This is a genomic window from Falsochrobactrum ovis (genome assembly GCF_003259955.1).
GTDB classification, from domain to species: domain Bacteria; phylum Pseudomonadota; class Alphaproteobacteria; order Rhizobiales; family Rhizobiaceae; genus Brucella; species Brucella ovis_A.
Map to the genome: position 1 here is coordinate 346029 of NZ_QLMK01000001.1, position 115343 is coordinate 461371.

Consider the following 115343-nt stretch of genomic DNA (forward strand, 5'->3'; position numbering starts at 1 on the left):
CCATGTTTCACCAGAAGCTGCTGAGGGCGGAACGATAGGTCTGGTTCGTGAAGGCGATGTCATCAATATCGACATTCCCAACCGTAAGATCCATCTTGATGTCGATGATGCCACCTTGGCCGCCCGCCGTGTTGAGCAGGATGCGGCAGGCTGGAAGCCAGCCGAAGAACGCAAGCGTAAAGTTACTACTGCGCTTAAAGCCTATGCAGCGATGACTACCAGCGCTGCCTTTGGTGCAGTGCGAAAACTGCCTGATTAATAATATGAAAAGGGCTCTTCGGAGCCCTTTTTATTATGAATTCGTTTGCTTTAGTTTTGGCTATTTTTTTCGATCACAGGCATCATTTCGTTGCGAACCGCTGTCGGAGTAATCGGGCCGACATGCTTGTAAACAATTTTGCCTTCCTGATTGACTAAGAAGGTTTCTGGTACGCCATAGACTCCCCAATCAATGGTTGAGCGCCCCGTATTATCTGCACCGACTGCTTCATATGGATTGCCCAGTTCTCCCAGAAAACGGCGAGCATTCTCTGGTTGGTCTTTATAGTTTAAGCCCACCACGCGCAGACGTTTATCTTTTGCAAGTTCCATTAAAATCGGATGTTCCTGGCGGCAAGGCGCACACCACGATGCCCAGACATTTACTAAGGTCAGCTTGCCTTCGGGTCCCGTGATAAAATCTAAACTATCAAGACCGGGAAGGGGGGAATTATTATGAGCCAGCCCGTCAATGGGCGGCAGTTTGGTCACAGGTGCCTCTTTGCCAATCAATACGGAAGGAATAGTGGAATTATCCTTGCCCGATACAAGTTGCACCGTGAAAACGGCAGCAAGCGCTACAAAAATGACCAATGGCAGCAGGGCGAGCCACGGTGTTCGCTTCTTTGCTGCGGGTGGTAGTGAGGTGTCTTTAGTCACTTTACATGCTCCGCGGCTTTGGCTGAACGTCGACGAACCCCCTGAGCTTCCAGCCGTTTAAGTTCGTTTTTCAGGATACGTTGATCAATCAGAATCCAGCCGATAATTGCCGTCAGCGCAAAGGCAGCTATGCAATAGGAAGTGAGCACAAAACCAAAATGGGTCATGCAGGCTCTCCCGTTTTGGAAGGCGCAGGACGACCGCGATCGGCATTTCGAGCCGCCAGTTTCTTCATCGCAGATACCCGCCGCCGCCAGATTTCATTGCGCATGGCCATAATATGCAGTGCCAGAAAGAGCAAGGAGAAGCCCAAGGCCATCACCAGCAACGGCCACAGCATTGATGGATCAATAGTGGGCCCGTCCATCCGAAATACGGAAGCAGGCTGATGCAACGTATTCCACCAATCAACAGAAAATTTGATGATCGGAATATTGATGAAGCCCACCAGCGTCAGCACAGCAACAGGTTTGGCACTTCTGGCCGGATCATCCATGGCGCGCGAGAGTGCTATAATGCCAAGATACATCAAAAACAGAACAAAAACCGACGTTAGCCGGGCATCCCACACCCACCAAGTTCCCCACATGGGCTTGCCCCAAAGTGAGCCGGTCGCCAATGCGATTATGGTGAAAACAGCGCCCAGTGGTGCTGCAGCGCGGATGGAAACATCAGCAAGCGGGTGCCGCCAAACCAATGTGCCCAATGCGGAAACCGCCATGATTGAATAGCACATCATGGACAACCACGCGAAGGGCACATGAATATACATAATGCGCACCGTGATACCTTGCTGGTAGTCTTCCGGCGAGCGAAATACCATAAAGAGGCCTATGGCGAGCGAAATTACCGTCGCGCCCCATAGCCATGGCAGGATTTTTGCTGCAAGGGCGAGGAAACGTGTCGGGTTGGCAAGGTCAAGCCAGCTACTGGTTTTCACATTCGATTTCGTCATGCTTTATACTTACCTTGCCGCCCTCCGCGGTTCAATTGAGGCAAATCAACTGCGTCAATCGGTCGAGTTTTTAAGCGCTACGCTTGCCGCCAAAGGGCCAAGCACGCCGAAAAACAAAGTCAGTGAGGTCAATATAAGAAATGGAGCAAAGAAAGGAGCGACAATATCCGTTGCGCCATAGGAAGCGGAAACGCCAAAAATAAGCACCGGAATTGTTAGCGGCAAAACAATAACTGAAACCAGCAAACCACCGCGCGGTAATGCTACCGCGAGCGCAGCTCCCACCGCACCAATAAAAGCGATAGCGGGCGTGCCAACCAAAAGAGTGAGCATGGTTGCCCCGATCGCTGTTGCATCCATATTCATGAAAAGGCCAAGCATGGGTGAAGCGATGACAAGCGGCAATACGCTTGCCAGCCAATGGGCAACGCATTTCGTAAAGACAATGAGCGGGAGCATATGCCGATCAGCCCCAATCAGAAGCAGGTCAAGAGAGCCGTCTTCCCGATCAGCCTGAAAAAGCCGATCCAGCCCGAGCAGGATAGCAAGCAATGCACCGATCCACAGCATTGCAGGTCCAATCCGCGACAAAAGATTAAGATCCGGCCCAATGCCAAAAGGCATAACCGAAATTACCGCGAGAAAAAACAATATGCCGATCAGCGCCCCGCCGCCAGCGCGGACGCTTAGGCGCATATCACGAAGCAAAAGCGCCAGCATTAAAAGGTCTCCGGAAAATAATCGCCCATATCCAATGTTCGGATGACGGGTAACAGCTCGCCATTGCTGGAATGGGCTGCATCAAGACCGAGTGGAATATGTGTTGCAGCTAAAATCATTCCGCCTTGCTGCATATGTTGGTGCATCAAACGGGCAAATCTCATTTCTGATGCTTTATCTAACCCGGCTGTTGGCTCATCGACGATCCAAATCGGGCGATGGCTGACGAGAAGTTTTGCAATGGAAATACGGCGCTTTTGACCGGTGGAGAGATAACCAAAGGGCAGATGCTCCACCCCGGGCAGGTCTATAGCTTCAAGTGCTTCATCTATTGGCAGAGCGTCAGCCCCATGAAATTGCTGCCAGAACAGCAGATTTTCTCGCACAGTAAGCCCCGGCTTCATGGCATTGTGATGCCCCAGATAATGGCAAGCGGCGCTAACCGGAAGAGTGTCGCCACCTTCAGTCAGCTTTATTTCTCCTTCCGCAGGCGTGAGCAGACCCGCAATGATTCGCAGCAGGGTAGATTTTCCCGACCCATTTGGCCCGGTAATGATTAAGGCTTCGCTTTTTTTTATTTCAAACGAAAGCGCCGAAAAGATAATCTCGCCTCCGCGCTCGCCTACCAAATTATCGGCTATAAGCCGCATTTTATCTCCTTGAATCGATTCAAACCTTGTGCGGGCTGACGATGCAGCCATCCCTAGAGCTTGCGCGAACTTTTTGCCGCAAAACAAAAGATTCCTGAAATTCAGTCTGGAATCGTTTTAGAAACTTCTCTATATGAGAGCTACCATGTCAGCGGTCGGCGTGGAAACCATTTTTGGCCGATCTCAAGCACTTAGCCACCTTTGGGCTGGGTTCGGGACGGACAGCGGAAATGACTGCACCCGCACCTTTTGCGCGTCCTTGAAACGCAGCAAAGGCGTTCGTCCTGGTTTTCTGGCCAGTAGAAGAAGGACGAACCCGTGTCTCACATCGACAGTTTCAAATGCCGCAGAACCCTCAACGTAGGGGGCAAGGAATATGTCTATTACAGTCTGACCGAAGCTGAAAAGAACGGTCTTGATGGCATCTCCAAGCTTCCTTTCTCGATGAAGGTGCTTCTTGAGAATCTGCTTCGCTTCGAGGATGACCGCTCTGTTAAGAAGTCTGATATCGAAAATGTAGCCAAATGGTTAGTAGACCGCGGTAAGGCCGGGGCCGAGATCGCATATCGTCCGGCTCGCGTTCTCATGCAGGACTTTACCGGCGTTCCCGCGGTTGTCGATTTGGCTGCAATGCGTGATGGTCTCAAGGCACTTGGTGGAGATCCAGAAAAGATCAACCCGCTTGTGCCTGTTGATCTGGTTATCGACCACTCCGTCATTGTTGACGACTTCGGCAATCCGATGGCGTTCAAAAATAACGTCGAGCGCGAATATGAACGCAATGGCGAGCGTTATCGCTTTTTGAAATGGGGCCAGCAGGCATTCCAGAATTTCCGCGTTGTTCCTCCGGGCACCGGTATTTGCCATCAGGTCAATCTTGAATATCTGGCGCAAAGCGTCTGGACCAAGGAAGAAAATGGCGAAACCATTGCTTATCCTGACACTTGTGTTGGTACCGACAGTCACACCACTATGGTCAACGGCCTTGGTGTATTGGGCTGGGGCGTGGGCGGTATTGAAGCGGAAGCGGCCATGCTCGGCCAGCCCGTTTCCATGCTGTTGCCGGAAGTTATCGGGTTCCGTCTGACCGGCAAGCTGAAAGAAGGCGTCACCGCGACTGACCTTGTTCTCACTGTTACCCAGATGCTTCGCAAGAAGGGTGTTGTCGGCAAGTTCGTCGAGTTCTTCGGCGCTGGTCTCGATAATATGACATTGGCGGATCGTGCGACTATCGGCAATATGGCACCTGAATATGGTGCGACCTGTGGTTTCTTCCCGATTGACCGCGAAACCATCAACTACATGAATATCACTGGCCGTGATGAAGATCGCATCGCGCTGGTTGAGGCCTATTGCCGTGCGCAGGGAATGTGGCGCGAAGCGGGGTCGGAAGATCCTGTATTCACCGACATTCTTGAGCTTGATATGGGCGATGTTGTTCCGTCTATGGCTGGTCCAAAGCGTCCGGAAGGCCGTATTCCGCTGGAAAACATTGCCTCAGGTTTCGCCACTTCTCTGGAAGTCGAATATAAGAAAACCGGTCCTCAGGATGTCCGCTATGCGGTCGAAGGCGAAGATTACGACCTCGGCCATGGTGATGTTGCCATTGCAGCAATCACCTCTTGCACCAACACATCCAACCCAAGTGTTCTGATTGGAGCGGGTCTTCTGGCTCGTAATGCAGTCGCTAAAGGACTAAAAACCAAGCCTTGGGTTAAAACCTCGCTGGCTCCTGGCTCGCAGGTTGTTGCTGCCTATCTGGAAGATGCCGGCCTTCAGAAAGAACTTGATGCGCTGGGCTTTAACCTCGTTGGTTTCGGCTGCACCACCTGTATTGGTAACTCCGGTCCGCTGGCGGGTCCTATTTCCAAAGTCATCAATGACAATGGAATTATTGCTGCTGCGGTTCTTTCGGGTAACCGAAATTTTGAAGGTCGTGTTTCGCCAGACGTACAGGCAAACTATCTGGCTTCGCCACCGCTGGTTGTTGCCTACGCTCTTGCAGGAACCGTCACGAAAGATTTGACCAAGGAACCTCTGGGCGAAGATCAGGACGGTAATCCGGTCTATCTGCGTGATATTTGGCCATCGTCCCAAGAAATCAACGAATTCATCGCCAAGAACGTTACCCGCAAAATCTTCTCTGAAAAATATGCGGATGTGTTCAAGGGAGATGAAAACTGGCAGGCCGTACAGGTCCCCGCCGGGCAGACTTATGCATGGGATGATAAATCGACCTATGTCCAGAACCCGCCTTACTTTGTCGGAATGAGCAAGACGCCTGGCACCATCCAAGACGTCAAGGGCGCACGTATTCTTGGCCTCTTTGGTGACAAAATCACCACCGACCACATTTCGCCAGCAGGCTCTATCAAGGCACAGTCGCCAGCAGGCAAATATCTTCTCGACCATGGCGTTGGGATTGCTGACTTTAACCAGTACGGCACCCGTCGCGGTAACCATGAAGTGATGATGCGCGGTACCTTCGCCAATATCCGGATTCGCAACCATATGCTGGGCGAAAACGGTCGCGAAGGTGGCTACACCATTCATTATCCTTCCGGTGAAGAAACCTCGATCTATGATGCAGCGATGCAATATAAGGCCGAAGGTGTTCCGCTCGTCGTATTCGCGGGTGTCGAATATGGTAACGGATCGTCGCGTGACTGGGCGGCAAAAGGCACCAATCTGCTCGGTGTCAAAGCCGTGATTGCACAGTCATTCGAGCGTATTCACCGCTCCAATCTGGTTGGCATGGGCATTGTTCCATTCGTCTTTGAGGATGGCACAAGCTGGCAGACGCTGGGTCTAAAAGGTGACGAAATCGTCACGATTGAAGGCCTTGCAAATGTGCGTCCGCGCCAGAAGGTGGAAGCATCCATCACTTATGGCGATGGTACTGTGAAAAAAGTTCCGCTGATCTGCCGTATCGATACGCTGGATGAGCTCGAATATATGAAAAATGGCGGCATCCTGCAGACTGTTCTGCGCGACCTCGCAGCCTAATAGAGCAGCTACTCACGCAGAAGTGAGTAAGCCTGTCATACCGAGCCGCCGGAGAATTCCGGCGGCTTTTCGCTGTTTCTTAGATGCTCGGCCTGAACTCACCGCAATGTGAATTCCTATTGTTTGCACTCATCCTACATAGTAGATGGCGTAACTGTTTTTGATAGGATAAGCGGCCGTGAAGGTTCTATACATAAATGCCGGCATCGAAGCGCAGCCTCGGATAAAAACTGGGGTCTATGCGGGCCGCTTTTTGGGCGTTGCGGGACTGGCATTTATCGGCTGTTTTTCGTTATCCTCGAACGGTCAAGCTCAACAAAACAGCAATCGAGACGCAGTCGTCGAACTTTACACATCGCAAGGCTGCAAATCATGCCCCGCAGCGGACGAAATTTTGGCCGAAGCTGCTGATGATCCAAATATTCTAGCTCTCTCGTTTAATGTGAATTATTGGGATTATCTTGGCTGGCGCGATACGCTCGCGACCCAAGAGAACACGGACCGACAACAAGCCTATCGCGATGCTTTTACGAAAATGGTCTACACGCCCCAGATGATCATCAATGGTCGCGTGCAGATGAATGGAGGAGACGCGACAGCAATCACCGAGCAGCTTGAAGGAACAAAGCTCCAAGTTCCAATCGCAATCCAGCGCTCAGAAGATGGTCGTCTTTCCATTGAAATTGCTACCGGTGAGAAACCGCCCTTTCCAGTTCATGTCTTGATTTTCTATATTCGAGACTCCGTCAGCATTCCGATTACTAAGGGCGAAAATGCTGGAAAATCGGTAACTTATCGCAATACGGTTGCCGATATAGACACGATCGGCCTATGGGAGGGAAAAGCGGTTACCTTTGAACTGCCTGCATCTGAACTCGATAGGAAAGATGTCACCGGTTTTGCGGTGATTCTGCAAGAATTCCATGAGAAAAATTCTCTGGGCCCCATTCTTGGGGCGGCCCTGTTTAGGGAGTAAATCCTATTAAGGGCTGAAGTTGGTTCGGTCCAAGCAGTCCATTGGGCGGGGGGCTTGGGGTCGACATACTCGAACCGAACCGTCTCAGGCAACACTTGAATGCTGAAGCTCTAATCAGGCCGGAATGCGAACTATATAAGGCAAAAATGTGTCTCTTAATCACCAATGCCGACAGTCTTTGTTTTTTTGTGAAAGAGAAATCCAAAAAATAGGGGTTTTATTTTCTTGCAAAATCGCTCTCCCACGTGATTTGCTTGAATTCAAAGATCAAAAGCCTAACCTTACCGTTTAGGATTAATCCTCGCACGGAAGTAAGGGCCTGCGCGGCTTTAAGGATAGGAAGGGAAATATGGTTACATCACGTGCAGCCAATAAAGTTCAGCCAATTGGGCTGTCTGATCCCGCCAGCGTTGTACCATTCAATTCCCCCACATCTTTTCGCGATCAGCAAGCAGCGAAAATAGTGAGCTTTGACCGAAAAGAATTGGGAAAAATCCTCAATATTTATGGCCGGATGGTAGCTACCGGAGCTTGGCGCGATTATGCGATTGATCACTTAAATGATCGCGCTGTATTTTCGATTTTTCGCAAAGCAAATGAAGTTCCGCTTTTTCGTATCGAGAAAAATCCCAAGCTTGCACAGAAACAAGGTGCTTATTCTGTGATCGCTGCGACGGGGCTGATTATGAAGCGCGGCCATGAATTAGACCGCGTTTTAAGGGTCTTCGACAAAAGTTTAAAACTGGTCCATGGTGATTGATCGAAACTCGATTGCCAACCGGATTTAAATAATCAAATAGGGCTGAGCGATTTGCTTTCCTATAATATAGCCCTATATTCAATGTGTTAGACCTGGTTCTAAAGAGGCGGGAATAACATGAGATTAATATTAGGAAAAAATTGTGCGTTGCAGTTCAACCGATTTGAATGCCACCACAATCTTTGCCGCAATCTGACCAAAAGGCTTAGTATTCTGGGAAACCATGATGATGTGGACTCTCGGATAAGCTTTCGTTGGGTTCAATTATCACTGTAATTTATTTGGAAAGGCTGTTAGGGCACATGCCGGAATTGTCGTCTTCGCCGTCCAATTCATCCTTTGTTGACCACAAAACCTCGGATCACATTCCGCCTGAGCAACCATCACCCATCCGTTCACATTATAAATCTGAAGATGAGTTGCGGGAGCTTGCAGCCGCTGTAGCTCGGGGTGAAGTAATTAGTCTTCCAGGCTATCAAGCGTTCGAATTCGATAACCGTCTTTCGGAAAATGGCAAGTTCATTCTTCATGTCTATCGTGCTGCTGATGCGGCATCCCGTGCAGGAGAAACCATAACTCCAGCTGCGCAATGGTTGCTCGACAATCATTATGAGATAGATAAAACTGTTCAGCAGACCCGGCGCGATTTGCCCCGCCGGTTTATTCAGCAACTGCCTCCCTATAAGGCTATTGCAGAAATGCCGCGCATTTTTGCGCTCGCATGGCTTTATGTTGCGCATACTGACAGCAATTTTTCTCTCAAATCGCTCACTGCAATGGTGGAGGGGTTTCAAACTGTCGAGCCTCTCAAAATTGGTGAGCTTTGGGCTCTGCCGGCGGCAGTACGCTATTTTCTGATCGAAAATGCGCGCCGGGTTGCGCTTCGCGTTGATCGCGCACGCAATATGCGCATCCTTGCCAATACGGTCGCCGACCGCATTGTGCTCACGGCTAATGAGCAGGAACTTGAAGCGCTTCTTTCAAGATATGTGCAAGCTGCCCACGATAGCACTTTTGCAACCCATCTTCTCTATCGCTTGCGCGGTGCATCCACCGATACTTCCGCCGCTGCAAGCTGGCTTGAGCGAATTCTCGAGAAAGAAGGTAGCAATCCGGAAGATGCGATAGTCGATGAACATGCGCGCCAATCCACCGGCGGCGTGACCATGGGCAACGCCATCCGAAGCCTGAAAACCATTGATGATGTTGACTGGGAAACTTGGTTCGAGACCGTCAATCAGGTGGACGCAATTCTGCGCGAGCACAGCGATTTCGAACTGTTGGATTTCCGTTCACGCAACGCTTATCGCGTCACGATCGAAAAGCTTGCCCGACATTCGGATATGAGCGAGATCGATGTCACTTGGATGGCGCTAAAGCTTGCAAAACAACGTGGTGAAACACGCCTTTCCGAAGGTAAACAAGATAGCGGATCAATCGCCTATTATTTGTCTGGTGATGGCCGCCTAGATCTTGAGAAAGCCTGTGGATTTCGAGCCCCGTTCGGTGTGAAAGCGCTGCGCTTTTACCGCGGTCTTGGCCTTTGGGGCTTTTTCATTCCGACCGCAATTTTCACCATTCTAATTCTTCTTTTGGTGAATTATTGTATGGTCCGTGGCGGACTTTCGCCGGATTTGCGCTTGCTTTTCACGCTTTTGGCGCTGTTCCCGGCAATGGATGCGTCCTATTCCTTGTTCAACGCCCTCGTTCCGTGGTTTGTCCAACCGACGCGTCTAATCGGCTTTGAATATAAGGACGGGCTACCGGCCGAAGCGCGCACATTGGTTGCAGTGCCAACACTGATAACTTCGCGCGATTCTGTTGATGAACAGGTTCGCAATCTTGAAGTCCATTATCTAACCAACCCACGCGGTGAGATTTATTTCGCTCTTGTTAGCGATTGGTTAGATGCGCAGGAAGAAGTTACTTCTGCAGACATTGAAATCCTTGATTATGCGCGCGAGGAAATTGCCAAACTCAACGAACATTACACCCGCGATGAACAGCCGCGTTTTTTCCTGCTTCACCGTCGCCGTCTTTATAATGAGAAGCAAGGCTGCTGGATGGGGTGGGAGCGCAAGCGCGGCAAGCTGCATGAGCTAAACCTTCTTTTGCGGGGCGATCAGGATACAAGCTTCTTCCCGGCAGATCCTCGGCTTCCCAAGGATGTCAAATATGTCATGACCCTTGATGCCGACACCCGTCTAACCCCGGAAGCTGTTACAAATCTGGTGGGCAAGCTCAGCCATCCACTTAATCGTCCGGTATTTGATCCCCAAACCGGGCGTATCACGCGCGGTTATGGAATTCTTCAGCCGCGTGTGACGCCGTCGCTGACAACAGGCGATGAAGCTTCCTTCCTTCAGCGGGTATTTTCGGTCAATCGCGGAATAGATCCTTATGTTTTTGCGGTCTCTGATTCCTATCAAGACTTGTTGGGTGAAGGTACATTCACCGGCAAGGGGCTCTATGACATTGATGCTTTTGAAGCGGCGCTGAAAAATAAAGTTCCTGAAAACACATTGCTCAGCCATGACCTTTTGGAAGGCGGCTATGCGCGAGCAGCGCTCGTAAGCGATGTAGAAGTGGTTGAGGACTATCCGACTGGCTACAATGTCGATGTGTCTCGCCATCACCGCTGGGCGCGTGGCGATTGGCAGCTTTTACCGTGGCTCTTTTCTCGCGATAGCGGAGTAAATGCGGTCACGCGCTGGAAGATGGTCGACAATCTACGCCGTTCGCTTAATCCAATATTCTGGCTACTTGCAGCTATTATCGGCTGGACGGTGCTGCCACTGGGGCCTGCAGCAATCTGGCAGGCATTCCTGATTTTCAGCATGTTCGTTGCGCCGACATTTGGCATAGTGACAAATCTTTTGCCCGTTAGCATGGATTATTCGCTCAAAGGCCATGTGCAATCGGTGCTCACCGATATTGCTCTGGGTACGGCAGATGTGGCGCTGCGCACCACTTTTATTGCCCATTCGGCCTATTTGATGGCGGACGCTATTCTGCGCACGCTTTACCGCTTGTTCATTTCGCGACGGAATTTGTTGGAGTGGCGCACCGCAGCGCAAGCGAAATCTTCGCCCGATACGCTTCTTTATTATTATCAGTCGATGTGGCCGGTCACAGTCGTCGCCGCAATCGCTATTCTCGCGCCGCTTGCCACTAACAACACAGCCGCGCTGATTGCCGCGTCATTTGCAGTGATCTGGGCAGCTTCGCCGTTTATCGCCTGGCTGGTCAGTCGTTCGGCCAAACCCCAAGATGCGCTTGAGGTTCTCAACTGTGACAAGGTTGCTCTTCGTCGCTACGCACGCCGGACCTGGCGTTATTTCGCCGAATTCACCAATGCTGAAAATAACCATCTGCCGCCGGATAATTTTCAGGAAGACCCTGCACCAATGGTCGCTCAGCGCACGTCGCCGACCAATATTGGCGTTTATCTTCTGTCGGTAATCGCCGCGCGCGATTTTGGCTGGATCGGCTTTGATGAGACAATCGACCGGGTTGAGGCAACCATCACAACCCTTGAAAAGATGGAGAAATATCAGGGCCATCTCTATAATTGGTACGAAACGCATACATTGGCGCCTATGTCGCCGCTCTACGTTTCCGCCGTCGATAGTGGCAATCTCGCCGGTCATCTGGTCACTCTATCGTCAGCGCTGGAGGAATGGGCGGAAGCGCCGTCCGTTTATATCCAAGGCGATCTTGACGGAATATTGGATGTCAACGACATCGTTGAGCAGTCGATTGCGCAAATACCCGACGATCGACGGATTTTGCGCCCGTTAAGGCGGCGGCTGGAGGAGCGCACCGCGAATTTCCGCCGTGCTGTGCGGACAATCAAAGAAGAGCCAGAAACCGCGTCATTCCGAACCATTAATTTATCGCTCTTTGCGTCCGACATTGTGCGGCTGATGAGCGAGCTTGACGCTGAGGTCAACACTCCCGAAAGTGCGCAAGCGTTGGAATGGACCCATATGCTTGTTGAGACCTGTAAAGCGCATACTGATGATGCGATGGGCGAGCATAATACCGATGCACTGCGCGACAGGTTGCGCAATTTGGCATCACGCTCGCGCCAACTGGCATTTGACATGCAATTTGGTTTTCTTGAGCGGAAAGAACGGCGTCTCCTGTCGATTGGTTTCCGCGTACAGGAAAACGAGCTTGATGAAAGCTGCTATGATTTGCTCGCTTCTGAAGCGCGTTTGGCAAGCCTTTTCGCAATTGCCAAGGGCGACGTGCCTGTTGAACATTGGTTCAAATTAGGCCGTCTTCTTGTTCCGGTCGGCTGGAAAGGCGCGTTGCTGTCCTGGTCTGGCTCAATGTTTGAATATTTGATGCCTCCGCTGGTCATGTCGGAACCGTTGGGCTCCTTGCTGGATCAGACCAACAAGTTGATCGTCCAGCGCCAAATTGATTATGCGACATCCCGAGGTCTGCCCTGGGGCATATCGGAAGCGGCATTCAATGCGCGAGATGCGCATATGAATTACCAATATTCCAATTTCGGGGTGCCTAATCTCGGGCTTCAGCGTGGTCTGTCACGCAATGCGGTCATTGCACCTTATGCGAGTTTGTTGGCTGCGCAATATCAGCCAGCAGCAGCCGTGGCCAATCTCAAGCGTCTGGAAGAACTCGGAGCGCTTGGCCGTTACGGCTTTCACGATTCCGTAGATTTCACACCTTCGCGTGTGCGTGAAGGCGAATCCTATGCAGTAGTGAAAAACTATTATGCCCACCACCATGGTATGGCGATCATTGCGGTTAACAATGTCATCTTTGAAGGCCGCATGCGTGAGCGCTTCCATGCCGATCCGGTGATCGAGGCGGCGGAGCTGTTATTGCAAGAAAAAGCACCTCGGGAAATCCCGATGGTCTATGCGAAAACAGAGAATCCAATGCGGGTGGATTCAGGCGGCTTTGATGATGCGCCGATGCGCATTATCGATGTGCCATTCAAAGCCCCACGTACCACGCATATGATGTCTAACGGGCAATATTCGTTGATGGTTACCGCTAATGGCTCGGGCTATAGCCGTTGGCACAATTGGGATATTACCCGGTTCCATGCGGACGCGTCGGAGGATTTGCAAGGCACATTCCTGTTCTTGCGAGATATGGAAAGCGGTTATTGGTGGTCTGCCACCGGTGAGCCGGTCCGCAACCCGGATGAAGAAACCAAAACCGTTTTCACCGAGGATAAGGCGGAGTTTTATAAAACCGCCGGTGACATTAAGACAGTCATGGAGGTGATTGTTGCATCCGAGGTCGATGGCGAAGGCCGTAGACTGGATATTATCAACACCAGTGCCTATGACCGTTTAATCGAGGTCACTTCTTATGCAGAATTGGTACTAACCGATACCGATACGGACGCGGCCCATCCGGCATTCGCAAAAATGTTCGTAGAAACGCAAATCGCGGATGATGGGACGACCATTTACGCCAAGCGTCGCAAACGGGCGCCGTCTGATCCAGACATTCATGTAGCGCATCTTGTGGCTGATTTATCCGGTGCCGTTCGTGAAACACAGATCGAGACGGACCGCCGGGCCTTTATCGGGCGCGGACGTTCGCTGCGCAATCCGGCTGCATTTGATGAAGGTGCAAGTTTTACCGGCAGCCAAGGATGCGTACTGGATCCGATCGCCTCGATCCGTACCCGGGTGCGCGTTCCAGCGCATAAAAAGGTCAGCTTGGTATTTTGGACTTTCGCAGGTGGCAGCCGTGATGCTGTAGAACATGCGGTTGCTACCCATCGTCACCCTGAAACATTTGCCCGGGAATATTCGCTCTCCTGGACGAGTTCTCAGGTCCAGCTTTATCACATCGGCATCAAGCCTGCCGAAGCTGCCGATTATCAGAAAATAGCCACCTATCTGCTTTATCCAGAACGCACATTGCGCAAGCCGCCTGAAATGATCGCAAGTGGCTTGGGTAAGCAATCGGATCTATGGCCGCTTTCGATTTCCGGCGACTATCCAATCTTCGTATTGCGCATCGATAATGAAGCCGATCTGAATGTATTGCGAAGCTTGTTACGTGCGCAGGAATATTGGCGCAGCAAGGGTCTGACGGTTGATGTTGTGGTCTTGAACGAACGGGCTTTCTCCTATGTTCAGGATACACAACGCGCCATTGAGTGGATTGTGGAAGGGTTCCGCGCCCGAGGCGGCGGCCATATATTTGCCGTGCGGCGCGACCAGATGAGCGACGAAACTTATGACACTTTGCTTGCTTCTGCACGCATTGTCATGCACGCCCAGAACGGTTCCCTCTCTGAACAATTGCGCCGCAGCGAGGAATTCACCGTGGATCTTGCAGCGCGCAGCGATGCACGCAGTAACGCCGACGAGCAAACATCTGTGCTCAGTGGTGCAGGCCGTCTACCTGCTGCTGCCAGCAAGAATGCAGAAGACATTATCCTCGCTGGACAAACGAGCCCGCAGGCATTGCCCGCACCACGCGGAGATGATCTGAGCTTCTGGAATGGTTACGGGGGCTTTGCCGAGGATGGCAGTTATGTGATCCGGGTTAACGGAAACACGACCACACCTCACCCATGGATCAATGTGATCGCCAATCCGACATTTGGTTTCCACATTTCCGGGGAAGGCTCAGCCTTTAGCTGGGCTGGCAATAGCCGCGATTATCAGCTGACCCCATGGTCTAATGATCCGGTAACCAACCGACCCGGCGAAGCGATCTATATTTTTGATCGTGAGACCGGACATAGTTTTGCACCGACCGCCAATGTTGTGCGTGATCAAAAGGTCACTTATGAAGCGCGGCATAGCCACGGCTATTCGACCTTCACTTCATCACATGGCGGATTGGCCCTGGATTTAACCCATATTGTGGATACGCAAAAGCCAGTGCGCTTTTCGCGTCTCACAATCACCAATCATGGCGATGCAACTCGCCAGCTCCGTGTTTACGGTTATGTGGAATGGGTGCTGGGCAATTCTCGGTATAAAAATGCGCCTTTCATCGTTCCCTCGCATGACGAGGAACAGGGAGCGATTTTCGCCACGAACCCTTACCATCCGGAAAAATCAGGGCAGGTGGCGTTCTTTGCAGCCAATGAAAAGCCGCAATCGATTACCGCAGATCGGAGCGAGTTTATTGGAACCACCGGCTCAGTCGATCGTCCGGAAGTGGTTTTGCAGGGGAAAGCGCTTTCCAACACGGTAGAAGCTGGGCGCGACCCGTGTGCCGCTCTCGCCTTCGATATCGATGTTGGTCCGGGCGAAACGCGCGAAATCATTTTCTTGCTCGGTAATGCTGCCGACCAATCTGAAGCCAAATCGCTGGTTTCTGAAGCCCGCGCTGCCATTTTCGCTGACAAGCTGGCCGCAACCAAACAGCAATGGGATCGTTATTTCAGTAAGGTTCAGGTAAAAACCCCTGATCCAGCCTTCGATCTCATGGTCAATAGCTGGTTGCCATACCAGGCATTGGCATGTCGAATATGGGCTCGTGCCGCATTTTATCAGGCCAGTGGCGCTTATGGTTTCCGGGATCAACTGCAAGATACGCTTTCGCTTCTTTTGCTTGAGCCTTCACTTGCACGCGCCCAGATTCTGAATGCGGCTTCGCGCCAATTCCCGGAAGGGGATGTGCAACATTGGTGGCTACCGGCAACCGGTGCCGGAGTTCGAACACTGATTTCCGATGACGTCGTGTGGTTGGGCTATGGCACATCGCTCTATGTCAAAACGACCGGTGACGTCTCCATCTTGGATGAAGAACTGCCCTTCCTTGAGGGGCGCAAGTTGGAAGAAGGAGAACACGACGCCTTTTACGAGCCGCAAACCTCAAAGGATACAGCCAGCCTTTATGAGCATTGCGCAATTGCGCTTGATCTTGCCATCACACGCACCGGAAAGCACGGGCTTCCGCTGATTTTGGGCGGCGACTGGAATGATGGCATGAATCTCGTTGGCGTGAAGGGTGAGGGCGAGAGCGTATGGCTTGGTTGGTTCTTAGCCTACACGCTCAAGCAGTTTATTCCCATCGCCCAGTCTCGCAATGATTTGGAGCGGGTCGAGCGTTGGCAGTCCCATGTGGAAAGCTTGCGCGAAGCGCTCAATCGCGATGGATGGGATGGGGAATGGTACCGCCGAGGCTTCTATGACAATGGCGCGCCACTGGGTTCAAAGGACAGTGACGAATGCCAGATTGACGCAATTGCCCAATCTTGGAGTGTGCTTTCCGGGGTTGCTGATCCAGCTCGCGCCGAACAGGCGATGGCATCGCTCGAAAATCGCCTTCTGGATGAGGAAGGGGAATTGCTACGCCTCTTCACCCCGCCATTTGATAAAACCGAGCAAGAGCCCGGTTATATTAAGGGCTATCCGGCTGGAGTGCGGGAGAATGGCGGCCAATATACGCATGGCGCAACCTGGGCCATACTGGCATTGGCCCGCATGGGGAGAACAGCCGAAGCTTGGCGTTTATTCTCGCTAATCAGTCCCGTCAGCCATGGGCGCAATCCTGATATTTATCGCGTCGAGCCTTATGTGATGGCAGCCGATATCTATTCGGTTGAGCCGCGCCGCGGGCAGGGCGGATGGACCTGGTATACAGGTTCTGCAGGCTGGTTCTACCGCGTTGCAACAGAGGGGATTCTTGGGATCACCCGCCGTGGCGATCGACTGCATTTGGATCCGGCATTGCCGCCGCATTGGGATGGCTTTGAAGCCAGTTTGCGATTTGGTGATGCTCTGTACCACATTAAGGTTGAGACCGGTGCGCAAGCAAAATCCATAGTTTTGGATGGCCGCAAGCTCGAAAAACTTGACGAGGGTGTGCCCATTCACACCGAGGGCGAACATGAAATCGTCATGGTGCTTCCCAAAAACTCATGAACCCTTTAAAAAGGCGGGTCATAACCCGCCTTTTTTGTAGTTTCTTCTAAATGAAGCGCTGCAATTATTTTTGGATTGGAGGCCGTTATGGCCAGGACTGATATTGCGCGACGCGTGTACAACCACACTTGGAAGCTTGATCCAATTGTGCGCAGCCTTCTGGATACAGACTTTTACAAGCTGCTTATGCTGCAAATGGTTTGGGGACTTTATCCTAAGGTCAATGCAACTTTTTCGCTCATCAATCGCACAACATCCGTCCGGCTTGCCGACGAAATCGACGAGGCCGAGTTGCGCGCTCAGCTTGATCATGCGCGCACATTGCGCTTTTCAAAGAAGGAAATGATCTGGCTTGCTGGTAATAGCTTTTACGGACGCAAGCAGATTTTCCAGCCCGAATTTCTAAATTGGCTGCATGATTTTCAGCTTCCTGAATATGAGTTACGCCGTCATGACGGCCAATATGAACTTCATTTTTACGGACCATGGTCACACACCACCATGTGGGAAATTCCCGCACTCGCCATTATCAATGAGTTACGCTCGCGGGCGGCTATGAAAAATCTTGGGCCTTTTTCGCTCGATGTGCTTTATGCACGCGCCAAAGCGAAGATGTGGAGCAAGGTCGAGCGTTTGCGCCAATTGCCAGATCTTAAAATCTCTGATTTCGGCACCCGCCGCCGTCATTCTTTTTTGTGGCAGCGCTGGTGTGTGGAGGCGCTCAAGGAAGGCATTGGTTCGGCTCTTACCGGCACTTCGAATGTCTTGCTGGCAATGGATACCGATCTTGAGGCGCTGGGCACCAATGCGCACGAACTTCCTATGGTGCTTGCAGCCCTTGCACAAACCGATGAGGAGTTAAGAAACGCACCCTATCGCGTATTGCAGGATTGGAACCGCTATTATGGTGGCAATTTGTTGATTGTGCTTCCTGATGCTTTCGGGACGGCTGCATTCCTGCGCAATGCGCCCGACTGGGTCGCTGACTGGACCGGTTTTCGCCCCGATAGCGCTCCGCCGATCGAGGGCGGCGAGCGGATTATCAAATGGTGGAAATCGAAAGGCAAAGACCCGCGTGAGAAGCTTCTTATATTCTCCGATGCCCTGGATGTGGATACGATTGAAGAAACTTACCGGCACTTTGAAGGCCGTGTCCGAATGAGTTTTGGTTGGGGAACAAACCTGACCAATGATTTTGCTGGATGTGCTCCTAAAACGATCCAAGGGCTGAAAGCGATTTCACTTGTCTGCAAAGTAACCGAGGCCAACGGAAGGCCAGCAGTTAAGCTTTCCGACAATCCACAAAAGGCCACTGGCGATCCCAAAGAGGTCGAACGATATTTGAAATTCTTCGGCAACGAAGCCCGGGTGGAAAAACACGTTAACGTGTAAGAAACGGCGCGGCTATTCCACCAGCCGCGCAGTACCCCAAACGCGAATGGCCTCGCCCCGTATGGTGCCAATCTGTGCATTTAAATGCGATGGCATGCCCATATCTTCGCCCTGAAACACTTCGATGGCACCTTCATGTGGCCAGCCAATATCGCGCAAATAGGCTGCAAAAGCGGCTGTCGCAGCTCCCGTTGCCGGGTCTTCATAGATGCCGCCTGCGGCAAACGGATTGCGACTATGAAAGCGCCGTGGTGTTTCTGCGTAAATCAGCAGAATAGTTGTCCACCCCTGACGGTTCATCAAAACTCGACCGCGTGAGAGATCATAATGCATCGCCGCCAGTTTTTCGCGCGAGCGCAATGGCAAAACAATGTGATCCGCGCCAGCATGAATTAACGCTGGTCTGATGCTTGGTGTCAAATCTTCCAATTCATAATTAAACAGATTGAGCGCCTGCTCAACTTCCACTTTTGTGGCAGCACGGTTACGCGTTGGCGGCGACAGAAGGCTAGCAGCAAAAAGCTCTCCCTCTTTGCGCCCGGTCACCTCTATGGCTCCGTGATTAAGTTTTAATACGAAGCGACCATCTCCCTCGCGCATGGCGAGGGCTGCACCCAGTGCTATTGTTGCATGTCCGCAAAACGCAACTTCTGTTTCTGGTGCAAAATAGCGCACGCGCCAACTCTCACCATCGGGCATCGCAAAAACCGTTTCAGAAAAGCCGACTTGAGCCGCGATGCGCTGCATTTCTTCGGCTGTGGGTAGCTGCTGTGAAATCAATACTCCGGCAGGATTTCCGCCCTGATTGCCTTTCGAGAAAGCTGCAATGCGCAAGACGTCCAATGATTTGTCCTTCGCCTGTTTGTAATTTAACACCCACTAATAAAGAGGCGTCACGCTGAGGACGTCAAGCCTTGCCTTGCAATCAATCGCACATTTCCGTCAGCCACGGAGGATTGGCACCGGCACGAGATACAGTCACGGCAGCGGCCCGCATGCCCAGCGCCACAGCCGAATGAATATGCTCGTCGCTCAACTCAGCAATGGCCATTTTGGACAGCACACCTTGTTTATGTAAACTAGCCAATATGCCAGCATTGACTGTGTCACCAGCGCCGACCGTATCCACCACTTCAACCTTTACCCCGGGAACGGAAATCTTCCCGCGTTTCGTATAGGCATCAGCGCCATGGGCGCCTTTTGTGACGACGATGAGCTTCGGGCCAAGCGTTAGCCACTGGCGAACAATTTCTTCATGGTTGCCGGTTTCGGAAAACCAATCAAGATCCTCATCGGAAAGCTTGATAATATCAGAAAGCGCAATCATACGCTCCATACGGGCGAGGTGTTTTTCGCGATCTGTGATAAAGCTGGCTCTGATGTTCGGATCGAGAAACATTACGCGCTTCGACGCTTCCCGCATCATCAATGTCTCGTAAATATGGCCACATGGCTCAGAGATCAGGCTGATACACCCAAAAAGCATGGCTTGGATGGTGTCATCTAACTCCGGAATATCATCTTCAGAAAGCATACGCCCCGCCGTATTTTCATCATAAAATGCGTAGCGCGCCTGCCCATCCACCAGCCGCACGAAAGCCAGCGTGGTTGGGCGATCTGATATGGCCGCAAAGGAAAAATCGACATTTGATCTTTGCAGATTCTGGCGAAGTATTTCGCCCAAAAAGTCTGACGACAGCCCCGAGAAAAATCCAGTGGGAACGCCCAGCCGTCCCAATGCGATGGACGTATTGAAAACCGAGCCACCAGCAAAGGGAACAAAGGCAGCTTCCCCGTCCACGCTTTCGCGCGGCAGCATGTCAATCAAGGCTTCACCGCAACAAAGTATCATTTTTCCCCCATTGTTTAGATTTTAGACGTGTTGGCCGCCATTGATATGAATTTCCGAGCCGGTCACATAAGACGATGCTTCGCTGCACAGAAAGTAGATGGTTTCGGCAACTTCTGATGTGTGGCCTAATCGTCTCAAGGGCAGTTGCTCAACCAGCTTGTCAGTTCCCGGCGAAAGAATAGCGGTGTCGATTTCACCGGGCGCTATGGCATTGACGCGAATGCCATGCGGGCCGAAATCAGACGCCATTTCCCGAGTCAAAGCCGCCAGAGCGGCCTTAGATGTGGCATAGGCGGTGCCAGCAAATGGGTGAACCCGGCTACCAGCAATCGAGGTGACATTGACCACAGACCCTTGCGCCCCTTCAAGTTCCTTGAATAGTCCGCGCGCCAACATAATAGGCGCCATGAAGTTTACTTGAAAAACATCACGCCATGTCGCCATGGGTGTTTCAATGGAATTAAGGCGTCGCCCACCTTCGGCTTTGGGTGAAATCCCGGCATTATTGACCAATGCATGAAGCTTGCTTCCATTGGCCTCTAATCGGCGACGAATTTCCGCGATGGCTTTGCCGATGTCTTCCGGATCCGAAAGATCGACCTTCACGTGATCTTCAGGGCCAGCGGGCCATGGGCAATTTTCTGCAAAATCCTGGCGAGAACAAGTGATTACTCGCCAGCCTGCTTGGGAAAATCGTTTGACCGTCGCATGGCCAATACCGCGGCTTGCGCCTGTCAATACAAGTGTTTTGCGCTCAACGTCAGGTGTGGAAGCTGCGGTGTGGGAAACATTCTGTGAAATATTAGACATGGCAACCTCTCTCTCCAATCCTGCATAGACCAAGCGGAGCAGGAATTCGAGTGGTTTCCTCACTTGCCATCCCACAGGCCCGCAATGGCGCTTCTATTGCGAATTACCCAAGATAATATCAAGCAGTGTAGTAGGTTTTTGCTGTTGTTGCTCGCCAACGCCAGCGGGTAGTGTCGGACGATAATCATCGGTCCCGGCCGGATGATTGGCGGGGAGACCTTGGCGCTGGATGCGGTTTGTGACCGGTGAATCCGGTGCCGGTGGCCAATAGCCATCATCGCCTGTGCCTTCTATGGGCTGGTTTCCGTAGCCTTGTTGAGACATGAGCGCGGGATCATAAGGTGCGTTTGGATCAAGCCCATCGCTCCCGCCGGGCAAAATGTTCTGGATCTCATAATGGCCGGGCAGATCGACGACCGGTATTCCCTTATGGGCCTCTTTCATGAACGCCCTCCATGCGGTAACCGGTAGCCCCGATCCAAAGACCCGCTTCATCGCCTTTCCGTCATCATTGCCAAACCATACACCCGTTGTAAGGTTGGCCGTGTAACCAACAAAAACAGCATCACGAAAATTCTGGCTAGTTCCAGTTTTCCCTGCCGCAGGCCAACCAAAAGCGGCACGTTTAGCGGTACCGTCTTCAACTGTTTTGCGCAGCATTGCATTCATCATGCCAAGGTTTCTCTCGTCGATTACTCTGGGCCCAACGCCATCGCGCTTCTGATATAAAATCTGGCCATTTGCATCGGTCACTTGCGTTATCAAATAGGCAGGTGCGCTATACCCCCCATTGGCAAAAGGGACATAGGCATCGGTAAGCTCAAGAAGGTTAACCTCCGACGTGCCCAGAGCCAGGGAGGCATTGGCTGTGAGTTTTGAGTGCACACCAAGCCTGTGGGCGGTGTCGATAACCGTCTGCGGTCCGACTTCCATCACCAGTTGGGCAGAGACCGAATTCAATGAATGGGATAGCGCGGTTGCCAGCGTCACCGGCCCCATATATTTTCCGCTATCGTTGCTGGGTGTCCATTTGCCAATACGCACCGGCGCATCATTGCGCACTGAATCCGGCGTCCGTCCCTGTTCGAGCGCGGAAAGATAAACAAATGGCTTGAACGCCGACGCAGGCTGCCTTTGTGCCTCGGTTGCCCGATTGAACTGGCTTTGTGCGTAATCATACCCCCCGACCATAGCGCGCACCGCGCCCGTATTATCTATCGAAACCAATGCGCCCTGCGATACATTCAGCTTTTTACCATTTTCAGAAATTTGGTCGCGTATCGCCTCTTCAGCGGCTCTTTGAAGATTGAGATCAATCGTTGTTTGAACGGTTATATCGTCGTGAACTTCACCAATGAGTTCGCGCAATTCAGAAACCACGCTATCTGCGACATAATTTTCCGAACCTTGCCAATAGGATGAGGCGCGGGTGGGCGGCTCGCTTTCCGCAATCGCAACTTGCCGGTCGTCGATAAATCCTTCTTCCTTCATCGCCTGCAAAACTACCCGCGCGCGCGCTGCAGCGGCTTCCGGGTCGCGGGCCGGCGAAAGACGTGAGGGGGCTTTTAGCAGCCCCGCCAAGGTGGCGGCCTCCATCAGATTCACATCTTTGGCCGATTTATCGAAATAACGTCGCGATGCTGCATCCACGCCGTAAGCGCCGGAACCAAGATAAACTCGGTTCAAATACATCTCCAAAATCTGGTCTTTGCTATATTTATGCTCAAGCCAAAAGGCGAGCATCACTTCTTGGACCTTTCGCTCAAGCGTTCTCTCTGGCGACAGGAACAGGTTTTTTGCAAGCTGCTGCGTTAGGGTAGATCCCCCTTGAACCGTCCGCCCGGCTACGAGATTTGTCAGCACAGCTCTCGTCAAACCAATCGGATCGATACCAAAATGCGAATAAAAACGTCGGTCTTCGATTGCCATCACCGCTTGCGGGATGAAAGGCGACATTTCATGCAAACCTACTGCTTGCCCGCCGGTTGCTCCGCGATTTGCAATCAGCGTGCCATTAACATCAACAATACGAAGATTGGGAGGACGGTCAGGAATAGCCCAGTCTGTGGTCGGCGGCATTTTAGCAGCAAAGTAAACCAGCATTCCCGCAAGGGCGATGCATCCCCACAGCCCCAGGACCAAAGACCAATAAAAACTCTTGCGTATGAACGCGAAAAAACCTCTACGCTTTGGTGTTCGGCGGCGGTTGGACCCCCGATGCTTGCTCTTTTTAACCGTCTTGCTTTTGCGTTGAGCTTTCACCACACGGTCTTCTTCATCTACGCGAAACCCATTTTTTGCCGGGTTTTCGATCTCGCCAAAGGAAGGTTCAATACGTTGTTTTCTGCCGTCTCGTGAAGCCATATTTGCTCAGGTCTGCCATATTTTTTCCGGTCGTCACGCTCATTCGACCTATTATTGTCCGTGCACTTTAAGGCACGCTATTCGCCTGAAGGGTAAATGCGGCAGTTTAAAGGGGTGTAAACCGTTCGAGATAAAAATTGTTTAAAAACAACAAAGGCCCCACAAAATGCGGGGCCTTTGAAACATCGTTTGCAAATAAATTAGAATTTATAAGCGACGCCTATCCGGACATCATGGGTTTTGAACTTATCTTCAATCCCACCAGCCCAATCAAAGTAGTCCTTCTTACCGTAGTCGGTATAGCGATATTCAAGTCGCAATATGACATTATCCGTCGCAGCATAATCAAGACCACCACCGATGGTCCAACCAGTCTGAGTTTTGCTGTGCGAACTGCTGCCTAGACCTTCGACTGACAAGGTGTTCTTAATGTTACCGAATGCGACACCACCAGCAATATACGGCAGGAAGCGATCAAAGGAATAACCGATACGACCGCGAACCGCGCCAGACCAACGAAGCTTGCTTTCAAGCGAGGCAACTTCGTCGAAATCGTTCAATCCGGTATAGCTGTCTTCCAGATCGTTATAGGTGATATCACCATCAATACCGAGAATGAAATTGTTGCCGACATCAAAATTATAACCGGCATATAGACCACCGAGGAAACCATCCGGCTTCACGCGCAAATAATAACCGGGATCGCTGAATTCGGATTTGCCCCATCCATAGCCAATCTGACCACCAATATAGGCACCCTCCCAGGAAAATTCAGGCGGAAGGACAATCGGCGCGGGTTCTTCCTGAATGATGACATCAGCCGCATGAGCAGATGTAGCTGCAATTAAGGCGACACTTGATGAGAGAAGCAGAGCTTTGATCTTCAGGTTAGTCCTCCAAATTGTGATCACATTCAATATAAGTAAAATCTTAAATTAGTCTGTAGCAACAGTGCCACACTAGTCTGACTTACGACTAATTTTTGCGTTTTTGAGTTGTTAAAGGGCTTTTTTACGCTGGCTGGTCCTTGCAAATCCACCTATCACCCCGTTTGTCACCTGTAATTTGACCAGTGAGTGCTATATGGCTACGTCGGTAGAATATATCGGCAGATGAGATTGAAGGGACGTGGGTGAATGGCTGTAAGTTCCGGGCCTGCGCAACGTATCGACTGGGTCGATATAGCCAAAGGTCTTTGTATAATCTTGGTAGTTATGATGCATTCCACGCTGGGGGTCGAAAACGCCGCCGGTGAGCAGGGATGGATGCATTATCTGGTTGCTTTTGCCAAGCCATTCCGTATGCCCGATTTCTTTCTGATTTCGGGGCTGTTCCTATCGCGTGTCATTGACCGTCCATGGCGGTTATATCTTGACCGCAAAGTGGTGCATTTCCTTTATTTTTACGTGCTCTGGCTGAGCATCCAATTTGCTTTCAAAGCACCAGCGATTGCAGTCGAATCCGGTTTTATGGCGGTTTTTAATGCCTATCTGATGGCATTTATTGAGCCGTTCGGAACACTTTGGTTTATCTATATTTTACCGGTGTTCTTCGTTGTCACCCCTCTTTTAAAGCATGTTCCCAAAGGAATAACCTTTTTGGTCCTTGCTGTGCTCGAAATTCTTCCGATTCATTCTGGCTGGGTCATGGTCGATGAATTTTGCTCACGTTTTGTCTATTTTTACCTCGGCTATGCCTGCGCGCCATACATTTTCCGACTAGCCGAAGCCGTAAACAGACACCGTTTAATCGCTGTCGCCGGATTGGCTGTTTGGGCCTATGCAGAATATGTCTTGGTCTTTACGCCGCTTCCGTCTGATATCGATTCCATTATCTCGCCCGGAGGAGACTTATTTTTAGGACGTGGCGCGTTGAGCGATTTGCCCATCATCTCGTTGCTGCTGGGCTTGGCCGGTGCAATCGCGATTGTCGCGCTATCATCTTTGCTAAGCCAGCTGCCAAACAAAAGCTGGCTCCGTCGAGCGCTCACTTGGGTCGGAGCTCACTCTTTGGTCGTGTATCTTGCCTTTTTTCTGCCTATGGCGGTTGCGCGCACCTTATTGCTACGAATTGGTATCTTAGATGTTGGAACGATTTCCCTTCTCACGACTGTGAGCGGGGTGGTTGGTCCCCTGTTGTTTTACGCAATCATTCGATGGACCGGGCATGGCTTCTTTTTGTTTCAACGTCCCCAATGGGCAATATTTGATGGTTTACATAAAACGAACCGGCTCTTTGTCGCTAATCGATAATACTTATCTGATGTTATTACTTTTAAATATTCCTTTTATCTTATAAAATTTGAATAGTTTGAAATTTTTTGATTTCACAATATGAATATTATTTAGCCATAAACGCGTCTATATTGATGCGCAATTATTTTCATCGGCGGGATATAGTGTAGTTATTTTTAATTTAGAGGATATTTATGAAAAAAATTATATTTGCTGCAATGTTGCTGGCCGTGGGTACAAATTACGCTTCCGCTTGTTTGTTCAGTAGCGATCTTGCTTGCGTGCCCCGCTGCACTCACGGCGACTCGGACCTGAGCCTGAATATTACTTGTGCGCTTGTGTCGCCTGCTCCGGCTCCAGATAATAATCTTTCGCGTTAACTATTAAAGGGCAAGATTTTAAACTCTTGCCTTCAATAGCCATTTCTTTGGATGGCGTCTCAGGCAATGATTTTCAAAGAAGTCGGCTCGTTGAGTGACGAGCCGGCTTTTTCTTTCAGCAGCACACAATCCTTTGTTCCTGTCATCTTACTCGGTCCGGGACGGCGAAACCTGGAAACAGGTTTCGGTCCAACTCACTTTAGTCGTGTACTTACTTTTCCGCCCTGACAATTGCGCTCCACATTATTGCTGAGGCAGGGGCGGATCGTGTTGCTCGATGGTCCACATAATGAACGAGATCTTGTTGCTGGTCGATAGAACTATATTGGACATTATTAATGTACAATTTTATTGATTTTAAAAATAAAACATTTTTATTCCATAGTATGAATATTATTTAGCCATAAGCGCGTCTAGATTATTAAGTAATAATACTAGCGGGGGTAGACAATATAATTTATATATTGAGGTATTGTTATGAAAAAATTAGCATTCGCTGTTATTTTATTGGCAGTCGGTACGAATTACGCTTCTGCTTGTCTGTTTGACTCTGACTTTGACAAGTGTATGAAGCAGTGCACCGCTTCTGGAGACATTCTGTATCCTATTTGCGCAATTGGAGCCTCTGCTCCTCATAATAATTCTTCGCATTAACTAATAAAGGGGCAAGGTTCTTAACTCTTGCCCCGATAAAGGTCATTTCCGTGGAATGGCTGCTTGCGCAATGAGATTTTTTCAAAGAAGTCGGCTCATTCATTTGATGGGCCGACTTTTTATATTCAGTTATGCGCAAAAATGTCTTGTTCCGGCCAGCCCATCAGGTCTAATTCGGCCCGGGTCGGTAGAAACTTGAAACACGCTTCGGCCTGCTTGCTGCGGCCATCACGTCTAAGACGGTGTTCAAAAACCGCTTTGAGTTGATGTAAATAGAGTACATCGGAAGCAGCATATTCAAGCTGTGCCTGTGAAAGCACCTCTGCGGCCCAGTCAGAAGACTGTTGTTGTTTTGAGATCGAAACGTCGAGAAGCTCGCCACAAATTTCTTTTAGTCCATGCCGATCCGTATAGGTGCGGGTCAGTTTCGAGGCAATTTTGGTGCAAAACACGGGCTCTGGCATGGTTCCGAAAGTATGCGCCAGCACCGCAAGGTCAAATCGTCCAAAATGAAAAATCTTGGTGATCGACTTATCCTTGAGCAGTTTTACCAGATTGGGTGCTTCTTTCTGGCCTGCATCTATTTGGATAATATCAGCCGTACCGTCACCCGGTGAAATCTGCACAACGCACAATCGATCGCGATGTGGGTTAAGTCCTAAAGTTTCAGTGTCAATCGCGACCGCATCAACATTGTAATGTTCCAGATCGGGCAAGTCGTTTTTATGAAAGCGGATGGTCATTGATAATCCTTCAATTGGCCGCAATCGCTGCGAGAATGCGGGCCCACGAACGCTGTCCCTTATGGAACGATTTTAGTTCGTATTTTTCATTGGGTGAGTGAATACGGTCGTCTTCGAGGCCAAAGCCTACAAGCAGCGATTCCATTCCAAGAAATTCATCGAAATCGCCTACAATCGGAATTGATCCGCCCATGGCTATAAGCACAGCTGGCTTGGGCCATTCGTCGGAAAGCGCATCTTTTGCTTTGGAAACCAACGGAGAATCATAAGGAAGTTGGATCGCCGGCGACCCGCCATGCGGATGGAACTCTACCGAACAATCTGCGGGCAGACGATCTTGAACAAATTTCCGGAAAGCTTCCCTTATTTTTTCAGGGTCCTGTTTGTGAACCAAACGGAACGATACTTTCGCAGAAGCCTGAGCGGCGATTACGGTTTTAAATCCATCGCCAGTATATCCGCCAGTGATACCATTTACTTCAGCAGTAGGGCGGGCCCAAGTGAGCTCCAATACGCTGCGGCCTTTTTCTCCAGATGGAATAGAAAGTCCGATTGGGCCGAGGAAATTCTCTGCCGTACGGCCTAGATTTTCCCACGATTGAAGAATTTGCGCTGGGGTTTCTTCGACACCATCGTAAAAACCAGGAAGCGTTACGCGTCCGGTTTCATCGTGCAGGTCCGCCAGAATCTTGCTCAATATATGGATGGGGTTTGCCGCAGCGCCACCAAAGAAGCCAGAATGCAGATCGCGGTCTGCAGCTTTGATGATGATTTCTTCGCCCACGAGACCACGAAGGCCAACGCTGATTGCGGGTGTTTCAATATCCCACATTGCGGTATCGCAAACCAGCGCCACGTCCGCCTTAAGCTCATCCTTATGCGCTTCCAGAAAAGGCTTGAGAGAAGGCGACCCCGATTCCTCTTCACCTTCAAAAAGCAGCGTCACTTTTACCGGGAGCTTGCCATTGACCGCTTTATAAGCGCGGCAGGCCTCAACAAAGGTCATCAACTGACCTTTGTCATCGGAAGTTCCGCGTCCGGTCAGAATTTTGCGACCGTTTCCGATGTCCTTGATTGTTGGTTCAAACGGATCATTCTCCCAAAGTTCCAGCGGGTCTACCGGCTGAACATCATAATGTCCGTAAAACAGCACATGCGGAGCGTCGGGGGTTGGGCCTTCATGATGTGCAACAACCATTGGATGCCCCGGCGTCTCACGAAGACTCGCATCAAAGCCAATAGATTTGAGATCCTCGACAAGCCATTCAGCGGCCTTGCGGCAATCGGCTTTATAGGCTGGGTCTGTGGAAATGGATTTGATACGCAAAAGATCAAAAAGATGATCAATGCTCTTATCAAGATTGGCATCAATTGTGCTTAAAACCTGATCAAGATTAAGGTTGGGATGCGTGGACATGAGTTGGCCTGCCTGCGATTCTAAAAACTAGCGCCAGCCTACAACCAGTCAAAGCAAGAGGAAACCCGGATCAGCAATTGATTTGGTGACAGACGAAATTCCCTAAAATGATTGGTCGCTGTGGTGAGGGGAACCACAACGACCAGATCACTTACTCAAGCAGCAGCCCGGAGAGGGGATGAGGCTGCTGCAACAACCGATCTCAATGGGGGACAAATTGATAATCGATTGTCGACATACTCAGTCGATAGGCTGCATTTGGCGCTGAGAAAGTGGCCATTCAAGGGCATGGCAGATTACAAATGCGTAATATTAAGCCGATCACGCGATAGTGAATAGCGGCACTATTCTCCGATGACTCGTCTTTAAAGCGGCTCTTCTTGCAAGTGACCTTCTTGAAGGTGGGCCTCTTTAAAGTGGCCCTTTCTTTAAGGTGGATGGACGCGGGCATTAGCCGCTGCCCGGTTTTCTTTAACAGAGCTTTGCTTTAAGCCTTGGGTAACTTTAGTACGGCGCGGCGCGCAGGCTCCAGACAGATCTCCTGATAAATAGGATGTTATCGCCTGTGCCGCGGTAATTTTAGCGCTTTGGCGCAAGGACAAGGATCAGGATGAAAAAAGGCGATCATCTCTTTCTCGTAGACGGCTCGGGTTATATTTTCCGCGCTTATCACGCCCTACCACCCTTGACCCGTAAGTCAGACGGATTGCCGGTCGGCGCTGTTGCGGGCTTCTGCAATATGCTTTGGAAACTGCTTAATGATGCCCGCAATACCGATGTGGGCGTTGCGCCCACGCATTTTGCAGTGATCTTTGATTATTCTTCAAAGACATTTCGCAATGAAATTTATCCAGAATATAAAGCCAACCGTTCTGCTCCGCCTGAAGATCTCATTCCGCAATTCGGCCTGATTAGGCAGGCAACCCGCGCGTTCAATCTTCCTTGTATCGAAAAACAAGGTTTTGAAGCCGATGACCTGATTGCTACCTATGCTCGCCTAGCAGAACAGGCTGGCGGCGATGTCACGATTGTTTCCTCTGACAAAGACTTAATGCAGTTGGTAACGCCGTTAGTGTCTATGTATGACGGTATGAAGGATCAGCAGATATCCGTACCTGAAGTCATCGAAAAATGGGGCGTCCCACCTGAAAAGATGATTGATCTGCAATCACTCACAGGCGATAGCACGGATAATATTCCGGGCATTCCAGGTATTGGACCGAAAACAGCGGCACAGCTACTGCAAGAATATGGCGATCTCGACACACTTCTGGCGCGTGCGCATGAAATTAAACAAAATAAACGCCGCGAAAATATTCTTGCTTATGCCGACCAGACAAAAATTTCGCGCGAGCTTGTGACACTTAAAACCGATGTCCCGCTGGATGTGCCGCTTGATGCGCTTGTGCTGGAGCCGCAAGATGGTCCACGGCTGATCGGTTTTCTAAAAGCCATGGAGTTTACGACACTTACGCGCCGTGTAGCTGAAGCGACCGACACAGATGCTTCGGTCGTTGAGCCATCGCATGTCGAAACCGAATGGGGTGCCGATGCCCATGGTCCGGATTTAGATGTACCCGAAACCGGCGAGACGGCTGCTGGCTCTTTGTCTACGCAGACTGATGGGTGGACGCCGTCGGCACTTGTCCAAAAGCGCACCCACGCCGCTTTGAACGAAAAATTGGATGCTAGTGGTTACACTTGCATCCGCGATATGGAAACACTCAATCAGTGGCTTGCGGTAGCTTTAGAAACCGGATTGATGGCCTTTGATACCGAGACCACCTCCCTCGACCCAATGCAGGCGGAACTTGTCGGCTTCTCTTTTGCGTCACAGCCGGGCAGGGCCGCTTATATTCCTTTACAGCATAAATCTGGAGCTAGCGATTTATTGGGCGGCGGAGCGGTTGAGGGACAAATACCCTTAGGCGAAGCCTTAGCTGCATTAAAACGCGTACTCGAAGACGCCTCAGTGCTGAAAATCGCACATAATATGAAATATGACTGGCTGATCATGCGCCGTCATGGAATTAACACCGTGTCTTTCGATGATACGATGCTTATTTCCTATGTTTTGGATGCCGGTGTAGGAACCCATGGAATGGATGCGCTAGCCGATCGCTGGCTGGGGCATAAATGCATTCCATACAAGGACATAGCCGGAACAGGCCGCAATGCGGTTACTTTCGATATGGTGGATATTGAACGCGCCACCGCCTATGCCGCTGAGGATGCAGACGTAACGCTGCGCCTGTGGAATGTCCTTAAGCCACGCCTAGCGGCTGAAGGGCTGACATCCGTTTATGAGCGGCTTGAACGGCCTCTGATTGATGTACTTGCCCGAATGGAAGAACGCGGTATTTCGGTCGACCGTCAGGTTCTATCGCGACTTTCCGGCGAGCTGGCACAAACCGCCGGAGCATATGAAGAAGAAATTTACCAACTCGCGGACGAAAAATTCAATATTGGTTCGCCTAAGCAATTGGGTGACATCCTGTTCGGCAAGCTCGGTCTGCCCGGAGCATCGAAAACCAAGACTGGGCAATGGTCCACTTCTGCGCAAGTCCTTGAAGATCTTGCTGCAGCGGGGCACCCGTTGCCACGCAAGATTGTTGACTGGCGCCAGCTTACCAAGCTGAAATCTACCTATACCGATGCGTTGCCGGGTTTTATCAATCCTCAAACACAGCGGGTTCACACTTGCTATGCCATGGCGTCAACCTCGACCGGTCGACTGTCATCCTCAGATCCCAATTTGCAGAATATTCCGGTACGTACGGCAGAGGGTCGTAAAATCAGAACGGCCTTTGTTGCAGAACCCGGTAAGAGATTGATTTCTGCCGATTACAGCCAGATTGAATTGCGCGTGCTGGCGCATGTGGCTGATATTCCACAGCTAAAACAAGCATTTGCCGATGGAATAGACATTCATGCGATGACCGCATCCGAGATGTTCGGTGTGCCAGTTGAGGGGATGCCATCGGAAGTACGCCGCCGCGCGAAAGCGATTAATTTCGGCATTATTTACGGCATTTCTGCCTTTGGTCTCGCCAATCAACTTTCCATACCGCGAGAAGAAGCGAGCCAATATATTAAAACCTATTTCGAACGGTTCCCCGGAATTCGGGATTATATGGAAGCAACCAAAAACTTCGTTCGCGAGCATGGTTATGTCGAAACTATTTTTGGCAGGCGCGCGCATTATCCCGACATCAAGGCATCAAACGCCCAGATCCGCGCCTTTAATGAACGTGCCGCCATTAATGCTCCAATACAGGGTTCGGCTGCGGATATTATCCGCCGCGCTATGATCCGGATGGAAGAAGCGCTTGCCAATCATAGGCTGGACGCGCAAATGTTGCTGCAGGTCCATGACGAACTTATTTTCGAAGTCCCTGAAAACCAAATTGACATGACCATCCCTGTTATCCGCGACATAATGGAAAATGCCGCCATGCCGGCAGTATCTCTTTCTGTGCCGTTAAAAGTGGATGCGCGCGCAGCGCATAACTGGGATGAGGCGCATTAATAAGACAGGCTGTTGACCTCGGCGGCTTGAAGCGATAGGAAAAGCTCAATTCTGTTGCTTCGGTAGTCGCCGGGGGGTCGCAAAGATTGCTTTCGACCATTGGGTATGCGGCTTGAGAAGCTTTTTTGAAAGTTATTCATGTCTCTGCCTGATACGATTGCTCCGGCTCTTTCCGGAGCCCTTACCGCTCGCGGTTACAATACACTCACTGCCGTTCAAAACGCGGTTCTAGCCCCTGAAACTCTTGACGTAGATTTGCTTGTTTCCGCTCAGACCGGATCGGGTAAAACCGTTGCCTTTGGTCTATCAATGGCATCCACCATTTTGGGGGGAGAATTGCGCTTTGGTGAAGCGCAAACGCCGCTTGCGATGATCATCGCCCCCACACGCGAATTGGCGTTGCAGGTGCGTCGTGAGCTGGATTGGCTTTACGCCGATACGGGCGCTCGTATCGCCTCTTGCGTTGGCGGTATGGATATACGGACCGAACGTCGTGCATTGGAGCGCGGCGCGCATATCGTTGTCGGCACACCTGGCCGTCTGCGTGATCACATCACCCGCTCCGCGCTGGATATTTCCGCCATGCGGGTTGTCGTGCTCGATGAAGCCGATGAAATGCTGGATATGGGCTTTCGCGAAGATCTGGAATTCATTCTGGCCGAGGCACCGAAAGATCGCCGCACATTAATGTTCTCCGCGACCGTTCCAAAGCCGATCGCACAGCTTGCCAAGCGTTTTCAGAACAATGCGCTGCGGATTTCGGCCATTGGCGAAGCGAGCCAGCACGCGGATATTGACTATTTTGCAATGCCAGTTCCGCCGCAAGAGCGCGATCACGCCATTGTTAACACGCTTCTTTATTATGACGCGAAGAACACGATTATCTTTTGCTCGACGCGTGAAGCGGTCAAACATCTGGCAAGCCGTCTTTCAAATCGCGGATTTGCGGTTGTCGCCTTGTCTGGCGAGCTAAGTCAGGCAGAGCGTAACAATGCGCTTCAGTCCATGCGCGATGGCCGCGCTCGCGTGTGTGTGGCGACCGACGTTGCGGCGCGCGGTATTGATCTGCCAAATCTTGATCTGGTGATTCATGCTGATCTGCCGACCAATGCGGAAACCATGCTGCATCGCAGTGGACGCACCGGTCGCGCTGGGCGCAAGGGTACTTGTGTTCTGGTCGTCCCGTTCTCACGGCGCAGAACCGCCGAGCGTCTGCTTCATATGGCAAAACTTGACGCCCAGACTATACCCGCTCCGGGCATTGCAGCCGTACAGGCCAAGAATTATGAGCGCATTCTCAATGGCGAAGTCTTTACGCAAGAAGTTGAGGAAGAGCATCTCGGCTTACTTAAATCTTTGACAGAGCGTTATAGTCCTGAACAGATCGCCAGTGCATTTATCAATCGCGAGCTGGCAGCATTGCCCGCCGCTGAAGATGTGTCTGAAACGCCTGTGCATCCGATTGGCGGCAAAAGGCCACGAGATCGTTTCGAAAGAGGTGATCGGCCGGATCGTGGCGAACGCTTTGATCGTAATGCCCGTTTCGATGGCGTCTGGTTCTCGGTTTCTGCTGGGCGTAAACATCGCGCTGATCCGAAATGGTTGCTGCCAATCATTTGCAAAGCCGGTGACGTTTCCAAGCGCGATGTCGGTTCGATCAAAATTTTCGACAATGAAACACGCTTCGAAATCACCAGCTCTAAAGCAGATCAATTCCGCCAATCTGTTCAAGAACGCGGAACAGGTGAAAAAGGTCTGGTAATCCGTCCTGCGGTTGCCGGTGCTGGCGGGGACGCGGGTGCACGTGAAGGCCGGGGCGGTTTCAAAGGTCGTGGCGATAAATTCTCCGGCGATTTTCGAGACAGGCCAGCAGGCGGAAAAGGCGATTTCAGGAAGCCTAGAAATAAGTTCGATGGTGCTAAAAAACGCCGCGAAGACTAAGATTTAAGTGCCTCTACCGCGCTTTCCAAATGAACTAATCAAGGGATCTGTAATCGCAGATCCCTTTTGTTTTCAGAATAATCTATTGGCTGGTAGCGCTCAAAAGAAACACCGCCAGAAGCTAAATTGCTGATCTGGCGGCGTAATATTTAAGAAAGCAATGTTGAGAAAATCTGCTGATCAGACGTCCAGATTAGCCACGCTCAACGCATTTTCCTGAATGAATTCGCGTCGCGGCTCAACCTCATCACCCATCAGGCGACTAAAGAGCTGATCTGCATCAGTGGCGTCATTGACCTTGACTTGCAGAAGCGATCTCGCATTGGGATCAAGCGTGGTTTCCCAAAGCTGTTCAGCATTCATTTCGCCAAGCCCTTTATAGCGCTGCATTGTCAGGCCCTTGCGGCCAGTTGCGAAGATAGCTTCCAACATCTCCACCGGACCGGAAACCGGTTCCGACTTATCTTTGCGGTGCAGCAGCGGCGGTTCCTCGAAAGTTTCTTCCAATCGGGTCGCGACGCGATCAATCTGGCGAGCATCGGCTGAGCCCAGCAGTGCAGTGTCGAGAATAGCCACATCCTTGACTCCACGCACAACGCGTTCAAAGCGAAAACCGCCATCTTCCGTGAGATGTCCAGACCAACCGCGTTCGGTTTCTTCGGAGATCAGGTCGAGGCGTTTAGCAACCTTATTAGCATATTCCTGTGCAATGCTGTTGTCGGAAGAAACTTCTGGATGCAGCAGACCGGCGATTGCCGCTTGTTCGACGACAGAACGATCATAGCGTGTGTGCAAGCCGTTTAGAAGCTGACGTAACATACGCGCATCTTCAACAAGCGCGCGCAGATCCGGACCAGCCCGCATTTCGCCGCTTGCCAATTCTAGCGTTGCTTCCTCAAGACCAGTATCAATCAGAAAGTCCTCAAACGCGGCTTCATTCTTGATATATTGCGAAGATTTACCACGCGTAACCTTATAAAGCGGCGGCTGGGCAATGTAGATATGGCCGCGTTCAATCAATTCCGGCATTTGTCGGAAGAAGAAAGTCAGCAGCAATGTACGAATATGCGCACCATCGACGTCCGCGTCAGTCATGATAATGATTTTATGATAGCGCAGCTTATCCGGGTTAAATCCGTAGGCCTCATCCTTACCGATGGAAGTGCCAAGTGCGGTGATCAGAGTTCCGACCTGATCGGACGAGATCATGCGATCAAAGCGAACCCGTTCGACATTCAGAATTTTACCGCGCAAAGGCAGGATTGCCTGATTTTGTCGTGAGCGCCCACTTTTCGCTGATCCACCGGCTGAGTCACCCTCAACAATGAAAATTTCAGATTTAGCGGGGTCACGCTCCTGACAATCTGCAAGCTTGCCGGGCAGCGATGTAACACTAAGATTGCTCTTGCGGGTAATATCACGTGCTTTGCGCGCAGCCTCGCGGGCAGCAGCAGCCTGAATAACCTTTTCAACAATCGCCTTACCGCCAGCAGGGTGCTCTTCCAGCCATATGGAAAGCGCTTCATTGACAAGACTTTCGACAACAGCACGGACTTCCGAAGAAACGAGCTTGTCTTTGGTCTGCGAAGAAAATTTCGGATCAGGAACTTTAACAGAAAGAACGGCTGTCAACCCTTCACGGCAATCATCGCCGGTTAGCGAAACTTTTTCTTTCTTGGTCATGCCCGAAGCATCGGCATACCCGGTCACTTGACGGGTCAGCGCACCACGGAACCCCGCCAGATGCGTGCCGCCATCGCGCTGTGGAATGTTATTCGTGAAGCAAAGCACCTTTTCGTGATAGGAATCATTCCACCACATGGCGACTTCGACGGTCATGCCGTCTTTTTCGCTTCTAATATAGATAGGCTCTTCGAGCAGGGACTTTTTGCCCTGATCGATATATTTCACGAACTCTACCACGCCGCCATCATAATGCAGCACTTGCTCGCGCACATCTGCATGTCGATAATCGGCGAGCTTAATGCGGACACCGGAATTCAGGAAAGCGAGTTCGCGCAGTCGGCGTTCCAGCGTGTCATAGTCAAAATCGACCATGGTGAACGTTTCTGGCGACGGCAAAAAGCTTACTTCTGTACCGGTTTCTTCACCTGCATCCCCGACAACGGTCAGCGGACCATCAGCGACACCATGTCTGAAGGTTATTTCGTGAATTTTGCCAGCCCGCCGGATCTTCAATTTAAGCCACGAAGAAAGCGCGTTAACGACAGAGACGCCCACACCATGCAAGCCGCCAGAAACCTTATATGAATTCTGGTCAAACTTACCGCCTGCGTGCAGCTGCGTCATGATGACTTCCGCCGCTGAAACGCCTTCTTCTTTGTGAATGTCAGTGGGGATACCACGGCCATTATCAGTAACCGAGCAGGAACCATCTGCATTGAGCGAGATGGTTATGAGTGACGCATGTCCTGCTAACGCTTCGTCAATGGCATTGTCTACTACTTCGTAAACCATATGATGCAGGCCGGAGCCGTCATCCGTATCACCGATATACATGCCGGGACGCTTACGAACAGCATCTAGGCCTTTCAGGACACGAATGGAATCCGCGCCATATTCGGCCGGGGCTTCGGAATTCATCTGGGGCGTTTCGCTCATGAAAATCTTTCGAAAATGCGCCGCGATTGCAGCCTTAAAGAAAGTGTCGAATCACACGACAAACATAGCTTTAATATAGGGGCTAAAGTCTATTTTTCCAAATTTTGGCAGCGTTTTTGCCGGGGATTCCGGTCTTTTAACGCTCCTTTGGTCGTTGTCTAAGCAATGCAAGACTGGATGCGCTATAATTACCGGCTATATCAGCTGAGGAGGGCGAACAATTCGCTTTAAAGGAGCACAGATGCAAGCATCAGCGGTGACAACGGGTCTTTCAAGACCTTTTATTCCACCCGCGCCCGCGCCTCGCAGTAAGCCTGTGGGACGCTTTGAAATGATGCGGGTAATTTACCGCAATCCGTTGGAGCTTTGGGGGGAGCCTTCTTATAACGAGCCTTGGGTTAAGGTTAGCTGGTTTGGCATGAAAACGATCATTGCCAATGATCCGGGGCTTATTCGCCATGTTCTGGTGGATAATGCGGCAAGCTACCCAATGTCTGCCATTCGTCAGCGCGTTTTGCGGCCGCTGCTGCGGGACGGTCTACTGACTGCGGAGGGCCAAGTTTGGAAGCGCTCACGCAAGGCCATGGCTCCGGTTTTTACACCGCGTCATATCTCCGGTTTTGGACAGACAATGCTTGATTGCTCTGAGCGTTTCCGTGAACGCTATAAAACGTCTGGCCAGATCGTAGATATCGCCCACGATATGACGCTACTGACCTATGATATTCTCGCCGAAACTTTATTCTCTGGCGAGATTGCTGGCGACCGTGCCGATTTTGCGCGGCAGATCGATAGGCTTTTTGAAACAATGGGGCGGGTTGACCCATTTGATCTGCTTGGTTTGCCTGACTGGCTGCCGCGACTTACCCGGTTGCGAGGTCAGCAATCATTAGAGTTTTTCCGGAAACTCGTAGCAGACACCATGGAAATGCGCCGGGCACGCATAATGGATGGCGAAAATGTTCCTAATGATTTTCTCACACTGCTTTTACGCGCCGAAGGTCCGGGTGGTTTGAGCCGGTCAGAAATTGAAGACAATATTATTACTTTCATCGGCGCAGGCCATGAGACGACCGCCCGTGCACTGGGTTGGACACTTTATCTTCTGGCTAAAGCGCCGCAGGAACGAGAGCTAATCGAAGCGGAAATTGACAGTTTTTTCGCCGAAGGCGGACACGATCTGCCACCGCATGAATGGCTAGCAAAATTAAATTTCACACGCGCAGCTTTCGAAGAAGCCATGCGCCTTTATCCGCCAGCTCCATCGATAAATCGTGAAGCTGCTAAAGATGACACCTATGGCGATCTTAAAATTGAAAAAGGCACGGCTATGCTGGTTATGCCTTGGGTTATCCATCGTCACCGGCTTTATTGGGATCAGCCTGATGCCTTCGTCCCGCAGCGATTCCTGCCCGAGAATCGAGATCAAATTGATCGCTTCCAATATTTACCTTTTGGGGTTGGACCGCGCGTTTGCATCGGTGCAAGTTTCGCGCTTCAGGAAGCGGTTATAGCGCTGGCCACGCTTTTGCGAGGACAGCGCTTTGAAGTATTGGAAACAACCCGCCCATGGCCGGTTCAGAAACTCACCACCCAGCCACAAGGCGGACTGCCTATGAAGCTAATTAAGCGATAGCCAGCTTTTCCGCATGCCAGCGCAGATGATCATTCATAAAAGTCGAAATGAAGAAATAAGAATGGTCGTAACCTTCACGCATATTCAGCGTGAGTGAGATGCCAGCCTTTTTGCAGGCTTCTTCCAACAACCACGGGCGCAGACCTTCATCAAGAAAACTATCCGCGCTGCCCTGATCAATAAGGATTTCAGCGACCTTATGCCCGTCTTCAATTAGCAATGTGGCATCATATGCCCGCCATGCGCTTTCATCCTTGCCAAGATATTTCTCAAAAGCGGGCTTTGACCAGCCCGCAGTGCTCGGCTGCACAATGGGGGCAAATGCCGATACGGAGCGGAAGCGCTCTGGATTGCGAAGAGCAATGATCAGAGCTCCATGCCCACCCATGGAATGGCCAGTAATTGACTGGCGAGACATATCGAGCGGAAACTTGCTTGCTACCAGCTCGCTCAGCTCCTGTGTGATATAGCTGTACATCTGATAGTTTTTTGCAAATGGCTCCTGCGTGGCATCCACATAAAAGCCAGCGCCCTTACCAAATTGCCAATTATCCGGCTCATCAGGAATTTCATCACCACGTGGGCTTGTATCAGGGCAAATAACGGCAATTCCCAGTTCTGCGGCCATTTGCCGATATTCACCCTTGTCCATCACATTCTGATGAGTGCAGGTCAAACCGGAAAGATACCAAAGCACCGGTACCGGACCATCTTTGGCTTGTGGCGGCAGGAAAACCGAAAAAGTCATGTCGCATTTGCACGTTTCGCTCTTATGGCGATAAACGCCCTGCGTTCCCCCAAAGCTTTTTGCAGTTGAGATCGTTTCCATTCAGATGCTCCTAATTTCCAGGCACCACTGTCGTATTGCGGTGGTGACGAGACACTAATTTAGTTTACGCATGGCAAAGGCCACAACGCGTGACGGCGCAGCCAAGGATGTCAGAAAGTAGCTTCGGGCGAGTTCAGTCGCATGTCGATATGTGGAATGCCATCTTCCAAATATTCGTCAGAAATCGCTACAAAGCCCAGCGAACCATAAAATTTCTGCAAATGACTCTGACCACTCAGTTCAAGCGCGGTTGCTGGAAAGCGTGACTGCGCGAACACTATAGCTTCCTGCATCAGCCGTCGCCCAAGATCATTGCCCCGATAATCTGGGGCCACGACAACGCGCCCTATTTTGACCGGTTCGCCCGGCTGAGGTGGCAGCACGCGCAACGCTGCTGCGAGTTTATCACCGTCCAAAATGCGCAAATGAAATGCGCTGATATCTTTGCCGTCAATTTCAGGGTAGGGGCATTTCTGCTCCACCACGAAGATGTCAACGCGCAGCTTCAATAGGCTGTAGATCGCGCGAGGGCACATGTCATCAAGCACGTCCCATCGAGATATCAGCACTTTTTCTTGCATTAATAGACGATGACCGAACGGATCGACTTGCCTTCATTCATCAGATCAAAGGCAGTGTTGATTTCCTCCAGCGGCATTTTATGGGTGATCAGATCATCAATATTGATCTTACCTTCCATATACCAATCAACGATTTTCGGCACATCCGTGCGGCCACGCGCACCACCAAAGGCTGTTCCCTTCCACACACGGCCGGTAACAAGCTGGAACGGGCGGGTGGAAATTTCCTTGCCGGCTTCAGCAACACCAATAATGATGCTTTCGCCCCAACCGCGATGGCAGCATTCCAGCGCCTGACGCATCACGTCAGTATTGCCTGTGGCATCGAATGAGTAATCCGCACCGCCATCGGTGAGATCCTGAACCGCCTGCACAACCTTATCATTGCCGATTTCCAGCGGATTGATGAAGTCGGTCATGCCGAATTTCTTGGCCATTTCGACTTTAGCAGGATTGATGTCAACGCCGATGATCTTATCGGCACCAACCATGCGTGCGCCTTGAATAACATTAAGACCGATACCGCCCAGGCCAAATACCACGACATTAGAGCCGGGACGAACTTTTGCCGTGTAGATCACAGCGCCAATACCGGTCGTCACGCCGCAGCCAATATAGCAAATCTTGTCAAAAGGAGCGTCTTCGCGCACTTTTGCCAATGCTATTTCCGGCAAAACAGTGAAGTTGGAGAAGGTCGAGCAGCCCATATAATGGAACACTTCACCGCCATCGCAAGAAAAGCGCGACGTGTGGTCTGGCATCAATCCCTGACCCTGCGTGGCACGGATTGAAGTGCAAAGATTGGAGCGCTGGGACAGGCAGGTTTTACAATTACGGCATTCTGGCGTGTAAAGCGGAATCACGTGATCGCCCGGCTTGAGCGATGTAACGCCTGCGCCAACCTCACGCACAATACCGGCACCCTCATGACCGAGAATGGCCGGAAACTTACCTTCCGGATCCAGACCGGAAAGTGTGTACGCATCGGTATGGCAGACGCCGGTCGCCATAATTTCGACCAACACCTCGCCAGCCTTCGGGCCGCCAATGTCAATCGTTTCGATAGAAAGCGGCTTGTTCGCCTCCCAGGCAACGGCTGCGCGTGACTTCATGGCCATAATCCTTCTGGTTTTGTTTGAGTTAACGACCCTATTTCAAATAGGTGCGTAGAATCCGCATAATTTCATCGATTTGTGTATCAGTGGCTTCAACGTTTTGGCCGATCTCTTCCTGAGATTGACCGAAGGTCTCGCGAAAATGGCTTTCGAGCACCTCTGCCATAAGTCCATTGGTTGCACCGCGCAAAGCTGCGATCTGTTGCAGCAGCGCTGCACATTCCGTTCCGGCCTCGACAGCGCGTTCCAATGCCTCAGCCTGTCCTTTGATGCGTCGCAAACGCGTCAAAGCGCGTTTTTTATCCTCTGGCGAATGTGGCATGAATCCTCCTGATAATTTGGACCTTATATACTATGGGGGAGTATGTCAATGCGCTGACTAGCTGGACAAAATCCTGATACTGATGCAAATCCGGATTGATATTAATAGCGATGGAACACCCCTTGCCGATCCTTCCGGAACTTCCTGTAACAAAGGTCTTACCGCAAATTGATGAAGCGCTTGCGGTTAGTATGAGCGCAGTGCTTGTCGCTCCTCCGGGCGCTGGTAAAACCACGCTGGTTCCGCTGCATTTATTGCAAGCTGATTGGCGTAAAGACGCAATGATTGTGCTTTTGGAGCCACGCCGCTTGGCTGCGCGGGCTGCAGCGCGCCGTATGGCTGAATTGCTGGGCGAGGAGGTAGGCGAAACAGTCGGCTATCGAATGCGGCTTGAAAGCAAAACTTCGGCCAAAACAAAGATCCTTGTTGTGACGGAAGGGGTTTTCGCCCGCATGATCCTTGATGATCCGTCGCTTGATGGGGTCGCAGCTGTTCTTTTCGACGAATTTCACGAGCGTAGTCTTGATGCGGATTTCGGGCTGGCACTGGCGCTGGATGTACAATCTGCTTTGCGAGACGATCTGCGAATTATTGTGATGTCGGCTACTTTAGATGGTGCGCGCGTTGCTTCCCTGTTGGGAGATGCGCCAATCATCGAAAGTGAGGGCCGGGCTTATCCGGTCGAGCTTCGCTATAAGGAAAGAAAGCCCGATGAGCGGGTGGAAGATGCGGTAGCCCGCACTGTTCGGGAAGTATTGGCGAGTGAAACTGGCAGTGTACTGGCCTTTCTGCCCGGTCAGGGAGAGATCGAACGTACCTTACGTCAGCTTGAGACGCGCACGCCCCCCGATGTTATTCTTGCACCGCTCTACGGAACCATGGATGGCAGAGATCAGGACCGAGCCATCAAGCCTGCGCCACAAGGATATCGTAAGGTGGTTCTCGCAACCTCAATTGCCGAAACTTCTATCACCATTGATGGCGTGCGTGTAGTTATTGATAGCGGTCTTGCCCGCCTGCCTAAATTCGAACCATCTACTGGCCTTACCCGATTGGAAACAGTCCGTGCCTCGCGAGCGGCGGCTGATCAACGCGCGGGCCGGGCCGGGAGAACAGAGCCTGGCATTGCAATTCGGCTGTGGCATCAGGGGCAGACGACCTCATTGCCAGCTTTTTCACCGCCCGAAATTCTTGAAGCGGACCTCACGGGTCTGGTGCTGGATGCGGCCGCTTGGGGGGTGACTGATGCGGCGACATTGTCATTTCTCGACCGGCCCCCAGCCCCGGCATTAAAAGAGGCTAGATCTCTTTTGCAGCAGCTGGGCGCACTAGACGCAACTGGCCGTTTAACACCTGTCGGCGATGCGATGCGATCGCTGGCATTGCCTGCGCGTCTTGCACATATGGTGGTGGAGGCAGGCAAGCGGGGCGAGGCGCAGCGGGCGGCAGAGCTAGCTGTTTTGCTTACCGAGCGCGGACTTGGCGGCAGTGATATCGATCTTGATATGCGCATTTCGCGTTTCCGCAATGATCGTTCTGATCGCGCCCGACGAGCAAAAAACCTTGCAAGAGGGATCGCGGCCCGTGTGAAATCAGTTGTGAAATCAGCTGCGAAATCAGCACAATTATCGCCCGCCCATTCATCAACTGGCCGTATGCTCATTGATGCCTTTCCAGATCGTGTCGCCAAGGCACGTGGCCAATCAGGTCAGTTTCTCTTGGCAAATGGCCGCGGCGGCGAAGTTGATTCGGCTGCAAATTTGAGCCGTGTTGCATGGATTGTCGTTGCGGACATGGTTGGTAAAGCAGGCCGTGCGCGCATTACTTCCGCTGCGGAAATATCGGAAGAAGCTATAAGAGACGCTCTCGCCACGCAATTTGAAAGCGGACGACAGATTATCTACGATCCTGAAAAAAATGCTTTGCGAGCACGAGAAGCATTACGCATCGGGGCAATTGCATTGTCCGAAAAATGGCTTGCGCCGCCCAGCGGTGCTGACGCTGATCTAGCTGTTATTCAGGCTATACGCTCCCATGGTCTTTCTATTCTCCCATGGAGTAAGGAAACACAAATTCTGCGCCGGCGGCTTGGCTGGCTTCATGGTGGGTTGGGCGATCCGTGGCCGTCCATGGACGATCAATCCCTCATCGACAGGCTCGAAGATTGGCTTTTAACATTTCTAACCGGCGAGGCGCAGATCACGCGAATTCCAGCTCATGCCCTAAAAAACGGCTTGATGAGCCTCGTTCCTTTTGATCTGCATCGCAGCGTGGATCAACTCGCACCAACTCATTTTAAAGTGCCTACCGGATCGAATATTCCGATCCGCTATGACGCAGATGAACCTGTGATTGCGGTGCGGGTGCAAGAACTTTTCGGCCTTAGCACCCATCCATCGATTGCCGACGGAAAAGTTCCATTATTGTTGGAATTGCTCTCGCCCGCCCATCGTCCGATACAGATTACCCGGGATTTGCCGGGCTTTTGGAAGGGGACATGGGCGAGTGTGCGCGCTGATATGCGCGGACGTTACCCAAAACATGTCTGGCCGGAAGATCCCGCCAATGCCCAACCCACACGGCGTGCAAAGCCAAGAGGAACTTGAACGATCCTGCGGCGGCTTGCCACAGTTTCACTTGCATCACCCAATCCCTTGTCTCATAAGAAGCGGCAGAGGGAACCATGCACGAAGAATTTGACAATCGCGCTTCCAATCTTTCACGACGCCCGCGGCTCACCACCTTGGTGCGTCTGCGTTGGTTGGCGATTGCCGGGCAAACGGCAACGGTTATGTTTGTTGCCCTTTATCTGCAATTTTCTTTTGCGGTGGGCATTTGTTTCGCGCTTATCGCCAGCTCGGCATGGCTCAATCTTTTTCTTACCTTCCGTTTCAGCACCAATCATCGGCTAAACCCCACTGCTGCAAGTATTGTGTTGGCCTTCGATGTCTTGCAGCTTGCGGGACTGCTTTATCTAACCGGTGGCGTACAAAACCCTTTCACCATGCTGATGATTGCGCCGGTTATCATTTCCGCAACCTCGCTTTCCATAGGCCATACGCTGGCATTGGCGTCCCTGGTGGTCTCTTGCACCACCGTATTGACGGTCTATTACCAACCGCTGCCCTGGTATCCCGGGGTTGAGCTCGACCTGCCTTTTCTGTTTGTTGTCGGTATTTGGTGCGCGATGATTTCAGCGCTGGGTTTCACTGGTGTTTATGCCTATCGCATTGCAGAAGAAACTCGGCAATTGGGTGACGCACTGACGGCTACAGAACTCATTTTGCAGCGCGAACAACATCTAACGGCGCTCGATGGGCTGGCCGCTGCCGCAGCACACGAACTGGGAACACCACTTGCAACAATTGCATTGGTTGTTCGAGAAATGCAGCGCAGTTATTCCGATAAAGCATCAGATGACCCCGGCCTGGATGAAGATATTGGCCTGTTGCAATCACAAGTAGCGCGCTGTCGGGAAATATTGCAGCGTTTGACCAGCCTTTCATCGGAAAACGAAGAACATATGTCGCGCTTGCCGCTTTCCTCTCTGATTGAGGAAGTGATCGCGCCGCATCGAAATTTTGGTATTTCGCTGAATGTTTCGGCGTTGGAGGGGCCCAAACCTGAGCCTGTGGTTCGGCGCAATCCCGGGCTTTTATACGGATTGGGCAATCTGGTGGAAAATGCCGTCGATTTTGCGCGCAGCAAAGTGACAGTCACCTGGGGTTGGACAGAAACGGATGTGTCCATCACTATTCAAGACGATGGTGAAGGCTTTAGGCCAGAGATTCTCGATCGAATAGGCGAACCCTATATGACCAGCCGCGACAGTTCACATAATGGCGGCGGCGGGTTGGGGCTAGGCCTGTTTATCGCCAAAACCCTGCTAGAACGTTCTGGCGCTCAAATTACATTTCGCAATCGAAAAAATCCGGGGCAGGGTGCGGAAGTTAAGGTAAGCTGGCCGCGTACCGCGTTCATTATCGGCTAAACTTTTAATTTTCTTCGGCTTTTAGATATTGATCCCGCGCGCCAAGGATACCACCTATCTAGATAATGGATAAATAAAACCCGCCTGCAACGCCTTGGGCGTCAATCCGTTTATGATAATAATACGGTGGCTATTTGACTTTTTGCCGCAGGGGTATCAATAAGAGAATAAAACAAACAGTCAGGAAGAAAACTATGGACGACTTGAAGCAGGACGATAGCGAAGCCATTGGCAACGATCCCACCCTCCTTCTGGTTGATGACGACAAGCCGTTTCTGCAGCGTCTTGCTCGGGCTATGGAAGGCCGAGGTTTTCAGGTAACGACAGCGGAATCGGTGGAAGAAGGTATAGCAGCGGTCAAAGCGTCTGCGCCCGCCTATGCAGTCGTGGACATGCGGCTGGGTGATGGCAACGGCTTGGATGTAATTGAGGTGATTCGCGCCCGCAGGCCGGACACCCGCGCCATCGTCCTGACCGGTTATGGCAATATTGCCACGGCAGTAAATGCCGTAAAACTCGGCGCAATTGATTATCTTTCCAAGCCAGCCGATGCGGATGAGGTATTTGCTGCACTCACACGCAAGCCCGGTGAAAAAGTAGCTCCACCGGAAAATCCTATGTCGGCCGACCGTGTTCGTTGGGAACATATCCAGCGTGTTTATGAAATGTGCGAACGAAATGTCTCCGAAACAGCTCGCCGCCTGAATATGCATCGCCGCACATTGCAACGCATATTGGCAAAGCGCGCCCCACGCTGATCAATCGATTTTCTCGTCGATCTGAGGAATTTCGACCCCAGCCAGTTCTGCCATAGTGAGCCGGGCAGCACTAGCGCGGGCGAAACGCAATGTTAAAGCCTTGCGTCTTGGGGCGGGGAGCCTATGTTCGGGTGCGTCCCGTAAAATTTCTGCTCCATATCCGTCGGACAAGATGAAACCCGCATCTTCTGGAAAGATTTCGCGTGGAACGTCCGGGTGCGTGGCAAAAAATAGCCGATCACAATAATTGCGATATTCGGGCCATTTACGGTCGGCTTTCCAATCCTCAATCGAAGATTTAATTTCCACGATCCAGATTTCACCATTTTGCCGCAGCGCGATCAAATCCGCACGCCGCCCGGAAGCAAGCGAAAGCTCTGGAATGGTGGTAATTCCCATTTCCAGAAACAAGCGCTGCACGCCGCGCCGTACCAGCATCGCATTCACTGATTGGCGCCGATCAGCGAGGGGGTGAACTTTATGAGGAATCACGATTGGCATAAATCTATTTTGGCGCGCTATCCGCATTGAGGCAACGGCAGAACTGCCGCGATAAGTCATTGCCAATAACCCATCATCAATAAATCGTTGAGTGCGATTTTTCGCAAAAAATGAATTGCGGCCCCGTGAGTGTTTTTAATTTATGGTTTACAAATGGTTATTATCATCCCACAACCTTGCTAAAAATCGCTTCGCGTTCAGGCGAGCCTATATATTGAGGGGAAATTATGAAGATCAGCGCTTTGAACTTGGCTGCTGCCGTAATTCTGGGAGGGGCTCTTGCGGGCTGCACTTCAACAGGCGGGAGCTATTATTCAGCATCCTATAGCTCAATAACTGACGCTGGCTATACAATTCCCGCCATTCCGCGTGAGAAAATCCCCGCGCAATATCGTCGTCAGATTGTCAACTATAAAACAGATGAGAAACCAGGCACGATTATCGTCAACACGAAAGAAAAGTTCCTTTATTTCGTAATGCCAGACGGCAAAGCCATGCGCTATGGCATCGGTGTTGGGCGCGAAGGTTTCGGTTGGTCGGGCACCGCACAGGTTGCCATGAAACGCGAATGGCCGACATGGACACCGCCCGCGCCAATGATACGCCGTCAGCCCGAACTTGCTAAATATCGCGGTGGAATGAAGCCTGGTCTTAATAATCCGCTCGGCGCACGTGCGCTTTATCTTTATAATAAGGGAGGCGACACCGGATATCGCATCCATGGCACGCCCGAATGGTGGTCAATCGGAAAATCCATGTCTTCCGGCTGCATTCGTTTGATGAATCAAGATATTATTGATTTGTACGAACGCGGTGATCGTGGTGCGAAAGTAATCGTAATTTAAATTCGCCAAAGTGCTCGCGGGTGCGCCCCGAATTGCTCCGGGGCGCACCAAACAATATTGCTAAAACAAGTAGAACAGATAGGTGATGGTTTCTGTTAGATAAGTAATAGTCTCATTAATTTTTTGAATCATGTTGTCCTGTTCATCTGGTGGTGGTGGGGGTAAATGTAGCATGTGCTATTTTAGTCCTCTTTTACGAGGCGCACTTTATTATTTTATTTTAAACTGAAAATCGCAAATAATTGCCCCCAAATTCAGCAGGATTGAGAGTTCCACTGAGCTTGGAGGCCAACTTCTGTGTTAAATTTAAATCTGTTCCACCTGCTGCACTTCTGGCACAAAGTGACGCAAAAGATTCTGAATGCCGTGCTTGAGCGTGGCGGTCGATGATGGGCAACCTGCACAAGCACCCTTCATATGCAAAAACACGGTTCCGTTTTCAAAGCCACGGAATGTGATGTCGCCGCCATCTTGAGCTACGGCCGGGCGAACCCGCGTTTCAATCAGTTCCTTGATGGTTTCAACGATTTCTGCATCCGCATCATCGAAAAACTCTTCATCATTATGTGAATGGGCGGCGCCAGCTCCATTTGTGTTTATCATGACCGGCGCGCCAGACATGAAATGTTCCATAATGGTGCCCAAAATAGCAGGCTTTAGATGCTGCCACTCACCATCATCTTTGGTTACGGTGATAAAATCATAGCCGAAGAAAACGCCAGTTACCCCGGGAACGCCAAAAAGTTTGGCAGCAAGCTGCGAACTATTGCCGGCACTGGCCGCATCTCTAAAGTCAGCCGTGCCCTCGGGCATGACGACTTTGCCGGGAAGAAACTTCAAAGTTGCCGGATTTGGCGTGGTTTCAGTTTGGATGAACATGCACGTTCTCCGCTTTCATATCTGGGATTTCTAATTTGCGCTCGTCAAAATGGAGGCTCCAAATAGAAGCGAGGCTCCACCGGCAGCATTCTCTGCTTTAATATAGGATGTTTAAGTCACCGCATCAATGTCGTCATCGGGCAGTCCGGCAGGAATCACCGTTACGGGGATGGGAAACTGACTGCGCGATGCCAATGATTGCACAAGCGGGCCTGGACCTTCCTTGCCCGACCCAGCAGCAAGCACTAATATAGCAATATCCTGATCTTCATCAATCAGGCTGGTTAATTCTTCGCTTGTTCGGCCTTCGCGTATTATCAGTTCCGGCTCAATCCCCTGTTGTTCGCGAACGGTTGCAGCAAATTTTTCCAATATGGCAGTCGCGCGATCACGAGCTTCTTGCTCCATGATTTCGCCAACGCCCAAAATTTGCTGAAACTCAGAATTATCCACCACATATAGCATCACAAGCGACCCGCCAGTATTTTTGGCACGGCGCGAGGCATAGGCTACGGCGCGCTCACATTCGGGCGTGTCGTCAATTACTGCCAGAAATTTGCGTCTATGTCCGGCTTCCCGACTCAGTCTTTTGGATACCATGGCGGCAATGTGCCATTGCTGGCGGTTGCCCGCAAGCGGGCAACCTTCGATTTTCTAAAATAGCGTTTAGTTTTGCAGCCAACCGATAATGTCGCGAACATTTTTCATAGTGTTTTCCGCAATCACACCAGCACGTTCACCGCCATCGCGTAACACGCTGTCAATATAGCCCGGATCAGCAACGAGGCGTCTCATTTCTTCTGTGATGGGCGATAAACGCGTAACTGCAAGCTCGGCTAGAGCAGATTTGAATTCGGAAAACTGGCGTCCGCCAAATTCAACCAGAACTTCTTCTTTTGATTTGGAAGCGAGCGCTGCATAAATTCCAACCAGATTGTCAGCTTCTGGGCGACCAGTGAGTCCATTTAGCTCCGATGGCAGACCTTCAGAGTCGGTTTTGGCTCTGCGGATCTTCTTGTTGATCGTGTCTTCGTCATCAATCAGATTGATGCGCGAAAGATCCGAAGGGTCGGATTTAGACATTTTCTTGGTGCCATCGCGCAGCGACATAATACGCATAGCCGGGCCAGAAATCATCGGTTCTGTCATTGGAAAGAAACCGGAAATCTGCTCGTCGCCAACCTGCATATCAACACCAATTCCCAGCGATGCAATACGGTCGGAATAGTCATTATTGAACTTTTGAGCGATGTCGCGGGTGAGTTCCAGATGTTGTTTCTGATCATCTCCGACCGGCACATGGGTTGCACGATAGAGTAAAATATCAGCGGCCATCAGGCTGGGATAAGCAAAAAGCCCAAGTGATGCATTTTCGCGATCTTTGCCCGCCTTGTCTTTGAACTGCGTCATGCGGCTCATCCAGCCGACGCGGGCAACACAGTTAAAGACCCATGCCAGCTCTGCATGTTGCATCACTCGGCTTTGGTTGAAAACAATGCTTTTCTTGGCATCAATACCAGCGGCCAAAAAAGCTGCGGCCACTTCGCGGGTTGATTGCAGCAATTCAGCCGGGTCAGGTGAAACCGTCAGCGCGTGCATATCCACCACGCAATAAATACATTCCTGCGTGTCTTGGATCTCAACCCACCGCTTGATTGCGCCCAGATAATTTCCCAGATGAAGATTTCCGGTCGGCTGAACTCCGGAGAAAACAAGCGGTTTGAACGTGCTCATAATGATATCCTGAAGGTTAGCCCCGCCGGTGGAGAGCGGGGAGGGAATTAACATCGGTCTTTTCGCAGAGGCACATTAGGCTTTCAAGCGGAAATCATGTTTTGCCGTCGTCTTGCTTTTTTGCCGCGCCGCGTCTGACGCTTCGCCGGATCATAGCCATATTGGCGCCGCCAAGTCCAAACGCTAAAGCGAAGTATATCGCCATGGCGCCAAACACAATGGCTGTAACCATTGCGGCACGCATCACAAGCGAGGCTGAGGATGACAATTCCTGCGCAAAATATCCTGTCGCAAAATAAATTGCAGCGGCCATAATGCCAGCAGCAATCATAAGGCGGGGTATACGCGTCAGAAGCGGAATATCTCGGCCCCAGTGGCCGCGCATAACCAGCGTTGCAAACAGCAACACCGCATTGACCCAACCTGCGACAATCTCGGCAATGGCAATACCATTGGGTCCTATGCGCGGGAACAGTGTTATGGCGAGCGTGATATTCACCGCCACCGAAATGGCCGCGAAAATCATCGGCGTCCGTGTATCCTCGCGGGCAAAGAAACCCGGTATGAACGCTTTAATTAACACAAAAGCAGGCAGGCCAAGCCCGTAAATTGCAAGAATATTTGATACGACCAATGTGGATTCGGCGCTAAATTGCCCGCGTTCAAAAAGCAGCCGCACAATAGGCTCTGACATCACCAAAAGAGCGGCTGCAGCAGGCAGTGTCAGAAAAAGCGTAAATTCAACGGAGCGGTTTTGCAGGCTTGAGGCTTCCTGCATGTGTCCGCCGCGCAAAGCACGGGCGAGTTCTGGCAACAACACGGTCGCAACCGCAATGCCGACCACGCCAAGCGGCAGCTGATAGATGCGGTCAGCATAGACGAGCGAGGACACAGCCCCTTCCATACCGGACGCAATATTTGTGTTAATCAGCAGATTGATTTGAGTAATCCCACCGGTAATTGCAGCGGGCAATGCCAATACCAGCAATCTTTTGACATTATTTGTCAGCCGCGGACGGCGAAAGCCGATCTTAATACCAGCATTGCGAACGGCAAACCAAACGATGGCAAGTTGTACCAATCCCGCCGCCATAACACCCCATGACAGCGCATACCCCACCGCAAGCGCGTCATAGCCTTGCCACCACGCAACGGCCAATACGCCAATCAGGATGATATTGAGAAATACCGGCGCAATCGCTGCAGCAAAATAGCGGTGCAAAGAATTAAGCATTCCACCCATCATGGCTGCAAGCGACATACAGGCCAGATAGGGGAACATGATAATAGCGAGCTGCACCGTGTTGTGAAACTTTTCTGGATCATCGCTAAAACCCGGCGCAATTACCGTGCGCACGATCACGGGCATTGAAAGTTCCATGGCGATGGTCAGAAACAGAAGAACCGTGAACAGCACCCCGAAAACTTCTTCGGAAAAGCGGCGGGCGCCCTCCATGCCATTATTTTCTATTTCACGGGCAAAAAGCGGCACGAAGGCCGAATTAAAAGCGCCTTCTGCAAAAAGCCTGCGAAAAGTATTTGGAAATCGAAAAGCCGCATTAAAAGCATCCGCAACGGGACCGGTGCCAAGCGCTGCGGCCATGAGCATTTCGCGCGTGAAGCCGAAGATGCGGCTCATGAGCGTCCCGGACGCAACTGTTGCGAACTTTTTGACCAGACTCATGCAGTGAATAACCTATGCTGCGGCCTAAGAAGAACGGCCGTTTGTCTTTGCGTTGCCTTCTCCGGCAAGAACCGCAAGCAATTTGCGCTTTATATTGCCCTGTCGGTTGGCATTTGAAATTTTGTGACCGACAAGATCGGTTACATAAAAACTATCAATCACCTTTTCGCCAAATGTGGTGATATGCGCTGAAGCAATATCCAGTGAAAGATCGGATATAAGGCCAGTCAGTTCGGACAAAAGCCCGGGACGGTCAAGTCCTTCGACCTCAATAACTGTAAATTTATCTGACAATCTATTGTTGATTTCGACACGCGGTTCGACAGAAAACGCCTTGGCTCCCCGTTTGGGCTTGGTGCGTTTTGCCAGAACATCCGGCAAATGTGCTTTTCCAGAAAGCACGTCCTCAATCACTTTGCCAACGCGCTCCGCTCGCCTGCGTTCGTCTTCATCCGTATCAAACTCGCGATTAATCAGGATTATATCGAGCGCACGCCCATCGCCGGTGGTGAAAATCTGCGCATCTACAATATTCGCGCCCGCTGCCGCGCACGCGCCGGTGATAATGGAAAGCAATCGCGGATGATCAGGTGCAAGCACGGTAATTTCCGTCACCGCCTCAAAAGTAAGAGGCTTTGCCATAGTGGCAAGTGCGCGACCCGACTTGTCAGCTTCACGAATGAAGTGCGCATGACGCACTTGATCTTCTAGCGCCACGGTCAGAAAATAGTTGGTGTAATGCAGATCAATATAAGCATCACGCTCTGCTTGCGGCCACTCAGAGAGCTTTTCTGCAAGCTCTTCGCGGGCCTGTCTGCCGCGATCAGCGCGTGGCAATTTGGAAAAACCGCCCGTTAGCAGCAGCTCGGTTTCATAAAACAGCGTGCGCAGCAATTGCCCCTTCCACCCGTTCCAAACGCCCGGCCCGACAGCCTTGATATCGCAAACCGTCAGGATGAGCAAAAGCTTAAGCCGCTCCATGGTTTGCACTTTGGCGGCAAAGTCAACGATCGTCTTTCGGTCATTGAGATCACGCGATTGTGCCACCATACTCATGGTTAGGTGCTCCTGCACCAACCATGCGACAGTTTCCGTGTCGGCGGCAGAGAGGCCAAAGCGGGGACAAAGCTTTCTGGCGATTTTTGCGCCCGCTATTGAATGATCTTCAGGCCGACCCTTCGCAATATCGTGCAGCAGCAAAGCCGCATAAAGCAAGTTGCGGTCTCGTTTGATCGTATTGATCGTATGATTTGATAGCGGGTGTTCACTTTCAAGTTCGCCATGCTCGATTTCAGACAAAACCGCAATACAGCGCAGCAAATGCTCGTCCACCGTATAATGATGATACATATTAAACTGCATCATCGCGACGATCTTGCCAAAATCCGGAATAAATTTACCCAACACGCCTGATTCATTCATACGCCGCAAAATCAGTTCCGGATTGCGCGGGGATGTCAGAATTTCAAGGAACAGCTTATTCGCTTCCGGATTTTCGCGTAGCGCAGCATTGATCAGCCTGAGCGAGCGGGTAAGCTGCTTCATTGCGTCGGGGTGAAACTCCATCCCATATTTGTCTGCAAGCTGGAAAATACGAATAATATTGACCGGATCAACCTTGAAAACATCTGGCGATGCGATGTTGATGCGGTGATTTTCCGACACAAAATTAGGGTTTCCGGCAAGCTTTCTCTTTCGATTGGAAAAGGTTAGAAAAATACGGTTAAAGCCGGGCACATGTTTTGCCTGTTGCTCTTCAAGGGCTGCACAGAGAATACGGGTCAGATCACCCACATCTTTTGCCACAAGAAAATAATGTTTCATGAACCGTTCAACAAAGTTCTGTCCGGGATGCTCGGTATAGCCGAGCCGTTGAGCGATTTCTGGCTGTATGTCGAAGGATAGCCGTTCTTCTGCTTTGAGAGTGGCAAAATGCATATGACAACGTACTGCCCAAAGAAAATCTTCCGATTTGTTGAAGAGATTCATCTCTGCGCGCGAAAGCACACCAAGTTTTATGAGATCTTCTTTGCTTTTGACGCGATAAAAATATTTAGCGATCCAGAATAAAGTATGCAGATCGCGCTGGCCGCCTTTGCCCTCTTTGACATTGGGTTCGACAAGATAACGGCTCTCACCGGATTTAAAATGTCGCGCATCGCGCTCAGCTAGTTTTGCCTGAATGAATTCCGGGCCGGTACCCTTGACCACTTCCTCATCAAACCGATCGACCAAAGTTTCAAAAAGCGAACGATTTCCGACAATAAAACGCGCATCCAAAACGCTGGTGCGTATCGTCATATCTTCGCGGGAAAGGCGGATCGTTTCGTCAATGCTGCGGGTGGAATGGCCGACTTTTAGCCCCATATCCCAGAGCATGTAGAGCATATATTCCAAGACCTGCTCACCCCATGGGGTCTGCTTGTAGGGCAGAAGAAATAACAGGTCGATATCAGAACCCGGCGCAAGTCCCCCGCGTCCATAACCACCCACCGCCACCACTGCCATATTCTCGGCTTTCGACGGGTTGATGGCCGGATAGACTTTTGTGGTTGCGAACTCAAAGAGTGTGCGAATGAGCGTATCCATTAAATAGGACAGCCGCCGCGCACAAAGAGTGCCTCGGCCGTCTTTAATCAGCATAGCTTCGGCATTGGCGCGTCCCCGGATCAGCGCATCCTTGAAAGCCTGAAGAATAACTCTGCGAGTGACCGAACCAGTATAGCTATCATCGGATGCATCTGCCAATTCATGCAGTTTGCGCGCAAAGGCTTCAGCATTGATAATCTCTTCCAGTCTCAGATCGTGCGCGCTCATACAGATTCAAGGTCCGGTTGCAGGTTAACATCCATGCATTCCTATAACCCTTTTTCCCTATCATGAACACGTCAAACGCTGACCGATCTAACCATATTGGATACCCAGCAATTAAATTGCTGGGCTCAATTGAACTATAAAACCAATAAATAAGCAAAAAGCCGGAAATTATCCGGCTTTTTATTTCGTAAATTAAAGATACTATCAGTTGGTCGCATTATAAGCGGTGATCGCCGCCATATTTACAATGTCGGAATCCTTCGCCCCAATTGTAACGATCTGCGCTGGCTTATCGAGACCCACCAGTAGCGGCCCGATAATGGTTGCGCCGCCCAGCTCTTGAAGCATATCCGCTGCGATTGATGCCGAATGATTATCAGGGGTGACGATCACATTGGCAGGGCCTGACAGGCGGATGAAGGGATATTGCTCCATCAGCTTTGGATTAAGTGCAACATCCGCGCTCATCTCTCCATCAAACTCAAAATCAACATGACGGCTGGCAAGAATGCGTACCGCTTCCTGTATCCGGGCAGAGCGTTCGCCCCCCATATGACCGAATGTGGAAAAAGCGGTTAGAGCAACGCGCGGCTCATATCCCATTCGACGCGCCATGCCGGCTGCTTCGACTGCTATATCTGCAAGTTCCACCGGCGTGGGCGCTTCATGTACGGCTGTGTCTGCAATGAACACGGTTCGCCCTCGGCAGAGCGCGATCGAAACTCCGACGACGCGATGTCCGGGTTTTGAATCGATCACCCGACAAACATCGTCCAGACCGGTCGCGTAATTACGTGTAACGCCCGTTACCATGCCGTCCGCATCGCCCAAAGCCACCATGCAAGCGGCAAAATGATTACGGTCATTATTAATCAGGCGATGACAATCACGCGTCAGATACCCTTTACGCTGCAATTTTTCATAAAGATAATCTGCATAGGCCGAGTTGCGGCTGGATAGACGAGCATTGATGATCTCAATTCCGGGACGCGTGAGATCAAGCCCCGCTGCCTTTGCCGTCTCGGCCACGCGTTCCTCACGGCCAACGAGGATTGCAGTGCCAAGCCCCTGATTGACATAGGAAACCGCCGCACGCATCACTTGCTCTTCTTCCCCTTCTGCAAACACAATTCGCTTGGGCTGACGGCGCACCCGTTCATAAATACCGCGAAGCGTGGAGGCAATCGGATCACGGCGGGCCAGCAATTCGCGTTTATACCCCTCAAGATCCTCAATCACCCGCCCGGCGACACCCGTTTCCATTGCAGCCTTGGCAACGGCTGCGGAGACTGTCGCAAGCAAACGCGGATCAAATGGAACCGGAATAATATAATTGGGCCCGAAACGCGGACGGCTGCCCTGATAGGCTGCGATCACCTCATCAGGCACATCTTCGCGCGCAAGTTCAGCAAGAGCGTGTACCGCTGCAATCTTCATTTCATCATTGATGGTCGTTGCCCGCACATCCAGCGCACCCCGGAAAATATAGGGAAAGCCGAGCACATTATTGACCTGGTTCGGATAATCCGAGCGGCCCGTTGCAACGATCGCATCATCGCGGATTTCAGCAACCTGTTCAGGCGTGATTTCAGGATCAGGATTGGCCATTGCAAAAATAATCGGATTGGGTGCCATTGAGCGCACCATATCCTGCGTCAGCGCTCCTTTGGCCGACACACCAAAGAATATATCAGCGCCTTCCATGGCTTCAGCCAGCGTCCGCCGGCTCGTCTTGATCGCATGGGCTGATTTCCATTGGTTCATGCCCTCTTCGCGATCCTGATAAACCACGCCCTTAGTGTCGCAGAGAATGACATTTTCGGGCGAAAAACCCATTGCTTTGATAAGTTCGATACAGGCAATTCCGGCGGAGCCTGCGCCATTGCAGACAAGTTTGGTTGTCTTAATATCACGGCCCGTCAGATGCAGCGCATTGATCATGCCGGCTGCGGCGATGATTGCGGTTCCATGCTGATCATCATGAAAAACCGGAATATCCATCAATTCACGCAAGCGCTGCTCGATAATGAAACAATCCGGTGCTCTGATATCTTCAAGATTAATACCGCCAAAACTGGGGCCAAGATAGCGAACCGCATTGATGAACGCATCAATATCGGTTGTATCGATTTCAAGGTCGATGGCATCCACATCCGCAAAGCGTTTGAAAAGAACAGCCTTACCTTCCATAACCGGCTTTGAAGCCAGCGCGCCGAGATTGCCGAGCCCAAGAATGGCCGTGCCATTGGAAACGACGGCTACAAGATTACCTTTGGCAGTATAATCATAAGCGTGGGCGGGGTTTGCCGCGATTGCATTCACAGGAACTGCAACCCCTGGCGAATAGGCAAGCGACAGGTCGCGTTGCGTGGTCATTGGCTTGGTTGGATTGATTTCAAGCTTGCCTGGGCGTCCCTGAGCATGAAAATCAAGCGCTTCTTTTTCACTTGCTGTGGGCGCGTGTTCTGGCGTGTTGCCCTTAAGCTTCGAGGCTGGCAATGTTTCCTCCCGGTTTAGCTGTTATGTAAATTCGATAGCGTTACTCAAGCGCCCTGTAAACAGGCCCAAATGGAATAGATCTTCTTCTTTCCGGACAGGTAATGAATTTTTATAACGTTATGGGCGGCAAAAGCGCAAGAAATGAAGGTTTTAAGGCATGGATGTGAAGGTTAACGAAGAAAAGCCGAATGCGGAGCAGACGACCGCCGAGGCTCCTATCGTACGTCTCACCCCCATGATGGAGCAATATATTGAGATCAAGGCGGCCAATGTTGATTCGCTGCTGTTCTATCGCATGGGTGACTTTTACGAATTATTTTTCGATGACGCGGTAGAAGCCTCTAAAGCTCTCGGTATCACACTGACAAAGCGCGGTAAGCATTTGGGCGATGATATTCCCATGTGTGGGGTGCCCGTTCATGCAGCTGACGATTATTTGCAAAAGCTTATTTCTAAAGGCTATCGAGTTGCGGTCTGCGAGCAAATAGAAGATCCGGCGGAAGCACGAAAGCGCGGCTCAAAATCAGTGGTGCGCCGCGATGTTATCCGGCTGGTCACGCCCGGAACGCTTACCGAGGAAAAACTTCTCGATCCGGCCCAGTCTAATTTTCTAATGGCGCTTGGTCGAACGCGCGCTGACAGCGCTTTAGCTCTCGCCTGGATAGATATTTCCACCGGTACTTTCCGGGTTGCTGAAACCGATATTGAGCGCCTTTTTGCCGATATAATGCGGGTTGATCCAAGCGAGTTGGTCGTTGCGGATACGGCATTTCACGATGCTGAGCTCAAGCCGGTTTTTGATCTGGTGGGTAATGCGGTTTCGCCACAACCAGCAACGCTTTTTGATAGCGCAGCCGCAGAAGCTCGCATTCAGCGTTATTTTAATGTGGCGACACTGGACGGTTTCGGCCAATTTAGCCGCGCTGAGCTTTCTGCCATTTCCGGCGCTATTGCCTATATCGAAAAAACGCAGATTTCTGAACGTCCTCCTTTGATGCGTCCGGAGCGAGAGCAAGAAGGTCGAACGCTTTTTATCGACCCCGCCACCCGTGCCAATCTTGAACTGGTCAGAACCCTATCGGGCAGTCGCGATGGCAGCCTGCTGAAAGCCATAGACCGAACGGTAACTGGCGGCGGTGCGCGCCTTTTGGCTGAACGGCTGACCGCACCACTGACCGAGCCAAAAGCCATTGGCCTGCGTCATGATTCCGTTTCTTGGTTTTTAAGCGAACCAACTTTGTGCGCTGCGGTGCGGCTGGAACTTAAAGGCGTGCCGGATATGCCGCGCGCGCTTTCGCGTCTGGCTGTTGGTCGCGGCGGGCCACGCGATCTGGGCGCATTGCTGCTTGGTTTTGAAGCTGCTCGAACGATCAGCAATTTGTTCGAAGGCAATATTCTGCCAGATGAGCTTTCATTAGCCTGTGAAGCAATCGAGCATATTCCTTTGGATTTTTTCGCCCTTCTTGAAGCGGCCCTTGCGGATGAATTACCGCTTCTTAAGCGTGATGGCGGTTTTGTCCGTCAGGGATATAATGCCGAGCTGGATGAAATGCGTGCGCTTCGAGATCAATCGCGCCGTGTCATTGCCGGTCTTCAGGCAGATTATATCGAAGAAACCGGCATTAAATCTCTAAAGATCAAGCACAATAACGTGCTGGGCTATTTCATCGAGGTAACATCTAATAATTCTGGCGCCATGACGGAGTCTGACGCCGCCAAGGCACGCTTTATCCATCGCCAAACCATGGCCAATGCGATGCGCTTTACCACGACAGAGCTGGCGGAATTGGAGAGCAAGATTGCCAATGCAGCCGATCGGGCGCTTTCCATTGAACTTGCCGTTTTTGAGGAATTGGCCGCCGAGGCAGTCTCACACGCTGACAAGATCCGAGCCGCTGCGGCAGCACTCGGCGTAATCGATGTTTCAGCATCGCTGGCTATTTTGGCCGAAGAGGAAAATTACTGTCGTCCGCTGGTTGATGACAGTCTCGCCTTCAATATTGTTGGTGGACGCCATCCCGTGGTGGAGCAAGCATTGCGCCGCCAGGCTGCAAATCCCTTTGTGGCCAATGATTGTGATCTTTCTCCGCAATCCGATAGCGATAAGGGTGCCATTTGGCTGCTGACCGGCCCAAATATGGGCGGTAAATCAACCTTTTTGCGGCAGAATGCGCTTATTGCAATCATGGCCCAAATGGGATCGTTTGTGCCCGCAGAATCCGCGGAAATCGGCATTGTCGATCGGCTTTTCAGCCGCGTTGGCGCATCGGACGATCTAGCACGAGGTCGATCAACCTTTATGGTTGAAATGGTTGAAACCGCGGCCATCCTCAATCAGGCCAGCGAAAGATCGCTGGTAATTCTTGATGAAATCGGACGCGGTACCGCGACATTTGACGGGCTTTCGATCGCTTGGGCCGCCGTTGAATATTTGCATGAGAAAAACCGGTGCCGTGCGCTTTTTGCAACCCATTTTCATGAAATGACGGCACTGTCAGAAAAGCTCAACCGGCTTTTCAATGTCACCATGCGGGTAAAAGAATGGGACAATGATGTTGTCTTCCTGCATGAGGTCGCAAAAGGTGCTGCAGATCGCTCTTATGGGGTGCAAGTCGCGCGGCTGGCTGGTCTTCCAGAGGCCGTGGTTAACCGTGCCCGCGACGTGCTGCATCAGCTTGAAGCAGGCGAGACTTCTGGCAAGGCCGAAAAACTGATCGATGATCTGCCGCTATTTTCGGTGGTGCTGCAGCAGGAGAAGCCCAAACCACAAAATGCCGCAAAAGAGAGCGAGCTGGCCAAAGCTCTTGCTGCTATCAGTCCGGATGAGCTGACCCCGCGTGAAGCGTTGGATTTCATTTACCAGCTTAAAGAGCTTGCAGGAAAATCATAAAGCATAAAGGGAAGCATCTGCTTCCCTTTATTATACGAATCGATCAGCCTCAGCACCGTAATAGGTGATGTAACGGCTCGATATCCGCTCAATCGGCAAGATGATGAAAACATCTGTCGTGCCGAAGGCTTCATCAATAACAGCCCCGTCACCAATCATCGCACCAAGGCGCAAATAGCCTTTGATCAAAGGCGGCATGGAAAACAGCGCAACCTTGTTATTGATTGCTTCCACCGGCATCATATCCATGGTCTGGTAACGATGCGGCAGTGCAGATACATCCCAGTCGGGCGTTGCCCGGCAATGATTATGCAAAAACGATAGCCCCAATGCATGGGCAGCTGGCACTGGGCCATGAAATGACGCGCAGCCAAACATCACATCAATCGAATAGCGCCTGCAATAGGCCCATGCGCCCTGCCAAAGCAATTCGACTGTGCGTTTTGAGCGGTATTCCGCCTGCACGCATGACCGCCCCAATTCGAGTGGATTAATACCGGGGCGCGTGTCTATCAGTTTTTGAATGTCAAATTCATCTGCGGAATAAAACCCCTTGGTTTTCTCCGCTTGCTCGCTGCGCATCAAGCGATAGGTGCCCACAATCTGCTTATGTTCAGGCAAAGGCAGCGACGTATCGTAGACCAGAAGATGATCACAAGCCGTATCAAAGCGGTCAGCATCGCGCAGCTCTACCTCTTCGATATTTTCCTTCCGCGCACCCATTTCTTCAAAAAACACGCGAAAGCGCAGCTCCTGCGCCGCTTCAATCGCATCACGGGAATTTGCGAGCCTCACTTCCAGTGAACCAATCCGTCCTAATATATTGGATGGAGGGGAGATTGGCTGAAGCTTTGTTTCTGTTTCTATGCCCGACATGATCTTATCATGATTGATTTGCTGGCTCCTTCCAAGCACTACCGTCATGATGATCGCTCCTGTTTCCACTGTCGCCAAAGCTTGACAATTCTCTATGGCCGATAAGCGCGTTTGGCTGATGATCGGGGCTGCTCATGGTCTTTTCACCCTGAAATATGTTAGAGAATTTTTGCTACGTGGGGATGACAGAACCGTATCACCTATATGTCAGTTCAAACTGAAGCGCGCATATTCCTTTCAAAACAACTAAAAATAAATTTGAGAATCTTTGGACGCTTATTGTGGAGCAAGTTAGACTATTTGCCAAACGACGCCAAAAAATTCAACGGGCAGTTCTTTCGCGCCGCCATCCGAGAAACTCTTCCAGAATGATCAAGCCTGCTCCAATAGTGATAAAGGCATCTGCGAGATTAAAGACTGCGAATGACCAGTTAGGCAGATGAAACAGCACATAATCGACGACATAACCATGCATTGAACGGTCAATAAGGTTGCCTATGGCCCCACCTATGATGAGCGCAAATCCGTAGCGCGCAAATATACGGTTGGGCGGGTTGGTCCACCAAAGATAAAGTACAAAAGCAATCACACCAACTGTTATCGCGATCAGTCCTGCATCATGCAACCATGACAGCATCGAAAATGCGATTCCGTCATTATGGATCCGAAACAGTGCGAGAAATGGTAGAATATCGATCTGCTCCCCATAACCCATGCGGGTTTCGACCAAATATTTGATCAGCTGATCAAGTATGATTGCGCCCAAAACGATGACTAGCGAGGACCAGACCGCATGTTTTTTCATGGTGTTTCCTGCGCATCAACTGTGAGAGCCTCACGGCGAATCTCATAAAGCATGATACCTGTAGCAATAGCCAGATTGAGCGAATCAGCCCGGCCTTCCTGTGGAATACGCGCAAGCTTATCGCAGCTTTCCGCAAGAATATCAGGCAGTCCCTGCCGTTCATTCCCCATCATCAGGATAACAGGCTTTTTCTTATAGGGTATTGTGCGATAATCGACAGAGCCCTTGAGATGGGTGCCGACAACCAACCCAGAAAAACCTTTGCGCCAGTTCAAAAATTCCGTTTCGCTCGCTTTATAAAGTGGAACCGAAAACACCGAACCCATAGTGGCGCGCACTGTTTCAAGGGAATAAGGATCGGTCGTTTCGCCGATAAGGATTACGCCCTTGGCCCCAGCAGCGTCTGCGGTGCGGATAATAGTGCCAAGATTGCCGGGGTCGCGTGCCCGATCAAGCGCAACATAAACATCGCCCTCCGCCGGACTGATTCCATTGAGTGGCTGATATTGCTGCTCGAAAACTCCAGCTACCACCTGCGGATTGTCTCGTCTTGTAATGGCAGAAATTACTTTTTCTGTAACTTCCAGAACAAGTCCGCCCATAGCAAAGGTGCGAGCAGCAACCTGCTCAACCATTTTGTTGCCCTTGCCCGATTTCGCAAAAATAAGCGTCTTGATACGCCAGCCATGATCAAGCGCATCGTTTACCAGTTGCAGGCCTTCCGCCAGAAAAACGCCCTGTTGATCCCGATATTTTTTCAGATTGAGTGAGCGCAGATCTTTTACAATCGGATTAGCGAGGCTGGTAACTTCTTTGACCTGTCCAACTTTAGAATGTGCTCCACGTGTTGCGGAGTTTCTGGAGAAATCGTCATTGCGGCTCATTTTGCTACCCAACTGCTAAAGATCGAAGTGGAAACTGGGTCTCTGGTTTCTCGCAGGAAATCAAGCAGAATGACATGGTAAAAAACCGTTTGGCCGTTTTTCGTGGTGCACAACTCACGGCACCCTCACAAATCCGGCGAAACAATTTTGACGAAAGCCCAGTTTTCCCCGGTTTCGCGTGTCCCACTATTCGCGAACTCAAGTGATTGCTTTTTCGATGCATAGACACAAGTCTTTTCCGCATCCGCATATGCAGCAATCATCAAAACCGCGTCTGAATAGCGCAACTGCTTGGGTGCCTGGCACTGCAATTGGATTTAATGCCATTCTGTCACGCAGCCTTTAAAATCGATCATGCCGCATTAGCCTGCGTCCAAACTGCACTTTTGGAAGCGCGTGTTGTCCCATGCACACCTTATCAATGCTGTTATTCAAGGTGGCAGGCCCGATCAGCTTTTCCTCGCTTGCTTTTCTGCATTCCCTCAAGGCTTTCGCCTGAAACCCCGATCAACTGCTGGCGTTAGCTAGGCCAAAACCTGTATCAGGAAAGGAAAACTCCTTCAGCGCAGTTTATTTCTGCGACAATGTGCTTGGAAGTCGTTGTTTTTCTGCTTCTTCAGCACGCGCGAGCAATTCTGATGCTTCTCGCTTATAACGGCGTTCACGACGGCGATGCTTGCCCTGCGATAGCCAAGTGGCCAGCGAGCCAAGCACTATTCCCAGCAAAACTGCGCCAAAAAGCCATATGAACAGCGGTGCAGTATAAGAAAGCGCTGGGTTGCCGGGATTAAACGGGTCAATCGTCAGGGAGACCAGCCCCCTATTGGCAACCGATAGCGCAATCAGAATGACCGCGATAGGCACTAGAACCAAGATTGTTGTGACGCGTCGCGCTACCATGGCTGATCAGATCGCACCGTTCAGCCGGTCGCGCAACTCTTTGCCTGTTTTGAAGAATGGAACCCATTTTTCTTCAACTTCGACCGTCTCACCGGTGCGCGGATTACGGCCGGTTCTGGCTGGGCGGTTCTTCACTGAGAAAGCGCCGAAACCACGCAATTCAACACGATTACCCGCGGCGAGGGCCGCGGTGATCTCTTCGAAAACCGCTCCCACAATATTTTCTACATCCCGTTGAAAAAGATGCGGATTACGGCTGGCGATAATCTGAACGAGTTCGGATTTGATCACGGCTTATCCCCTATGCGATTAGCATCCATTGATGATCTCAGTTATTTGCCGGAATTGTGACCGGCTTCCCATCAACGTGCCAAACAGAAAGAATTCCGTCAAGAAAGATACGATCAGTTAGCTTGTTCCCTATCAAACTGTCGGACCCCTGAGGCAAGCCCAAAGCCCGCAATGTCGTCTGAATGATCAGGTCGCGGAATGCAAAACCCGTTTCGCTCTCCTGCGGTTTCCATTCAAGACGCGGCAATTTTTCCGAAACACCTTTTCCTTTGAGCCAGTTTACAGCTTCGTCCTCGCCACCCAGAGCGTCGATAAGCTTTTTCTCCAATGCCTGACGACCGGTAAATACCGCCCCATTAGCAACCGCCAGCGCTTCCTCATGGGTAAATGAGCGACGTTCTTCTACTATATTTACGAACCAATCATAAGAATCCATGATCATATTTTTGATCATCGCTTTGGCTTCTTCGCTTGCCGGGCTGAAATAATTTGGCTCCGCTTTTAGTGGCGAGGATTTAATGATTTCAACTTGGATGCCCAGTTTTTCCAGCAAATTTGAAATGTCCGGATACTGGAACAAAACGCCGATCGAGCCGATAATTGAAGTCTGCCGTGCAACAATATGATCGGACGCGCTGGCAACCATATAGCCGGCAGATGCAGCCAGCGTACCTACTTGCGCCACAACGGGCTTTTTCTCAGCAATCTTGCGGACTGCATCAAAAATTGATTCGCCCCCAACTGTGGTTCCGCCGGGCGAATCAACAACCAAGATTACGCCTTTGACTGCCTCGCTTTCTGCGATCTTATTGAGGCGTTTGAGCAGTTCTTCATTTTCAAAAATTGCCCCTTCAATGCGCACTTTCGCCACATGAGGTGCTGTAATATTCGCCCCGCGCATGAAATAGGTGGAGACGCCAACAACCAGAACCGCAAGCAAAAGCAGAAATGCGACACGCCAGGACGTCAATTTTCGACGAAGTCTGCGTCTTGCGATCATAGCCTCGGCATCATAAGCCATCTATATCCATCCATTTCACAACCTGGCCCAAGCATGGCTCAGTGGTTCGTAATACCTGCTAATCAGTGTCGGCTTCAATGGCCTCTGCCGTTACGCTGACAAAGTCGTATCTGTAACCTTATTCTATTATGTGGTAAACAAAGTAGATGGGCAATTAGTCAGGCGCAATTCTCTCAATCCAAGGGTCGGAGGAGCTACGATAGGCTAATTTGCATAGCAGATTTGTTCTTTAGTGATATTAAAACCTATTGTGTTTAACACTATTGAACCCCAAATAAACCACATAGAAGGGCTATCAGCAGAGATCTGCTTGCCGATATCGTTGAGTCGCTGAAAGATAATATGAACGCCGACACACCACATATTCGTGCTTCTACCCATGCCGCTGTGAATTCTCTGGATGGTGTGCGTTTTGGCGCTTCCGAAAAAGCCACAGCGCTTTTTCATGCAGCGCAGCGCCATTCGACCCGTGTGCGGGTGCTTAAAACGGCTTTGCCAGTGGCAGCAATCGCCATTGGTGCGGTGTTTTCCTGGTATACTTTTTTGGCAACACCTGCGGCACCAATCAAAGTTGAAGTGAATAATGGCGGCGAGAGCGGGAAATTGGTGATGACCAGCCCGCAACTCAATGGCTATACGAAGGATAATCGGCCCTATTCCATGATCGCTGCTAAGGCGGTTCAGGATACGAATAATAGTGGCGTTATCACTCTTGAAGGTATTTCTGCGCAATTGCCAGTTGGTGAGAATAGTCAAGCCAAGGTCGAAGCAGCGTCCGGTATTTACGATAATGCGAATGGACGTTTGCAACTTGATAAGGAATTTACAGTTACCACTGATGATGGTTTGCACGCTGCGTTGAAATCGGCGGACATAAACCTGCAAAGCGGACAGATCACCACTGATAAGCCGGTGGAGATCCGAAATGGCGCTACGCAGATTATGGCTGACAGTTTGCAGATCAAAAATAGTGGCAAAGTCGTCATATTTGAGAACAAGGTTCGCGTGGTTATTGACGGTAAAACTGTTTCAGGCGACAAGATGCCTTGACGACATCATATTGGTGGACTGTTGGGGCCTTAGCGTTTAGAGGGCTGATGGATTCCCAATCGAGTTAACCGATGCGCTCGGCTCAATTTGGTAAGGATTGGCCGGGAAGCTGGAAAATTGGAGCGCAGGACGGGCAATGAACAAGAATATAATAACCCCCACTTTGCGAATGGGATATGCAGCCTTGGCGCTTGGGCTTGTTTTCTCACCGGTTGCAGCGCTCGCGCAAGGTGCGGAACAAGTGCCCTTCGGCAGCTTGAAGCTTTCCGATAGTAAGGATCCGATTAAGATTGACGCGGACAAGCTTGAAATGCGCGACAAGGAAGGCATGGCCATTTTCACTGGCAATGTTTCCGTTGCGCAGGGTGATGCTCTGCTTAAATCCGGCAAAATGATCGTTTATTATAATAATGACGCTGAAACCGGCGAGGGTGGGGCATCAGGCGCAGCCGGGCTGAGCTCCGCAGGCATTGACCGTTTGGAAGTAAGTGGAAAAGTTTATCTCAAGTCCGGAACCCAAATTGCGACGGGCGACACCGGAACTTTTGATGGTAAAACTCAAGTTATGGTGCTGCAGGGGTCGAAGGTGGTTTTGACCGATGGTGACAATGTCGCAACCGGCTGCAAACTGACTGCCAATATGGATACCGGAAAAGCTTTTCTTGAAAGCTGCAAGGGCCAGAGCAAAGGTCGCGTGTCTATTATCATGGCACCAAAGGACCAATCCCAGGGCGGCACCACGCCTGAGCCGAACTGATCGGGGTCCTGTGATATTGTTTTGGAAAAAAAAAGCTGACCAACAGCCCGTTTCTGAAGAGCTAACCCCGCCGATTGCCGATGATGGCATGATGCAGGCTCAACCTGAAAGAACAACGCGCCTCAAGGGCACTTTGGTTGCTCGTGGACTTAGCAAAAGTTATCGAGGCCGCCAGGTCGTCAACGGGGTTTCCTTCGGAGTACGTTCGGGAGAAGCGGTAGGAATTTTAGGGCCAAATGGCGCCGGAAAAACCACTTGTTTTTATATGGTTACCGGGCTTGTGGCTGCCGATAGTGGTTCGATTGAGATCGACGGTTTTGATGTGACGTCAATGCCTATGTATCGGCGTTCGCGCCTTGGCATTGGTTATTTGCCGCAGGAAGCATCGATTTTTCGCGGTTTATCGGTTGAAAACAACATCAAAGCCGTGCTTGAAGTCGTTGAAAAAGACCGTAAGAAGCGCGCGGAAGAGCTCGACGCTCTGCTTGATGAATTTCACATCTCACATTTGCGTAAAGCGCCAGCGATTTCTCTTTCGGGTGGTGAGCGCAGACGATTGGAGATTGCACGCGCTCTCGCCTCGCGCCCCAATTTTATGCTGCTTGATGAGCCTTTTGCCGGTGTCGATCCGATTGCAGTTTCTGATATCCAGCAGCTTGTTCGCCATCTAACCAGCCGAGGTATCGGCGTATTAATCACGGACCATAATGTCCGCGAGACTTTGGGTTTGATTGACCGCGCCTACATTATCCATGCGGGGCAGGTCCTTACCCACGGTCGGCCCGCGGAAATTGTTGCCAATCCTGATGTGCGCAGACTTTATCTTGGTGATCAATTTACCCTATAAGTTTTGCTGGCCCCGATCTATCGATCATAACGGGAAACAGTAATTCTGGGAATATTGCCGCCTATGGCACTCTCGCCAAAGCTTGATTTTCGCCAATCGCAATCATTGGTGATGACGCCACAGCTGATGCAATCCATCAAGCTGTTGCAGATGACGCATATTGAGCTTAGCCAATTTCTTGAACAGGAGATTGAAAAAAATCCTCTGCTTGATCCAGCTGACTCAGAAAATCTCGATTTCTCTGAAGAAAGACCGGAGTCCGAGGGCGAGAAAGGCGATCTCTCCGGCGATGAAGATTGGTTTAAAACCGATGCGATTGATGACGCCGAGACGCTTTCAAGCACTTTTGATAGTTCTTTGGAAAATATCTTTCCCGATGACCCGGCCGAGCGTTTTCACGCCCATATAGAGGGCCAAAGAGGGACGCAAACATCCTCCCACGCTTTCTTGGATGATGATGACATTGATCAAATGGCTGAGGATCGGCCTTCCCTTTCTGCCCATATTGCCGAACAAATAGCGCTTTCATTTTCAAACGGCGTTGAGCGGCTGATCGCCATTGCGCTCGCTGACGCTTTGGATGAAAACGGCTATTTACGCGCAGATCATGGGGCCCTTTCTCAAAAGCTGGGTGTTGAGCCCAGAAGTGTTGAGAAAGTTCTGCAAGTTTTGCAGTCATTTGATCCGCCGGGCGTCTTTGCGCGGGATTTACGCGAATGTCTTACCATTCAACTTGAGCAGAAAAATCTGCTCACACCTGCCATGACAAGCCTGATTGACAATCTCGATTTGCTCGGACGGCGAGACTTTGCAGCCCTGAAGAAAATTTGCGGGGTCGAACACGCAATGATTCTCCGAATGCTGCGTGAAATCCAGACACTTGACCCTAAGCCGGGGGCGCTTTTTGAGATCAGTGTTGCAGATGCGATCATCCCAGATATTTTGGTCACGCTCACTCGCGAAGGGGATTGGGCCATCGAATTAAACCCGGCAGCCCTGCCACGTGTCATTGTAAACAATCGCTATTATGCGCGGGTCCGCAAATCGGCTACCGACGAAGATAAAGTCTTTTTGACCGAATCTATGCAGTCGGCGCGTTGGCTTATTCGGAGCCTAGATCAGCGAGCCCGCACAATTTTGAAAGTTGCGCAGGAAATCATCAAGCACCAGGACGCATTCCTTCGTAAGGGCGTTAGCTTCCTTAAACCATTGAAATTACGGGCTATTGCCAATGCCGTCTCTATGCATGAATCAACGATTAGTCGGGTCATAGCTGGCAAATTCATCGCCACACCCCGCGGCGTATTTGAATTGCGTTATTTTTTCACTGGAGCAATCGCGTCGGTGACAGGCGAAAGCGCTCATGCTGCTGAAAGCGTGCGACATCTCATTCGGCAAATGATTGACACTGAAAAGCCCGATCAAGTGCTCTCTGACGATGCGATTGTAAAGATTTTGAAAGAGGATGGTGTAGACATAGCGCGCAGAACGGTAGCAAAATATCGAGAATCAATGAATATTGCTTCATCAGTGCAGCGCAGACGCGAAAAAAGAGCCGCAACAGGCCATAATAACTGAAGGGGAAATTTCGCAATATCGTGCAAGAAAGCTGGGGCCAACTGGCAATCACCTTGCGATATACGACCGACTTGGGGGAGGAGCGTAGAAGTTTAATTGACAATTGTTGTTTCCATCACTAGAAGCCCCGCCACATATGCGGCCATCCGGTTAGCTGTCGCTTTCCGGGTCGGAGCTGATAGAGTTGTTAGCCTGTTGAAAGTAGCGGCTGACAAAATGAGCAGAAAGATTGCGGTGGTAAGTTCGAGGGGAAACGTTCCTGCGTTTCCGGCGTTATATTGGAGCGATATAGGGCTTCCTTCCGGAAGCAAATCACACGATTGTTAGGAGCGTGCTAAATTAAGTGAACAGGCAAGATTTGATGCTTGTTCGCTTTGCGCTTCTCTCACCTTGTGAGTAGACTGTATCCGTAACGTAACGCAAAAGAGGTGTACCAAATGACTCTGCGTATTGTTGGAAAGCATATGGATGTCGGCGAAGCTTTTACCGGACGTATTACCGACCGGATAAATGAGGCGGTCGCTAAATATTTTGATCATGGCTTTTCTGGGCAGATAACGGTCACCAAGTCGGGATCGCGTTTCAGCGCCGATTGTACGCTGCATCTCGATAGTGGAGCGACCCTTCAAAGCACGGGGGAAGCGCAGGACCCCCAATTGGCCTTCGATGCTGCGGCAGAGAAGATCGAGACGCGCTTACGTCGTTATAATCGTCGCTTGAAGTCGCGCCCCGCTTCCACTCCAAATGCGATCTATGACGATGTGGCATATCGTGTTATGGCACCGCTACCGGAGGAGGATGAAGAGCTACCGGCAGATTACGCGCCCACGATTGTCGCAGAATCGTCTGTTGCCCTGCGCACCCTTTCGGTTGCCTCGGCGGTAGTTGAATTGGACCTGACAGAACATCCGGTACTGGTGTTTAAAAATGCAGGTAATGATGAAGTAAACATTGTCTATCGACGTGCAGACGGCAATATCGGTTGGGTTGATCCCTCGACCGTTACCCGTCAGGCCGCGTCTCGTAGTTGACGTCAAACCCGAAGCGCACACTGCTATTGCTATGTGCGCTTCATAAAAGCCGGGCCTCAGGGCCCGATTGAAGAAGGAACGGAGAGAATGGATCTTAGTGATCTGATTCAGCCCGGGGCGATTATCCCTGCGCTGAAAGCCAGCTCCAAGAAGCAGCTTTTGCAGATATTATCTGAAAAGGCAGCGGAACTGACCGGTCTCCCTGAGCGTGAAGTTTTTGAAACGGTCCTCCAGCGTGAACGCCTCGGTTCAACCGGAGTGGGCAATGGCGTCGCCATTCCCCATGGTAAGCTGGTAAATATCAAGAAAATTGCCGGTATTTTCGCGCGTTTAGAAAATCCTGTGGATTTTGAAGCCTTGGACGATCAGCCAGTCGATCTGGTCTTTTTGTTGCTTGCGCCGGAAAATGCTGGCGCTGATCATTTAAAGGCACTTTCGCGTATTGCGCGTCTGTTACGCGATGCTGATGTTGTTGCGAAATTGCGCGGCACTCATGATGCTCAGGCGCTTTACTCATTCCTAACTTCACGCCCGGCTTCAAACGCTGCCTGAAATTAGACGGTTAAAAATAAGGCCGCCAATCCCAAGGGATGGCGGCCTTTATTTGTCGCTTCAAGAAGCTTGGATGATCAGTGCAGCATCATAGTGCGCAATTCGTGTTCCTGCGCACCTTGCAATGCGGTTGCGCGCACATCCGAAAGCACAATTGGCTCTCCGCTAGCACCAAATAGCGCCCACAGCTCTAGGCCCGGTGTGAGGGGAGGCAGGCCGGGAAAATTCCGCGCGAGATCATCGGAAAGTATCTTGCGCACATAGCCCAGCTCACCTTCACCTAAATGGGCGAATTCTTTCTCACTAAGAATTTGTCTGGTCACGTTTATAGCCTCCAATTTGGCAGCACATCATTTGCGAACATACTGCTTGAGAGCTTAGATAGTCCAAAATAATGCGATGTCCGGGTAAGCTCTAAAAACTTCAATCTTTCACCGCAATATCAATTCGTTTTATCAGCCTTTCCGGCTCAGGCCGGTCCAGATCGATGGCTAAAAGGCCGTTCTTTAATAAACAGCCGATTACCCGCATGCCGTCCGCCAACACAAATACCCGCTGAAACTGCCGCGCTGCGATGCCTCGATGCAGATATTCGCGCTCCGTATCATCCGTTTGGCGGCCCCGGATAACCAGTTGACTGTCTTCGGTCATCACTTCCAGATCGTCGCTCGAAAACCCGGCAACGGCAAGTGTTATGCGCAAGCGTTCTGACCCTGATTCTCCACAGAGCCGTTCAATATTATATGGCGGATAACCGTCGCCGGATTTTGCAATCCGCTCCAGCGTCTTTTCCATAGTGTCGAATCCAAGAAGCAATGGACTCGAAAAAGGTGTCATTCTTGTCATAGTGTCAGTCCTTCTCGAAGCGACCGGTCTGGAAAGAACCCTTTCGGCATATCTTTCCGTCTTCTGATATGGCTTGTCACAGGCCGGACTTCAAGAGTGAAATCAGAATAGCATCCTAGCAAAGCGTAGCTCGGACGCTGCCGAGGGTTAAGCTGTCAATAGCATCGAACGCTGTTAGCGGCGCGCTTCTGACAATGCGTTACCGAAAGCCCGCGCAAAGCTTTCTCGATCCTCGGGGTTGAGAAAGCTGCCAATGGCCACGCTTTTATCTCGATTTTCCACTCGCATAGAGATGATGCCAATATCCGGTGTGCGTATGATGCTAAACCGCGCCCAATAGGGATTAAAACAATGCTTCGTCATTTTCCCCGTCGAGCTATATTGGCGAATATGCAGCGCAGCACGGGATACTGAAATCTCTTCCCGAACTTGAGCTGCTTGGTAATTCCACCGGAATGCAAGATAAATCAGCAGGACATCCAGTCCGAAAACGCCAAAGATCGGCCAAGCACCCAATGACCAGAAAATGCTGCCGAACAACAACCAGCAACCGATCAGAACGCTCATGAGGATGGTAAAGCCTCTCTGGCCCAGCGAACGATAGGGCGTTAGCAGGGCTTCAAAGATCGGTCTCTCAAATGGATCCCGCTCATCAACATCAGAATATTGCATGATCTGAGCCTTTGGTTGCCGAGCCTTACGGGCTGCGGCAAGCTGCTGATTGTCTTCTGAAGATGAAAGCCATTATAGAGGGCTTATGCAAAAGACCAAAATCAAAACATCACATGACACCGGCGTCGATGCTCCCATACGCCGTCCGCGCCGGGTCCGCGGCACCTCCTATACGGCCGCGGAGATCCACGAAATCTTCCGCCGTTTTTCTGTTCAACGTCCTGAACCAAAGGGCGAACTCGAACATGTGAATGCATATACGCTGCTTGTTGCGGTGGTGCTTTCCGCTCAGGCAACCGATGCGGGCGTCAACAAAGCAACGCGAGCACTCTTTGCGATTGCTGATACGCCTGAAAAAATGGTTGCTCTGGGCGAGGAAAAGGTAGGCGAATATATCCGCACTATCGGCTTATGGCGTAATAAAGCAAAAAACGTCATTCTTCTTTCAGAAGATTTGATCCGCTATCATGGCGGCGAAGTGCCGGGTGATCGCGATGCCTTGGTGAAACTGGCGGGCGTGGGTCGAAAGACCGCCAATGTTGTGCTCAACATGGCTTTTGGCCAGCCCACCATGGCGGTCGATACCCATATTTTGCGGATCGGCAACCGGATTGGACTTGCCCCGGGTAAAACACCCGAAGCGGTCGAAGATATTCTTGTTCGGGTGATCCCCGAGGAATTTATGCTCCATGCCCATCACTGGTTGATTCTGCATGGACGATACACTTGCAAGGCTCGCAAGCCTGAATGCGAGCAATGTGTGATCGCTGATATTTGCAAATATCCGGCTAAAACCAATGATATACCGGCCCCTCTTATCCCACTTGAACCCCAGCCGTGATCTTTCTCTCGCGAAGTGAGATCGCTTTGTGCAGATGAACCATCAAGGCTGCCGCAAATAGCGGGGTTAGCAAATTAAGAATCGGAACCGCCATAAACGCGGCAATCAACAGGCCCGCAACAAAGACGGTCAAGCCATAATGTGACCGCAGCGCCTTGGCCTCTGCCTCTGATCGATAACGCATGGCTGCGAATTCAAAATATTCGCGGCTGAGCAAATATGCGTTGATCACGAAAAAAGCGACGAGATTCACCCCAGGCACGAGCATCAGCGCTAGGGCGAAAATATTGCCGATGATAACAACCATAAGAAATTTGATCGATACGACGATAGACCGGCCAAGGGCCAATGGCGTGCCGACGCTGTCTTGCGGGTAGTCCTCTTTCTCGACCAGTTCCGCGACATCATCAAGGAATATCCCTGCAATAAGCGCTGTGATTGGCGCAATCATCAAAGCAAGCACAAGCGCAAGCCCCAACCCTGCCATGATTGCAGCAATTAATCCCAGCCAACCGACCCATTCAGGAGTGGTGGGAATAAGGGTTTCTATCCAAGGCCAGGCAAAGCTGAAAAATATTTGTCTTAGCGACGCCCAGACGCCGATCAGCAACAACAGAGTTAGACCAAGTGTTTTCCAAAATATCGAACGAAACTCTGGTGAAAACAGGCGTTTCAGTGCTTTTAATGCGGATTCAATGATCATTTTTACCTGTTTTATTCATCCCCTGTGAGGAAAATAGGATGGTTACGATCTGCAAACAAGAGCGCGCACACCACCGCGCAACTCTGACGGGCTAGCCAAAGACTTTGCTTTATGCGTGTTTTAACATTTTTCGCAACCTGCCTAACTAGTTGAAAAATATGTGTTAATCAATCAGTCAGGATGATTCTCTTCGGATGCTCTTTAGGATAGCGGCGCCAAAAACGCGGACAAAAGCACGGAGAAAAATAATGAAAAAAGATGTTCTGCAGTATGCGGAGAATATGCAAGCGCTTGCGGAAGTGTTGGAAAACCTGTTTCCGAATGCTGGCTTTGCGCTCATGCTGTTTAATCAGGATAGTAGCGGTGAAGACCAAATGCGGTTCATATCGAACTGCCAGTCTCAAAGCCTGAAAGCTGCAATGAAAGTGGCAATTGCGCAGCGCGTGATTGCTTTGAAGACGTCACACTAATGATCTTCTCTTTTAATGGAACATTCTTTGTGATATTTTAATGTCAATTTTATGTCATCGGCCTTCCCTATTAAACGTTAGACGCGTATCGTTCCATTGGGGCGAGGGCACATGCATATTACTCATTTATTCAAAACAACCCATTTTTGGAAAGTACATAAAGCAGTCAACCGCGATCCAACGTGGGCAAAGATTCTACCCCTATTCTTTTTCCATCGTGATGGCTGTTAGCAATACAGCGTCTCACAAAGCGTTGGACGAGAATATGTGGGTTGTCCAAAGTTGACATTTATCAAGGTGCAGTTAGTTGCGAAGTCTGGTCTCAACGACGCGTCAAGCAACTGCTCGTTACGATGCAGTCTCTAAGCGACGAAAACAAAGGTAAAGCAGTCGTCTTAACCGAAGAGAAGCCGCGCCATACGGATGGACCGTTGGTCGTCGTTCGAACACAAGGTTATGAGTTTTTGATAGATGGGCGTAGGCGAGCAAATGCACTGAATGGCGATGGAAAGTGCACTGTTTGGATAATTAGCGCCGACCCAGTACAACGGTTAAATATCCGCTTCTTAGTCCCCAACTGGCGCATATCGTTCAACGTCCGATCAAAGTAACGGTTCAACTTTCTTACAAGTACCAGAAAACTGATAATTCAGAAAATATTTTGCACTGTTACCCGCTTATCCCCGCTCTTACCGTTATGTGACTTGCTTGCACGCGGCGAGCGCATTACGAACGGTTTGCTGTTGGATTAGCTGAAAAGTGTTAAAAGCGTGCTTTTTGCCTGCAAAAGGCTAAACCGGCGCGCATTAGTTTTGCCAAGCTGCTGCATAATCCATCAAGACGGCAGCAAATATTAGGGGAGCCGGTGATTCGCTCATGGCCAAATTTGACGTTCTTTGCATCGGCAATGCCATTGTCGATATTATTTCGCGTACGGACGATGATTTTCTTGAAGCCAATGGCATTGTTAAGGGCGCCATGAATCTCATTGATGCAGACCGTGCTGAGCTGCTTTACGCCCGCATGGGACCGGCGACGGAAATGTCAGGCGGCAGTGCCGGCAATACCGCCGCAGGCATTGCAAATCTTGGCGGTCGCGCTGCTTATTTTGGTAAAGTGGCAACCGATCCGCTGGGTCGCGTCTTTGCCCATGATATTCGCTCGCAGGGCGTGACATTTGACACGCGCCCGCTTGAAAACGGCGCGCCGACTGCCCGCTCCATGATTTTTGTCACCCCGGATGGCGAGCGTTCAATGAATACATATCTGGGCGCTTGTGTCGAATTGGGGCCCGAGGATATCGAAACCTCTAAGGTCGCCGATGCACGGGTGACTTATTTTGAAGGTTATCTTTGGGATCCGCCGCGCGCCAAAGAAGCTATCATGATGGCAGCCAAAATCGCACATGAGCATCGCAAGCAAGTTGCTATGACCTTGTCCGACCCGTTTTGTGTGAGCCGTTATCGAGACGAATTTTTGGAGCTGATGCGCAAACGAACGGTCGATATCGTGTTTTCAAACGAAGAGGAAGCTAAGTCTCTTTATCAGACAGATTCATTCGACGCAGCCGTTGCTGCTATCCGAAAAGATTGCCCTCTGTCCATAATAACCCGGTCCGACAAGGGCGCAGTTATCGTCACCCCCGATCAAACGCTTGCAGTTCCTGCCATTGAAATCGATGAGCTCGTCGACACGACCGGCGCGGGCGATCTATATGCCGCGGGCTTTCTTTTCGGCTATACTAAAGACCGCTCCTTGGAGGATTGCGCAAGGTTGGGTTCGCTCGCTGCCGGAACAATTATCCAGCAGATCGGCCCCCGGCCCATGATGAGCCTTGAAGCGGTGGCGAGCCAAGCCGGATTGATCTAAGATTAAACCTCGCCCCACCTTCGTCATCAGGCTTGGATGCAGATGCGCTTGAGCTCTTTCCGGTGTGGTGGGGCTGGATTTTGTAGGCTGTCGAGCGGTGCGGCGAGGCGCGGTGCGCATCCGCGAGAGCAAAGATGAAACGAAAAAGCGGCAGGAAACCCTACCGCTTTGATTCTGAATGACTTACGATCAGGCTTGATCTTCGTTTTCTTGAGGTGCCGCCTCTTCGACTACGGTTTTGGGCCCGCCTTTCGACACGCCCACCATGGCCGGGCGCAGAACCCGATCGCTAATCGCATATCCCGCTTGTACGACTTGTACAACGGTATTGTTTGGCAGATCCGGGTTAGGAATTTCGAACATAGCCTGATGGAAATTGGGGTCAAATTTCTGGCCTTCAGGGTCGAGCTTGACCACACCGTGCCGCTCGAACGTCTGCAACATGACGCGTTCTGTCATCTCGACGCCTTCCGCAAGCGAATTAAGATTTGCGTCGGCCTCGCGCGCATCCGCCGGAATGGCTTCAAGCGCACGACTGAGATTGTCAGAAACCGAAAGCATATCGCGCGCAAAATTGGTCACCGCATAAGTGCGTGCATCCTGAATGTCGCGCTGCGTGCGCTTGCGCAGGTTTTCCATATCGGCCGCCATGCGCAGCAACTGGTCTCTAAGACCAGAATTTTCTGCCTCTAACGCGACCAAGGGGTCAACTTCAACTTCCGCCTCAACTTCCGCCCCAATTTCAGCTTCAGCTTCTGCTGCATCCGCTTCAGCCTCGGCCCGCGCCTCTGCTTTGCGGCTCTTGAGGAAATCGTCGGCAGCCCGCTTGAGAGCCTCACGATCACGCGGATTATTTATATCGCGCTGCTCAAGATCGGGATTTTCAGTTTTGTTTTTCTCATCAGCCATAATGTTCTTCCGTCTTGAATAGTGTTGCGCCGGATATCGAGTTTCGTGCTCGTAAAATCAAGGTCTATTTCTCCGACTTAGCAACCTTACCGGGGTAAATCACGCATAACAAAGCAGGAAGCCTACGCTTTTGGGAAATGGACCACTCTATCGCAGCAATCGGGAGACGATCTGCGCGGTATAATCCACCATCGGAACGATCCGTGCATAATTGAGCCGGGTTGGTCCGATAACGCCAAGCGCGCCGACAACTCTTTGTTCCGAGTCACGATAGGGGGCAACAACAAGCGACGATCCGGAAAGCGAAAACAGTTTGTTTTCGGACCCGATAAAGATGCGCACCCCAGAACCCTCTTCCGCCAGATCGAGAAGCTGAATCATACCATCTTTGGTTTCCAGATCGTCGAAGAGATGACGCAGGCGCTCAATATCTTCCTGTGCATGGATGTTTTCCAGCAAATTGGCGCGGCCACGCACAATCAATCGTGCGGGCTGATCCGCGCTAGCCCCACTCCACACGGCCAAGCCCTGCCGCACAAGCTCCTGCGAAAGTTGGTCGAGTTCCTGACGCGTTTCTTCAGAGAGCTTTTTGAGTTCTGAACGCGCTTCAGACAAAGTGTGCCCGTGAATATGCGCGTTAAGAAAATTAGAAGCTTCAATGAGCTGCGACGCGGAAATGCCGGCGGGAAGGTTCACCACCCGGTTTTCCACTTCGCCATTTTGCATGACCAAGACGGCCAAAGCGCGGGTTGGATCAAGACGCACGAATTCAATATGTTTGAGTGCGCCTTCCATTTTGGTGGCCAAAACAACTCCCGCACCGCGTGAGAGGCCGGACAAAACCTGACTGGCTTCTGTCAGTACGCTTTCAACCGAATTATTGCTGCCCGCTGCACTTACTTGTGCCTCGATTGAGGAGCGCTCGTCTGGGGGGAGGTCGCCCACTTCCAAAAAAGCGTCTACGAAAAAACGCAATCCAATTTGGGTTGGCAGGCGTCCTGCGGACACATGTGGCGCATAGATGAGGCCCAATTGCTCCAGATCGCTCATCACATTGCGAATAGTGGCAGGGGATAGGCTTTGCGGCAACAGCCGTGACAGATTACGAGAACCGACTGGATCGCCGTCGTTAAGATAGTTTTCGACGATCAGCCGGAAAATATCGCGCGACCGCTGGTCGAGCGAGCTAAGCAGTCGATGTTCCGGCGATTTGATCATATTGGTCCGTAAAAATTCTCAGTTATTGGTTGCAAATATAGATGTATAAATCGAACGGTCCAAGCCCTAAGACCGGTTTCTTGCTGTTCTATTACGCTTAAGTGGCGAAATTCCTTTCTATTTGCCGCTGGTCGGCTTAGAAAGCCCCACGGAATTAAAATTGAGGATTTACTATGCGTCCATCCAAGCGCGCTGTTGATGAAATGCGTGCCGTCTCGTTTGAGCGCGGCGTCTCCAAACATGCTGAAGGCTCGTGCCTGGTGAAATTTGGGGACACCCATGTTTTATGTACCGCAAGCCTTGAGGAAAAAGTACCTGGCTGGATGCGCAATAGCGGAAAAGGCTGGGTCACCGCAGAATATGGGATGCTGCCCCGTTCGACCGGAGATCGCATGCGCCGCGAGGCAGCAAGTGGCAAGCAGGGCGGGCGCACACAAGAAATACAGCGGCTGATTGGACGTTCTTTACGCGCAGTCGTCGATTTGCAGGCGCTGGGCGAATTTCAAATCACTGTCGATTGTGATGTCATTCAAGCCGATGGTGGCACGCGCACTGCGGCGATTACTGGCGGCTGGGTCGCATTGCATGATTGCCTGCGTTGGATGGAAGCGCGCCAGATGATCCGCATTGAAAAAGTGCTTAAAGACCATATTGCGGCTATTTCCTGCGGCATTTATGAAGGCGAGCCCGTTCTCGATCTTGATTATGTTGAGGATTCTGCTGCTGAAACCGACAGCAATTTCGTTATTACTGGCAAGGGCGGTATTGTTGAAATTCAGGGGACCGCTGAAGGGGCGCCGTTCTCGGAAGAAGAATTTATGTCCTTGATGCGTCTGGCACGTGGCGGCATTGAGAGCCTGATTGCCTTGCAGAAGATGGCCATTAGTTGATAGGTTGAGCCTTCTCAAATTTGAGGAGGCTTTCACTTGCGTGCAGCCCGTATTCTTGAAACCGCGCTCTATGTCCGCGATATGGCAGAGGCGATTGCATTTTATCGCGATGTTATGGGCTTGGAGCCGGTTGGAAAAACGAGCGAGCGCAACGCATTTTTCCGTTGCGGTGAGGGTATATTGCTGCTCTTCAACGCGGAAGAGACGTTAAAAACCCAAGTCGCAGGCGCTTTACCTGTGCCGTCCCATGGCGCGAGCGGTCCTGGCCATGTTTGTTTTGCAGCCGATGACATTGAGATTGATGCTTGGCGCATTCATCTTGAAGGTTGTGGAGTGCAAATCGAGTCCGATTTTTTATGGCCTAACGGTGCACGATCGATATATTTCCGCGATCCTTCCAACAATTCGCTGGAAATTGCGGAACCTGAACTTTGGGGTTAAAGCATGCCCCCGAAAAGTGGGCACCGGTTTTCGGATAAGGGCATGCGTTTTAGAGAACTGGCCCCCGAAAAGTGGGTACCGGTTTTCGGATAAGGGCATGCGTTTTAAAGAACTGGCCCCGAAAAATGGCTACGGACTGGCCGTTCATACGGTGAAAAACAGGATTGAAAATGAGAGTTCTGGAAAAAGGCAAGCTGATCGTGGCCTCGCATAATGCGGGCAAGCTTCGTGAATTTGACGGGCTGATCGGCCCGTTCGGATTTGAACTCAGCTCGGTTGCGGCGCTGGGCCTGCCAGAGCCGGACGAAACCGGCACCACATTTGAAGAAAACGCCTATATTAAAGCCCATGCGGCAGCCAAGGCGACAGGACTGCCTGCGCTGTCGGATGATTCCGGCATTATGATTGATGCGCTTGATGGCGCACCGGGTGTTTATACTGCCAATTGGGCCGAAAAAGCTGATGGTTCGCGTGATTTCAATATGGCTATGCAAAAGGTCGAAGAGCTTTTGCAGGAAAAAGGCGTAACCAGGCCAGAGCAACGAAAAGCGCGCTTTGTCTCGGTCATCTGCCTGGCATGGCCCGATGGAGAAGCGCAATATTATCGTGGCGAAGTGGAAGGGACGCTGGTCTGGCCACCACGCGGCGAACTCGGCTTTGGTTATGATCCGGTCTTTTTGCCAGAAGGATACGAAAAGACTTTTGGCGAAATGACCGCTGAGGAAAAGCATGGCTGGAAGCCGGGAGACGCTTCGGCTCTTTCGCACCGCGCCCGCGCTTTCAAGCTTTTTGCGGAAACGGCACTGGGCACCATTTCGGACGCTGCCGAATGAACCAGACTTTTTCCACATCTGGCAATCCAAATATAATTGCGCCAAACCGGGGCAGGGATGGTGTCAGTGCAATTGAGATTGCGCAGACGGATGGCGAGAGCGCATTTGGCATATATCTTCATTGGCCGTTTTGCCTTGCTAAATGCCCCTATTGCGATTTTAACAGCCATGTTCGGCACCAGCCCGTAGACCAAAAGCGGTTTGCTGCCGCTTTTGATCGGGAAATGGAAACTTTGCGGGCGCGCACAGGTCCACGCACGATCACCAGCATATTTTTGGGCGGCGGAACGCCATCATTAATGCTCCCCGAAACAGTGGGTGCTTTGTTAGATGGAATTGCGGCGCGCTGGTCGGTGGCGCCAAACATTGAAGTGTCGCTTGAAGCCAACCCGACAAGCGTCGAAGCTGAGCGTTTTCGGGGCTATTATGCGGCAGGCGTTAACCGGGTGTCACTGGGTATTCAAGCGCTCAATGATCCAGATTTGCGCAGGCTTGGCCGCATGCATTCCGTTGAGGAAGCCAAGGCTGCCATTCGGCTTGCACGTGAGATTTTCCCACGGCTTTCTTTTGATCTAATTTATGCTCGACCCGACCAGACAATTGAGGCTTGGCGGGAAGAGTTGAAGGAAGCGATCGGCCTGGCCGCTGATCATCTCTCGCTTTATCAACTGACGATTGAGGAAGGCACGCAATTTTATAATCTTTGGAAGGCTGGCAAGCTGACGACACCTGCGCCCGATCATGCCGCTGCACTTTATGAAGAAACCCAGATTGTGACGGCTGAAAACGGCCTTCCTGCCTATGAGATTTCCAACCACGCCGTACCGGGGCGCGAATCGCAGCATAATCTGGTCTATTGGCGCTATGGCCAATATATTGGCATCGGACCCGGCGCACATGGGCGCTTTATCGAAAATGACGTGCGAACCGTCACAATCACAGAAAAGCATCCTGAAACCTGGGTGGAGAAGGTTGAGCAGCAGGGCCATGGCATCGTTGAAGAAGAATATCTGAACGGCGATCAACAGGGCGATGAATTCTTAATGATGGGATTACGGTTGCGTGAGGGAATCGACCTTGGACGCTATCGCCGTCTGACCGGACATGAGGTTAATCGCAAACGACTTCAGAATTTGATCGAGTCAGGCATGATCGAACCGATGACAGATAGCTTCATTCGTGCGACCCCAACAGGTGCTTTAGTGCTGGATGCGCTGGTAGCTGATCTCGCAAGTTAGGAAAAATATGAGTGAGATAACCGATGAAGCAAAACGCGAATATGTAATCGGCGGAACGCCGATGCGTGCGCGTCCGCTTGAGCCAGCGCTCTATATTGTCTCAACCCCTATCGGTAATCTGGGCGACATGACCTTGCGTGGCTTGGAGGTCTTGGCCAGTGCCGATGTGTTGGCTTGTGAAGATACGCGGGTCACGCGGGTTTTGCTTGACCGTTATGGAATCTCACGCCGTCCGGTTAGCTATCATGAGCATAATGCGGCCGAGTCAGGCGCCAAACTCATTGCAGCCCTTCTTGCAGGAAAAAGTGTGGCGCTCGTTTCTGACGCAGGCACTCCATTGGTTTCAGATCCCGGCTTCCGGCTGGTCGGCGAAGCGAGGGAGGCGGGAATTCGAGTGGTTCCGGTTCCCGGAGCATCCGCCATTCTTGCAGCGCTTGCAGCATCAGGCCTGCCCACTGATGCTTTCATGTTTTGTGGTTTTTTGCCTGCCAAACATGGACAAAGACAATCGAAGCTGGAAAGCCTCAAAACCATTGATGCGACGCTGGTTTTTTATGAATCGCCCAATCGAGCAGCAGCGACGCTTTCTGATATGGTTGCGGTTTTTGGTGGTGAGCGCGAAGCAGCCCTTTGCCGCGAACTGACCAAAACCTATGAAACCATTGTCACACTTCCGCTAGCAGAATTGGCAAAACAATTTGACGGCGAAGACCGTATACGCGGCGAGGTCGTTTTGTTGATTGGGCCACCTTCCGGCGAGGCGATACCGCAAAGTGCCGAAGATATCGACAAATTGCTTTTATCGCTGGCAGCGGAACTTCCCCCTTCAAAAGCGGCGGGTGAGGCAGCGCGCATGACGGGCGGACAGAAATCGGTCCTCTATCAGAGGCTCATGCAATTGAAGGCCAAAGCCTGATGACAGAACTTCGCGAGAAAAGGCGCAATGCTTTCTTTCGCGGACATAGCGCCGAGCGCTGGGCAGCTTTAGCTCTTATGCTCAAAGGTTTTCGGATTATCGCTCGGCGTTATCGCACCCGGCTGGGAGAAATTGATCTCATCGCCCGGCGCGGCAATCTGGTACTTATCGTAGAAGTCAAAGCGCGCTCCACTCTTGAAGCTGCGCATCTGGCCGTCACACCACAATCCATGCGCCGCATTGAAGCTGCGGCTGATTTATGGCTCCAACGCCAGCCAGATTATGCTTATTTATCGCTGCGATTTGATTTGGTAGCGGTCCTCCCGCGCCGCTGGCCCAAGCATGTGCCAGCTTTTTTTGTCAGCGGTACCTATCTTTAATTTGGATAAATCCTCCACCGGCCAAATCCAACGCGAGAGGAATTATAATCTTTCAAATTCGCCTTATACGCAAAAGCGATGCTCAGCGCGATCATGGTGCGCAAGCCCGTTTCTTATAAAACAATGCAACAATTGGAATAATGACACTATCTAAAAAGGATAATGCCGTGTCATATTCGTCTAAACCTTTGTTGGCTGATTTCCCTGCCTTTTTTCGAGTATCGGAAGAAGTGGTGGCAGTTGTGGGCGGCGGCGAGGAAGCGCTGAACAAGGCACGACTCGTTGCGCAGACATCGGCACGGCTTCGGATTATAGCGCAAGAGGTGGAGGCGCATCTTCAAGATTTTATCTTAAGCCACAATGCCGAACATATCGCACAGCCTTTTGCGCCCGATCAACTCGATGGCGCAAAGCTCGTTTTTATAGCCACGGGCGATGAGGCACAGGACCGTGTGATTGCAGCCAGCGCTAAGGCCAAGAAAATTCCGGTCAATGTCGTCGATCGCCCCGCGCTTTGCGATTTTCTCACCCCTGCCATCGTTAACCGGGCACCGATTGCTATTGCTATTGGTTCGGAGGGCACGGGTCCCGTTCTCACACAATTGCTTCGCGCCCAGCTAGAAGCATCCTTTTCACCGCGCCTTGGGGATTTAGCCCATTTCGCACAAAGTTGGCGCCCTCGCATTGAAAAAACCTTGCCCAAAGGGCTGGCTCGCCGCAATTTTTGGCGTAGCTTTTTCTCAGGCAATGTGGCGCGTGCGCTTGAGAATGGCGATCATGATGCAGCCTCAAAAGCAGCCAATGCGTTGGTCGAGCAGCCGCACGCAGCATCAGGCTATGTGTGGCTGGTGGGTGCAGGCCCCGGCGCAGAAGATTTGCTGACATTGCGCGCCCATCGCCTTTTGATGGAAGCCGACATTATTGTGCATGATGCTTTGGTCCCAGAAGCCGTCGTAGCGATGGGACGCCGCGATGCCGAGCGAATTGCCGTTGGCAAGCGCAAGGGATGCCATTCCAAAAGTCAGGACCAGATCAACCAGCTTCTGGTCTCTCTTGGTAAGGCGGGCAAGCAGGTCGTACGTCTTAAATCGGGCGATCCGCTGGTTTTTGGTCGCGCTGGCGAGGAAATAGCAGCCCTGCGCAGCGCGAATATTGGCTATGAAATTGTCCCCGGCATTACCTCTGCGCTCGCCGCCGCCGCCGATATGGAACTGCCGCTAACATTGCGAGGCGTAGCGTCTTCGCTGGTTTTCACCACTGGCCACGATATGGATGGCGAGGTGCTGCCCGGCTGGGCCAAGCTCGCCATCTCCGGTGCAACAATCGCGGTTTATATGGGCGGATCGGTTGCGGCTTCGGTCGCAGAGCGCCTGATCTTGGCGGGCTTGCATGAAGATACAGCAGTCGCAGTGATCGAAAATGCAAGCCGCCGAAATAAACGCATGTTCCATGGAACTTTGAAAGATTTGCCGGCGCTGCAGCAGCGAGACGATTTATCCGGCCCTGTCATGGTTGTCATCGGTGATGCAGTAGCAGGCGCGGCTATCGATAAGGCTGAAGCGCTGTTGAACAATTCGGTTTCTATCGCAGCCTGAAATCGGTCCCCAATCGGTGGAACGGAGGCCGAATATGCGCGGTAAGCAAAAGCAGGAGTTTGGATATGGTCGTAAAAGTACTCACCGCAAACCGGCTTATTGACGGTCAGGCCGTGTGGTTGGCCGCCGACGGCGCTTGGCGCGAATCCATCGATGGTGCTCTTGTCGCACGCCATCCCGAAGCGGTGGCAGCTCTTGAAGAAGCGGGTACGCTTGCTGCGCAAGATAATCTCGTCGTGGATGTCAGCGTGATTGATGTCGAGGAGCGCGAGGACGGGCTTTATCCTCTTCGGCTGCGCGAACGCATCCGCCTCTCAGGTCCGACAATTGTGACATTTGGCACGTCGCAATTAAAGCATGTTTCCTAAGTGAACACGGAATTTAACTATGTATCGCTATGATGAATTTGACCGCGATTTTGTAGCGGCCCGTGTGGTGCAATTCAAAGATCAGGTTGAGCGCCGTCTGTCAGGAGAATTGACCGAAGAGCAATTCAAACCACTGCGCTTGATGAACGGTCTTTATCTGCAATTGCATGCCTATATGTTGCGCGTTGCGATACCTTACGGAACTCTTTCAAGCCGTCAATTGCGTAAACTTGGCCATATTGCACGCACTTATGATCGTGGATTTGGCCATTTCACGACACGGCAGAATATCCAATATAATTGGCCCGCACTCAAAGATGTGCCGCGCATTCTTGAAGAATTGGCCGAAGTTGAGATGCATGCCATTCAAACTTCTGGCAATTGCATTCGCAATGTCACGGCAGATCATTTTGCTGGCGCTGCGGCAGATGAGGTGGCCGATCCTCGACCCTATGCCGAAATTCTTCGGCAGTGGTCGTCGCTTCATCCAGAATTTTCCTATCTGCCGCGCAAATTTAAAATTGCGATTGTCGGCTCCGAACATGATCGGGCGGCCATTCAAGTCCATGATATAGGCCTGCAACTGAAGAAAAATGAGGCGGGTCAATTGGGCCTAGCCGTCTATATTGGCGGCGGTCAGGGACGCACCCCCATGGTTGCAAAAAAGATCCGCGATTTCTTGCCTATCGAGGATATGCTGACCTATGTGACAGCAATTGTTCGTGTCTATAATCTCTATGGTCGTCGCGATAATAAATATAAAGCGCGCATCAAAATTTTAGTACACGAAACCGGCATTGAATCCCTCGTGCAGGAAATTGATGCAGAATGGGAGCAGATCCGTTTTGGCGATTTGAAGCTACCACAAAGCGATATAGACGCGATTGAAAACTATTTCCGCCTGCCTGATTTGCCGCCCCGACCGGAAGGCTGGGGGATTCTCGCTGCAAACCAGAAAACAGATCCAGCTTTTGCAGCGTGGGCGAAGCGCAATATTAGCGCCCATAAACACCCTGATTATGCGGTCGTGACAATTTCACTCAAACCAATTGGTGGGATTCCAGGCGACGCCAGCGCAGATCAGATGGAACTGGTTGCCGATATTGCCAAAACCTACTCTTTTGATGAAATACGAGTGAGCCACGAGCAGAATCTGGTTCTGCCCCATGTGGCGAAAGCCGATCTTCCTGCGGTTTTCGATTTGCTTGAATCCGATGGTTTGGTAACGGCCAATGCAGGGCTTATTACCGATATTATTGCTTGCCCTGGACTAGATTATTGCGCACTTGCAAATGCGCGCTCAATCCCAGTAGCGCAGCGTATCTCGGAGCGTTTCGGTGATCAAAATCGCCAATTTGAAATTGGTGATCTCAAGATCAAAATTTCGGGCTGCATCAATGCCTGCGGACACCACCATGTCGGCCATATCGGTATTTTGGGCGTCGAAAAGAAGGGTGAGGAGCTTTACCAAATCACCTTAGGCGGCTCGGCAGATGAATATACGACCATAGGTGACATAACGGGTCGGGGTTTTTCTTCCGAAGAGGTCGTGGAAGCGATTGAGACCATCGTCGATACCTATTTAAGCCTGCGTGAAAGCGCTGATGAAACCTTCATTATGGCTTATCGACGTTTGGGAATGGCACCTTTCAAACAAGCGCTTTATGGAGATATAAGCCGTGCAGCGTGAGCTAGGACACTCAGATCAAGCGACAGGGGACGCGGAGGCGCAAGCCACTGTTCAAGCTGGCCTTTTTGAGAAAAATTATGGGTCATCGTCTCCGCAGGAGATTATTGCTTTAGCAGTCCATGAGTTTTTCGAAGGCGGCATCGCGGCAATATCGTCTTTTGGAGCAGAGTCGGCTGTCCTGTTACACATGATTGCTCAGATTGCTCCCGCCACTCCTGTCTTATTTTTGGATACGGGCAAACATTTCCGTGCGACACTCGATTATCGGCATGATCTGGCGAGCGAGCTGGGCCTGACAAATGTGCAGGATATTGTGCCTGACGAGAAAATTTTAAAACAAGACGATCCATTCGGCGCCCTTTCCATGACGGATAAGGACCATTGTTGCTTCATCCGCAAGGTCGAGCCCATGGCGCGCGCGGTTGCGCCCTATCGCGCATGGATGACGGGCCGGAAACAGTTTCAGGCATCCACCCGTAACGGTTTGGCTGTGTTTGAAGCGGTAGATGCGCGCATTCGCATTAATCCGTTGGCGCGGTGGCAGGCTGCTGATCTGAAAGCCTATGCCGATCATCACGGCCTTTCCGCCCATCCGCTCATTGCGCAAGGCTATCGCTCAATAGGATGCATGGCTTGCACACGCCCTGTGAGCGCTGATGAGGACCAGCGCGCTGGTCGTTGGGCTGGAACCGAAAAGACCGAATGTGGCATCCACCTTACCGGACTTAGCGACAGCCTAAAAACTTTGGGAGCGGAGCAGAAATGACCGATAATCAAAACCAATCCCTGCTCTGGTCCTGCGGGCTTAACGCTCAGTCCGGCTTTATTGCAGATGAATATATAGTAGTTGATGATCTGGAAGCCGCTGGCGATGCGCCTTCCGTCATCATTCCGCTGGCGGCTTGGCTTGAACTTGATGAAAATCTCCGCCGCTCGTCTAATCGACGGATCGGCATTGTGGTGGCACCGGGCGAGAAGATCGAGCCGCTGCTGGAATTTCTCGATTCGATACCACTGATTGCGCTGGAATTTCCTGCTTTCAATGATGGACGTTCTTATTCCAAGGCGGGAATCCTGCGCCGTTACGGATTTAACGGCGAATTGCGGGCGGTTGGTGATGTGTTGATTGATCAGGCAGCGTTAATGCTCCGCACTGGTTTTGATACTCTGCAAGTCAGCAATAAAATTGCACAGGCACGATTGGCGCAACGGCGTCTGGTCGACACGCCCGGTTATTACCAGCCCGGCTATGGCGCTGAGAAGCAGGACCGGAATTTCGCGTGGCGACGGGTTAAAACCAGTTGAAATCTTGGCAATTGCGCATTTGTGGTTTTGCTTGCCATATTGATGGGTTAGATACGCCCATCAACTTGGGAGTTAGGACGTGATCCGCCACATTGTTTTCTTCAGTATTAAGCCAGATCAAGACATCGATACGGTCCGGGCCGGTCTCGAGCAACTGGGCACGATTCCCTATTCGGAAGTATTCGAGGTTTTGCCCAATACCAAGGTCGATCCATTGTGTGATCGTATAGATCTTGTCGTCTATGCGGAGTTTAAGGATGAGGAAGCGCTTAACGCGTATAAAAATCATCCGACCTATGATGCCACCACACAATTGGTACGGCCCATGCGCGAATTGCGTTTTTCGGCTGACGTGGTGAGCCAGCGCTAATCGGGCTTGCTTCTCGGCGGTGCCCCAGCCGAAAAAGCGTTCCGAATATGGTCAATCCCGGTGGGTTTGGCAGCCTTTTATACACAAAGCCGTGAGCAGTCTTGAATGTCCATCAGTATTCGGGAAGAATTTCAGCGAAACAGTTGATGGATGCAGAAAATAATGATTGGGTGTTGTGGTTGTTGAGTGTGCTAAAGCGCTCTTTTTCAATACCTATATGATCTGAACAGCTTCCGGCGCTAGCACTGGCTGGAACCAAGGAAAATAAATGGACGACTACGAACGCTATGCAACCGGGTTAATGATCGTTTTCGGCGCGCTGATTATCGCGGGGCTGATGGCGGCTAACCTTTATCAGGGCGACAAACCAGGCTTTCTGTTTGCGCTTGGCGCGGGAGTGGTTGCCTGGTTTTCAGCTTTTGCGGTCTTATTTGATAAGCCGCGCGTTTACGGCGTCATGATCGCACTCGCCATTGGGCTGGTGGCTGCATCAATCGGCGCCTACGTAACTTGAAATCAAAAACTCTTAAAGCCCCGGCATCGCCCGGGGCTTTAAACTTTAATGAAACCACGGGATAGGCCCGAAATATTATTTCTAAATACTATGGTGCTGAACACGCCCAGACAGGGCGTGGCTTTGCGCGTGGAAAAACAAAAGAATTTTCCGATCAAGGCGCAAAAATAGGCACCCTTCGCGGTGCGATATCTCCATATTCATGCAAATCTATATCTGTCGAAGCCCGGCAGCGCTACGGCAAGGAATAATGTTAGGTAAATTGACATAAACATATGTTTATGTCATTAAGTTATCGATTAGCGGGTGCAAGCATTTGCGGCCCCAAACTTTCATCCTGCGCAGGGCGGCTGGTAAAGGTCTTCCGGGACATATTTGGTTTGCAGCGGTCCGGCCTATCAATACAGGTGGTAAACCCTTATGGCGTCCTCCCTTGATGATCTTTTTGGTGCCACGGCGCCCAAGCCTGATGGTTCTGAAGTGCTTGCAGCTCTCACCAAAGCCGCACGCGAACGCATCCTCATTCTGGACGGAGCCATGGGAACGCAGATCCAGAGTCTGGGTTTTCATGAGGAGCATTTTCGTGGCGAGCGTTTTGCTTCCTGTGATTGCCATTTGCAGGGCAATAACGACCTGCTGACCTTGACCCAGCCCAAAGCCATTGAAGAAATTCACTACGCCTATGCGATGGCTGGCGCGGATATAATTGAAACCAATACATTTTCTTCGACCTCGATCGCCCAGGCCGATTACGGCATGCAGGATGTGGTTTATGATTTAAACCGCGACGGCGCCCGGCTTGCACGTCGCGCGGTCCTGCGTGCCCAGCAGAAGGATGGCCGCCGTCGTTTTGTGGCTGGTGCCCTTGGTCCGACCAACCGCACCGCTTCTCTTTCTCCTGATGTTAACAATCCTGGCTTTCGCGCCGTGACGTTTGACGAGCTGCGCATTGCCTATGCCGAACAGATCCGCGGTTTGGTTGATGGTGGTTCAGATATCATTCTGATTGAAACGATCTTTGATACGCTCAATGCAAAAGCGGCGATTTTTGCCGCCGAAGAAGTATTTACAGAAAAGGGCATACGCCTTCCCCTGATGATTTCGGGCACGATCACAGATCTATCTGGTCGCACGCTTTCTGGTCAGACGCCGACGGCGTTTTGGTATTCGCTGCGTCATGCAAAGCCGTTTACCATTGGGCTTAATTGCGCATTGGGTGCCAATGCTATGCGCGCACATCTGGCGGAGATTGCCGGTGTTGCCGATACATTTGTCTGCGCTTATCCCAATGCTGGCCTGCCCAATGAATTCGGGCTTTATGATGAAAGCCCAGAGGCAATGGCCGCGCAAATCAGCGATTTTGCACGCGAAGGGCTGGTCAATGTGGTCGGCGGCTGCTGCGGCTCTACGCCAGAGCATATCAGCGCTATCAGAGAAGAGGTTGCGAAATATCCGCCACGCAAGCCCGTCACATTGCAGCCACTGATGCGCCTTTCTGGGCTTGAGCCCTTCACGCTAACCAAAGACATTCCTTTTGTGAATGTCGGCGAACGAACCAATGTCACCGGATCTGCACGCTTCCGCAAACTTATCACGGCTGGCGATTATTCGGCTGCGCTTGAAGTGGCTCGTGATCAGGTGGAAAATGGCGCCCAAATCATCGACATCAATATGGACGAGGGCCTGATCGATTCCGAGAAGATCATGGCTGAATATTTAAACCTGATCGCGTCGGAACCGGATATTGCGCGGGTTCCTATCATGATTGACTCGTCTAAATGGGAAGTGATCGAAGCCGGGCTGAAATGTGTACAGGGCAAGGCTATCGTGAACTCGATCTCTCTCAAGGAGGGAGAGGAGGCGTTTATCCACCATGCGCGTTTGGTGCGAAACTATGGCGCTGCCGTGGTTGTGATGGCATTCGATGAAACGGGCCAGGCTGATACTGAAGATCGCAAGGTCGAAATTTGCACCCGTGCTTATAAGATTCTCACCGAAAAAGTTGGTTTTCCGCCTGAAGATATTATTTTTGACCCCAATGTGTTTGCCGTAGCAACAGGGATCGAAGAACATAATAATTATGGCGTCGATTTCATTGAGGCGGCACGACGGATTACTTCGACCCTACCTCATGTGCATGTGTCGGGCGGGGTGTCGAACCTTTCATTTTCGTTCCGGGGCAATGAGCCGGTACGTGAAGCAATGCACGCAGTTTTCCTCTATCACGCCATTCAAGCCGGAATGGATATGGGGATCGTCAATGCCGGGCAGCTAGCGGTCTATGACACGATTGATCCCGAATTGCGTGAGGCCTGCGAAGATGTGGTCTTAAACCGCCAGTCAGCGTCGGGCGAATCTCCGACCGAATTATTGTTGGAGATTGCCGAGCGCTATCGGGATTCAGGTGTCAAAGAAGGGCGTAAACAGGATCTGAGCTGGCGCGAGTTGCCGGTTGAAAAACGGCTCGAACATGCGCTGGTCAATGGCATTACAGATTATATTGAAGCCGATACGGAAGAAGCACGTCTCGCTGCCGAACGCCCGCTGCATGTCATTGAAGGCCCGTTAATGGCTGGCATGAATGTGGTTGGCGATCTATTCGGCTCGGGCAAAATGTTTTTGCCGCAGGTCGTGAAATCTGCACGCGTGATGAAACAGGCCGTGGCCGTGCTGCTCCCATATATGGAAGAAGAAAAGCGTCTTAATGGCGGTGAAGGCCATCAAGCTGCCGGAAAAGTGTTGATGGCAACTGTTAAAGGCGACGTGCATGATATCGGCAAAAATATTGTCGGTGTCGTGCTAGCTTGCAATAATTATGAGATCATCGACCTCGGCGTTATGGTTCCGGCGCAAAAAATCCTTGAAACCGCTCGCGCTGAAAATGTGGATATTATTGGCCTTTCTGGTCTTATCACGCCTTCTTTGGATGAGATGGTGCATGTCGCTTCTGAAATGGAGCGCGAGGGCTTTAATATTCCGCTGCTTATCGGTGGCGCAACGACGAGCCGGGTGCATACGGCTGTCAAAATCCACCCGCGTTATGAAAGCGGCGAATCGGTCTATGTGGTTGATGCAAGCCGGGCCGTGAATGTCGTTTCCAATCTGCTCTCTCCCGAAAATAAGACCGATTATATTGAAGGCATCCGCGCTGAATATGCCAAAGTAGCGGCAGCCCACGCCCGCAACGAAGCGGAAAAGAAACGCTTGCCGCTGGAAGGTGCACGCGCCAACGCTCATAAACTGGACTGGGACGCCTACATTCCGCCTAAGCCCAGTTTCCTCGGGACTAAAGTGTTTGATGATTACGATCTCGCGGAAATATCACGCTTCATAGATTGGACACCTTTTTTCCAGACATGGGAGTTAAAGGGGCGCTATCCGGCGATCTTAGAAGATGAAAAACAGGGCGAGGCCGCACGTGCACTTTGGGCAGATGCGCAGGCGATGCTCCAAAAAATCCTCGATGAAAAATGGTTTGCACCAAAAGCCGTGATAGGGTTTTGGCCCGCCAATGCGGTTGGTGATGACATTCGGCTTTTTACCGATGAGACCCGCGAGCAGGAACTAGCGACTTTCTTTACCCTGCGTCAGCAGCTCTCAAAACGTGAAGGCCGGCCCAATGTGGCCCTGTCTGATTTTGTGGCGCCGCTTGGCAGTGGCAAGGCCGATTATGTTGGCGGCTTTGTCGTGACAGCCGGTATTGAAGAAGTCGCGATCGCTGAGCGGTTCGAACGCGCCAATGACGATTATTCTTCAATCCTTGTCAAAGCTTTGGCCGATCGTTTTGCGGAAGCTTTCGCTGAATTAATGCATCAAAGAGTACGCAAAGAGTTTTGGGGCTACGCACCGGATGAAGATTTGACCAATGATGATCTAATTCTTGAAAAATATCTCGGCATCCGTCCGGCGCCGGGCTATCCTGCCCAGCCCGACCATACGGAAAAATCCACATTGTTTAATCTTTTGGACGCGACTGCCCAAGTGGGCGTCGAGTTGACGGAAGGCTATTCTATGTGGCCGGGTTCATCGGTTTCCGGTCTTTATATTGGTCATCCAGAAAGCTATTATTTTGGCGTTGCCAAGGTAGAGCGCGATCAGGTTGAAGATTATGCGCGACGCAAGGGAATGGAAATTCAGGAAGTCGAGCGCTGGTTGGGCCCGATCCTCAACTATATGCTTGATACCTCTGACAATCTTGTTCCCACCCCTTAAATATCTAAAGCTAACAGCAAGCCGGCCTGCTTTATGCAAGGCCGGCTTTTTTCATGAAACAGATATCTCTAAAGTTTAACTGAATTAAATATTTGGTTTTTGATAATAACTTCATTTACTGAAATACTTCTGCATAGATAAATTAAGAGTTCCGTGATAGATATTTAATGCCCCGCGGTTTGGATGGGAATAATGCTGTAACTATTATGATTGATAGAAAGCAATATTGGGGTATGTGCTATGAAATGGGAAGAATTTTACGATAATATACAATTGTCAGATAATGCTGAAGATTTGTTTGAATACGTTAAGCTTTATGCCGAACAACTCGGCTTCCCCTACGTCTCCTATGTAATGTGTGTGCCTGCATTATCCGGTGTGATGCATTGGAAACGTTTTGAAAAACTACCGGAGGGCTGGCAACAACATTATAAATCCAAAAAATACTCAGAGATTGATCCACTCTTCCAACGCGGCACCAGCAGCATAGGTTCTTTGATCTGGACACCGCAGCTTTTTTCAGAAGCACCGCAATTATGGGAAGATGCGCAGAAATTCGGGCTGAAAATAGGTATCTCGCAGCCCTGTTGGGCCGCGCGAGGGGTCTACGGTATGCTTACTTTCCTACGTGACGGCCCACTATTATCCGCAGGCGAGATATCGATGCTTAGTCGGCAGATGCAAATTGTTACCAATCTGTTGCATCTTTCGATGTATGATCACCTGGACATATCTAACATCAATCAATTAGCGGATATTAATCTCACTGCACGCGAACGCGAAATTCTTCACTGGACCAGTGAGGGAAAAACTGCCGAAATTATCGGCGCCATTCTGAATATTTCTACGCGAACTGTGAATTTTCATATCGGTAATGTACTGACGAAATTGGTGGCGGTAAACAAGGTCCAAGCCGTTGCCAAAGCCCGCACATTCGGATTGCTTTAAGCGCAAACGACCCGCAGCGGTTTTGCTTGCCGGGCGTCCCATCCTCAAAATATATTCCTTGGGTGCTCATCTTCCGCACATCACATCTGCGCAGACCTTCATTCGATGGTTAAAGCACTAATTCCATAAATTAAATAAGTCTCCCGCAACAGTCGTTTTGCTGCGGCGCAAGTTTGTACCCGCTTACGCATGAATCTGGGCACGATTTCACAACCGCTTTTAATATTAAGCGATAGCATTCTTTTCCTTTTCCTCTTTCTTTCTCGAAAATGGGCCCAACAATCTGCCGTCAGATTTAAGCCTGCGTTGAATGAAGCCCTTGCTTTCCTTCCCGCTATTTTGTTTGGACCGGTTTCCGGGAGAAGATGTCGTGCATCATGCGTCGCTAACCAAGAATTTGACTCATCTTCAACGGCTTGAAGCTGAGGCGATCCATATCTTTCGAGAAGTTGCGGCAACATTTACCAATCCAGTGATGCTCTATTCTGTTGGTAAGGATTCTTCCGTCATGTCGCATTTGGCGATGAAGGCGTTTTATCCGGCTCCTCCACCTTTTCCCTTTCTTCATGTAGATACCACATGGAAGTTTCGCGAAATGATCGAGTTTCGCGATGCGCAGGCGCGTAAAAAAGGTTTTGAACTTCTCGTTCACATCAATGAAGACGGTGTCCGCGATGGGGTGGGACCGTTCACGCACGGGTCTAATGTGCATACTCACGTAATGAAAACTTTAGGGTTGCGACAAGCGCTCGACAAATACAAATTCGATGCTGCCTTCGGCGGAGCTCGGCGAGACGAAGAAAAATCTCGGGCTAAAGAGCGTATATTCTCCTTTCGCAATGCTCAGCACGGTTGGGACCCGAAAAACCAGCGTCCGGAAATGTGGAAAATCTACAATACTCGGATTTCACAAGGTGAATCCATCCGGGTCTTTCCTCTGTCCAATTGGACGGAGCTGGATATTTGGCAATATATTTTGCAGGAAAACATCGAAATCGTCCCGCTTTATTTCGCTGCTCCGCGCCTGGTGGTTGAGCGCGATGGAATGCTCATCAAAGTCGATGATGATCGCATGAAGCTGCAAGAAAATGAGAAAATAGAAGAGCGACTTGTTCGCTTTCGCACGCTTGGATGTTACCCGCTGACGGGCGCGATTGAATCAAGCGCCGCAACCCTGCCAGACATTGTCGAAGAAATGCTCGTCGCACGGACTTCCGAGCGCCAAGGCCGAGCCATTGATCGAGACGAAGTTGGATCAATGGAAAAAAAGAAGCGGGAAGGATATTTCTAATGAACAGCGTGATCTCTATTCCCGACCCGCGCACAGGTTCAAACGCAAATTTTGCTCCGCATGATGCCTTGAGTGGGTTTTTGGCGGATCAGGAGCGCAAAACGCTGCTGCGCTTTCTTACATGCGGATCGGTTGATGACGGCAAATCCACCTTGATCGGGCGCCTTTTATACGACACCCGTCTGATCTTCGAAGACCAGCTAGCAGCGCTTAAAAATGACAGTCGCAAATTCGGTACGACTGATGATGATTTTGATTTTGCATTGCTGGTAGACGGATTGGAAGCAGAGCGCGAGCAGGGCATAACAATCGATGTGGCGTATCGCTTTTTTTCGACACCCCGGCGCAGATTCATTGTTGCTGATACGCCCGGTCACGCGCAATATACCCGCAATATGGCAACTGGAGCGTCGACGGCAGATCTGGCAATCGTGCTGGTTGATGCGCGTCAGGGCATCCTAACGCAGACGCGCCGCCATTCCTTCATCGCATCTTTGCTGGGCATCAAGCATATTGTGCTTGCCGTTAATAAGATCGATTTGGTTGATTTTTCTCAAAGCAGTTTCGATCAGATCGTGGCAGATTATATGGCTTTTGCAAAGGAGCTTAAATTCTCGTCCATTCAGGCAATCCCGCTTTCAGCGCGATTTGGCGATAATGTGAGCAGCATCTCGCCACGAACGGGCTGGTATGCGGGGCCACATCTGCTTGAGCATCTGGAAACGATAAGGCTGGATGGAGACGTGGCAGCAAAGCCTTTTCGTTTTCCCGTGCAATATGTCAGCCGTCCCGATGCAAATTTCCGTGGTTTTGCGGGGACGGTCGCTTCGGGCTCAATCGCGCCGGGCGATACGGTCATTGTTGCGAAATCGGGCAAACAATCGCGTGTTAAACGCATTGTGTCTTATGATGGCGACCTCCAGCATGCATATGAGGGCCAGGCGGTGACGCTGGTGCTCGAAGACGAGGTTGAAGTTTCTCGCGGCAATATGTTGGTCAACGCCGACGAACGGCCAGAGGTGGCGGATCGTTTTTCGGCGCATCTCGTTTGGTTTGGAGAAGAACCATTGCAATTGGGGCGCTCTTACCTTTTGCGCACCGAGACCGACCAAACACCGGTAATCATTGGAGAAATAGAATATCAAACCGATGTAAATACGTTTAAACGCGATAAGACTTCACAGCTTGGTCTGAACGAGGTGGGTTTTTGTCAAATTCAGGCGGTGGAACAAATCGCTTTTGATCCCTACCGCATTAATCGTTCGACGGGAGCTTTTGTTCTCATTGACCGCTTGACCAACGCCACAGTTGCCGCTGGAATGATTGAACAAGCGCTGCGCCAGTCGACGAATATTCATCGCCAGCCGCTTGAACTCGACAAGACGGCCCGGGCAGCGCAGAAGTTTCAAAAACCGGCCGTGCTTTGGTTTACCGGGCTTTCAGCCTCGGGCAAGTCCACTATAGCCAATCGACTCGAACAGCGCCTGCACGCATTGGGCAAACATACCTATCTGTTGGACGGTGATAATATTCGGCATGGATTAAATAGCGACCTTGGTTTTTCAGATGCGGACCGCAGTGAAAATATCCGCCGAGTGGGTGAAATTGCCCGTTTGATGGCTGATGCCGGTCTTATAACGCTGGTCTCGTTCATATCGCCATTTCGTGCGCAGCGTGATCGGGTACGAACGCTTTTGCCCGAAGGGGAATTTATCGAAATTTTCGTCGATACCCCGCTTGAAGACTGCATTGCGCGTGATCCGAAAGGTCTTTATGCAAAGGCTTTACGCGGTGAAATCAGCGATTTCACCGGGCTTGGCTCCCCTTATGAAGCGCCCGAATCGCCCGAATTGCATTTAAGAACGGTCGGGAAGACCATCGACGAAATAGTTGAGAAAATTGAGAAATATCTCGCTGAACGCGGTATTATTGGCAGCTATGGTAGTGATTCCTGGTCGATATGAATATGATGGCGTCTGAAGCCCAACTCGCTGACGTGACCGTGGCGGGCCTGCTTGCCCCGTTGCAGAGTGCAGCCTTGGAAGCGGGCCGTGCCATTATGCATCATTACGAAACTGGCTGCGCGGTTTTTGACAAAAAAGATTTAACACCGGTCACTGAAGCGGATCGGAATGCGGAGGCGATTATCCTCGCAGCGCTTGCGGATCATGCCCCCAATATTCCCATCGTGGCGGAAGAAGAGGCTGCTGCCGGACGCATTCCTACCATATTGGGTGATAGGTTTTTTCTTATCGATCCGCTTGATGGAACCCGTGAATTTCTCCTCCGTAACGGTGATTTCACGGTCAATATTGCGTTGATCGAAAATGGCGTTCCAATTTTTGGGTTGGTCTATGCCCCGGCGCGGCATTTACTTTTTATCGGTAGCTCCCAGGGTGCCGAGGAAATTGAGACTTGTGCGGATCATAAGTCACAGCAACAGCGTCCGATCAAAGTGCGCGTTGCACCTTCCGAGCCTATCGCACTTTGCAGTCGATCTCATGCGACGGCAGCAACGGAACAATTTCTGCAAAAAAACCGAATTAGACATTCTGTATCTGTCGGATCGTCGCTTAAATTCTGTATGATCGCGCGCGGTGAGGCGGATATTTATCCGCGTTTTGGCCCCACAATGGAATGGGACACGGCTGCGGGTGACGCAGTATTGCGCGCCGCTGGCGGCATGACAGTAACACCTGATGGGCTGCCACTTCTTTATGGCCAACGCGCTGATGGTACGATTTCAGGCTTCGCCAATTCAGACTTTATCGCGCTTGGGGGAGGCAACTGGCCTGCTTTCACACTATTGGACTATTGAGCGGGAATTCGATCTGAAAATAGCGGTTTTTTCATCAATTTTATTGCAATAAAAATCTCGCCTTTCACTTGCGGCATCGATCCTGCGGCGTTATAAGCCGCATCAACGGACAGAGCTAATCAGGTCCGGCCGAATGGTCGCGGAGTGTAGCGCAGCCTGGTAGCGCACCTCGTTCGGGACGAGGGGGGCGGAGGTTCGAATCCTCTCACTCCGACCATCTATTCTCCTAAAATACTTTCTGTTTTCCTTTAGTATGATCAATTTTGTCGGAACGCGATCGGTTTTTGCTACCGCTATCCCTCTGTTTTAGTTGTTAAAATTCGGCCAAAATTCACGATTTCCCAGGTCTTGAACGCAACAAGGCTTTGCGAATTCAAGTAAAAACGACAGTTACTATTGTGCGTTGAATTATTATTGTTACACTCTTCTTGGGAACTGGAGGAGAAAATGGAACAGCTGATAGGCCTGACGCTCGCCGTGTCGCTTGCTCTAAGTTCAGCTGGCGCATGGCTCACCCATGTGGTGGTCTGCTTCAGAGAGGAAATGTGGGGTTTTCTTCTTGCTGGCGCGCTGATCATACCGCTGGGGGTCTTGCATGGATTTGCTGTGTGGTTTGGATAAAAGCGTCAGATAGAATGGCTTCCTGCTTGGCTTAAGGTTCGGCCAATCATTCAAAGGTCAAACAAAAGTCAGGCAAAAGCGAGAACTCGTGCGGGATCTCACCCGTCCAAACGTTGCGCAAGGCGCATTTGAGAATGGTGCGAGGAACCAATAGCCCTTGGACCAGTTGCATAGGTGACTCGAGAATTGGGAGTTCACCATGTCGTTAAGAAAAATGTTTTTAGGCGCCGCCGGCGTTCTGGCAGGTTGCGCAATCTATCGGGCCTGCGATCCAAAAATTCCTGCCAATGTCACCCCTGTCGAAAATTTCGATGCCGAAAAATATCTCGGTACCTGGTACGAGGTGGGGCGTGTCGATAATCGGTTTGAACGCGGTTTAATCAAGACAAAGGCGGAATATACGCTGAATGAAGATGGTTCAATCAATGTCCTAAACAGTGGTTTCAATCCGTCCAAAGGGCGTTATACGCATGCTTCCGGAACCGCTTTATTTGTGCGCGGACGTGGTACCGGTGCACTTAAAGTTTCTTTTTTCGGCCCATTTTTTGGCGGTTACAATATCGTCGCGCTGGATGATGATTACCGCTGGTCCATAGTGATTGGATCAAGCCCCAATTATTTCTGGGTGCTTTCAAGAGATCCATTACTCTCGCCTGATCTGCGAGATCGGGCCACTACGGTGGCCATGCAACATGGTATCCCGCCCGCCAGAATAAATTGGGTCACCCAGTGAATATATGCGCTGGCTTCATCTTTTTGACATATTCATATTTTAGAACTTGCTGCATAGGCGATGTAGTGCGCAGTTAATCTTTGCGCGTCGTATGCCTCATCAATTGAACTTTTGACCACGGATGTACTGGCAGGAGTGGAAATTGATGGTGAGAAGGTCGGTGCGTTTCGCCCGGCCTTTTTTTAACGTCCGTCCGTTCCTTTCGAAATATGTTTCCGAAAATTGACAGAATTTGAGTAGCAACATGCGCGACAAGCGCTTGGTTAGGCTGTAGACCCTTAGACACTCTTTAATTATGCGCTGAAATAGGTCTGATCTTGAATCCCCTCCAATTGTTTAAACCAATCCTCGCTGGGGCAACCTTAAAGGAGAGGCTTCTCGCATGTGTCGGTGCCATGATTGGCATCGCCCTTACCGGGTGGATTTGCACCCTATTATTAGCGCAAGACACCTCGCTTCCCTTGATTATAGCGCCAATCGGCGCTTCGGCGGTACTTTTATTCGCAGTTCCCGTCAGCCCACTCGCACAACCTTGGCCGATTATCGGTGGCAATGTGATTTCTGCCTTAGTGGGAATTAGTGTCGCCATCCTCATCGATACGCCATTTATTGCGGCAGGCGTGGGGGTTGCGCTTGCCATTGCCGCCATGTCTTTTGCACGCTGCCTGCATCCTCCAGGTGGCGCAGTCGCATTAATGACCGTACTTGGATCCGCTTGGGGTGCGGAAGGTGGATATGTTTACGCATTTTTCCCCGTGGGCCTGAACTCGATTATGTTAGTGGCTCTGGGGGTCGTGATCCATAAACTATCGGGCCGGCAATATCCCCATCGTCCGGCGGTGGCGGCGGTAAATCCGCGTCTGACAAAAGACCCGCCTCCTGAACTGCGGCTGGGATTTAATGCAGATGATGTTAGTGCCGCGCTTGATGCGATTGATGAGACTTTTGATATCCACCCGGGTGACTTAACCCGCTTGCTTTATCAGGTCGAAAGGCAAGCTTTGGCGCGCCAACACGGCGAAATCCTCGCCAGCCACATAATGTCACGCGATGTCATAAAAACACAGGTGAATAGCAGCGTCGAACAAGCCCGTAATCTATTGCTTACGCACAATATTCGTGCGTTGCCGGTGGTGGATGAAAAAGACAAGCTCTTGGGAATTGTGGGACTGCGCGAATTAACTGCGAATGGTTCGGAAAAAGTCGCAGATTACTTTATCCCCGCGCCCACCGCTTCGCCAGACCAGCCCGTAATGTCTTTAGTACCACTTCTTTCCGATGGCATTGCCCATGCGGTGATTATTACTGATGAGAGCTCCCACATTGCGGGACTGATATCGCAGACCGATCTGCTGAACGCACTTGCTCGCTCATTGCGCTATCAAAAACCCGCTCGAAACAGGATAGGCTTTCCTTTGCTTCGCCGGGCGTCCTGATGAGGGGCTGCTAAAGATTTATTTTGGCGAGTGTTTTACCGCGCCCGCATGATCAAGATCGGTATCTTTTAGTTGGCGATTAATTTCTATCAAACACGGACATTCGCAAGAATTCGCCGTCATAATCCGAAATGGCAACCAAGCGATCACGATCAAGAATTTCCACCCTAGAGGACTTGAAGGTCATGAGTTCTTCTTCGCGAAGCTCTCGCAGCATACGATTGAGATGAATGGGGGTGAGCCCCAATGCGTCGGCAAGTTGATATTGAGTGAGTGGACAATAGAAGCTGTCAGGATCGCCAATACCGCAAGCGCGCACCCGATCGGACAATTCCAGCATAAAATATGCCGTTCGTACCAAGGCGCTTCGGCATCCAATATTGGTCAGATGTTCTATGAGCAGCGCACGCTGTCGAGAAAGAAGCTCAATAAGTATGAAACTTAAACGCGGAGCTTGTTTGATGGCTTCTTCCAAAGAGGAAAGCGATATTTCAAATATCGTCATGGGAGTTATGGAAGCGATGGTATTATAGCTGTATCCGTTAGCTGTTCGTAACCCTATAAAATCGCAACGCATTGAAAAATCGATGATCTGTCTTTTCCCATTGGCTAGATCACGGTAAACACATCCCCAACCCGAAGCGACCAAATGCACATTACGAGTTGTGGCACCTTGATCGATGATAATGGAGTCCGCCGGATAATGGTTTTCCGTGACAGACAGCTTCGCAAGGGTCTCAATCTCTAACGGTCCCAGCCTTGCCGCGATCGGTGGTGCTTCCAACAAACCGACCAGCGCCCCGATAGGCGGAGCGGTGCTATATCTACTACCACTATGCATTAGTTATACCTGCCCAACCAAAGTTATAGAATAATAACTTCGGTGCCCGACTCAACTATTGTTTACTGAACAGTTTTTATAAAAACACTAACCTAGGTTAATGACACGATTATTAGTCAATTGCAATATTACGCGCTCTACCGCGGGGGTTTTAGCAATAAACCGAAAAAAACTCGGTGTTTTCCGACGGAAGTAGTTTTTTCCTTTGGAAGGAGAAAAAATAAGGGGAATAAATAATGTTTGAAACAGGGCAGCGATACTTATGGGCCGCGCCGGATGGTGCCAATAGTGGGGCGATAATCGGAGCGAGCGGGGGCTTTCAAACAACAAGACGGGAAGAAGCGGCGGTAGATTGCCAGCCTCATCTTCTTTTGATTTGTAAAAGTAATCTTGAGCGCGAGTGTCTCTATAATGGACTGTTAATGAATGGTCTTAAACTACCAATCATTACTCACGGCACCATCAAAAAAGATATCTCACTCGATGGCGTTGTGGTCATCGTGCTGCATATAGGTTCCCGTCGACTTGCGGACGCGCTTGTTTCAGATGAAATCAGGGCGGCCATCAAATCCTGGTATCCTATCCCGGTTGTTTTATTGGCAGAACGTGAAGACTGGTTGCAAGTTATCCGCGCTATTGAATTGGGCGCGAGGGGATATATCCCAACCTCCGTCGATGCAAAAATCTGTGTAGAGGCTATTCATTTAGCTATGGCGGGAGGAATATATGTCCCGGCATCGCTGTTAAAAAAATCCGATAAAAACGAGTCAGAAGATGATGTGCTTGGCGGATTGTTTACCCCCCGAGAAATCGAGGTGGTGAATGCCATCAGAGTGGGGAAATCCAACAAGATTATCGCATTCGAACTCAAAATGAGTGAGGGAACGGTTAAGGCGCACGTCCATAATATTATGAAGAAAATCGGCGCTTCAAATCGTACTGAAGTAGCCTGCAAGCTCCATAAATTATACGGCGCAAATTCGATGTCGATTAATCAAGAAAGATCAGATTCTGTCTCCGAGCTATAATATATCAACTCCCTTTAGCCATTTGGCAGATGTGTAGGGGCAGACTTTTGCCTGCCCCTACAGAATGAGAGTGGGTATCCTTGAGGGGGGTGGACTCTCATTCTTTCCTTAGCGGGAGGAGAATAACCTCCGGCTTTTTTCCTCATCGAAGCTTGAGAAATCCATTGGTTTTTTCGAACGAGAATGTTCTTCCAAAATCCGCTGGATCCATAAGAAATTAGGGTCGGAGCTGAACACTACCGGCTGAACTGCCGACGCTCGAGCCAAAGGATTCGGCCATGGTGCTGCCGAGAAATCCAGTGCCCGAAGTAGCATTGGCACCCGAAACACCTTGGATGCCAGAGCTGAATGAGCCCTGCGCCAAGCCTGCGCTTACTCCGAACCCTGGTATATTGATTGCGCCGCCTGCAACATTACCGGTGCCCGTTGCCCAACCATTCGTGGCAGCACTTCCAGCTGCGTTCGATCCACCAAAGCCTGTGGTCGTTGAGCCTGCCTGACTGTTGCCGGCAAAGCTGCCGCCCCAGTTAATCGTTTGAGCTGCTGCGGGTAGTGCACTAGCGGCGACCAACGCCACGGCCGCAAAAAGAATCTTTTTCATGTTTTGACTCCTCCATTTTCCTTAGCAAGCCTGCACTTGCTAGGCATATCCCGATGATACACCCCGCTACCCATGGCCGGGGACGTCTGCAGTCCATTCTGGAGCCACGGGTAGAAGGCTACATCAACAGTCGAAATCAGTTCTCAAATTGATGCTCTGTTAAGCTGCTCGCTCAACGGTAGTGGCTTGTTACATAACCGGTTGCGGGCAATGCCATGCGCGTCCGTTTTGCGCTGTGGTCCGTAAGACGCAGCCTTTTTCCCTCAGATCAGCCGATGAAAGGCCGAGTGCTCTGGCTGAGTAGGTGCGATTTTGTCCCGTCCGCGCTACCGCTGCAGCCGCCGCGGGAGCGGCTGCTGGAGCAGGTTCGCTCGTGGCTGATGCAAAGATAGTTCTTCTGGCCGGAGCGGGCGAAGCCGTACGCGCTGCAATAGCCTGAGACGGACAAACAACTCCGGTAGCGTTAAGTGAGGATCTCACTTCCTTGTTAAGGCAAATAAGGTCCAATGCCGCTCGATTATGTCCCATACCTAACAGTGCTGCGGCGAAGGCGCGGCGGTTACATTCGCGCATTTCATAGGTGCTGCCAGCACCGAAACCCCAACCCGTGGCTCCCACGCCCACACTGGTTGATCCTGCACAGGAATGAACACCCGCCGCCACAAGGCCGGGAGCAAAAGCCGGCACGGTGGTCCTGATCTTATTCGGAGATGTGTTGCCGCCGCTGATTGCGACCGCGGTTGATCCTGCTTGCGATGCAGAATTTGTTTGGTTGTCAATCCCGACAGTCTGCGCGAATGCTGCTCCTCCAAAGATAAAGAAAGTAGTTGTAAAGTATAGGATACCCAATTTAGACATAGCTAACCCCTTTCAGTAGTAAGAGGAAATATTGATAGAGGTGATGTTTTATCTTTATTTCCCCGTTTGCCGTTTTCTTGCGAAATTTATAATATTGATCTCGCATTTTTGGGAAACTCGTTTATTAGTTTGGAAGAGATGTTCTAAAGTTTATAAATCTATCGCGGTGGTAATTTTCATCGACCATATGGTTGATCGAAACCTGACGGTCGCTTTGCCTAAAGTTGCTACGCTAAACGAAAGTTCGGCCTTTTCGACAGCCAGCAAACGCTAGGAATTGACGCCAAATGCGTTGTTTACGCGAATTCGCTCGGCATCCATTTCATTTCGAACAGCTCTTATAAGCGGCGCACAATTCTAAGATCGATCAAGGAATATTCGGGTGCTTCAAGCTTGCTCCGAACCCGCAATTATTTCGTTAGAAATGGGTGACTCTCGCATCGGGACAGGCTATCCTAAAAATTCGGACGCCATAGCATCGGCCCGAAAGCCAATACCGATTTTCGGGACCACGCGATGTTAGGTTCAAGCGGCGTTGAGCTTAAGGAGGCCTAAATGAATAAAGTGGAATTTCATCGTTCTGTGAAACCCGAATTCAAACAGCGCTATGGAAATTTTATTGGCGGCGATTGGGTAGAGCCCAAATCGGGCCGCTATTTTGATAATATTTCCCCGATCAATGGTCAGGTGCTCTGCCAAGTTGCTCGCTCTGAAGCCGCTGATGTGGAGGCTGCCCTTGATGCCGCTCATGCTGCGAAGGATGCGTGGGGAAAAACAAGTGCGGCTGAGCGTGCGCTGATTCTTAGTAGAATCGCCGACCGCATTGAAGAAAACCTACCCAAACTTGCCGCCGCGGAAACCTGGGATAATGGGAAGCCAATCCGCGAAACGACCAATGCGGACTTGCCGCTTGCCGTTGATCATTTTCGCTATTTTGCTGGCGCAATTCGCGCGCAAGAGGGCGGCATTTCAGAAATTGATCATGATACGGTCGCCTATCATTTCCATGAACCTCTGGGCGTAGTGGGCCAGATTATTCCGTGGAATTTCCCGCTGCTCATGGCAGTTTGGAAGCTTGCGCCTGCCCTTGCTGCTGGCAATTGTGTCGTGCTCAAACCCGCGGAACAGACCCCGGCATCTATTCTCGTTCTGATGGAGCTGATTGGTGATCTGCTGCCTGCAGGCGTGATAAATGTGGTCAATGGCTTTGGCCTTGAGGCCGGTAAGCCGCTCGCATCAAGCCCTCGTATTGCTAAAATTGCTTTCACCGGCGAAACGACCACCGGCCGCTTGATTATGCAATATGCTAGCCAGAATCTCATTCCAGTGACATTGGAATTGGGTGGCAAGTCCCCCAATATTTTCTTCTCCGATGTTACCGCGGAAGATGATGATTATCTGGACAAGGCTATTGAGGGCTTTGTCATGTTCGCCCTTAATCAGGGCGAGGTTTGCACCTGTCCAAGCCGGGCATTGATCCATGAAAAAATCTATGATGAATTCATGGAGCGGGCACTAAAGCGCGTTGAGCAGATTGTACAAGGCGATCCGCTCGATCCGGCAACCATGATCGGGGCGCAGGCTTCTAGTGAGCAGTTGGAAAAAATCCTCAGCTATATAGATATTGGTAAGCAGGAAGGTGCGGAAGTGCTCATCGGTGGTGAGCGTAATCATCTCGCAGGCGATCTGGCGGGCGGTTATTACGTTAAGCCGACGGTGTTCAAGGGTCACAACAAGATGCGGATTTTCCAAGAGGAAATCTTTGGACCTGTTGTGTCAGTCACCACTTTTAAGGATGACGAAGAAGCGCTTTCCATAGCCAATGATACGCTTTATGGCTTGGGTTCGGGCGTATGGACACGCGATGGAACCCGCGCCTATCGGTTTGGCCGTGCCATTCAGGCGGGTCGAGTTTGGACCAATTGCTATCATGCCTATCCGGCGCATGCGGCATTCGGCGGTTACAAGCAATCGGGTATCGGTCGTGAAAACCACCTTAAGATGCTCGATCACTATCAGCAGACAAAGAATATGCTGGTAAGCTATAGCCCGAAAAAGCTTGGTTTCTTTTGATGAAAAGAAGGCCGCCGCTTTTTAAAGCGGCGGCTTTTTTAATACTATTCGGAGAAAGCAATGGCTCAGGAAATCGCAAAGTCACAGGTGAGTGCTACCGATGCAGCGCTTGAATTGATAAGCGAATTGCAAGCCGAATATGGACCGATTATGTTTCATCAATCGGGCGGTTGTTGCGACGGCTCATCACCTATGTGCTACCCGCAAGGCGAATTTCTCATTGGTGATACAGATGTAAAACTGGGTGAGATCGGCGGAGCTCCATTTTATATAAGTGGTCCGCAATATGACGCTTGGAAACATACAGAATTGATCATTGACGTCGTGCCCGGTCGCGGCGGGATGTTTTCGCTGGATAACGGCCGCGAAAAGCGGTTCCTCACGCGCTCACGGGTCTGTTCGGTTTGATTGCCAGCTTTGCTCTTTCCCTCTCGTCTCAAAATGAGTAGTAAAATCATATGAGTTGAGGTGGAGAAATGTCGGCCTATGGCTGGAACTGGAAAGAGAGCCACGATACATGATGTGGCGCGTCTCGCAGGCGTGTCTATTAAAACTGTTTCGCGGGTTTTTAACGACGAACCCAATGTTCGCGAGGTGATTCGTGAGAAAGTTCGCGCTGCGGGTGCCGAGTTGCGCTATCGCCCAAATGCTGCAGCACGCAATTTGGTTGAGCGACGCTCCCACCTGATCGGGCTGTTTTTCGAAAACCCCAGCCAAAGCTATGTCATCGAATTGCAATCCGGCGCGATAGACCGACTGCGGCATACCCGATATCGCTTGCTTATTTTCCCAGTTGAAAACCGAGCGGATATTCGCGGCAGCCTGATCGAGACTGCCCATGCTTCGGGGCTTGATGGCATCATTGTCACGCCGCCCATGTCAGACGATCTTGAAATTTTGCAAGAGCTGAGTGCCTCCGCTATGCCTTTTACCAGAGTGGCGGGAGATTTTACCGTTCATGCCACCGATAGTGTGGCAATTGACGACGAGGCGGCGACCCTTGATCTGATGCAATATCTGCTGGAGCTTGGTCACAAAAAGATTGCAATTATTGTCGGGGATATGACCCATCGCTCCGCTCAATTGCGTCTGGAAGCCTATCGTCAAAGCCTGAGAGACCATGGAATTGATCTCAACCCGGATTATGAAGTTCGGGGTGGTTTCAGTTTTGTGAGTGGGGTTAAAACCGGTCGAAAACTGCTCTCTCTTGAAGATCGACCGACTGCAATTTTTGCATCCAATGACGATATGGCCGCAGGCGTGATGCAAGTTGCCTATGAGATGGGCATTGCTGTTCCCGACCAACTTTCCATTGTGGGTTTTGATGACAGCTCAATAGCCCGCATGGTATCGCCACAAATTACCACGATCCGACAACCCATTTTTGAAATGACGCGTGATGCTGTTGATATGTTGCTTCACCAGATCGAAAATGGTGAAACAACCCGCTCCCGCCGCATCTCGCATCAATTGATAGTCCGTCAATCATCGGGGAAAGCTCCCGAGCTCGATTGATCGACTCATCAAGCCTTTTTGGGCCAAGCTGCAAGCCGCCGGGCATAATGGGAAACCGCTATATGCAAGAGCATCGTAAAGCCCGTTAATACAAATAGGCATGCAAACATTAAGTCGACCTTGGCGCGGCCATTGGCTAGCAGCATCAAATAACCCAGACCTTTTGAAGCGCCCACCCATTCGCCGATGATCGCACCTATGGGGGAATAGACAGCGGCTAGGCTGAGACCTGATGCCAAAGAAGGAAACGCTGCCGGAATACGAATATTGAACAATATCTGCATTGGTTTCGCGCCGAGATTTTCAGCGGCATTGATCAAGTTTTGATCCGTTCGCATCATGCCGTCAAAAAATGTGGAAACGACCGGGAAAAAGATCATCAAGATGATGACCGCGATTTTCGACCCCGGCCCATAGCCAAGCCAGAGCGTCAGCATAGGTGCGAGTGCAAAAATCGGGATGGTCTGACTGAAAACGAGCAGCGGCATGACCAGTCTTTGCGCAAATCGCGACATCATGAGCAGGACTGCCGTGACGATGCCAGTAGTGCTGCCGAGAAAAAACCCCCCCAACACCTCGCCAAAAGTCACCGCTGCATTCTCCGCAATCAGCCCCGAATTGGCGTAAAGTGCTCGGAAGACATCAATGGGCCCGGGCAATATAAAGCGCGGTATGCCCCAAAGGCTTACCAAAATCTGCCACAATAAAAGGACGGCGACCGCCGATAGGAAACTATCGGCGATACGCTTTTTTCGGTGAATAGGCTCCACTATGCGCCCTTCAATCCCATCTGCCAGAATGAGGCTTCCAGCCGGCTCGCTGTCGCAAAAATCTCACAAAGCCGCTGCCAGCGCGGGCTTCGCTCGAAATCTGCACCAATCCGATCTATGGCCGCCTGATCGAAAAGCTTTCCAGCCGTATGGCACATATTTTGGAAAGCCTCGCCAGCGTAAGTGTCAATCCACTCACGATACGGCGTGTCCGCAGCCGCAGTTTCGGCCAGTCTAAGGCCAATTTCACCATAACCATGCACGCATGGGATCAGTGCAGCTAACAGATCCAGAAAATCGCCTGCCTGTCCGCAATCGAGCACATAACGCGTATAGGCGATATTTTCTGGCTCTTCCTTTGTATTAAAGAGATCGTCTTCGCTGATGCCCTCTCTCGCACAAACACCAATATGCAAAGGCAGCTCAACACTTGCCAAACTATGCATGAGCTCGGCACAGAACCGGGATTCCATCAGGGTGTTCGCCTTCACCACGCCCAGCGCCCATGCACGTGCATAATGGTGCAGATAAACATAATCCTGCTTGAGATAGTGCAGAAATGCGGTTTTCGGCAGGGTGCCGTCACCCAATCCACGCACAAAAGCATGATCGATATAGGGCTGCCAGTCATCCATGGTCGCAGCGCGCAAACGGTTGAAAAGTTTTGACGAATAATCAGGCTTGGGCAGGGTCAAGACTGTCCTCCTTTAGCATTCACATCAATGGCAAGATTTTCCACGGGCAGGATTTCGGTAATCAGATCGTTCTCATGCAGATAGTCTTCAAAACGACTCCAACGCCCATGATCGAGACTGGCTGGCGCTCGTGAAAAACGTGTGATTGTGTCTTTCCACGCGCGCTCATTCAGCTCGTCTTTCAGCTCTGTGCTGTAAGATGAAAAAAGCTCGAAACTTTCTTCGGGATGATTGACAATAAACTGCGCCGCATTTTCGGTTGCCGCGAGAAAGCGCGATATTTTCTCTTTGTCGAGATTATCTTTATGCGCGATGTAAACCAGCTCATCATAAAGCGGCACACCTTCTTCCTCGACGAAGAAACATTTGCCCTTGATCCCTTCGATTTCCATCTGATTCAATTCGATATTGCGATAGGCGCCCATCACCGCATCGACTTGCTTCGACATGAGGGCAGGGGTGAGCGAGAAATTCACATTGATCAGCTCAACATCCGCAATATCAATCTTGTGACGATCCAGAAGGGTTTCAAGCAAAACCTCTTCAACGCCCGCGACAGAGAAGCCGACCTTTTTTCCTTTCAGATCAGCAATTTCGTTAATCGAGCCATCGTCTCGCACCATCAAGCAATTCAACGGGGAATCGATCAGCGTGCCAACGCGAAGGATCGGCATCCCGGCATGAACATCAAGATGAACCTGTTGCTGATAGGAAATGGCCAGATCAGCCTGTCCGGCGGCAACCAATTTGGGCGGTACTGATGCATCCGCAGGTGCTATAATCTCGACATCAAGCCCTTCCGCATCAAAATAGCCTAGTTTTTCGGCAACGATGATCGGCCCGTGATCTGGATTGACATACCAGTCGAGAATGAGCGTGAGTTTATCATTGGCCTGCGCTGCAAACGCAGTCCCCGCGCTCACAGCGACGCTGCAAAGCGCGGCAAGAAGCAAGTTTTTCATGCTGTCTCCAAAGATTGATTTGCGTAAGGCAGGGTGATGGAAATCCACTCTCGAACCCGCGCTTCAGGATCGGAATTAAGGGTGATATCGGTGACAGCCGAAACAATGTCGGCACCCGCTTCGAATGCGCCCGGTGCGCGCTCCAAACTCAACCCGCCAATACCAACCAACGGAATTTTACCGATGCGTTTCTTCCATTCCCCAAGGCGCGGCAGGCCCTGTGGTTCCCAGATCATTTTTTTCAGGATGGTCGGATAAATAGGGCCGAGCGCAATATAGTCAGGCTTGACAGAAAGAGCGCGCTCGAGCTCAGCCTCATCATGAGTGGAAACGCCGAGTTTCAACCCGCCTTTTTGAATGGCGCTAAGATCAGCACCGTCGAGATCTTCTTGCCCCAGATGAATGTAATCGCACCCTTCATCTAATGCTAACTTCCAGTAATCATTGACGATTAACTGGCAATTATGGGCTTCGCATATCTTGCGTGCCTTGCGGATTTCTGCGCGGATTTCTGTCTCGCTTTTATCTTTGATACGAAGTTGAACCAGCTTGATGCCCTGTGGCACCAGTCGTTCCAGCCAGTTTGAACTGTCAAAAATTGGGTAGAAAGGATCAAGAGTCATTACAAAAACGCCTTTCCGATAAGAGGGGTAGAAGGAGCCGCCATATCGCGGGCATCGATGGGGTCCGCCTCATAGGCGAGACGGCCCGCCTCAACGGCGAGTGCGAAAGCACGCGCCATGGCGACGGGATCGCCAGCTTTAGCGACCGCCGTGTTGAGCAAAACCGCATCATAGCCAAGTTCCATGGATGCGGCAGCGTGGGAGGGCACACCAATCCCCGCATCGACTACGAGCGGAACATCTGGAAAATGCGCGCGCATGGTTCTGAGCGCATAGGGATTGTTCAATCCCCGCCCAGAGCCGATTGGCGCGCCCCACGGCATCAGAACTTTGCAGCCCGCTTCAAGCAGTTTTTCCGCCACGACCAGATCGTCGTTCATATAGGGAAACACTTCGAAACCTTCGTCGCAAAGGATGCGCGCAGCTTCTACGAGACCGAATGGGTCGGGCTGCAATGTGTCGTGATCGCCAATGACCTCAAGCTTTATCCAATTGGTGCCAAACACTTCACGCGCCATTTTGGCCGTGGTCACCGCTTCGCGCACGGTGTGGCAACCGGCAGTATTTGGCAGAACCTGCACGCCGAGCTGTTTGATCAAAGACCAGAAATCCTGTCCAGCGCGCTGTTCGCCGCTTTCACGTCGCAATGAAACCGTGACGATTTGACATTTTGATGCGCGAACCGCATTGGCCAGAATAGCCGGTGAGGGATAAAGCGCAGTGCCAAGCAGCAAGCGGTTTTCAAAACGTTTCCCGTAAAATTCCAGCATCTCAACCTCCTTGCATTGGCGCGAGAACTTCGATCCGATCTCCCTCAGAGATCGCAGTGCTTGCGCGCTCTTCCGCTGCAACAAATTCACCGTTCAACGCGGTTGCAACCACAGCTTCATCAAGTTCAATTTCGACCAGGAGGGCCTTTAGATCAGTAGCAGCCGTGCAGTGCTGCTCTCCATTGAGAAATATATTCATAGGTTTTTCTCCATGAATTCGGGCTGAGCTTGCGGATTGGTCGCAACTTCAACTGCCATCCGTGCAGTTACCGGGGACAGCAGGAAACCGTGCCGGTAAAGCCCGTTAATGAAAATGGTTTTGCCCCGCCTCTCGACCCGCGGCAGATTATTGGCAAAGGCGGGGCGCGCATCGACACCGGTTTCAAGAATTTCGGCCTCGCCGAAAGCCGGATGCAATGCATAGGCTGCGCTGAGCATTTCCAAAGTAGAGCGCACGCTGATATGGCCGCGTTGGTCGCTCTCCACCATGGTTGCCCCAACCATATGAACCCCATCGCCTCGGGGAACGATGTAAAGTGGAATGCGCGGATGCAGCAGCCGGACCGGCCGCGAAAGATTAATATCGCGCGAACGGATGAGCAGCATTTCACCTTTCACGCCGCGCAAATTCGGCAAAGCATCACGCGCCGCCAACCCGCGTGCATCAATGATAATATCCGCATCGAATTGCGCATGATTCACGTCTGTGCCGAGGCGAAACGCTACCCCCTGTTTTTTCAAGTTTTCCGCAAGTTCCGCCAGCGCTTTGCGTGGATCAAGATGGCCTTCGCCCGCGAAGAAAAGACCCTGCCGAAATCTTCCTGCAAGATCTGGCTCTAACGCATCAATGCGATCCTGATCGATAACCTCGAACGCAGTGGTACGGCGCGAAAATCGGCTGATTTCACTCCGATCTCGCATATGTGAAAGCACCAGCGTCCCATCGCGCTTGACGCCGGAAACATGGCGTTCCCACCAGCTGATAGCTTCCTGGCCAAGGCGAACCACCGGCTCTTCTGCGCTTTCGCCCTCGCACCATGGGGCGAGCATTCCTCCCGCCAGCCATGAGCAACAATCATCGCCTATCTGTGCACTACGGGCGATCACCGTAACTTCGTGCCCATTGGCGATAAATTCGGCCGCAGCGGTCAATCCCGCCACACCTGCACCAATAATAACCACTTGCATCACGCACCTACCCATAGAGCATGGAAGTGATGCACAGGCCCGTGTCCGCTGCCGATCTTTAACTGGTCAGCCGCGGAAATAGCTTTGTGCAAATAGTCATGGGCAAAGGTCAGCGCTTCCGCCAAGGGCAGGTTGAGCGCCAGACCCGCCGCAAGGGCTGAGGAAAGCGTGCAGCCTGTGCCATGGGTGTTTTTGGTGGCAATGCGCGGCGCTTCAACCCGTATGGTGGGTTGATTGGGGCGAATAAGAAGATCGGTGCAGGTCGGACCTTCCGCATGTCCGCCTTTCATTAAAACTGCCTTCGCGCCCAGTTCAATCAGCCGATTACCTTGCTCTTCCGCTTCATCGGCACTTCGGGCGGGCTCGACATCCAGCAGACAGGCCGCTTCCGGCAGATTAGGCGTCAGCACAGTTGCAAGCGGAATGAGCTTTTCGCGCAGGGTAGAGATCGCTGCTTCGCTCAACAACCGATCGCCGGATTTAGCCACCATCACCGGATCAAGCACGATGGGCCGAGTAAAGCTTGCAATTCCATTGGCAATAGCGCTGATCGTTTCGGGCACAGATACCATGCCCACTTTGACCGCTGCGACATCAAGATCGCCAAAGACCGCTTCAAGCTGAGCCGATACCATATGCGCAGGCACGTCATGAACAGCGGTAACCGCATGGGTGTTTTGCGCTGTGATTGCGGAAATTACGCTTGCGCCATAGACGCCAAGTGCGGAAAAGGTTTTCAGATCAGCCTGAATACCCGCTCCGCCACCGCTGTCGGATCCAGCAATGGTCACGCAGATTGGCACGCGTGCCGCAGAGTTTGAATTTATTTCAGTTCGAGAGAAACTTTGGTTCTGGTTCATTGTTACGTCCCTCTGTCCGAACGGAAAGTGAGACGCTATGAACTTTGCGGGAGTGTGCGCTCCGTTGAGGGATGTGCCCTCGTTCGCGATGCGTCAAATTCCGTTCCCTACGCAGGTATTACCCGGATCAGGTTCAATGGGTTAACGCGTTGCCGCATCTCTCAGCCTAAAAGGCACCCCAACGAATTTTGCTCTTAAGGCATAGGACGGAAATTGCGGCGGGTCAAGTCGAGCTCACATCCTGCTTAAATCGACTTGACCTTCCCATCGTTGGAAGGTCTATTTTAATTTGCAGTTCTACTATACGCGCTCTTGGAAGGGCCAAAGGATTGGATATGAGTAAGCCGAACCATGTCGGAGCTGCCAATTTCTCGATACTTGTTGAGGGGATGAATTGCGCGTCTTGTGTCGCATCCGTTGAAAAAGCCGCTGCAACTGTGCCGGGCGTGGCCAAAGTCTCGGTCAATCTCGCAACCGAACGCGCAGATATTGTGGTTACCGATAGCGCCAATATGCCTTCCGTGGTGAATGCGATCCGCAATGCTGGATATGACGTCCCATTGAAGCAGCTCGATCTTACGATCGAAGGCATGAATTGCGCGTCTTGTGTGGGAAATGTTGAAAAAGCGCTCAGCGCGGTGCCAAATGTCATCCGCGTCAGCGTTAATCTTGCAGCCGAGCGCGCCCATGTGGAAGCGACCCAGGATGTTTCTTTGCAAGACTTGGTCAACGCCGTGGCAAAAGCGGGCTATACGGCGCATCCTCTTGATGAATTAGGCGATTTACCGCAAGCTATTTCGCAGGCTGAAAAGCGCGATGCCGAAGCGCAGAAGCTTAAACGAAGCGTCATAATTGCCGCTCTTTTAACTCTTCCGGTCTTTATTTTGGAGATGGGATCTCATCTTTTTTCTGGGATTCATATGTTCGTTGAGAACAGGATCGGAATAGAAAATAGCTGGTATTTTCAATTCCTTATCACAACGCTGGTTCTTTTTGGTCCCGGTCTGCGGTTTTTCAAAGCCGGAATTCCGGCTTTGCTAAGAGCTAGGCCCGACATGAATTCGCTGGTGGTTGTTGGCACAAGCGCAGCGTGGGGTTTTTCGGTCGTGGCGACGTTCTGGCCGCACTTGCTTCCAGAAGGCACCGTCAATGTTTATTTCGAAGCAGCAGCGGTTATCATCACGCTCATCCTTATTGGCCGCTATCTTGAAGCCCGTGCCAAGGGTCGGACCAGTGCGGCGATTTCTCGCCTGGTTGGCCTTCAGGCAAAATCAGCGCGCATCATACGAGATGGTGAGACCCTAGAAGTGGCGCTTGAAAATGTCTGGGTGGGCGATCTTGTACAGGTTCGACCGGGCGAGAAAGTGCCAGTGGATGGCGATGTGATTGAAGGTTCGTCCTATGTGGATGAATCCATGATCACCGGCGAGCCCGTGCCTGTCATCAAGGAAGTTGGTGCTCAAGTCGTAGGAGGAACCATCAATAAGACCGGCGCCTTTACTTTCCGGGCGACCAAAGTGGGGCGGGATATGGTTATCTCGCAAATCATCCGCATGGTGGAGGACGCCCAGGCGGATAAGCTTCCTATTCAAGCGATGGTCGACAAGGTGACCCGTTGGTTTGTGCCTGCGGTGCTGGCTGCGGCATTGCTCACTTTTGTCGTCTGGCTGGCATTTGGCGGTATGCAAATGTTCGGCTACGCACTTGTAAACGCTATTGCGGTTGTCATCATCGCATGTCCTTGCGCCATGGGCCTTGCAACCCCGACCTCGATAATGGTCGGGACCGGGCGCGCCGCAGAACTTGGAATATTATTTCGTCGGGGCGATGCGCTCCAATCGCTGCGCGATGCATCCGTCATCGCTGTCGATAAGACTGGAACTTTAACACAAGGCCGGCCAACGCTCATGCATTTTGCAGTTGCGCCGGGTTTTCAGCCAAATGAAGTTCT

At 51.1% G+C, this 115343-nt stretch carries 97 protein-coding genes, 1 tRNA gene and 1 riboswitch (2 of these 99 cut by a window edge); of the genes, 51 read left to right on the plus strand and 47 right to left on the minus strand.

All coding sequences use genetic code 11. The annotated features are described in order from the left end of the window. A protein-coding gene (gene ilvD, locus C7374_RS01640; RefSeq protein WP_111573861.1) for a dihydroxy-acid dehydratase crosses the window boundary here: on the plus strand, nucleotides 1–259 show its 3' portion. The gene continues 1577 nt to the left of window position 1, outside the view; only the last 259 of its 1836 coding nucleotides appear in the window; its start codon lies beyond the left edge, outside the window; the stop codon is at nucleotides 257–259. A 50-nt stretch (nucleotides 260–309) separates the two neighbouring features. Here the strand turns inward: ilvD and C7374_RS01645 are convergent, their stop codons facing one another. From C7374_RS01645 to ccmA, 5 genes are read right to left on the minus strand one after another with little or no spacing between them, the layout of a single operon-like run. Then, nucleotides 310–918 (minus strand): DsbE family thiol:disulfide interchange protein, encoded by a 609-nt coding sequence (locus tag C7374_RS01645; RefSeq protein WP_111573862.1) that lies wholly within the window; start codon nucleotides 916–918, stop codon nucleotides 310–312. Beyond that, the gene (gene ccmD, locus C7374_RS01650) at nucleotides 915–1085 is read right to left on the minus strand and encodes a heme exporter protein CcmD (protein ID WP_111573863.1); all 171 of its coding nucleotides are present in this window, start codon (nucleotides 1083–1085) and stop codon (nucleotides 915–917) included. Before ccmD ends, C7374_RS01645 begins: the two co-directional genes overlap by 4 nt. Continuing rightward, nucleotides 1082–1873 carry a heme ABC transporter permease gene (locus C7374_RS01655; protein WP_111573864.1) on the minus strand — a complete coding sequence of 264 codons (792 nt, stop codon included), beginning with the start codon at nucleotides 1871–1873 and terminating at the stop codon, nucleotides 1082–1084. The genes ccmD and C7374_RS01655 overlap by 4 nt, the downstream gene beginning before the upstream one ends. 54 nt (nucleotides 1874–1927) lie before the next feature. Beyond that, nucleotides 1928–2593, minus strand: a complete 666-nt coding sequence (gene ccmB, locus C7374_RS01660) for a heme exporter protein CcmB (RefSeq protein ID WP_111573865.1) — start codon at nucleotides 2591–2593, stop codon at nucleotides 1928–1930. Next, entirely contained in the window at nucleotides 2593–3243 is a 651-nt protein-coding gene (ccmA, locus tag C7374_RS01665) for a heme ABC exporter ATP-binding protein CcmA (RefSeq protein ID WP_111574243.1), read from the minus strand. The genes ccmB and ccmA overlap by 1 nt, the downstream gene beginning before the upstream one ends. Nucleotides 3244–3561: 318 nt before the next feature. Here ccmA and acnA point away from each other — a divergent pair, with 318 nt between their 5' ends. The 5 genes from acnA to pncB all read left to right on the plus strand — a co-directional run bounded on the left by acnA (nucleotide 3562) and on the right by pncB (nucleotide 18262). After that, on the plus strand, nucleotides 3562–6249 hold the full coding sequence (gene acnA / locus C7374_RS01670) for an aconitate hydratase AcnA (protein ID WP_111573866.1): 2688 nt from the start codon (nucleotides 3562–3564) through the stop codon (nucleotides 6247–6249). Between the two features lie 253 nt (nucleotides 6250–6502). Continuing rightward, nucleotides 6503–7225 (plus strand): DUF1223 domain-containing protein, encoded by a 723-nt coding sequence (locus C7374_RS01675; RefSeq protein ID WP_111574244.1) that lies wholly within the window; start codon nucleotides 6503–6505, stop codon nucleotides 7223–7225. 349 nt (nucleotides 7226–7574) lie between these two features. Further along, nucleotides 7575–7985, plus strand: coding sequence for a DUF2794 domain-containing protein (locus tag C7374_RS01680; protein WP_245412550.1), 411 nt, complete (start codon nucleotides 7575–7577; stop codon nucleotides 7983–7985). A gap of 302 nt (nucleotides 7986–8287) precedes the next feature. Continuing rightward, the gene (locus C7374_RS01685) at nucleotides 8288–16870 is read left to right on the plus strand and encodes a glycoside hydrolase family 94 protein (protein WP_111573867.1); all 8583 of its coding nucleotides are present in this window, start codon (nucleotides 8288–8290) and stop codon (nucleotides 16868–16870) included. Between the two features lie 87 nt (nucleotides 16871–16957). After that, entirely contained in the window at nucleotides 16958–18262 is a 1305-nt protein-coding gene (gene pncB, locus C7374_RS01690) for a nicotinate phosphoribosyltransferase (protein WP_111573868.1), read from the plus strand. Between the two features lie 12 nt (nucleotides 18263–18274). On the opposite strand, the gene C7374_RS01695 is transcribed toward pncB, so the two are convergent. The 5 genes from C7374_RS01695 to C7374_RS01715 form a co-directional block, all read right to left on the minus strand. After that, nucleotides 18275–19105 (minus strand): PhzF family phenazine biosynthesis protein, encoded by an 831-nt coding sequence (locus tag C7374_RS01695; RefSeq protein ID WP_111573869.1) that lies wholly within the window; start codon nucleotides 19103–19105, stop codon nucleotides 18275–18277. Nucleotides 19106–19187: 82 nt separating this feature from the next. After that, nucleotides 19188–20114: a carbohydrate kinase family protein gene (locus C7374_RS01700; RefSeq protein WP_111573870.1), complete on the minus strand. Its 927-nt coding sequence runs from the start codon at nucleotides 20112–20114 to the stop codon at nucleotides 19188–19190. Between the two features lie 21 nt (nucleotides 20115–20135). Continuing rightward, complete coding sequence (locus tag C7374_RS01705) at nucleotides 20136–20924, minus strand: SDR family NAD(P)-dependent oxidoreductase (protein ID WP_111573871.1); 789 nt, start codon at nucleotides 20922–20924, stop codon at nucleotides 20136–20138. Nucleotides 20925–21017: 93 nt separating this feature from the next. Further along, complete coding sequence (locus C7374_RS01710) at nucleotides 21018–23288, minus strand: transglycosylase domain-containing protein (protein ID WP_111573872.1); 2271 nt, start codon at nucleotides 23286–23288, stop codon at nucleotides 21018–21020. A gap of 200 nt (nucleotides 23289–23488) precedes the next feature. After that, complete coding sequence (locus C7374_RS01715; protein WP_111574246.1) at nucleotides 23489–24175, minus strand: outer membrane protein; 687 nt, start codon at nucleotides 24173–24175, stop codon at nucleotides 23489–23491. Between the two features lie 249 nt (nucleotides 24176–24424). On the opposite strand from C7374_RS01715, the gene C7374_RS01720 reads away from it, so the two are divergent. After that, nucleotides 24425–25540, plus strand: a complete 1116-nt coding sequence (locus C7374_RS01720; RefSeq protein WP_111573873.1) for an acyltransferase family protein — start codon at nucleotides 24425–24427, stop codon at nucleotides 25538–25540. Between the two features lie 1141 nt (nucleotides 25541–26681). Here the strand turns inward: C7374_RS01720 and C7374_RS01730 are convergent. Both C7374_RS01730 and C7374_RS01735 read right to left on the minus strand, forming a co-directional pair. Further along, nucleotides 26682–27299, minus strand: coding sequence for a ribonuclease D (locus tag C7374_RS01730; protein ID WP_111573875.1), 618 nt, complete (start codon nucleotides 27297–27299; stop codon nucleotides 26682–26684). 10 nt (nucleotides 27300–27309) lie between these two features. Beyond that, entirely contained in the window at nucleotides 27310–28716 is a 1407-nt protein-coding gene (locus C7374_RS01735) for a dipeptidase (protein WP_111573876.1), read from the minus strand. A gap of 610 nt (nucleotides 28717–29326) precedes the next feature. Here C7374_RS01735 and polA point away from each other — a divergent pair. Further along, the gene (polA, locus tag C7374_RS01740) at nucleotides 29327–32245 is read left to right on the plus strand and encodes a DNA polymerase I (protein WP_111573877.1); all 2919 of its coding nucleotides are present in this window, start codon (nucleotides 29327–29329) and stop codon (nucleotides 32243–32245) included. Between the two features lie 138 nt (nucleotides 32246–32383). Continuing rightward, nucleotides 32384–34186 carry a DEAD/DEAH box helicase gene (locus C7374_RS01745; protein WP_111573878.1) on the plus strand — a complete coding sequence of 601 codons (1803 nt, stop codon included), beginning with the start codon at nucleotides 32384–32386 and terminating at the stop codon, nucleotides 34184–34186. A 180-nt stretch (nucleotides 34187–34366) separates the two neighbouring features. On the opposite strand, the gene gyrB is transcribed toward C7374_RS01745, so the two are convergent. Further along, nucleotides 34367–36808, minus strand: coding sequence for a DNA topoisomerase (ATP-hydrolyzing) subunit B (gyrB, locus tag C7374_RS01750; RefSeq protein ID WP_111573879.1), 2442 nt, complete (start codon nucleotides 36806–36808; stop codon nucleotides 34367–34369). 241 nt (nucleotides 36809–37049) lie between these two features. On the opposite strand from gyrB, the gene C7374_RS01755 reads away from it, so the two are divergent. After that, nucleotides 37050–38444 carry a cytochrome P450 gene (locus C7374_RS01755; RefSeq protein WP_111573880.1) on the plus strand — a complete coding sequence of 465 codons (1395 nt, stop codon included), beginning with the start codon at nucleotides 37050–37052 and terminating at the stop codon, nucleotides 38442–38444. Here C7374_RS01755 and fghA read toward each other — a convergent pair. From fghA to C7374_RS01775, 4 genes are all read right to left on the minus strand, one after another. Next, on the minus strand, nucleotides 38434–39273 hold the full coding sequence (gene fghA / locus C7374_RS01760) for an S-formylglutathione hydrolase (protein WP_111573881.1): 840 nt from the start codon (nucleotides 39271–39273) through the stop codon (nucleotides 38434–38436). The two genes, C7374_RS01755 and fghA, sit on opposite strands and share 11 nt — an antisense overlap. Nucleotides 39274–39383: 110 nt before the next feature. Further along, the gene (locus C7374_RS01765; RefSeq protein ID WP_111573882.1) at nucleotides 39384–39854 is read right to left on the minus strand and encodes a GNAT family N-acetyltransferase; all 471 of its coding nucleotides are present in this window, start codon (nucleotides 39852–39854) and stop codon (nucleotides 39384–39386) included. After that, a complete protein-coding gene (locus C7374_RS01770; protein ID WP_111573883.1) occupies nucleotides 39854–40966 on the minus strand; it encodes an S-(hydroxymethyl)glutathione dehydrogenase/class III alcohol dehydrogenase in 1113 nt (370 codons plus the stop codon). The genes C7374_RS01765 and C7374_RS01770 overlap by 1 nt, the downstream gene beginning before the upstream one ends. A gap of 37 nt (nucleotides 40967–41003) precedes the next feature. Next, entirely contained in the window at nucleotides 41004–41291 is a 288-nt protein-coding gene (locus C7374_RS01775; RefSeq protein ID WP_111573884.1) for a metal/formaldehyde-sensitive transcriptional repressor, read from the minus strand. Between the two features lie 122 nt (nucleotides 41292–41413). Between C7374_RS01775 and hrpB the strand changes: the two genes are divergently transcribed. The 3 genes from hrpB to regA all read left to right on the plus strand — a co-directional run bounded on the left by hrpB (nucleotide 41414) and on the right by regA (nucleotide 46040). Then, the gene (gene hrpB / locus C7374_RS01780) at nucleotides 41414–43897 is read left to right on the plus strand and encodes an ATP-dependent helicase HrpB (RefSeq protein WP_111573885.1); all 2484 of its coding nucleotides are present in this window, start codon (nucleotides 41414–41416) and stop codon (nucleotides 43895–43897) included. A gap of 77 nt (nucleotides 43898–43974) precedes the next feature. Continuing rightward, entirely contained in the window at nucleotides 43975–45282 is a 1308-nt protein-coding gene (locus C7374_RS01785; protein WP_111573886.1) for an ActS/PrrB/RegB family redox-sensitive histidine kinase, read from the plus strand. Between the two features lie 194 nt (nucleotides 45283–45476). Continuing rightward, on the plus strand, nucleotides 45477–46040 hold the full coding sequence (gene regA / locus C7374_RS01790) for a global response regulator transcription factor RegA (RefSeq protein ID WP_111573887.1): 564 nt from the start codon (nucleotides 45477–45479) through the stop codon (nucleotides 46038–46040). On the opposite strand, the gene C7374_RS01795 is transcribed toward regA, so the two are convergent. Beyond that, entirely contained in the window at nucleotides 46041–46541 is a 501-nt protein-coding gene (locus C7374_RS01795) for an MmcB family DNA repair protein (protein ID WP_111574247.1), read from the minus strand. It abuts the gene before it with no gap. A gap of 227 nt (nucleotides 46542–46768) precedes the next feature. Between C7374_RS01795 and C7374_RS01800 the strand changes: the two genes are divergently transcribed. Continuing rightward, a complete protein-coding gene (locus tag C7374_RS01800; protein ID WP_111573888.1) occupies nucleotides 46769–47386 on the plus strand; it encodes a L,D-transpeptidase in 618 nt (205 codons plus the stop codon). A 306-nt stretch (nucleotides 47387–47692) separates the two neighbouring features. Here C7374_RS01800 and C7374_RS01805 read toward each other — a convergent pair whose 3' ends face one another. The 6 genes from C7374_RS01805 to C7374_RS01830 form a co-directional block, all read right to left on the minus strand. Then, complete coding sequence (locus tag C7374_RS01805) at nucleotides 47693–48265, minus strand: NifU family protein (RefSeq protein ID WP_111573889.1); 573 nt, start codon at nucleotides 48263–48265, stop codon at nucleotides 47693–47695. A gap of 111 nt (nucleotides 48266–48376) precedes the next feature. Next, nucleotides 48377–48916, minus strand: coding sequence for a universal stress protein (locus tag C7374_RS01810; protein ID WP_210205063.1), 540 nt, complete (start codon nucleotides 48914–48916; stop codon nucleotides 48377–48379). A 15-nt stretch (nucleotides 48917–48931) separates the two neighbouring features. Next, nucleotides 48932–49999: a tryptophan--tRNA ligase gene (gene trpS / locus C7374_RS01815; protein WP_111574248.1), complete on the minus strand. Its 1068-nt coding sequence runs from the start codon at nucleotides 49997–49999 to the stop codon at nucleotides 48932–48934. Between the two features lie 94 nt (nucleotides 50000–50093). Next, nucleotides 50094–51683 (minus strand): murein biosynthesis integral membrane protein MurJ, encoded by a 1590-nt coding sequence (gene murJ / locus C7374_RS01820; RefSeq protein WP_111573891.1) that lies wholly within the window; start codon nucleotides 51681–51683, stop codon nucleotides 50094–50096. Between the two features lie 24 nt (nucleotides 51684–51707). Beyond that, a complete protein-coding gene (locus C7374_RS01825; protein ID WP_111573892.1) occupies nucleotides 51708–54500 on the minus strand; it encodes a [protein-PII] uridylyltransferase in 2793 nt (930 codons plus the stop codon). Between the two features lie 204 nt (nucleotides 54501–54704). Beyond that, entirely contained in the window at nucleotides 54705–56999 is a 2295-nt protein-coding gene (locus C7374_RS01830) for an NADP-dependent malic enzyme (RefSeq protein WP_111573893.1), read from the minus strand. A gap of 157 nt (nucleotides 57000–57156) precedes the next feature. Between C7374_RS01830 and mutS the strand changes: the two genes are divergently transcribed. Beyond that, on the plus strand, nucleotides 57157–59889 hold the full coding sequence (mutS, locus tag C7374_RS01835) for a DNA mismatch repair protein MutS (protein WP_111573894.1): 2733 nt from the start codon (nucleotides 57157–57159) through the stop codon (nucleotides 59887–59889). A 30-nt stretch (nucleotides 59890–59919) separates the two neighbouring features. On the opposite strand, the gene olsB is transcribed toward mutS, so the two are convergent. The 6 genes from olsB to sppA form a co-directional block, all read right to left on the minus strand. Beyond that, entirely contained in the window at nucleotides 59920–60813 is an 894-nt protein-coding gene (olsB, locus tag C7374_RS01840) for a l-ornithine N(alpha)-acyltransferase (protein WP_111573895.1), read from the minus strand. Between the two features lie 274 nt (nucleotides 60814–61087). Beyond that, nucleotides 61088–61570: a signal peptidase II gene (lspA, locus tag C7374_RS01845; protein ID WP_111573896.1), complete on the minus strand. Its 483-nt coding sequence runs from the start codon at nucleotides 61568–61570 to the stop codon at nucleotides 61088–61090. Then, nucleotides 61567–62454 (minus strand): TrmH family RNA methyltransferase, encoded by an 888-nt coding sequence (locus C7374_RS01850; RefSeq protein ID WP_111573897.1) that lies wholly within the window; start codon nucleotides 62452–62454, stop codon nucleotides 61567–61569. The genes lspA and C7374_RS01850 overlap by 4 nt, the downstream gene beginning before the upstream one ends. A gap of 570 nt (nucleotides 62455–63024) precedes the next feature. Continuing rightward, nucleotides 63025–63354, minus strand: coding sequence for a lipopolysaccharide assembly protein LapA domain-containing protein (locus C7374_RS01855; protein ID WP_111573898.1), 330 nt, complete (start codon nucleotides 63352–63354; stop codon nucleotides 63025–63027). A 6-nt stretch (nucleotides 63355–63360) separates the two neighbouring features. Further along, entirely contained in the window at nucleotides 63361–63645 is a 285-nt protein-coding gene (locus C7374_RS01860) for an integration host factor subunit beta (RefSeq protein ID WP_111573899.1), read from the minus strand. Between the two features lie 37 nt (nucleotides 63646–63682). Further along, entirely contained in the window at nucleotides 63683–64666 is a 984-nt protein-coding gene (gene sppA / locus C7374_RS01865; RefSeq protein WP_111573900.1) for a signal peptide peptidase SppA, read from the minus strand. A gap of 342 nt (nucleotides 64667–65008) precedes the next feature. On the opposite strand from sppA, the gene lptC reads away from it, so the two are divergent. The 6 genes from lptC to ptsN all read left to right on the plus strand — a co-directional run bounded on the left by lptC (nucleotide 65009) and on the right by ptsN (nucleotide 70481). Next, a complete protein-coding gene (gene lptC, locus C7374_RS01870) occupies nucleotides 65009–65716 on the plus strand; it encodes an LPS export ABC transporter periplasmic protein LptC (RefSeq protein WP_111573901.1) in 708 nt (235 codons plus the stop codon). Nucleotides 65717–65852: 136 nt separating this feature from the next. Next, a complete protein-coding gene (locus C7374_RS01875; RefSeq protein ID WP_111573902.1) occupies nucleotides 65853–66473 on the plus strand; it encodes an LptA/OstA family protein in 621 nt (206 codons plus the stop codon). Between the two features lie 88 nt (nucleotides 66474–66561). After that, nucleotides 66562–67320 carry an LPS export ABC transporter ATP-binding protein gene (gene lptB, locus C7374_RS01880; RefSeq protein ID WP_374849954.1) on the plus strand — a complete coding sequence of 253 codons (759 nt, stop codon included), beginning with the start codon at nucleotides 66562–66564 and terminating at the stop codon, nucleotides 67318–67320. A 63-nt stretch (nucleotides 67321–67383) separates the two neighbouring features. After that, on the plus strand, nucleotides 67384–68898 hold the full coding sequence (gene rpoN, locus C7374_RS01885) for an RNA polymerase factor sigma-54 (protein ID WP_111573904.1): 1515 nt from the start codon (nucleotides 67384–67386) through the stop codon (nucleotides 68896–68898). Between the two features lie 437 nt (nucleotides 68899–69335). After that, complete coding sequence (hpf, locus tag C7374_RS01890) at nucleotides 69336–69929, plus strand: ribosome hibernation-promoting factor, HPF/YfiA family (protein WP_111573905.1); 594 nt, start codon at nucleotides 69336–69338, stop codon at nucleotides 69927–69929. 87 nt (nucleotides 69930–70016) lie between these two features. Beyond that, on the plus strand, nucleotides 70017–70481 hold the full coding sequence (ptsN, locus tag C7374_RS01895) for a PTS IIA-like nitrogen regulatory protein PtsN (protein ID WP_111573906.1): 465 nt from the start codon (nucleotides 70017–70019) through the stop codon (nucleotides 70479–70481). A 77-nt stretch (nucleotides 70482–70558) separates the two neighbouring features. On the opposite strand, the gene C7374_RS01900 is transcribed toward ptsN, so the two are convergent. The 3 genes from C7374_RS01900 to C7374_RS01910 all read right to left on the minus strand — a co-directional run bounded on the left by C7374_RS01900 (nucleotide 70559) and on the right by C7374_RS01910 (nucleotide 71999). Then, the gene (locus C7374_RS01900; RefSeq protein WP_111573907.1) at nucleotides 70559–70804 is read right to left on the minus strand and encodes a BQ00720 family protein; all 246 of its coding nucleotides are present in this window, start codon (nucleotides 70802–70804) and stop codon (nucleotides 70559–70561) included. Between the two features lie 100 nt (nucleotides 70805–70904). Then, nucleotides 70905–71327 carry an Hsp20 family protein gene (locus C7374_RS01905; RefSeq protein WP_111573908.1) on the minus strand — a complete coding sequence of 141 codons (423 nt, stop codon included), beginning with the start codon at nucleotides 71325–71327 and terminating at the stop codon, nucleotides 70905–70907. A 174-nt stretch (nucleotides 71328–71501) separates the two neighbouring features. Next, nucleotides 71502–71999, minus strand: a complete 498-nt coding sequence (locus tag C7374_RS01910) for a DUF2244 domain-containing protein (RefSeq protein WP_111573909.1) — start codon at nucleotides 71997–71999, stop codon at nucleotides 71502–71504. A gap of 85 nt (nucleotides 72000–72084) precedes the next feature. On the opposite strand from C7374_RS01910, the gene nth reads away from it, so the two are divergent. Then, on the plus strand, nucleotides 72085–72840 hold the full coding sequence (gene nth / locus C7374_RS01915; RefSeq protein WP_111573910.1) for an endonuclease III: 756 nt from the start codon (nucleotides 72085–72087) through the stop codon (nucleotides 72838–72840). On the opposite strand, the gene C7374_RS01920 is transcribed toward nth, so the two are convergent. Next, entirely contained in the window at nucleotides 72815–73543 is a 729-nt protein-coding gene (locus tag C7374_RS01920; RefSeq protein WP_111573911.1) for a sulfate transporter family protein, read from the minus strand. The genes nth and C7374_RS01920 overlap by 26 nt on opposite strands. Before the next feature lie 248 nt (nucleotides 73544–73791). Between C7374_RS01920 and C7374_RS01925 the strand changes: the two genes are divergently transcribed. Next, entirely contained in the window at nucleotides 73792–74013 is a 222-nt protein-coding gene (locus tag C7374_RS01925; protein ID WP_111573912.1) for a hypothetical protein, read from the plus strand. 876 nt (nucleotides 74014–74889) lie between these two features. Continuing rightward, the gene (locus tag C7374_RS01935) at nucleotides 74890–75882 is read left to right on the plus strand and encodes an adenosine kinase (protein ID WP_111573913.1); all 993 of its coding nucleotides are present in this window, start codon (nucleotides 74890–74892) and stop codon (nucleotides 75880–75882) included. 189 nt (nucleotides 75883–76071) lie between these two features. Here the strand turns inward: C7374_RS01935 and grpE are convergent, their stop codons facing one another. Further along, entirely contained in the window at nucleotides 76072–76791 is a 720-nt protein-coding gene (grpE, locus tag C7374_RS01940; RefSeq protein ID WP_111573914.1) for a nucleotide exchange factor GrpE, read from the minus strand. Nucleotides 76792–76938: 147 nt separating this feature from the next. Continuing rightward, nucleotides 76939–78009, minus strand: coding sequence for a heat-inducible transcriptional repressor HrcA (gene hrcA, locus C7374_RS01945; protein WP_111573915.1), 1071 nt, complete (start codon nucleotides 78007–78009; stop codon nucleotides 76939–76941). A gap of 173 nt (nucleotides 78010–78182) precedes the next feature. Between hrcA and rph the strand changes: the two genes are divergently transcribed. From rph to C7374_RS02050, 22 genes are all read left to right on the plus strand, one after another. Beyond that, nucleotides 78183–78899, plus strand: a complete 717-nt coding sequence (gene rph / locus C7374_RS01950; RefSeq protein WP_111573916.1) for a ribonuclease PH — start codon at nucleotides 78183–78185, stop codon at nucleotides 78897–78899. 36 nt (nucleotides 78900–78935) lie between these two features. Further along, nucleotides 78936–79340, plus strand: coding sequence for a VOC family protein (locus C7374_RS01955; protein WP_111573917.1), 405 nt, complete (start codon nucleotides 78936–78938; stop codon nucleotides 79338–79340). Nucleotides 79341–79510: 170 nt separating this feature from the next. Then, entirely contained in the window at nucleotides 79511–80173 is a 663-nt protein-coding gene (rdgB, locus tag C7374_RS01960) for an RdgB/HAM1 family non-canonical purine NTP pyrophosphatase (protein ID WP_111573918.1), read from the plus strand. Beyond that, the gene (gene hemW / locus C7374_RS01965; protein WP_111573919.1) at nucleotides 80170–81411 is read left to right on the plus strand and encodes a radical SAM family heme chaperone HemW; all 1242 of its coding nucleotides are present in this window, start codon (nucleotides 80170–80172) and stop codon (nucleotides 81409–81411) included. Before rdgB ends, hemW begins: the two co-directional genes overlap by 4 nt. A 7-nt stretch (nucleotides 81412–81418) precedes the next feature. Beyond that, nucleotides 81419–82327: a 16S rRNA (cytidine(1402)-2'-O)-methyltransferase gene (rsmI, locus tag C7374_RS01970; protein WP_111573920.1), complete on the plus strand. Its 909-nt coding sequence runs from the start codon at nucleotides 81419–81421 to the stop codon at nucleotides 82325–82327. Continuing rightward, the gene (locus C7374_RS01975; protein WP_111573921.1) at nucleotides 82327–82707 is read left to right on the plus strand and encodes a YraN family protein; all 381 of its coding nucleotides are present in this window, start codon (nucleotides 82327–82329) and stop codon (nucleotides 82705–82707) included. Before rsmI ends, C7374_RS01975 begins: the two co-directional genes overlap by 1 nt. A 140-nt stretch (nucleotides 82708–82847) precedes the next feature. After that, nucleotides 82848–84302 (plus strand): siroheme synthase CysG, encoded by a 1455-nt coding sequence (gene cysG / locus C7374_RS01980; protein ID WP_111573922.1) that lies wholly within the window; start codon nucleotides 82848–82850, stop codon nucleotides 84300–84302. 65 nt (nucleotides 84303–84367) lie between these two features. Beyond that, a complete protein-coding gene (locus C7374_RS01985) occupies nucleotides 84368–84670 on the plus strand; it encodes a DUF2849 domain-containing protein (protein WP_111573923.1) in 303 nt (100 codons plus the stop codon). Between the two features lie 19 nt (nucleotides 84671–84689). Next, nucleotides 84690–86360 carry a nitrite/sulfite reductase gene (locus C7374_RS01990; protein ID WP_111573924.1) on the plus strand — a complete coding sequence of 557 codons (1671 nt, stop codon included), beginning with the start codon at nucleotides 84690–84692 and terminating at the stop codon, nucleotides 86358–86360. Then, the gene (locus C7374_RS01995) at nucleotides 86350–87126 is read left to right on the plus strand and encodes a phosphoadenylyl-sulfate reductase (protein ID WP_111573925.1); all 777 of its coding nucleotides are present in this window, start codon (nucleotides 86350–86352) and stop codon (nucleotides 87124–87126) included. The genes C7374_RS01990 and C7374_RS01995 overlap by 11 nt, the downstream gene beginning before the upstream one ends. After that, nucleotides 87123–87665, plus strand: a complete 543-nt coding sequence (locus C7374_RS02000; protein ID WP_111573926.1) for a DUF934 domain-containing protein — start codon at nucleotides 87123–87125, stop codon at nucleotides 87663–87665. The genes C7374_RS01995 and C7374_RS02000 overlap by 4 nt, the downstream gene beginning before the upstream one ends. Before the next feature lie 79 nt (nucleotides 87666–87744). Further along, nucleotides 87745–88035, plus strand: coding sequence for a Dabb family protein (locus C7374_RS02005; protein ID WP_111573927.1), 291 nt, complete (start codon nucleotides 87745–87747; stop codon nucleotides 88033–88035). 268 nt (nucleotides 88036–88303) lie between these two features. Beyond that, nucleotides 88304–88549, plus strand: a complete 246-nt coding sequence (locus C7374_RS02010; RefSeq protein WP_111573928.1) for a hypothetical protein — start codon at nucleotides 88304–88306, stop codon at nucleotides 88547–88549. Between the two features lie 420 nt (nucleotides 88550–88969). Continuing rightward, nucleotides 88970–92761, plus strand: coding sequence for a methionine synthase (metH, locus tag C7374_RS02015; protein WP_111573929.1), 3792 nt, complete (start codon nucleotides 88970–88972; stop codon nucleotides 92759–92761). 240 nt (nucleotides 92762–93001) lie between these two features. Further along, nucleotides 93002–93709: an autoinducer binding domain-containing protein gene (locus C7374_RS02020; protein ID WP_111573930.1), complete on the plus strand. Its 708-nt coding sequence runs from the start codon at nucleotides 93002–93004 to the stop codon at nucleotides 93707–93709. A 370-nt stretch (nucleotides 93710–94079) separates the two neighbouring features. Then, nucleotides 94080–95000, plus strand: coding sequence for a sulfate adenylyltransferase subunit CysD (gene cysD, locus C7374_RS02025; protein WP_111573931.1), 921 nt, complete (start codon nucleotides 94080–94082; stop codon nucleotides 94998–95000). Further along, complete coding sequence (gene cysN / locus C7374_RS02030; protein ID WP_111573932.1) at nucleotides 95000–96964, plus strand: sulfate adenylyltransferase subunit CysN; 1965 nt, start codon at nucleotides 95000–95002, stop codon at nucleotides 96962–96964. The genes cysD and cysN overlap by 1 nt, the downstream gene beginning before the upstream one ends. 2 nt (nucleotides 96965–96966) lie before the next feature. After that, complete coding sequence (gene cysQ / locus C7374_RS02035) at nucleotides 96967–97818, plus strand: 3'(2'),5'-bisphosphate nucleotidase CysQ (RefSeq protein ID WP_111574249.1); 852 nt, start codon at nucleotides 96967–96969, stop codon at nucleotides 97816–97818. Nucleotides 97819–97958: 140 nt separating this feature from the next. Further along, nucleotides 97959–98035: transfer RNA gene (locus tag C7374_RS02040), tRNA-Pro, on the plus strand. A gap of 230 nt (nucleotides 98036–98265) precedes the next feature. Continuing rightward, nucleotides 98266–98439 carry a hypothetical protein gene (locus C7374_RS16115; protein ID WP_170130205.1) on the plus strand — a complete coding sequence of 58 codons (174 nt, stop codon included), beginning with the start codon at nucleotides 98266–98268 and terminating at the stop codon, nucleotides 98437–98439. A gap of 199 nt (nucleotides 98440–98638) precedes the next feature. Next, nucleotides 98639–99172 carry a lipocalin family protein gene (locus C7374_RS02045; protein WP_111573933.1) on the plus strand — a complete coding sequence of 178 codons (534 nt, stop codon included), beginning with the start codon at nucleotides 98639–98641 and terminating at the stop codon, nucleotides 99170–99172. Between the two features lie 332 nt (nucleotides 99173–99504). Continuing rightward, entirely contained in the window at nucleotides 99505–100608 is a 1104-nt protein-coding gene (locus tag C7374_RS02050) for an HPP family protein (protein ID WP_425358000.1), read from the plus strand. 79 nt (nucleotides 100609–100687) lie between these two features. Here the strand turns inward: C7374_RS02050 and C7374_RS02055 are convergent, their stop codons facing one another. Continuing rightward, the gene (locus C7374_RS02055) at nucleotides 100688–101449 is read right to left on the minus strand and encodes a Crp/Fnr family transcriptional regulator (RefSeq protein WP_111573935.1); all 762 of its coding nucleotides are present in this window, start codon (nucleotides 101447–101449) and stop codon (nucleotides 100688–100690) included. A 236-nt stretch (nucleotides 101450–101685) separates the two neighbouring features. On the opposite strand from C7374_RS02055, the gene C7374_RS02060 reads away from it, so the two are divergent. Beyond that, the gene (locus C7374_RS02060) at nucleotides 101686–102477 is read left to right on the plus strand and encodes a response regulator transcription factor (RefSeq protein ID WP_111573936.1); all 792 of its coding nucleotides are present in this window, start codon (nucleotides 101686–101688) and stop codon (nucleotides 102475–102477) included. A 217-nt stretch (nucleotides 102478–102694) separates the two neighbouring features. Here the strand turns inward: C7374_RS02060 and C7374_RS02065 are convergent, their stop codons facing one another. Together C7374_RS02065 and C7374_RS02070 are read right to left on the minus strand one after the other, a co-directional pair. Beyond that, nucleotides 102695–103078: a hypothetical protein gene (locus tag C7374_RS02065; protein WP_111573937.1), complete on the minus strand. Its 384-nt coding sequence runs from the start codon at nucleotides 103076–103078 to the stop codon at nucleotides 102695–102697. A 189-nt stretch (nucleotides 103079–103267) separates the two neighbouring features. Then, on the minus strand, nucleotides 103268–103936 hold the full coding sequence (locus C7374_RS02070) for a hypothetical protein (RefSeq protein WP_111573938.1): 669 nt from the start codon (nucleotides 103934–103936) through the stop codon (nucleotides 103268–103270). A 555-nt stretch (nucleotides 103937–104491) separates the two neighbouring features. Between C7374_RS02070 and adh the strand changes: the two genes are divergently transcribed. The 3 genes from adh to C7374_RS02090 all read left to right on the plus strand — a co-directional run bounded on the left by adh (nucleotide 104492) and on the right by C7374_RS02090 (nucleotide 107524). Then, entirely contained in the window at nucleotides 104492–106009 is a 1518-nt protein-coding gene (gene adh / locus C7374_RS02080) for an aldehyde dehydrogenase (RefSeq protein WP_111573940.1), read from the plus strand. Nucleotides 106010–106069: 60 nt separating this feature from the next. Continuing rightward, nucleotides 106070–106417: a DUF779 domain-containing protein gene (locus C7374_RS02085; RefSeq protein WP_111573941.1), complete on the plus strand. Its 348-nt coding sequence runs from the start codon at nucleotides 106070–106072 to the stop codon at nucleotides 106415–106417. Between the two features lie 78 nt (nucleotides 106418–106495). Then, a complete protein-coding gene (locus C7374_RS02090) occupies nucleotides 106496–107524 on the plus strand; it encodes a LacI family DNA-binding transcriptional regulator (RefSeq protein ID WP_111573942.1) in 1029 nt (342 codons plus the stop codon). 8 nt (nucleotides 107525–107532) lie between these two features. Here the strand turns inward: C7374_RS02090 and C7374_RS02095 are convergent, their stop codons facing one another. From C7374_RS02095 to thiD, 8 genes are read right to left on the minus strand one after another with little or no spacing between them, the layout of a single operon-like run. Next, a complete protein-coding gene (locus C7374_RS02095) occupies nucleotides 107533–108294 on the minus strand; it encodes an ABC transporter permease (protein ID WP_245412551.1) in 762 nt (253 codons plus the stop codon). Continuing rightward, a complete protein-coding gene (gene tenA, locus C7374_RS02100; RefSeq protein ID WP_111573944.1) occupies nucleotides 108294–108989 on the minus strand; it encodes a thiaminase II in 696 nt (231 codons plus the stop codon). Before tenA ends, C7374_RS02095 begins: the two co-directional genes overlap by 1 nt. Next, on the minus strand, nucleotides 108986–109951 hold the full coding sequence (locus tag C7374_RS02105) for an ABC transporter substrate-binding protein (RefSeq protein ID WP_111573945.1): 966 nt from the start codon (nucleotides 109949–109951) through the stop codon (nucleotides 108986–108988). The genes tenA and C7374_RS02105 overlap by 4 nt, the downstream gene beginning before the upstream one ends. Then, on the minus strand, nucleotides 109948–110574 hold the full coding sequence (locus tag C7374_RS02110) for a thiamine phosphate synthase (protein WP_111573946.1): 627 nt from the start codon (nucleotides 110572–110574) through the stop codon (nucleotides 109948–109950). The genes C7374_RS02105 and C7374_RS02110 overlap by 4 nt, the downstream gene beginning before the upstream one ends. Continuing rightward, nucleotides 110574–111344, minus strand: a complete 771-nt coding sequence (locus tag C7374_RS02115) for a thiazole synthase (RefSeq protein WP_111573947.1) — start codon at nucleotides 111342–111344, stop codon at nucleotides 110574–110576. The genes C7374_RS02110 and C7374_RS02115 overlap by 1 nt, the downstream gene beginning before the upstream one ends. A gap of 1 nt (nucleotide 111345) precedes the next feature. Next, nucleotides 111346–111543, minus strand: coding sequence for a sulfur carrier protein ThiS (gene thiS / locus C7374_RS02120; protein ID WP_111573948.1), 198 nt, complete (start codon nucleotides 111541–111543; stop codon nucleotides 111346–111348). Beyond that, nucleotides 111540–112532, minus strand: coding sequence for a glycine oxidase ThiO (gene thiO, locus C7374_RS02125; RefSeq protein WP_111573949.1), 993 nt, complete (start codon nucleotides 112530–112532; stop codon nucleotides 111540–111542). The genes thiS and thiO overlap by 4 nt, the downstream gene beginning before the upstream one ends. Next, the gene (gene thiD, locus C7374_RS02130) at nucleotides 112532–113392 is read right to left on the minus strand and encodes a bifunctional hydroxymethylpyrimidine kinase/phosphomethylpyrimidine kinase (protein WP_111573950.1); all 861 of its coding nucleotides are present in this window, start codon (nucleotides 113390–113392) and stop codon (nucleotides 112532–112534) included. The genes thiO and thiD overlap by 1 nt, the downstream gene beginning before the upstream one ends. A gap of 87 nt (nucleotides 113393–113479) precedes the next feature. Further along, nucleotides 113480–113583: riboswitch (TPP riboswitch) on the minus strand. A gap of 144 nt (nucleotides 113584–113727) precedes the next feature. On the opposite strand from thiD, the gene C7374_RS02135 reads away from it, so the two are divergent. Further along, nucleotides 113728–115343 carry the 5' portion of a heavy metal translocating P-type ATPase gene (locus C7374_RS02135; RefSeq protein WP_245412552.1) on the plus strand. It continues 874 nt past the right edge of the window, so only the first 1616 of its 2490 coding nucleotides appear in the window; its start codon is at nucleotides 113728–113730; its stop codon lies beyond the right edge, outside the window.

Coding starts and splice junctions, on each gene's coding strand:
- ccmB (WP_111573865.1), bottom strand. CDS start 2,593: ATGCTGGCGCTTTTGCTTCGTGATATGCGCCTAAGCGTCCGCGCTGGC.
- fghA (WP_111573881.1), bottom strand. CDS start 39,273: ATGGAAACGATCTCAACTGCAAAAAGCTTTGGGGGAACGCAGGGCGTT.
- cysQ (WP_111574249.1), top strand. CDS start 96,967: ATGATGGCGTCTGAAGCCCAACTCGCTGACGTGACCGTGGCGGGCCTG.
- C7374_RS01710 (WP_111573872.1), bottom strand. CDS start 23,288: ATGGCTTCACGAGACGGCAGAAAACAACGTATTGAACCTTCCTTTGGC.
- C7374_RS02105 (WP_111573945.1), bottom strand. CDS start 109,951: ATGAAAAACTTGCTTCTTGCCGCGCTTTGCAGCGTCGCTGTGAGCGCG.
- adh (WP_111573940.1), top strand. CDS start 104,492: ATGAATAAAGTGGAATTTCATCGTTCTGTGAAACCCGAATTCAAACAG.
- rdgB (WP_111573918.1), top strand. CDS start 79,511: ATGAGAGTTCTGGAAAAAGGCAAGCTGATCGTGGCCTCGCATAATGCG.
- C7374_RS02085 (WP_111573941.1), top strand. CDS start 106,070: ATGGCTCAGGAAATCGCAAAGTCACAGGTGAGTGCTACCGATGCAGCG.
- C7374_RS01655 (WP_111573864.1), bottom strand. CDS start 1,873: ATGACGAAATCGAATGTGAAAACCAGTAGCTGGCTTGACCTTGCCAAC.
- C7374_RS01825 (WP_111573892.1), bottom strand. CDS start 54,500: ATGAGCGCGCACGATCTGAGACTGGAAGAGATTATCAATGCTGAAGCC.
- C7374_RS01680 (WP_245412550.1), top strand. CDS start 7,575: ATGGTTACATCACGTGCAGCCAATAAAGTTCAGCCAATTGGGCTGTCT.
- rpoN (WP_111573904.1), top strand. CDS start 67,384: ATGGCACTCTCGCCAAAGCTTGATTTTCGCCAATCGCAATCATTGGTG.
- rsmI (WP_111573920.1), top strand. CDS start 81,419: ATGAGTGAGATAACCGATGAAGCAAAACGCGAATATGTAATCGGCGGA.
- pncB (WP_111573868.1), top strand. CDS start 16,958: ATGGCCAGGACTGATATTGCGCGACGCGTGTACAACCACACTTGGAAG.
- C7374_RS01705 (WP_111573871.1), bottom strand. CDS start 20,924: ATGTCTAATATTTCACAGAATGTTTCCCACACCGCAGCTTCCACACCT.
- sppA (WP_111573900.1), bottom strand. CDS start 64,666: ATGGCTTATGATGCCGAGGCTATGATCGCAAGACGCAGACTTCGTCGA.
- C7374_RS01985 (WP_111573923.1), top strand. CDS start 84,368: ATGGTCGTAAAAGTACTCACCGCAAACCGGCTTATTGACGGTCAGGCC.
- C7374_RS01850 (WP_111573897.1), bottom strand. CDS start 62,454: ATGAGCCGCAATGACGATTTCTCCAGAAACTCCGCAACACGTGGAGCA.
- C7374_RS02090 (WP_111573942.1), top strand. CDS start 106,496: ATGGCTGGAACTGGAAAGAGAGCCACGATACATGATGTGGCGCGTCTC.
- ccmA (WP_111574243.1), bottom strand. CDS start 3,243: ATGCGGCTTATAGCCGATAATTTGGTAGGCGAGCGCGGAGGCGAGATT.
- C7374_RS01765 (WP_111573882.1), bottom strand. CDS start 39,854: ATGCAAGAAAAAGTGCTGATATCTCGATGGGACGTGCTTGATGACATG.
- murJ (WP_111573891.1), bottom strand. CDS start 51,683: ATGAGTCTGGTCAAAAAGTTCGCAACAGTTGCGTCCGGGACGCTCATG.
- C7374_RS01990 (WP_111573924.1), top strand. CDS start 84,690: ATGTATCGCTATGATGAATTTGACCGCGATTTTGTAGCGGCCCGTGTG.
- C7374_RS02055 (WP_111573935.1), bottom strand. CDS start 101,449: ATGCATAGTGGTAGTAGATATAGCACCGCTCCGCCTATCGGGGCGCTG.
- C7374_RS01855 (WP_111573898.1), bottom strand. CDS start 63,354: ATGGTAGCGCGACGCGTCACAACAATCTTGGTTCTAGTGCCTATCGCG.
- C7374_RS01805 (WP_111573889.1), bottom strand. CDS start 48,265: ATGTTCATCCAAACTGAAACCACGCCAAATCCGGCAACTTTGAAGTTT.
- thiO (WP_111573949.1), bottom strand. CDS start 112,532: ATGCAAGTGGTTATTATTGGTGCAGGTGTGGCGGGATTGACCGCTGCG.
- C7374_RS02070 (WP_111573938.1), bottom strand. CDS start 103,936: ATGTCTAAATTGGGTATCCTATACTTTACAACTACTTTCTTTATCTTT.
- C7374_RS01770 (WP_111573883.1), bottom strand. CDS start 40,966: ATGAAGTCACGCGCAGCCGTTGCCTGGGAGGCGAACAAGCCGCTTTCT.
- nth (WP_111573910.1), top strand. CDS start 72,085: ATGCAAAAGACCAAAATCAAAACATCACATGACACCGGCGTCGATGCT.
- mutS (WP_111573894.1), top strand. CDS start 57,157: ATGGATGTGAAGGTTAACGAAGAAAAGCCGAATGCGGAGCAGACGACC.
- hemW (WP_111573919.1), top strand. CDS start 80,170: ATGAACCAGACTTTTTCCACATCTGGCAATCCAAATATAATTGCGCCA.
- C7374_RS02010 (WP_111573928.1), top strand. CDS start 88,304: ATGGACGACTACGAACGCTATGCAACCGGGTTAATGATCGTTTTCGGC.
- C7374_RS16115 (WP_170130205.1), top strand. CDS start 98,266: ATGGAACAGCTGATAGGCCTGACGCTCGCCGTGTCGCTTGCTCTAAGT.
- C7374_RS02110 (WP_111573946.1), bottom strand. CDS start 110,574: ATGACTCTTGATCCTTTCTACCCAATTTTTGACAGTTCAAACTGGCTG.
- C7374_RS02115 (WP_111573947.1), bottom strand. CDS start 111,344: ATGCTGGAATTTTACGGGAAACGTTTTGAAAACCGCTTGCTGCTTGGC.
- C7374_RS02000 (WP_111573926.1), top strand. CDS start 87,123: ATGACCGATAATCAAAACCAATCCCTGCTCTGGTCCTGCGGGCTTAAC.
- C7374_RS01685 (WP_111573867.1), top strand. CDS start 8,288: ATGCCGGAATTGTCGTCTTCGCCGTCCAATTCATCCTTTGTTGACCAC.
- C7374_RS01975 (WP_111573921.1), top strand. CDS start 82,327: ATGACAGAACTTCGCGAGAAAAGGCGCAATGCTTTCTTTCGCGGACAT.
- C7374_RS01785 (WP_111573886.1), top strand. CDS start 43,975: ATGCACGAAGAATTTGACAATCGCGCTTCCAATCTTTCACGACGCCCG.
- lptB (WP_374849954.1), top strand. CDS start 66,562: ATGATGCAGGCTCAACCTGAAAGAACAACGCGCCTCAAGGGCACTTTG.
- ccmD (WP_111573863.1), bottom strand. CDS start 1,085: ATGACCCATTTTGGTTTTGTGCTCACTTCCTATTGCATAGCTGCCTTT.
- C7374_RS02065 (WP_111573937.1), bottom strand. CDS start 103,078: ATGAAAAAGATTCTTTTTGCGGCCGTGGCGTTGGTCGCCGCTAGTGCA.
- hrcA (WP_111573915.1), bottom strand. CDS start 78,009: ATGATCAAATCGCCGGAACATCGACTGCTTAGCTCGCTCGACCAGCGG.
- C7374_RS01755 (WP_111573880.1), top strand. CDS start 37,050: ATGCAAGCATCAGCGGTGACAACGGGTCTTTCAAGACCTTTTATTCCA.
- C7374_RS02060 (WP_111573936.1), top strand. CDS start 101,686: ATGTTTGAAACAGGGCAGCGATACTTATGGGCCGCGCCGGATGGTGCC.
- cysN (WP_111573932.1), top strand. CDS start 95,000: ATGAACAGCGTGATCTCTATTCCCGACCCGCGCACAGGTTCAAACGCA.
- C7374_RS01910 (WP_111573909.1), bottom strand. CDS start 71,999: ATGCAATATTCTGATGTTGATGAGCGGGATCCATTTGAGAGACCGATC.
- C7374_RS01735 (WP_111573876.1), bottom strand. CDS start 28,716: ATGTCCACGCATCCCAACCTTAATCTTGATCAGGTTTTAAGCACAATT.
- gyrB (WP_111573879.1), bottom strand. CDS start 36,808: ATGAGCGAAACGCCCCAGATGAATTCCGAAGCCCCGGCCGAATATGGC.
- ptsN (WP_111573906.1), top strand. CDS start 70,017: ATGGATCTTAGTGATCTGATTCAGCCCGGGGCGATTATCCCTGCGCTG.
- C7374_RS02020 (WP_111573930.1), top strand. CDS start 93,002: ATGAAATGGGAAGAATTTTACGATAATATACAATTGTCAGATAATGCT.
- metH (WP_111573929.1), top strand. CDS start 88,970: ATGGCGTCCTCCCTTGATGATCTTTTTGGTGCCACGGCGCCCAAGCCT.
- grpE (WP_111573914.1), bottom strand. CDS start 76,791: ATGGCTGATGAGAAAAACAAAACTGAAAATCCCGATCTTGAGCAGCGC.
- C7374_RS01700 (WP_111573870.1), bottom strand. CDS start 20,114: ATGATACTTTGTTGCGGTGAAGCCTTGATTGACATGCTGCCGCGCGAA.
- C7374_RS01720 (WP_111573873.1), top strand. CDS start 24,425: ATGGCTGTAAGTTCCGGGCCTGCGCAACGTATCGACTGGGTCGATATA.
- thiD (WP_111573950.1), bottom strand. CDS start 113,392: ATGAACCAGAACCAAAGTTTCTCTCGAACTGAAATAAATTCAAACTCT.
- rph (WP_111573916.1), top strand. CDS start 78,183: ATGCGTCCATCCAAGCGCGCTGTTGATGAAATGCGTGCCGTCTCGTTT.
- olsB (WP_111573895.1), bottom strand. CDS start 60,813: ATGACGGTAGTGCTTGGAAGGAGCCAGCAAATCAATCATGATAAGATC.
- C7374_RS01920 (WP_111573911.1), bottom strand. CDS start 73,543: ATGATCATTGAATCCGCATTAAAAGCACTGAAACGCCTGTTTTCACCA.
- C7374_RS01775 (WP_111573884.1), bottom strand. CDS start 41,291: ATGCCACATTCGCCAGAGGATAAAAAACGCGCTTTGACGCGTTTGCGA.
- C7374_RS02045 (WP_111573933.1), top strand. CDS start 98,639: ATGTCGTTAAGAAAAATGTTTTTAGGCGCCGCCGGCGTTCTGGCAGGT.
- C7374_RS01905 (WP_111573908.1), bottom strand. CDS start 71,327: ATGACAAGAATGACACCTTTTTCGAGTCCATTGCTTCTTGGATTCGAC.
- hpf (WP_111573905.1), top strand. CDS start 69,336: ATGACTCTGCGTATTGTTGGAAAGCATATGGATGTCGGCGAAGCTTTT.
- trpS (WP_111574248.1), bottom strand. CDS start 49,999: ATGAGCACGTTCAAACCGCTTGTTTTCTCCGGAGTTCAGCCGACCGGA.
- C7374_RS01795 (WP_111574247.1), bottom strand. CDS start 46,541: ATGCCAATCGTGATTCCTCATAAAGTTCACCCCCTCGCTGATCGGCGC.
- cysG (WP_111573922.1), top strand. CDS start 82,848: ATGACACTATCTAAAAAGGATAATGCCGTGTCATATTCGTCTAAACCT.
- lspA (WP_111573896.1), bottom strand. CDS start 61,570: ATGAAAAAACATGCGGTCTGGTCCTCGCTAGTCATCGTTTTGGGCGCA.
- C7374_RS01925 (WP_111573912.1), top strand. CDS start 73,792: ATGAAAAAAGATGTTCTGCAGTATGCGGAGAATATGCAAGCGCTTGCG.
- regA (WP_111573887.1), top strand. CDS start 45,477: ATGGACGACTTGAAGCAGGACGATAGCGAAGCCATTGGCAACGATCCC.
- C7374_RS01730 (WP_111573875.1), bottom strand. CDS start 27,299: ATGACCATCCGCTTTCATAAAAACGACTTGCCCGATCTGGAACATTAC.
- C7374_RS01935 (WP_111573913.1), top strand. CDS start 74,890: ATGGCCAAATTTGACGTTCTTTGCATCGGCAATGCCATTGTCGATATT.
- C7374_RS01875 (WP_111573902.1), top strand. CDS start 65,853: ATGAACAAGAATATAATAACCCCCACTTTGCGAATGGGATATGCAGCC.
- thiS (WP_111573948.1), bottom strand. CDS start 111,543: ATGAATATATTTCTCAATGGAGAGCAGCACTGCACGGCTGCTACTGAT.
- C7374_RS01800 (WP_111573888.1), top strand. CDS start 46,769: ATGAAGATCAGCGCTTTGAACTTGGCTGCTGCCGTAATTCTGGGAGGG.
- C7374_RS01745 (WP_111573878.1), top strand. CDS start 32,384: ATGTCTCTGCCTGATACGATTGCTCCGGCTCTTTCCGGAGCCCTTACC.
- lptC (WP_111573901.1), top strand. CDS start 65,009: ATGAACGCCGACACACCACATATTCGTGCTTCTACCCATGCCGCTGTG.
- polA (WP_111573877.1), top strand. CDS start 29,327: ATGAAAAAAGGCGATCATCTCTTTCTCGTAGACGGCTCGGGTTATATT.